A 115,343-nucleotide genomic window follows, 5' to 3' on the forward strand; every position below is an offset into this window, starting at 1 on the left:
CGGGCCAGAGTGTTGAAGCTGGTCGAGGCGCCTACATCGCCGGCTGGCACCACGCTCTGGGCGGTGATGGTCGAGGTGGTGATGGTCAGGCCGAAGCCGAAGCCCACCACGGCGGAGATGACCAGGAAGACCCAGTAGGCGGTGGCCTGGGGGACGGCTATGTAGCAGATGCAGGCCGTCAGGATGAAGGCCAGACCGATGTTGGTGGCCCGGTGCGGCGGGTGGTGCATGGTCAGCGGTCCGGCCAGGTAGGCGCCCAGGAGCCAAAGAATCGAGGAGGGGGTGACCACAAAGCCGCCCAGGGAGGGGTTCATCCCCAGAACAGACTGCATCCAGATGGGCATGTAGGTGTCGAAGCCCATGAGGAATCCGGCCACCAGGAGCATGCAGATGTTCTGAATGACGAAAGTCCTGATGCGGAAGAGGCGCAGGGGCAGGATGGGATCCTCCTGGCGGCCCTCCACATGAAGAAGCAGGGCAAAGGTGACCACGGTGGCCGCAGCCAGGACCAGGGTGATCCGCGTATCGCCAGCCGATCCCAGGCTCTGCAGGCAGAGCATCAGGCAGATCAGGCAGACGCTGAGCAGCCCGATGCCGATGTAGTCGACGCGGGTTTCACGCGCCTGGATATGCTCGCTGAGGAAGATCTGGATCATGATGATGACCAGCAGGCCGATGGGCACGTTGATGGCGAAGACCCAGTGCCAGCTTATCTGCTGGACGATGAAGCCTCCCAAGAGGGGGGCGATGATGGAGGCGATGCCCCAGGCCGATCCGTTCAGGCCGATCATGCCCGCCCGCTTGTCCAGGGGGTAGATGTCGGCCAGGACCGTATAGGTCAGCGGCTGGATGGCGCCTGCCCCCAGGCCCTGCAGAAAACGGGCGCCGATCAGCTGGGGCATGGACTGGGAGAGTGCGCACAGGGTGGACCCTATTGCGAAGACCAGCAGGCCGATGGTCAGCAGGGGCTTGCGGCCGAAGCGGTCCGAAAGCTTGCCGTAGATGGGCGTGGTGACCGCCGTCATGAGCAGATAGATGGAGTAGACCCAGTTCATGATGGACAGCCCATGCAGGTCCCCGATGATGGTGGGCATGGCGGTGGAGACGATGGTCCCCTCGATGGCCGTCATGAAAGTGGCGATGAAGACCGCCACCGTCACCAGGGTGCGGTTGGTCTTCCTGCCACTGCCTGTATCGACTGTCTGTGACAATCCGAACCCCCTCTTATATGGTGAATATGGTGTGTTTCTCTTCTTTTGCGGACAAGGCCCGCGAATTCCTAGTGGATTATAGCCGCACCGTGCAGCCTTGTCACCGTGTATTCTGCTAAGGTAGTGTGCTGGTCCCGTGGCTCAGTTGGTTAGAGCGCCACCTTTACACGGTGGATGTCCCCGGTTCGAGTCCGGGCGGGACCACAGGGGTTTTTAGGGGGCGTGCCCGAAGTCGCGTCTTAGCGCTCACGTAGAATCGATGCACGACGATCGTTGGCAAGAAAGGTCAGGAGGTCGATGCCTGATGTCAGCTAAGCCTGATGCCCGTGGAACCGAGGCGACCATCGCGCGCTCGGGCAAGCGCAAGTGGGGATATGACACCAAGCAGGTGGACGCCTTCCTGGAGCGGGCTCACTCACTTTATGAGAGCCAGGACCCTGATCTGACCCAGGAGGAGATAGCCAACGCCTCCTTTGATCTGTGCAAGAACGGCTATATCATCACCCAGGTGGACGCTGCCCTATCACGGCTGGAAAGGGTGATTTCCGACAGGCAGACCAGTCTGGAGATAGCCCGGGTGGGCGTGGATGGTTGGACGACCAGAATGGTCAGTCTGCAATCGGAGCTGACCACTCATGCCGGCAGACCATCGGGCAGTGTCTTCAAGCGTGGGGATCCCGGCATGCCCTCATACGACTGCAAGCAGGTGGAACGGCTGATTGAGCAGGTCCTCAACAAGACCTCTGACCAGCTCAACCTCCAGGAGGGGCGGAAGACGGATTCGGGCAAGTCGAAGAACACCGACATCACAGCTGACCGCGTCTCCAACGTCATCTTCACCCAGCGGCGGGGGCCCAAGGGTTATGACGAGCGCCAGGTGGACTTCTTCCTGGCCAAGGCCGTCGAGCTTCTGGAGCAGTTGGAGTCCTTTGCCAGGGTCAGCGAGAGGGCCAAGAGAGCCAGCGCCAATGCAACGGCGTCCGTTGCTGTTCCTGTGCAGTCGCAGCCAGCCGTGCAGGACCCCTCAGCTTCGGGTGTTCAGCCGCTGATTGGACAGAGCCAGGCACCCGCCTGGAGCATCCCCAATGCCTCCGCTGTCGCGAGCGCCCAGGGCAGTCAAGACGATTTCGCTCAACTGCACCAGGCGGAGCGGGCCATCTTCGAGGCTCCGACAAGCAGCACGCAGACGACGCCTACAGCTCCGACGGCGCAGCCCAACAGTTCTCTGAGTGCTCTGGCTTCGGCGGTCAACCAGCGACTGGCCCAGGAAGGCGTTGGGGCAGCCACGGCGGCATCTGCGGTAGCTACGCCTGCCTCATCAGCAGGCATGAGCGGCGGAGCCCCCGTCGCCTCTGCCGATCCCGCCCCTGCCAATCCATTCGTCTCCGGTCAACAGGAATCGGTCATGCCTGTCTCCGTGCCGCCTGCGGTTGCACAGCCGGTCTCTGCGCCAATCAGCCACAATCCTGTGCCTGCCAGTGCAACGTCAGCGGCATCCGCGCCGGCTGCGCAAGCCGCCCCCTTCAACCCGGTGACGACTTCTTCGCCTTCCACTGCACCACAGACTCCTGAACCCGCTGCATTCCAACCGACTCCTTCGGCACCCGTAGCCTCCGCCCCGCCTACATCGGCAGGGAATGCTTTCGTCCCCTCCACAAGGCCGGAACCGCCGGTGTCTGCCTCGACGACAGGGGCTGATACTGACGGCACGTCTACGCCGGGATCCACCTCGATCATCTCCTCGCCCTTCGTCGATGGTCCTCTGGGCGCAGGCGGACCACTTGGCAGCTATGAGGAACCGGCACCAGCAGTGCCCGAGGCCCAGGAGCGTCCCTGGGCTGAAACAGCCGGGAGCAGCACGGATACACCCGACTGGGCCAAGCCTCGGTACTCACAAAACATGCAGGGGAGCAAGCAGGACCAGGACCCGGATTCCTATCTGGCCTCCCTGCTCAACCAGGATCTGCCCAAAATGGATCTGGACATCCCCGATATTTCCTTCCCGGCCTTCGGCGACGAGGGGGAGCAGGATAAAGGCGGTCGATGAGTCATCTGACAGCAATGAATACAGGCAGTGAAGGCAGGCAGGGCGGTTTGTCGGTCGGGTGTGAGCGCACCTTGGTGGATTGGTCGCCCAGGGATGATGCCGACCAGTCTCGTAGTCTGGTCATCCTGGGATCCACAGGCTCCATCGGCACTCAGGCCCTTGATCTGATCAGTCGCCATAGGGATCGTTTCCAGGTGACCGGGTTGGCCGCTGGCGGTGCCCATGTCGAGCTTCTGGCCCGACAGGCCCGTGACTTTGGCGTGACTCGTCTGGCTCTGGCCGACAAGACCCGGGTTCCGGCCCTGCAGCGGGCTCTCGGGGCCCTGGGGTTGACCGGCATTCAGGTAGAGGCAGGCATGGATGCGGTCCAGGCTCTGGCCGGCTCCGGCAGCGATCTGGTCCTCAACGGCATCACCGGATCAGTCGGTCTGCGTCCGTCCATCGCGGCCCTGCAGGCCGGATCCCAGCTGGCTCTGGCCAACAAGGAATCGGTGGTGGCCGGCGGCCATCTGCTCTTTGACGCCGAGATAAGGCCGGGCCAGATCAACCCGGTCGACTCCGAGCATTCGGCCATCTGGCAGTCCCTGCGTTCGGGGCAGCATGGGGAGGTGGCCCGTCTGGTGGTCACCGCCTCGGGAGGTCCCTTCCGGGGCTGGAGCCGCCAAGCCATGCGCGAGGTCACCCCTGAGCAGGCCCTGAACCATCCCACCTGGTCCATGGGTCCGGTGGTCACCATCAACTCCTCCACCATGGTCAACAAGGGTCTGGAGGTCATCGAGGCCAGCAGGCTCTTCAGGATCGAGCCCGAACGGATCACTGTGGTGGTCCACCCCCAGTCCGTGGTCCACTCCATGGTCCAGTTCCAGGATGGGGCCACCATAAGCCAGGCTTCGCCTCCTGACATGCGTCTGCCCATCGCCCTGGGCCTGTCGGCACCCGCCCGTCTTGACAATGTGGCTGCGGCCTGTGACTGGTCCAAGGCCAGCACCTGGACTTTCGAGCCCCTGGACGACGAGGCCTTCCCGGCGGTCAACCTGGCCAGGCGGGCTCTGGGCAGCTGCGAGCCCATGACTGCGGTCTTCAATGCCGCCAACGAGCAGGCGGTCAGGGCCTTCCTGGATCACCGGCTGCCCTATCTGGACATCGTCGAAACCATCCGGTCGGTCATGGATGCCATGGAAAAGCATCTTCCGGGAACATTCACATCCGTGGAGGTAATGGAGCAAGTCGAGCATGAGGCACGCCAAAGGGCCGATGCTTTGATAGACATGACAGCGTGAGTAGCATTCCCAAGACCGAACAGTCAGCATCCTCCCAGGGGTTCCGCAAGACAGGCGAGCAGGCCATCAGCCAGAGTCCGCTGCATCCTCGTCGCCGCTCCCGTCGGATCATGGTGGGGCCTGTGCCGGTCGGCGGGGGAGCCCCCATTTCGGTGCAATCCATGACCAACACGGTCACCGCTGACATCAACGCCACCCTGCAGCAGATCGCCGAGCTGGCCGCCGCCGGCTGCGACATCGTGCGGGTGGCTGTGCCCAGCCAGGATGATGCCGACGCGCTTCCCATCATTGCGAAGAAGTCGCCCATCCCGGTCATCGCCGACATCCACTTCCAGAGCAAGTACGTCTTCCAGGCCATCGATGCGGGCTGTGCAGCCGTCAGAGTCAACCCGGGCAACATCCGCAAGTTCGACCAGGTCGGCCCCGAAATCTGCAAGGCGGCCACAGACGCGGGCATCTCCCTGCGCATCGGGGTCAACGCCGGCAGCCTGGACAAGGACATCTACGCCCGCTACGGCGGCCCCACTCCGGAGGCCCTGGTCGCCTCGGCCCTGAAAGAGGCCCATATGTTCGAGGACGTGGGCTTTCACGACTTCAAGATCTCCGTCAAGCACCACGACCCCGTCACCACGGTCCAGACCTACAGGCTCCTGGCCTCCAAGGGCGACTGGCCCCTGCACCTGGGCGTGACCGAGGCCGGGCCCTCCTGGCAGGGAACCATCAAATCCTGCCTGGCCTTCGGCGCGCTATTGGCCGAGGGCATCGGCGACACCATCCGGGTCTCCCTGTCCGCGCCGCCTGTGGAAGAGGTCAAGGTGGGCTGCAAGATTCTGGAATATCTGGGTCTGCGCCAGCGCCACTTCGACATCATCTCCTGCCCCTCTTGCGGCAGGGCCCAGGTGGACGTGATCGAGCTGGCCAAGGAGGTCACCGAGGGGCTCAAGGACATCACCGCCCCCATCCGGGTGGCCGTCATGGGCTGCATCGTCAACGGACCAGGCGAGGCCAGGGAGGCCGACCTGGGGGTGGCTTCGGGCAACGGCAAGGGTCAGATCATCATCAAGGGCAAGGTGGTGCAGACCGTGCCTGAGGACCAGATCGTCCCCACCCTGCTGGAGCGTGCCAAGGAAATCGCCGCCCAGATGGATGCCAAGGCGGCGGCCGAGGGTGAAACCCTGCCGGAGGCGGGCCCCATGGTGGTCCCGGTCACCGGCCGTGCCAGCTGAGGGCGTAAGCGCCATCCCCGCCACCGGCTACAATGACCGACGTGTCCCAAGAGGTTGAGCGTTCCCTCCCTGCAAGCGGGTGGAGCAGGGTCAGGCGGCTAATGACCAGCCTGCCCGTCTTCATCATCCTCATGGGTCTGCTGGCCTCTGTCTCCCACTTGACCGCCGTTCCCTGGAAATACGAACCGGTGGATCAGAATTTTCCCACCCTGACTCCGGACACCGCAGTCACCTTCGACTGGCCTGCCGGGGTTGACCGGGATACCGTGGGGCAGTATCAGGTCGAATCCCGTCACCAGGAACTGAGCGTGGAACGGCCCTCAACTGGGGAGCATCAGCGCATCCGGATACTGATCCGCACCCCCAAGGAGGCTTCAGGGAATCGGCCGGCAGTAGTCTTCATGCATGGCGCCGGATATGGCACCTGCGACAACTCCTTCGGGGACGTGGCCCGGACCCTGGCCTCTGCCGGTTTCGTCACCGCCGTGCTGGACAAGCCGGTCTGGTCCACCACGGATGCCGACCGGGACTATCCTGCTTCGGCCAAGGCCTACGAGCGGGTTGCCAACCTACTGCGCGACCGGGATGATGTGGATGCATCCAAGGTAGGCATCTATGCCACCAGCGAGAGCACCTGGATCGCCGCCATGCTGCTGACCATGGACCACCGGATCGCCTTCCAGATCCTGCTCAGCCCCATGGTCTATTCCCCGCGGCACGCCATGGGCTTCTTCGTGGCACAGGACTTCGCCATCGCCGGGGCCAACCAGGGCTACCAGTCGGTGGTCCGTCGGCTCTTCAGCACCGATGCCTCCCTCTTGGGTCTGAACAATCTGGACATCGATCCCACCGACCGCTACACCTATGCCATTCCCACCCTGCTGGCCTACGGGGCCAAGGATGTGATGACCGCCCAGGTGGAGGGGGTGCAGCGCGTGCTGTCCCAGGCCCACGCCTCCGGCAACGAGAACGTCACGGTGCGTTCCTACCCGGTCTCCAATCATGTGCTGCGGCTCGGGGATGAGGCCCGGACCGGCACGCCCCTGGCCGACCACTACCAGCAGGACATGATCGACTGGGCGGTGGGTCAGGTCCACGGCCTGCATCAGACCAGCCCCAGCGTGGGCGGGGCCACCATCCACCAGTCCATAGCCGTGCCCACTGATCTGCGGGGGCGGCGCTCGCTGACCATCTATATGCTGGTCCTGCACCTGCTGACCCTGGTGCTTTTGCTGGCGGCCCTGGTCATGGCCCTGGTGGCCGGTCTGATGAAATTGTTCCGCCTGCGACGACGCAAGGAACCGGTCCTGGGTTTCAGCCATGGCTTCGGAGGCACCCTGGTCACCATCACCGGCACCACCCTGGCTACCCTGGTCCTTTTCGGAGCCGGTCTGGGTCAGGTCATCATGGCTGTGGTACGCCTGGGCTGGGGCGGCGTGCCCGACCAGGCTGGGGTCAGCTACTGGAGCTGGCCGGTCATCCAGGTGGTCTGCGCCCTGGTCATCTGGGCCTGGTCGCGCACCTTCGCCCGCATGGTCGAAGTGGCTTCTCTGAGGGGATTGGACCGGCTGCCCGACCAGGTCCGCACAAGCAAGGCCGGCGGCCCCAGTCTTCGCCAGCAGATGCGGAACATGGACCCCAGGCCTGTGCTGGCTTCCACCCGCTTTGGCGTTGCCCTCTTCATCGTCACCACCCTGGCCATGTTCGGAGTCCTGCTGATCTTCGCCTTCTGGGGCCTGTTCATCTACCAATGAAAGGACGGGACCGTCGTGGCCATCTATCGTGACGAGGGCCTGGTCCTCAGAACGGTCAAACTGGGCGAGGCCGACCGGATCGTCACCATTCTGACCAGGGGGCACGGCAAGGTCAGGGCCGTGGCCAAGGGGGTTCGACGGACCAAATCCCGTTTCGGCGCCCGGCTGGAGCCATTCATGCGTGACGATCTGCTCATCTCCCGTGGCCGCAACCTGGACATCGTCTCCCAGGCCGTCTGCATAGCCGCCTATGCGGATGCCATATGCGCCGACTATGACCTCTACGCCAACGGGGGCGTCATGCTTGAGACCGCCGACAAACTGGTGGTGGGCGAGCATGAGCCGGCCCCGGAGCAATACCGTCTGCTGGTCTCCGCCCTGGCCAGCCTGGCAGGTCACCGGCATGGACCCCGCGACATCGGTGCCTCCTACCTGCTCCGTTCCCTGGCGCTGGCGGGCTGGAGGCCCCGGCTGGATTCCTGCATCGTCTGCGGCCGGACCGACCAGCTGACCCATTTCTCGGTGCCCGGCGGCGGTGTGGTCTGCAGTCGGGACAGGCCTACCGACGCCGTGGCGGTGGATCCCGCCACCCTGACACGCTTCCGGGCGCTGAGCACCGGGGACTGGTCCAAGCTGGACGGCAAGGGTTCCACCCCCCTGTGCGACGGTCTTGTCGAGAAATGGGGCGAATATTACCTGGAGCGGCCCATCAGGTCCCTCAGGCTATTAGATTCTTGAAGCATGAGCTTTGACCCCGTCGACTACACCTCCCTGGATGTGCCTGCAGCCCCCTTCTCCGATCCCGCTCGTATCCCGCACTTCCCCAAGGGCTCAGTCCCGCGACACCTGGGTGTGATCATGGACGGCAATGGCCGCTGGGCCAAGCAGAGGGGCATGGAGCGCACCCAGGGTCACCGGGCCGCCGAGCCGGTGGTCTTCGACACCATAGCCGGAGCCATCGAGGCCGGGGTCCGATACCTGAGCCTGTATACCTTCTCCACGGAGAATTGGAAGCGCTCGCCGGCCGAGGTCCGCTTTCTGATGGGCTTCTCCCGGGACATCATCCACCGTAGGGTGGCCCAAATGGATGACTGGGGGGTGCGCGTGCGCTGGGCTGGCCGTCGGCCCCGGCTCTGGAAGTCGGTCATCGACGAGCTGGAGGCGGCCATGGAGCGCACCCGGCACAACACCAGAATCGATGTGATCTTCTGCATCAACTACGGGGGCAGGGCTGAGTTGGCCGATGCAGCCACCGATATCGCCCGGGAGGTGGCGGCCGGGCATATCAAGGGCTCCAAGGTCACCGAAAAGATGATTGCCCAGCACCTCTACAACCCAGACATACCGGACTGCGACCTGGTCCTGCGCACCTCGGGGGAACAGCGCACCTCCAACTTCCTGCCCTGGCAGGCGGCCTATGCGGAGCTGGATTTCGTACCCGAGCTCTTCCCTGACTGCGGGCGCGATGTGCTTTGGCGGGCCATCGACGATTACATCCACCGGGACAGGCGCTTCGGCGGCGTGAACCAAGCCTGAGAAGACAGAGCCTCCAATTTTGTGAGGTTAGCCATAGTCGTCCAAATTCACAGGTCTGAACACTCTCGTAACACCCATGAAAGGTAGTCTGTGACGTATCACAGCGGAGCAGGCCATGTCCGCCGTGGAAATCAGCGCAGCAAACGAAACGAAGGAGTCGACAGGCGTGGACGACAAGCAACGCATCATGCAGATCATCGAGGATAAGTCACAGGAGTTCATCGAGGCAGCCGATCATATTTGGGGCACCCCTGAGACCAGGTTTGCCGTGAAGGAGTCGGTCCAGCAGCACTACAAGGTGCTTGAGCAGGAGGGCTTCGAGATAGAGAAGGGCGTGGGCCATATGGACTATGCCTATGTGGCGACCTGGGGTTCGGGCCGTCCGGTAATCGGCATCACCGGCGAATACGACGCACTGGGAGGCCTCAGCCAGGTGGCCGACCTGGGCGAGCACAAGCCCTTGGTCGAGGGCGGCAACGGGCAAGGCTGCGGCCACAACATCCTGGGCATGGCGGCCGTCGCGGCCGGAGTCGGGATCAAGACCTTCATGCAGGAGAAGGGCCTCAAGGGGACCATCAAGGTCTTCGGCTGCCCAGCTGAGGAGTCGGGCTATGGCAAGGCCTTCATGGCCAGGGACGGGGTCTTCGACGGGCTGGATCTGGCCCTGTCCTGGCATCCCTCGGATGTGACCCAGGCCTGGGGTTCCTCCAGCCTGGCGGTCCTGCAGGCCTACTTCGACTTCACCGGTGTGCCGGCGCACGCGGCTGCGGCTCCCGAGCTGGGCCGGAGCGCCCTGGATGCCGCGGAGCTCATGAATGTGGGCGTGCAGTTCCTGCGCGAGCACATGATCGATGCGGCCCGCGTGCACTACGCCTTCATCGACGCAGGCGGTGAGTCGGCCAACGTGGTGCAGTCCCATGCCCGGCTCTACTACTTCGTGCGCGCCCCCAGGATGGACCAGGCACAGGATCTGTTCAAGCGTGTTGAGAAGATCGCCCAGGGTGCGGCCCTGATGACCGAGACCCAGGTAAAGGAGGAGTTCGACGCGGCCTGCTACAACTTCATTCCCAACCATCCGCTGACCGAGGCCGTAGACAGGAACCTGGACCTCGTCGGCCCCCTGCCCTTGGACCAGCAGGAGCTGGACTATGAGCGCCGCTACACCGACACAGTCCCCGAGGCCGGCAAGCAGCGGGTGCTCAGCCGCACCAAGGAGGCCTTCCCTGATCTGACGGATGAGGAAGTCAGGAAGATGGCCGAGTCGACCATGGCCCTGAAGAAGTATCCACTGGTCTTCACCGATACGGCATCGGGATCCACCGACGTCGGCGATGTCAGCTGGCAGACGCCCACCGCCCAGTTCAGCGGCGGGTTCGAGCCCCAGGGCACCTCTGCTCACTCCTGGCAGTGGGCGGCCAACGGCAAGTCCTCGGTGGCCCACAAGGGTCTGCTGGCTGCGGGCAAGACCCTGGCCCTGACCGCCTACGATGCGTTTACCGACCCGGATCTGGTCAAGGCCGCCAAGGAGGACTTCGACAAGACCTTCGCCGGCCAGGAGTACAAGGTCGTCATCCCCGACGATGTGATGCCCCACTGACCTACTGTTCGGCTGCCGCCTGCTCGGTGGCGGCCGGTTTCTACTGAAGGATGACAGACCAATGGCAATCAAGCAATCCTCAAAAACGGCGAGCGGAACGCTGATCTTCTCCCTGATGGCCGGTTACTCGATCGTGTACATGGACAAGAACATGATCTCGACCGCCATCATCCCCATCTCCGAGCAGTTCCACCTGGACTCGGGGCAGACAGGCATCATCATGTCGGCCTTCTTCCTGGGCTACTCGCTCATGCAGATACCCAGCGGCTGGCTGGCCGACAGGCTTGGGGCCAAGCGTGTGTTGATGGCCTCCATGATCATCATTGGTCTGTTCAGCTACCTGTTCGGCCTGGCCAATGGTCTGGCCTTCTTCATCATCGTCCGGTTCTTCGCCGGCATGGGCCACGGCGGCTACCCGCCCTCCTGCTCCAAGTCGATCGCGGAGAACTTCCCCCAGGAACGGCGTACCTTCGTACAATCCCTGATTCTGTCGACCTCGGGCATCGGCGGCATCCTGGCCTTCGTTCTGGGCGCCAACCTGGTCGCCATCAACTGGCACCTGGCCTACGCTGTGCTGGGCACCCTCTATCTGCTGGCCTTTGTCTGCATCCTGATTTTCGTGCCCTCCAAACCCCGCCAGCCCGAGGTTGACCAGAAGCCCGGAGCCAGGGGGGCGGGCTTCCTCGAAGTTCTGAAGAACCGGAACGTGCTGGTCCTTTTCGTGGCCATGCTCTTGCTGAACATCCTCCTGTACGGGAACATCTCCTGGATGCCCACCTTCATAAAGAACACCTTCGGGCTTTCGATCGGTCAGGCAGGCATCCTGCTGGCGGTCAATGCGGTCTTTACGACCGTCGCCACCATCTACGCCGGTCAGCTGCTCTCGAAGCTCTTCCTGGGCAGGGAGAAGTTGGCCATCCTTGGCGCCGGGGTGATCAGCGCCGTCCTGGTTGTATGCTTCGTCTTCTCACGCAACATCTGGCTCTCCCTCCTGCTGCTGATCCTGGTTTCCTGCGTCTCCGTGGTGGCCTTCACCGGCATCTTCACCTGGCCCCACAAGATCATGGACCCGCACATCATCGGCTCCGCCATCGGCATCATCAACACCGGCGGCACCCTGGGCGGATTCCTGGCTCCCATGATCATCGGCTACCTGGTCAAGGCCGCCGGTGGCTCCTTCGTCGGAGCCTTCCTCTTCATGGGTGCGGCGGCCATCGCCTCCGGGCTGATGGCGCTGTTGGTCAGGGTCGGCAAGTGAAGCCAAGGCTGAGGCGGCCTCGTTCGGGCTTCAGGTTCCGAAGATCAGAAGCCTGGGCCAGGTCATGGCCGCCGGTCCATGGCAAGGAGTCATTGTCAAAGGACCGTTACTTCTTCGAGGATCTCTGATTCTTTGGTTCTGACAATGGATGTCTGAAGCCGGCGCTTGCCAGACAAAAGGCCCGCCCCTGAGTGGATTTCAGGGACGGGCCTTTCCTGTGCCGACCAGGACAGCGGGATCAGCGATCCGGCTCTTCCCAGATGGTGCCCAGCCTGGCGATGGAGAGGGAGTCGATCAGAGCCTTGCCCTCGCCGGATTCGGCGATCAGGCGGATGCCCCGCGGTCCTTGGGCGGGGAAGGAGTAGGAGGACATGATCTCCAGCCCGTCGTTGACGACAACCTCGATCGAGCCCCGGTCTACGATGATGCGCAGCTTGAGCTTGCCCGAGGACTTGTCGACTGGAGCAGTGCGGTAACCCCGGTCCCCGTAGGTGTTGCAGTGGCGGTCGAGCACCACGCGGCCCAGCTGGTCGTCATAGCAGACCAGCGTGTGGTCGCCGGATTGCGTCCGGTGAATCTCCAGACCGATGCGCTCTGCCTGGGACTTGGCCAGGTCGATTTCCATAGCGATGTCGGCGGTCTGCGCGTCGTCAACCAGATCCTGGCTGCCGTTGACCTCCAGCTCGATGGAACCGAAGTCCTGCCTGTCCTGGTCCAGGTCGGAGAACTCGCGTACCGGCAGGCAACGCAGGTGATCGCCGGCCAGGGTGACCTCGCGGGGTACAGTGAACTGGCCGCACCAGCCGTCCTCCTGCATGGGGATTGGCTCGGTGAAGGGGCTCATCCAGCCGAAGACCAGCCGGCGGCCGTCAGGGGCCTGGAAGGTCTGCGGGGCATAGAAGTTATGGCCGTCATCCCAGAGGTGGAACTCAGTCTCCTGCTGGAAGTCGCCGCCGGGCTGCCAGCTGCCGATCACGTAGCCGGCATTGTTGTGGTTGCGCGCCTCAAACCCCTGGGGCTTAAGGCCCATGGCCGAATAGCAGATCACCCACTTGTCCTCCAGGGGGAACATGTCGGGGCATTCCAGCATGAAGACCTCAGGGTCGGGGTGCCGGTAGATCACCCGGTCGAAGGTCCAATGCTCCATGTCGTTGGAGGTGTACATCCAGATCTCGCCCCGGTGGGCGGGGGTGCTGACTCCGAAGACCATATACCAGAGTCCGCCCATCTTCCACACCTTGGGATCGCGGAAGTGCAGGATCTTGTCGTCCGGGCAGGGGATCACGACCCCCTTCTTTTCGAAGTGGATGCCGTCTGAGGAGACAGCCATGCACTGCTCCTGGAGGTTGCCGTCATCATCGTTGACCCCGTTGCGCCAGCGGTGACCGGTGTAGTAGATGGTCAGACGGCCGTCGTCGCCCACCACGGCCGATCCGGAGAAGACCCCGTCCTTCTCGACCTCCAGGGTGGGTGCCATGGCCAGGGGCTCGCGCCTCCAGGTGACCAGGTCGGTGCTGGACACATGCCCCCAGTGCATGTTGCCCCACTCGCTCCCGTAGGGGTTGAGCTGGAAGTAGGCATGATAGCGCCCCTTGTAGTAGCTCAGGCCGTTGGGGTCGTTGATCCATCCGGCCTTGGAGGCGATGTGGCACTGGGGATACCAGCGGTCATTGCGGGTGGCGAAGAGCCGATCGATGCTCTTCTGGGCCTTGTCCAGTTGAGCGCTCATATCGGCGTTTTCCTTGGTTACTGACTGGTTCATCCTTGAATCCTTTCGGGTTGGATCGGTGCTGTTTATGATTGACGTGGGGATCAGCCCTGGGTCACGGCGGACTTCTGCGAATCCCTGATGAAGGGATCGCCGTCAACCTGCTGGTCATCGCGCTTGAGCACGAAGATGCCGTAGATCAGGGCAGCGAGCACCACCAGGGAGATGGTGTAGAAGGTGACCTGGTCGCCGGCCCGGTCGTGGAGCATGCCCAGCGGGGTGGAAAGGGCCACCTGGCCGACCTGGGAGGCGATCTGGAAGCCCACCATGTAGAGGGTGGCGGACAGCTTGGGGTTGAAGTGCAGGGTGAAGTAGCGGAAGGCCGGCAGGCTGAAGAGCGGGACCTCGATGGAGTGGAAGAGCTTGACGATGGAGACCATGACCGGGTCGTGGAAGAAACCGCACAGGCCGATCCTGGCGAACATGACCGTAGCCCCCAGCAAGAGGGAGTTGCGCACGCCTATCTTGCGCATGATGACTGGGACCACGCCCATCATGGCCGATTCCAGGAAGACCTGGAAGGAGTTGAGGATGCCGTAGACCTGGTTGCCCAGCTGCGGTGTGGCGAAGAGGTTGGCGTAGTAAGTGGGGAACATCTGCTGGTCGAAGACCGTGTAGAAGGTGTTGGTGAAGACCATGAAGATGATCAGCAGCCAGAGGGCCGGCATACCCAGTACGTGGAGCATATCGCTGAGTGAAGGCTGGGACTTCTCACCGTCTGGTGTCGATTCGCGGCGAATCTCGTCGCGCTGCTCGTCCGGGATCCAGAAGGCGTAGACCAGCAGCATGCACAGCCCGAAGGCGGACCCCAGCCAGAAGTTGATCATGGGGTTGATGTTGAAGACGAAGCCGGCGATCAGGGCCACGATGGCGTAGCCGAAGGAGCCCCAGGCCCGGGACTGTCCATACTCGAAGCCGAACTTCCGGGAGTAGCGCTCGGTGATGGCCTCGATCAGGGAGCAGCCTGACATGAAGCCAGCCGAGAGGACCACGGCGCCGAGCATGGCGCCCAGCATTATGTTGGAGCGCATGAGCGGCGCATAGATGAATTGGACGAAGGGCCCCACCAGGGCGGCGATGGCAGCGATGAAGATGGCCAGACGGCGTTTGACTCCCAGTTCGTCCTGGATGACCCCGTAGACAAACATGATGATCAGGGTTGCCACGGAGTTGATGGAGTAGATGTTGCCGACCTGGGTGTTGGTCATGCCAAGTCCCGTTACCAGCCATCGCTGGTAGAAGGACCACCAGACTCCCCATGCGCAGAAGAAGAAGAATATTCCGGTAGAGGATTCCAAATATGATGGATTCCTCCACGCCGATAATTTGGTGGCCATGCTGCCCCTCTTTCCTTGGTGTGCACCGCTTCTCCGCAGTGCCTCCAGGTCCCAAGCACTTCCTGTGTGCAAAGCGGACCCTGGTAGGTATAGTAGGCCGTCAATCGATTTACGTCAAACGATTGACGATTGCTATGCGTACCTTGCACGATAAGCAACCAGCCGGGGATGCTGACCGATTGTCGATTGGTGCGAAGCCCGCCAGTATGCGACCTTGGTTCACCATCTTGCGACGGTGAGAGGGGTGAGGGAAGGGTGATTCTGGCTCAGCGGCTGGCTGGGCCCGGGTCCGAGGCATCATCGAGGCGGGTGGAGCCCTTGCGGATCAGGGCGCAATGGATGCGCACCCCGTCAGCTTGATCAAGCGGCGGCAGGACGGCACGGGTGTCGGGCAGGGGAAGAGCAGCGCGACAGGGATTGATTTGCGCCAGCAGTCGCCGCACCGCCCAGAAGCCCATCTCGTAGTGGGGCAGTTCGACCGTGGTCAGGGGAGGTGCCGTGGTTTCGGCCACGACCTGGTGATTGTCCACGCCCACCAGATTAAGGTCCCTGCCGATGATCAGATGGCGGGCTGCGGCGGCCTGGTAGAGGTAGAAGGAACGTGAATCATTGAAGCAGAAGACGCCATCGGGGTGCTGGTCGTCCATCAGATCGTTTGTCTGATCCATGGCCTCCTGGTTGAATCCCGCCAGTCGGATCAAGGACTGGCCTGCAGGTAACCCAGCTTCCTTGAGAGCGGCCTGATACCCCCGCATTCTGTCTTCCTGCGCCGGCAGATCCTGTGTGGTGCCCAGGTAGGCCACCCGGCGGCAGCCTGATTCAATCAGATGGCGGGTGGCATCGTAGCCGATCAGAAACTCGTCAGGGGCGATGCTGGGGCAACGGTCGGCCCGCTCCACCGCGTTGACCACCACGGCAGGGCAGGAGCGCAGAGCCTGGGGCAGGTCGACATCCTGGTCATACATCTTGGCGAAGAGGAAACCGTCCACCCCATAGCGCTTCAGAGCCTGGATCTGCTCGGCTTCCCGAACGCCCCCGTCGGTGGAGACGGTGAGAAGCACATAGCCACGCTCGGCTGCCGCATCCTGCGCACCCTGAATGATGGCGCCGGCGTATGGCGTGGTGGCCACCTCTTGGCTGATGAAGCCCAGCATGCCGGTCTTGCTGGTGCGCAGCGACCGTGCCATGGGATTGGGCCGATAGCCCAGGGTCTTGGCTGTGTTGCGCACCTTTCGGGCGATCTCCGACTTGACCCTGCCCTTGTCGCGGCCGTTGAGCACCAGGGAGACCGTGGAGACGGACACGCCTGTGCGTTCGGCGATCTGCTTCATCGTGATCATGGGCACACCTTAACCTGCTCAGGCGATTTCAGCCTGGCTGATCTTCGGTGACAGTGAGCTTTCAGCGGTTTTCCCCGCCCAGGATCCGGTCGACCCGCTCCACCTTTTCGTGGATCTGGTCCCGCTTGCCGTGACGGATGTCCAGCTTGAGGCTGACGCCGGTCCTGTACCCCTGCTCGGCCAGGACCCGTGTGGCCTCTTCCACGACCTCCATGACCCGGTGCAGATCACCTTCGATCACGGTGCTCATGGCATTGGTCTGGTTGGGTAGCCCCGAGTCCCTGATGACCTTGATGACCTGGGCCACATAGGTGGACAGCTCCTCACCCTGACCGGAGGGTGCGATCGTGACCTCGGCTACGGTGTTCAGATAGGATGGGTCGTTCATATCGGGCATATTGGGAACCTTTCCGCATCGATTGGTGTTCGTAGGCAGGATGCCCGGTGTCCCCTGCGGTCACCTGCGCGGCCTCCCGCACCTGCCTTGATGGTAGGCCTCCACGCTGACAGCAGGTCACCCGCCGAAGGTATGCTGGAGGCCGGTCATCAGGTCGTAGCCCCCAGGAGGGGGTTCCCGAGCAGAAGGTGTGATCAGTGGCAGTATCGAAACTGGATGAGGTCATCTCCCTGGCCAAGCGCCGAGGGTTCGTCTTTCCCGCAGGGGAGATCTACGGCGGGACGCGCTCGGCCTGGGACTATGGTCCTTTGGGCGTGGCTCTCAAGGACAATATCAAGCGTGAGTGGTGGCGGACCATGGTGGTCACCCGCGACGACGTGGTCGGCGTGGACACCTCGGTCATCCTGCCCACGGCGGTCTGGGAAGCCTCGGGCCATGTGTCCGTCTTCAACGACCCCCTGATCGAGTGCCTGAACTGCCACAAGCGGCACCGGGCCGACACCCTGGAGGAGGCCTACGCCGAAAAGCACGGCCACGATCCGGAAAACGGCCTCAGGGACATCCCCTGCCCGGACTGCGGCACCAAGGGCCAGTGGACCGAGCCGCGCGACTTCAACATGATGCTGCAGACCCACCTGGGACCCGTCCAGGACGAGAAGAGCCTGCACTATCTGCGCCCCGAGACCGCCCAGGGAATCTTCGTGGACTTCAAGTCCGTCATGGCCTCCTCCCGCTCCAAGCCCCCCTTCGGCATCGCCAACATGGGCAAGAGCTTCCGCAACGAGATCACGCCCGGCAATTTCATCTTCCGCACCCGCGAGTTCGAGCAGATGGAGATGGAGTTCTTCGTCCACCCCGGCACTGACGAACAATGGCATCAGTACTGGATCGATGCCAGGACCCGTTGGTACGTGGACCTGGGTGTCAAGCCGGAGAACCTGCGCCACTACGAGCACCCCAAGGAGAAGCTGGCCCACTATTCCAAGCGGACCGTGGACATCGAATACCGGTTCGGCTTCCAGGGCTCCGAGTGGGGCGAGCTGGAGGGCGTGGCCAATCGCACCGACTACGACCTAAAGGCCCATGCCGAGCACTCGGGCGAGGATCTGAGCTACTTCGACCAGGCCAGCGGGGAACGCTACATCCCCTACGTGATCGAGCCTGCAGCCGGTCTGACGCGCTCGCTGATGGCCTTCCTGGTGGATGCCTACGACGTGGACGAGGCCCCCAACACCAAGGGCGGGGTCGACCGGCGCACCGTGCTGCGTCTGGACCCGAGGCTGGCCCCAATCAAGACCGCGGTTCTTCCCCTGTCCAAGAAGCCTGATCTGCAGCGGATCGCCCATGACCTGGCCGCCGACCTGCGCCAGAATGAGTGGATGGTGGACTATGACGAGTCCGGCGCCATCGGCCGCCGCTACCGTCGTCAGGACGAGATCGGCACGCCCCTGTGCATCACCGTGGACTTCGACACCCTGGACGACAAGGCGGTCACCATCCGCAACCGCGACTCCATGCAGCAGGACCGGGTGGCTCTGGACCAGGTGGAGGACTATGTGCGCCAGGTCGTCGGCGAGCAGCGGGTGCGTTACCCCATGGGTCCGTCGGACCTGACCGGTGCGCGTGCCGCTGACGGCTACACGGACCTGGCCAGCGAGCCGGGTACGGACGAGAGCGAACCCATCAAGGTGGCCGAGGCCGGTGGCCGGTACTGAGACTGATTGCACGACCCCAAAGGTTGCCCCGGTGCAGCTGGGCCCGATAACCGTACCTGTTCCGGTCATGCTTTCGCCCATGGCGGGCGTGACCAACTGGCCCTTCCGCCTGCTCTGCCGCGAGTACGGACCCGACGGACTGTATGTGGGGGAGATGGTCACGGCCCGGGCCCTGGTGGCGCGCAACCCCAAGGCCTTCAGGCTATGCCGCTTCGCCCCCCAGGAGAAGGTGCGCTCCCTGCAACTGTATGGGGTGGACCCTCAGATCATGGAGCAGGCCACCCGGATGGTGGTCGATGCCGGCTGGGCCGATCATATTGACATGAACTTCGGCTGCCCGGTCCCCAAGGTCACCAGACATGGCGGCGGGTCCGCCCTGCCCTGGAAGACCGACCTCTTCGCCGAACTGGTCCATCGTGTGGTCGCTGTCTGCTCGCCTGCCGGGATCCCCGTCACCGCAAAGATCCGGGTGGGCATCGACCACCAGCACGAGACCTTCTTGGAGGCCGCCCACATAGCCCAGGAGGAAGGGTGTGCCGCCGTCACTCTGCACGCCAGAACCACGGCTGAATACTATGGAGGCCATGCCGACTGGGACCGGATCGCCCAGCTGGTCCAGGCCGTAGATATCCCCGTCTTCGGCAACGGCGACATCTGGACCGCCGAGGATGCCCTGGACATGTTCGCCCAGACCGGCTGCGCAGGTGTGGCCATCGGCCGGGGCTGCCAGGGCCGTCCATGGCTCTTTGCCGACATCGCGGCGGCCTTGGCCGGCTCCCCGGAACGGCAGGAGCCCACCCTGGGCCAGGTGGGGGCCATCATGGCCCGCCACGCCAGGCTCCTGGTCGAGTTCTACGACGGCGACGAACGCATGGCCGTCCATGATATGCGCAAGCACGTGGCCTGGTATCTCAAGGGCTTCGCCGTGGGCGGCCAGGTGCGCCGCGACTTCATGGCCTGCGAGAGCCTTGAGGATATGGACCGCTGCATCGCCAACCTGAACCAGGACATGCCCTATCCGCGGGCAGTGGCCGGCAAGCCCCGGGGCCGGGTCCGCTATGCCAAGAAGGTCCGCCTGCCCTATGGCTGGCTGGATTCGCGGATCACCACCCATCAGGAGCGCGAGACGCTCTTCGGCAACGACCCCATGGATGCCTCCTACTGAAGCCGGAAATATTCCCGTCACCAACCGTGCGCATCCGGGTCTAGAATCAGGGTTTAGAATACGGACAGAACGGCGTGGAGGTTCTCTCGGGAGGCCAGGACGGTTGGCTCTGACCTCCCGGACCCTGGGCCCACGGCCGTCAGGAAGGGTCGGAACGCCTGTGGGCAAATGCGTGTTGGCGTATATGACCTGCGCTAGAGTTGAGCGTAACGTGAGTGACGGGAGCATACTGTGAGCGAGATTGCCCAGAATGACAATTTCAACGACAAGACCAACATCAAGGTCGTTGGTGTTGGTGGAGCCGGTGGCAATGCTGTCAATCGCATGATCGCCGAAGGTCTGCAGAATGTTGAATTTGTGGCCATCAATACCGATGCCAAGGATCTTCTGCGCTCAGAAGCCGATGTGAAGATCTCCCTTTCCGATGCCAACAGCCGCGGCCTGGGAGCCGGAGCCGATCCGGAGAAGGGCGCCAAGGCCGCCCAGGATCATCAGTCCGACATCGAAGAGGTCCTCAAGGGCGCCGATATGGTCTTCGTCACTGCAGGGGAGGGCGGCGGCACAGGCACCGGCGCCAGCCCCCTGGTAGCGCGTGCAGCCCGTCAGCAAGGCGCGCTCACCATCGCCGTAGTCACACGCCCCTTCACCTTTGAAGGCCCCAGGCGCTCCGCTTCCGCCGAATCGGGCATCGAGAACCTGCGCAAGGAGGTCGATGCCCTTATCGTTATCCCCAATGACCGGCTTCTGGACCTCTCGGATCGCACGGTCTCGGTCATGGACGCCTTCAAGACGGCCGACACCGCCCTGCTGGCCGGGGTTCAGGGCATCACCGACCTGATCACCATGAACTCCTACATTCACGTGGACTTCTCCGATGTCACCGCCATCTTGAAGGATGCCGGCACCGCCCTCTTCGGCATCGGCGCAGCCAGGGGCGAGGATCGAGCCACCCAGGCCGCCGAGATCGCCATCTCCTCTCCGCTCCTGGAGGAGAGCATCGAGGGTGCCCATGGGGCCCTGATCAACGTGGCCGGCCCCACCGACCTGAGCATGCAGGAGGCATCTGCCGCCGCCCAGCTGGTTCAGGATGCCATCCATCCCGAGGCACAGATCATCTGGGGCCTGGCCTTGGACGACGCCTACGGGGACGAGGTGCGGGTCACGGTCATCGCCGCCGGGTTCGATCCCACCCCTAAGAAGGACGAGACCCCGGCTCCTGCAGTGGACACGACCACAGCACCGGCAGCGGCCACCCCGGTCCAGGAGCCCCAGCAGCCGCTGACGACTCCATCCGCCCAGGTGGAGTCCGATGAGACCTCCGAACACGATGTGGTGCCCCCCGCCTCCGGCGATGACGGCACCTCCGACCCGGGATATCTGGATATCCCTGACTTTCTGCGGTAATCAGGCGAAGGAGCAGGTATGGCAGGATTGATGAAGAACGCAATGTCCTTTTTCGGCATGTCGGATGTCGTGGATGACGATGACGACGACCTGGCCGACGATGACGAGGCCCGCGACGGCTTCGACACCGATCACTCTGTGACTCCCATGGCTCCGCAATCCACGTCCAGCAGCCAGGAAGCCGAGTCCACGCCCTTCCAGAGCCGGATCAACCGCATCACCACCATCCATCCCAAGTCCTACGAGGATGCCCAGATGGTCGGCAGGGCCCTGCGGGACGGGGTTCCGGTGGTCCTCAACCTGACAGGCGTGTCCGAGTCGGTTGCCTACAGGATTGTCGATTTCTCCGCCGGCGTGGTCTTCGGGGTACGCGGGTCCATTGAGCGGGTCACCCCCAGGGTCTTCCTGCTCAGTCCTGCACAGGTCAACATCAAGGTGGAGGAGCCCGAGTCAGGCTCCTCGGCCAAGGGGCTTTTCGCCCAGTGACCGAAGCCCTGGCAGCCTTGTCCGCAGGAGCCTGAAGACGCATGCTTGTTCCTTTTATTCGATATCTGATAGACATCTGCATTGAGACCTACCTGCTCATCCTCTTCGTGCGGATGATTCTGGACTGGGTCCTGGTTCTGTCGCCCCGCTGGTACCCCCGAGGCTTCGTGGCCTCGCTCATCCGGGTCATCTATGCCTTGACCGAGCCGCCCCTGCGCTGGCTGCGCCGGTACATTCCGCCCCTGCCCATGGGCAGGATCCAGCTCGATGTCTCCTTCATGGTGCTCTACGCCGCGTTGATCATCATCCAGGTGCTGCTGGGATAAAAGCAAGACCGCGGATACGGCAGACTCCGTGCTAGCATGCAGTAAGAGAACACAATCGGGCTGGTTGGCCTGAAGCGAGGTGGAGAAACATATGGCTCTATTGACGCCTAATGACATAAGGGAGCATACCTTCCAGACAGTGCGGTTCAAGGAAGGCTACGACGTCGACGAGGTTGACGACTTCCTGGATCAGGTCACGGAGACGGTTGAAGCCTTGGGCAAGCAGGCCATGCAGGGCAACTCCGCTTCCACCCAGTCCCTGGGTACCGACGTGGCCTCGCTGAACTCCAAGATCTCCGACCTGACGGCTCAGGTGGAATCCCTGCAGACGGAAAACAGGGATCTGAAGCAGGCCCAGGGTAATGCCGCCCAGCAGCCTGTCGTGGATGCCCAGACCAAGCGGCTCCTGGCCGAGTCCCAGAGCCAGGTCAAGACCCTGGCCTCCCAGAATGACCAGCTCAAGCGTCAGGTCGAGCAGCTCAACTCGCAGATCGACCAGCTGACCGCCCAGGCCGCCGCGGGCAACAACACCCAGGCTCTGACCAATCAGCTGACCGCCATGCAAAAGGAGCGCGACCAGGCCCGCCAGCAGGTCCAGGCTCTGACCAACCAGCTCAATGCCTCCCAGCAGAGCATGGCCACGGCCCGCCAGCAGGTCACCCAGGCACAGAAGGCCTCTCAGGAGCAGCAGCAGCGCACCGAGCAGCTCAACAAGCAGCTGGAGGAATCCCGCAAGCGCGAGGAGCAGCTGCGCCAGCAGGTCTCCAAGGCCGAGCCCTCCACCGAAACGGGCAGCCTGCAGCGGATCGCGGGCGCTGGTGCCGAGGCCAGCAGCGAACCCGAGAGGGCCACTGCCATGCTCACCCTGGCCATGCAGCTGCACGACCAGTACGTGGACAAGGGCAAGGCCAACGCCTCCCAGCTGGTTGCCGAGGGCCACGCCCAGCACGACGACATCGTCAAGAAGGCGGAGGACTACTCCAAGAGGACCCGCGCCGAGGTGGACGAGTATTCCAAGCGAGTCCACTCCGAGGCCGATGGTTACTCACAGCGTGTACGCTCCCAGGCCGACGAGTACTCGGTCAAGACCCGTTCCGATGCCGACGCCTATTCCAAGCGCCAGCACTCGCAGGCCGACGAGTACGAGACCCAGGTGCAGACCCGCGCGCAGGAGTATGACAAGAACACCCGCGACAGTGCCGATCGCTATGCCGCCGATGTCAAGAACAAGCTCATGGATCAGTCCAAGGTTCTGGAGGAGAACATCCAGGGGCTCAAGCAGTTCGAGGCGGGCTACCGCAGCAAGCTGACCGAGTTCCTCAACCAGCTGATCAACCAGATCTCGGACACCAGCAATTACCAGTCCATGGAAAAGAAGTCCGAACAGGCTCACTGATTCCATCCGGTAATGACGAAGAACATACACAAGGGACGGCTGCGCGGGCGCGTGGCCGTCTTCGTCGCTCTGGCGGCAGTGGCCATAGCCCTGGACCAGGTGACCAAGGCCCTGGCCCTGGCCCGGCTGGGCAACGGTGTCAGGGTGGTCCTTCCTGGACCGTTGCGCGGACTGCGTCTGGTACGCAACCCCGGGGCTTCGCTTGGATTGGGGTCCGGGAGTACCTGGGTCATATCCCTGATTGCCCTGGCGGCCTGTCTGCTCATTATCGTTCTGGCTCTGCGCACCACCTCCATGGCCTGGACCCTGGTCCTCTCCCTGGCCTTCTCCGGGGCGGCAGGCAATCTGATCGACAGGGTGGCCTATGCATCGGGCTTCCTTGACGGTGCCGTGGTCGACTTTCTGGACTACGGCTGGTCGGTGGGCAATGTGGCCGATATCTATCTGACCCTGGCAGGCGTGGCCGTGGTGGTGCTCATTGTCTGCAATGTGCGGTTCAGCGACAGGGACAAAGCCAAAGAGCATGGGGGAGCGGCCAAGTGACCCGGCTTCTTCCTGCGCCGGATGCTCTTGTGGGTCGGCGTCTGGACATGGCCCTGTCCAAAATGCTGGGTCTGTCCAGGGCCAAGGCCAGCGAACTGGTGGCCCAGGGGCATGTGCGGATCATGGGCCGCCGGGTGAACAAGGCCACCACCCTGATGAGCGGCGATCTGATAGAGCTGGACGAGCCCGAGCCAGCCAAGCAGGTGGAGCCGGTGGCCGAGGACATGCCTGTGGTCTATGAGGACGAGGACGTGGTCGTCGTAGACAAGCCGGTGGGGGTGGCGGCACATCCCTCCATAGGTTGGACCGGCCCAACCGTTCTGGGCAGCCTTTTGCAGCGGGGCACCCACATCACCTCAATGGGGGCCCAGGGCCGTCAGGGCATCGTCTCCCGCCTGGACGCGGGCACCAGCGGCCTCATGCTGGTCTGCAAGTCCGACCTGGCCTACAAGGAGATGCGTCGGCAGTTCGCCCGGCATGAGGTGGTCAAGATCTACCACGCCCTGGTCCAGGGCAATCTTTCCGAGGACAAGGCCACCATCGAGGCCCCCATAGGACGGGCGCGTGTCTCGGACTTCCGCTTCACGGTCACCCCTGCCGGCAAGGAGGCCATCACCCACTGGGATGTCCTGGAGCGCTTCGGCTCGGCAACCCTGGTCAGCGTCAATCTGGAGACCGGGCGCACCCATCAGATACGCGTGCACTTCTCCTCCATAGGCCATCCCCTGGTGGGTGACCACATGTATGGGGCCAACCCCGACCTGGCGGAGCGACTGGGCCTGAAGCGGCAGTGGCTGCACGCCATGCGCCTGGAATTCCGCCACCCCCGTACCAAGATCTGGACCAAGGTGGTCTCCTCCTACCCGGCTGATCTGCGCCGCTCCCTGCAGATCGAACGTCAGAGCGCCGCTGGTATACGCAGCTAGCGGACTCCGGCGATTCGGCCAGGGTCCTGGGTAAGTTGGAGATATGTCCTCAACCCGGTCAGACTTCGTTCACCTTCACACCCACACCCACTATTCCACCCTGGACGGGGCCAGCAGGATCCCCGACCTGGTCGCCGAGGTGGGACGGCTGGGGCAGCCGGCCGTGGCCATCACCGACCATGGCAACATGCATGGGGCCTACGAGCTTTGGCGGACGGCCGTGGATGCCGACATCAAGCCCATCATCGGCATCGAGGCCTATGTGACCCCTGAGACGGCCCGCCAGGACAAGAGCCGGGTCCACTGGGGAACCGACGAGCAGCGTTCGGACGACGTCTCCGGCGGCGGCTTCATCACCCACATGACCCTCTGGGCCAGCGACGATACGGGCCTGGTCAACCTGATCAAGGCCTCCTCGGTGGCCAACCTGGAGGGCCTGGTCGGCAAGTGGCCCCGCATGGACAAGGACCTGCTGTCCACCTACCACAAGGGGGTCATCGCCACCACCGGCTGCCCCTCGGGCATCGTCCAGACCAGGCTGAGGCTGGGCCAGTTCGACGAGGCCCTGCGGGCCGCCGGGGAGTTCCAGGACATCTTCGGCAAGGAGAACTACTACGTGGAACTGATGGACCACGGGCTGGAGATCGAGCATCGGGTGACCAAGGATCTGCTGGAGATCGCCCGTCGTCTGGATGCCCCCCTGGTGGCCACCAACGACTCGCACTACGTGCGCAAGGAGGATGCCTCGGCCCAGGACGCCCTGCTCTGCATCAACTCGGGATCCCGGCTGACCGACCCTGGCCGCTTCAAGTTCGACGGCACCGGCTACTACATCCGCTCGGCCCAGGAGATGCGTGAGATCTTCAAGGAGTTCCCCGAAGCCTGCGACAACACCCTGGAGATCGCGGAGCGCTGCAACGTCATGTTCGACGACCACGAGGACGGGGCCTTCATGCCCCGCTTCGACTGCCCGGAGGGCTGGGACGAGACCTCCCTCTTCCTGAAGAAGGTGGACGAGGGACTGAAGAACCGCTATCCGGACGGGGTACCCGAGGAGGTCTCCCACCAGGCCGACTACGAGTGCGGTGTCATCTGCCAGATGCAGTTCACCGGATACTTTCTGGTGGTGGCCGATTACATCAACTGGGCCAAGAACCACGGGATCATGGTGGGACCGGGCCGTGGCTCGGCTGCAGGATCCATGGTGGCCTACGCCATGGGCATCACCGAGCTGGACCCGCTCAAGCACGGGCTGATCTTCGAGCGCTTCCTCAACCCCGAGAGGGTCTCCCTGCCCGATATCGACGTGGACTTCGACCCCGAGGGGCGCATGAAGGTCCTGGACTACGTGGGCCGCAAGTACGGTTCCGACAAGGTGGCCCAGTGCGTGACCTATGGCACCATCAAGACCAAGCAGGCCCTGAAGGACTCGGCCAGGATCATGGACTACGAGTACTCCGTGGGTGACCAGGTCACCAAGGCCCTGCCGCCCACGGTCAACGGCAAGGACATGAGCCTCAAGGAGATCTTCGACCCCCAGTCCAAGCGCTACCCGGAGGCCAAGGAATTCCGCGACCTGTATGAGTCCAACCCGGACGTCAAGCGGATCACCGAGGAGGCCAAGGGCATCGAGGGCATCATCCGCCAGACCGGTGTGCACGCCTGCGCCACCATCATGGCCTCCAACCCCATCACCAACACCTCGCCGCTGATGGAACGCACGGACGGCACGGTGACCACCACCTTCGAGTACCACACCTGCGAGACCCTGGGGCTGGTCAAGATGGACTTCCTGGGGCTGTCCAACCTCACGGTCATCAGGGATACGGTCACCAACATCCAGCGCAACGGCAAGGAGCCCATCAGCATCGAGAAGGTCCCCCTGGACGACAAGGAGACCTACCAGCTGCTGTCCCGGGGCGACACCCTGGGCGTCTTCCAGCTCGATGGCGACGGCATGCGCTCCCTGCTGCGCATGCTCAAGCCCGACAACTTCAACGACATCTCCGCCCTGATCGCCCTCTACCGGCCGGGGCCCATGGATATGAACTCGCACATCAACTATGCCAAGCGCAAGAACGGGCTGCAGAAGATCGAGCCCATCCACCCCGAGGTGGCCAAGCCCCTGGCGGGCGTGTTGGACGAGACCTACGGCCTGATCGTCTACCAGGAGCAGGTCCAGTCCGCTGCCCGGATTCTGGCCGGCTACTCCCTGGGCCGAGCCGATGTGCTGCGAAGGGCCATGGGCAAGAAGAAGCCCGACGTCCTGGCCAAGGAGCAGGTGCCCTTCTTCGAGGGCATGAAGGCGCACGGCTACTCCCAGGAGGCCGCCCAGGCGGTCTGGGACGTCCTGGTGCCCTTCTCCGGCTACGCCTTCAACAAGGCGCACTCGGCGGCCTACGCCCTGATCGCATACTGGACCGCCTACCTGAAGACCCACTATCCGGTGGAGTTCATGGCCGCCCTGCTGCAGAACGAGCGGACCAACAAGGACAAGACCGCCCTCTACCTGGGCGAGGCCAGGAGGATGGGCATCCGCATCCTGGCGCCCGACATCAACGAGTCCGTGTCCGAGTACTCCGCTGTCGGCGACGTGGTCCGCTTCGGCCTGGGGGCCATCCGCAATGTGGGCGACAAGGTGGTGGCGGACATCATCGAGGAGCGTCAGGGGCCCCGGGGCAAGTACGTCAACTTCATGGACTTCGTCAAGCGTGTGCCCATGGAGGTGCTCAACAAGCGGACCGTGGAATCCCTGATCAAGGGGGGCGCCTTCGACAGCATCGACCCCAATCGGAGGGCCCTCTTCCAGATTCATGACGAGGCCGTCGACCAGGTCATGCCCATCAAGCGCAAGCAGGCCGAGGGCCAGTTCGACCTCTTCGCCGACGCCGATGACGACCAACCCCAACAGGATGCCTTGGGCGACGCCCAGGTGACCGTGCCCGACATCGACGAGTGGGACAAGTCCACCAAGCTCAACTTCGAGCGGCAGATGCTGGGCCTGTACGTGTCCGACCATCCCCTGAGCGGCATGACCTCGGTTCTGGCCGGCATGCGCGATATGTCCATCGCCCAGCTGCTCAACCGGTCCAAGGGCATGGACGGCAAGGCGGTGACCCTGGCCGGGCTGGTCACTGCAGTGGACAGACGGGTCTCCAAGAAGGGCAATCCCTGGGCCATCGTCACCATCGAGGACCTGGAGAGCTCCATCCAGTGCATGTTCTTCGGCAAGGTCTACGACGCCCACTCCGAGGACCTGGTCCTGGACTCGATTATCCGGGTCAAGGGTGTGGTCGAGCTGCGGGACGAGGCCACCAACATTCGCGTCAACGATATGGAGGTGCCCGTCCTGGAGTCGGCCGACGAGCGGCCACTGACCATCACCCTGCCCAGGCAGGCCCTGGACCGGGGGCACATGGAGCGGCTGGCCCGGATACTCAAGTCCCACCCCGGCTACTGCCAGGTCCGTCTGGCGGTCACCGACGACCGGGGCAACGTCCGTCTGCTGACCTTCGGCGACGGATTCCGCACCAGGCACGACACCTCCATGATGGCCGAGATCAAGTCCGTCTTCGGACCCTCCTGTCTGCCGTCGGCCTAGGACGCGTCCGGAGCCGTCTCACCATTTGGGACGGTGGTGAGTCGCCGGCATTGGCGACACAAAAGTTCACTACCATCAAAGTATGTCAAAGCTCATGATGAGAACCATGGATCTGCGCGGTAAAACCATGTCCCGCGCCCAACTCCTCGCCGCCATGCCCCGGGCCGATATGGGTACCCGGGAGGCCAGCGCCCAGGTGCAGCCCATACTGGACCAGGTGCGCGAGCATGGGGCAGCGGCTCTGCGGGATCTGGAGCAGAGGTTCGACCATGTGCGCCCTCATGATCTGAGGGTTCCGGCATCGGCCATGCAGGAGGCCTTGGAGGGGCTGGATCCCAAGGTCAGGGCGGCGATCGAGGAGTCCGTTGCCCGCCTCCGCAAGGTCTGCACCACCCAGGTGCCCAAGCCCATGGCCACCGATCTGGCACCCGGCGCTCGGGTCAGCGAGCGGTGGATTCCGATTGAACGCGTGGGCCTCTATGTGCCGGGAGGCAAGGCCCTGTATCCCTCCTCGGTCATCATGAACGCGGTGCCTGCCCAGATTGCCGGGGTCGATTCCCTGGCCGTGGCCACGCCGCCTGCCTCCGATGACCCCCGTGGCCTGCCGGCGGCCATCATCCTTGCCACCTGCGCCATCCTGGGGGTGGACGAGGTCTATGCCGTGGGCGGTGCCCAGGCTGTGGCCATGTTCGCTTACGGGGCCAAGGGATCCGAGCCTCAGGACGGGGAGATTCTCTGCGACCCGGTCGACAAGATCACGGGCCCGGGCAACATCTTCGTGGCGACGGCCAAGCAGATGGTCTCCGGCATGGTGGGCATCGACGCTGTGGCCGGACCCACGGAAATCGCTATTCTTGCCGACGGCCAGGCCAACCCCGACTGGGTTGCTGCAGACCTGATCGGCCAGGCCGAGCATGACGAGCTGGCCGGCTCGGTGCTGATCACCGACAGCCGGGACCTGGCCCAGGGCGTTCAGGAGGCTCTGGATCGCAGGGTGCCTAGGACCGAGCATGCCGACCGGGTGCGTACCTCCCTGGGCGGCAATCAGTCGGGGATCATCCTGACCGACGGAATCGGCCAGTCCATCGACGTGGCCAATGCCTATGCCGCCGAGCACCTGGAGGTTCAGACGGCCGATCCGGATGCCGTCATCGACCGGATCAGGAATGCCGGCGCCATCTTCCGCGGCCCTTACTCCCCTGTGCCCCTGGGCGACTACATGTCCGGGTCTAACCACGTTCTGCCCACCGGCGGAACCGCCCGCTTCGACGTGGCGCTGGGCGTCCATACCTTCATGAAGCCTGTCGAAGTCATCGAATATGACCAGGAGGGGCTCAAGCCCATCGCTGCCAAGATCAATGATTTCGCCGTATCCGAGGATCTGCCCGCCCATGGCGAGTGCGTCCTGAGCCGGTTCCTGGACGACCCCTACGACAAGGCCGACCTGGAAGCCAACGAAGAGAAGGCCGGTCTAAGGTGAGTGCCATACCAGCCGATCTTCCCCTCCGTGCGGACCTGGTGGGGGAGGAGCCCTACGGCGCCCCCCAGCTGGATGTCCCGGTCTGCCTGAACGTCAACGAAAACCCCTACCCCCTGGACCAGGAGGTGGTCGATGCCATCTGCGAGCGGGTGCGCCAGGTGGCCCCCGGTCTCAACCGCTATCCGGACAGGGAGCATGAGGAACTGCGGCGGGCCCTGGCTGCCTACCTGAAGAAGGAGTCGGGGACCTCGCTCCAACCCGGGCAGCTCTGGGCGGCCAACGGGTCCAATGAGATCATGCTCCAGCTCTTCCAGGCCTTCGGTGGTCCGGGCAGGACCGCCTTGGGCTGCGACCCGACCTACTCCATGTATCCCGAATATGCCAGGGATACCTTCACCGATTGGAAGCTGGCCCACCGGCTGCCCGATTTCAGTCTGGATATGGACACGACCATCGAACGCATCAAGGCGCTGGGGCCCGCCATGGTCCTGGTGACCAGCCCCAACAATCCCACGGGGACGCCCCTGCCCATGGACCAGCTGATCAGACTCCTGGAGGTCTGCTCCAAGGTCCCTGTAACGGGTGCGGATTCCTCCGCCCGACCCATCGTGGTCGTGGACGAGGCCTACATCGAGTTCCGCGACCCGGGCACGCCATCGGCGGTCAGTCTGATCGGGCAGTACGACCACCTGGCGGTCAGCCGGACCATGTCCAAGGCCTTCGCCTTCGCCGGTGCCAGGGTGGGCTACCTGGCAGCATCCCGGGGAATAGTCGACGCGGTCCGCATCGTCCGGATGCCCTACCACCTGAGCGCCCTGACCCAGGCTGCGGCCCTGGCTGCCCTGGAGCACACGGACCTCCAGCTGGCACGGGTGGATCAGATCCGCCAGACCCGGCAGGAAACCGCTGAGTGGCTGGCCGAGCAGAAGTTCCATGGCCGGCCCTTGACCGTGGTTCCTTCTGCATCCAACTTCATCCTCTTCGGCACCTTCCCCGACCGGGATGCCGTCTTCGAGGCCATGAAGGATGAAGGCGTGCTGATTCGGGCCGTTGGTCCCCAGGGCTACCTGAGGGTCTGCATGGGCACGGACGCGGAGATGGAGCGTTTCCGCCGAACCCTGGTCCATGTCCTTACGCGGTTCTAGGAGGATGCAGACCAGCGGAACGGCTATGCTGGTGGTCTAGACGCCGCGCAGAAGACCTAGTGCGGACTGGAGTGTGCGGCAGAAAGCGGAGGAGCAGCAATGGCAGGCAGAACAGCCACCATCACCCGCCAGACCAGTGAATCCAAGGTGAGCCTGAGTCTGGACCTGGATGGCACCGGGGTGACCGACATCGACACCTCGGTTCCCTTCTATGACCATATGATGACGGCCCTGGGCAGGCATTCCCTGATCGACCTGACCATCAAGGCCAGCGGGGACACCCAGATCGACGTCCACCACACCGTCGAGGACGTGGCCATCGTCTTTGGCGAGGCCCTGGCCCAGGCCCTGGGGGACAAGCGGGGCATCAAGCGCTTCGCCGACGCAACCGTTCCCCTGGACGAGGCCCTGGCCCGAGCCGTGGTCGATATTTCCGGCAGGCCCTATGCGGTCTGCACCGGTGAGCCGGAAGGGTTCGAATACGCCATGATCGGCGGGCACTTCACCGGTTCCCTGGTCAGGCACGTCATGGAGTCCATCGCCCTGCACGCCGGCATCTGCCTGCACCTGACCCTCTTGTCGGGCAGGGATCCGCATCACATCGCCGAGGCTGAATTCAAGGCCCTGGCCAGGGCTCTGCGTTTCGCCGTGGAGCCGGATCCCAGGGTGAAGGGCATCCCCAGCACCAAGGGGTCGCTATGAGCACTGATGAACACGACAACAACGACAACAAGGATCAGGACCTGCCGGATTCCGGCCATCATCTGAGCGAGGAGGAGGTCGAGCGGGCCCTGGCCAGCTTTGAGGCTGAGTTCAATGAGGACCAGGACCAAGCGGATCAGCCGGTTGAGCACTCCGGATCGAGCGTGGATGACGAGGCTGGGCCGAATTTCGAACCCGCCGACCAATCGTCGGTGGAACCGGACGGGGCTGATGGTGTTGCGGCTGACTTCGATCAGGAGCTTGAAGGCCTGATAGGCAACCGGGCCAAGGCCGCCGTCATGGTGACCCGTCTGGCTTCGGCAGAGCTTCTGGCGGCCTTCTGCCAGATTTCCGATATTTCGGCCTGGTGCATCCAGGCCCATGAGGGTGCCGTGGCCGTCCTGAGAAACCTGGATGGGGACGGACCCGAGGCCGCCATCCGCGATCTGACCACGGTGGTATCCGGGCTCAGTGCCATCCTTGCGGTCAACCGGGCCGACAAACTTGAGGTGACCCTCTGGATCAGCGGGAAGTCGGGGCAGACGCTTGCGCCGCCCATCCTCTTCGCCGCCACCGCCGACTTCGTGGAGGACCTGATGATCGGGACCACCACGGTGGACAGGCTGCGCCAGGACGGGGCCGCCATCTTCGATTCGGGGGAGTACAACCGCGAGAAGGCCATGGGCATCATCGCCTCGCACACCAGGTTCGGGGCCGGCGGATCGACTCGCCAAGGCCGCGTCGAGTAATCGAGTCGAGTAGAAGTTCAGGCAAGAGGCTTGGCTAGGAGGAACATGACCCGGATACAGGTGCTTGACTATGGGTTCGGCAATGTCAGATCCATGGTGCATGCCCTCTCCCAGTTGGGGGTCGATGCGCAGATCAGCGCCGACCCGGACCTGGCCATGAAGGCCGACGGCCTGGTCATCCCAGGTGTGGGAGCCTATGGGGCCTGCATGGCGGGGTTGCGCGCCGTGGGCGGCGACCGCATCATCCTCGATCGTCTGGCCCAGGGACTGCCGGTTCTGGGGGTCTGCATAGGCCTCCAGGTCATGTTCCAGTTCGGGGACGAGGACGGCCGCAGCGAGCCTGGTCTGGGCCTGATTCCCGGTCGTGTGACCAAGCTGGATGCCGATGTGGTGCCCCATATGGGCTGGGACCATGTCCAGGCGCCTCAGGGAACACGACTCCTGGCAGGGGTCCAGGACCAGCGTTTCTACTTCGTCCACTCCTATGCCGCCATGGCTGCGCAGGGCGATGACCGGGTCAGCGGGACGCAGCCCGATCTGTGCCTGCGGGTATCAGCATTCAAAGAACATGGTGACAGCCGGCCAGGGTCATTCCGGCCAGGGTCGGACAAAACCTCACAGGGCGCCTCTTTCGGTGAACCGCTGGTTACCTGGGCCACCTATGGACGCAGCAGGTTCGTGGCCGCCTATGAATGCGGTCCCTTGAGCGCCACCCAGTTCCATCCTGAAAAGTCCGGACAGGCCGGCGCACGGTTGTTGACCAATTGGGTGCGGACCCTTCCCGGGGCTTCCGGACTCCCTTGTGAGAAAGGTGAATGAGATGCTGACGCTTCTACCCGCTGTCGATGTCCGTGACGGAAAGGCGGTCCGCCTGAGGCAAGGGATCTCCGGCTCCGAGAAGGTCTATGGTGAGCCTGCCGATGCAGCCAAGGCCTGGGTGGACCAGGGTGCCGAGTGGCTCCACCTGGTCGACCTGGATGCGGCCTTCGGCACGGGCGACAACCGCGACAAGCTGGCCGCCCTGGTCAACGAGCTGGGCGATCGCGTCAAGGTGGAGCTCAGCGGCGGCATCCGCGACGATGCCAGCCTGGAGGCAGCCCTGGATGCAGGCGCCACCCGGGTCAACATCGGCACGGCGGCCCTGGAGAACCCGGAGTGGACCAGCCAGGTTCTGGGTCGCTACGGAGAGAAGGTCTGCGTGGGGCTGGACGTGCGCGGGCACACCCTGGCCGCCCGGGGCTGGACCAGACAGGGCGGGGACCTTTTTGAGGCCATGGAGCGACTGGACCGGGACGGGTGCAGCCGGTACGTGGTCACCGACGTGACCCGCGACGGGATGATGACCGGTCCCAACCTGGATCTGCTCGGCCAGGTGGCTGACCGGACCCCGGCCAAGGTGACCGCCTCGGGAGGTATATCCAGCCTCGATGACCTGGGCCGGATCCTGGATCTGGCCGATCGGGGCGTGGACAGCGCCATCCTGGGCAAGTCCCTCTATGAGGGGGCCTTCACCCTGGAGCAGGCGCTGGACCTGGTCTCGGGGCATTGTTAACGCTATAAGCAAGTCTGCGAAATATAGGAATGGGAGCATAGGCTCTATGGATAAGCAAGAGGAGTTCGCGCTGCGCACTGTCGAGGAGCGCGATGTCCGGTTCATTCGTCTCTGGTTCACCGACGTCTTGGGAACCCTAAAATCGGTGGCCATAGCGCCCACCGAGCTGGAAGTGGCCTTCGAGGAGGGACTGGGCTTTGACGGCTCGGCCATCGAGGGCATGACCAGGGTCTCCGAGGATGACATGATCGTCAAGCCCGACCCGTCCACCTTCCAGATACTTCCCTGGAGGGGCGGACCCCAGGGTACGGCGCGGATTTTCTGCGACGTGCTCACACCGGACGGCGAGCCCAGCAGCGGTGACCCCAGGCATGTGCTCAAGCGTGCCCTGGCCAAGGCCAAGGAGAAGGGCTTCATCTTCTATACCCACCCGGAGATCGAGTTCTACCTGTTCGAGAACCAGGATGACTGGTCCCAGGTTCCGACCCCCATCGACGAGGGCGGCTACTTCGACCATGTGCCCCGCAGCCCGGGGATGGACTTCCGCCGGGCCTGCGTCAACATGCTGGAGCAGATGGGCATCTCGGTGGAGTACTCCCACCATGAGGCCGGACCGGGGCAGAACGAGATCGACCTGCGCTATGCCGACGCCCTGACCACCTCCGACAACATCATGACCTTCCGGACCGTGGTCAAGGAGATCTCCCTGGAGCGGGGGATCTACGCCAGCTTCATGCCCAAGCCCTTCACCGACAAGCCGGGTTCGGGCATGCACACCCATCTGAGCCTGTTCGAGGGGGACACCAACGCCTTCTACGAGGTGGGCCAGGAGTTCAACATGTCCCAGACGGCCCGGCAGTTCGCCGCCGGCATCCTGGCCCATGCGGCCGAGATCTGCGCGGTGACCGACCAGTACGTCAACTCCTACAAGCGGCTCTGGGGGGGAGCCGAGGCACCCAGCTACGTCTGCTGGGGGCACAACAACCGATCCGCCCTACTGCGCATACCCCAGTACAAGCCCGGCAAGGGCAACTCGGCCAGGATGGAGTTCCGGGGGCTGGATCCGGGGGCCAACCCCTACCTGGCATACTCGGTGCTGCTGGCTGCCGGCCTGGACGGGATCGAGCAGAAGATGACCCTGGGCGAGCCCACCAGCGACGACGTCTGGGAGCTGACCGACGCCGAGCGGCAGGCCATGGGCATCGAGCCCCTGCCTGACAGCCTGGACGCGGCCCTCAAGGTCATGGAGAAGTCGGACTTCGTGGCCCAGGTGCTGGGCGAGCAGACCTTCGAGTACTTCCTGCGCAACAAGCACCGGGAGTGGGCCGGATACAGCCGGCAGGTCACCCCCTACGAGCTGGCCTACTACCTGCCCAGGCTTTGAATCCGGGGCTCACTGGTCCGATCGGCCGAACCAGCTGTTGTAAATGATGACGAAGTTGCGATTGCCATAGCTTGAGCAGCGGTTGCCCTCGCCGTCGCCTGCCCGCAGCGCTGCCTCGTTGGGCTGGTAGGGCGTATAGATGTAGAGCAGGGCAGTGGCATCGTTCTCGATGTAGACCTTGCCGCTGCCACAGGAGGCATCGGGGCTGAAGCGCACATCGTTCAGGGCCTTGGTCCGGTAGCCGTATTGGTCCCGGTGGGCCTGGTAGTAGCGGAACCGGTGGGCGGCACCGTAGACCTGGTTGAAGAATCCGGCGTAGCGGGCGTCGCAGTCTGCATCGTCAGGGCAGGAGAGGCCCATGGCCGACTGGAGCTGGACCTGGGTGGGGGGCTGGTCGGTGGCCACCAGGTGCTGCTCCTTTTGCAGCATGGTCAGGAGGACCTTCTGACTGATCCCGCAGGAGCGGGCTGACCCGTCAATGATCTGAGCCGCGCTCTGCCCCTTGCCGCCCTTGTAGGCATCACATAGGCCGTCGCCAGGGCGGTCGGGGACATCCATCTGCAGACTGCGCAGGCAGGTGGAGCCGTTGCAGGATCCCCCCTTCTGGTCCAGGAAGGCCTGGACATCGTCGGCGTTCATGTCCACCGTGTCATGGAAGCGGTGATCGGTGATGATCCTGCCTGGATTGAAGACGTACTCCTGGGAGAGCTGCTCCTGGTGGCGGATGACGCGGCCGACCATCAGCCGGTAGGAGACGAAGCGGACGGCCAGGATGCACAGGGCGACCACCAGGACTATGGCCATCAGGGCTGCCCCCAGGGTCTGCGCGCGGCGGAGGGTCATCCGTCCGCGTTTGTTGCCGCCCCTGCGTGCTCGTCCCGATGGCCTTGTGCTCATGGTTTTCCTTCCAGCGCCTTCCTGATCCTTTGCAGGCTGACGGGGATGGCCGTCCCCAGCTCCTGGGCCCAGATGGAGACAAAGTACTCCTCCATCATCCAACGTCCCCTTTGCGCACGGTCCATGGCCTGGTCTCGTCCGGGACCGGCGGGCAGGGCCTGGGCCGCCTGGTCCACCTGGTCCACCAGATCCTGGGCGGTCTGCGCCTGCCATGCCCATCGTACGTCACGATCCTTGTCCCTGCGGGCCTTGTCCAGGCGCATCAGGTCCGCCTTCAGGTATGTGTGCAGGCGGGGGAGGGCATAGGGCGGATCGGCGCCGATGAAGCCCTTGGCCACCAGATTGGCAGAATGCTGGCGTATCCACTGCAGGACCGAGAGCAGGGGAAGATCGGCCGGGCCGGACACGGCCTTGTCCACCTGGGCCGAGGTCTCCAGAATGGCGACCACATCCCTGGCCACCTGATAGACGGTGTCCTCGTAGACCTGGCTGACGCCGGCCACAGCCTCCTGCAGGGTCCGGTCGTCGGTGACGGCTTCGGTGTGGGGGATCAGGCGCTTGACAGCGGCCATCTGCAGGTCCTCGGCAAGGGCAGAGGTGCCCGGGTAGGGGGCCGAGGCCAGCATCAGGGCCTCCCGGCTCAGCCAGCGTGAGGAGATCCGCTGGGCAGGCAGGTGGAGCTTGTCCAGGGCGGCCTGCCAGATCAGTTCCTCGCGCGGTTTGGTGGTGGCGCCGGACTGGTGGAGCAGGTCGGCGCTCTTGACCACCTGACCCTGTCGGGCGGCCTTGCTGGCCTGGGAGTCCACCCGGGACCGGGCCGACTGCCGGGCCTGTCCGGCCAGGTCGCGCTGCAGGTCGGCCAGGGACTTGGACCGGCCCAGGACCTTGGGGTGGCCCTGGCCCTTGCGGCCGTGGCCCTGGCGCCGATCCTCCTCCACCTGGAAGGTGGGGCGCAGGTAGTCGGGTAGCCGTTCCAACCTGGCCTGGGTGAAGACCGCCGGGTGCAGCTGGGCGCCGACCGTATTGATGGCTGCGGCGGTGAAGGCCTGCTCGAAGTCCGGCCAGCCCCCGGCGGGGATGGCTCCTGCACCGTTTTCATCCCCGGCTGCAGGCTGGTCCGCCGACCCATAGGTGGCCTGCTCTGCCGATGCCGGATCGGCGCCGGGCAACAGGGGATAGTGGCCGTCTATCCAGGCGCGGATGGTCCGGGCGGCGTCAGGGGCGGGGACGAACTGGACCCGCAGGGCCTTGGGCAGGGACTTGATGGTGGCTGTGATCAGGTCGTCCAGAAGACCGGGCACGGTCCAGCTGAACTGTCCGGGCGTCAGCTGGTTCAGGCAGTGCAGGGGGATGTGGACAGTGATGCCGTCGTCCGGCTCTCCCGGCTGGTAGCGGTAGGTCAGGGGCAGATCCATGGGCCGGCCGTCGATGCCCAGGGTATGCCAGTGGTCGGGGTAGTCCCCGGGTCGGTAGGAGGCGGACTGGTCGTTCAGGCGCTCCACCTTGTCGGGGTCGAAGTCCAGCAGGTGGGGGTCCGCATCGTGGCGCTTCCGCCACCAGGCGCCCAGTGCGGCCAGGGAGGTGGCCTCCTGGGGAATGCGCTCCTGGTAGAAGTCGTAGAGGTCCTCCTCGGTGACGGTGCCGGTCACCTGGCGGGTCCGGCTGGTCCGCTCTCCGGCTTCGCTGAGCACCTGCCTGTTGGCCTGAATGAAGCCGTCATGGGGGAAGCGCTCGCGCACGTCACCCTCGACCAGGCCCTGGCGTATCAGCATGTCCCGGGCCTGGCCGGGGTTGATGCGGGCCCACTGGACCGTCCTGTCGCGCACGATGGGCAGGCCGTAGAGCAGAACCTTTGAGGTCGCCACCGCGGCACCACGGGAGGCCGACCAATGGGGCTCGGCGTAGGCGGTCCTGGTCAGGGACTTGGCCAGGGGCTCGGCCCAGGCGGGGTCGATGGCTGCACAGCAGCGCGCCCAGAGCCGGGAGGTCTCCACCAGCTCGGCGGCCATGATCCAGGGCGGATTGGCCTTGGCCAGTGCAGAGCCGGGGAAGATGGCGAAATGCGTGCCGCGCGCCCCCTGATAGTCGTTCTTGGCCTGCCGGCGAGCCCGCTTCATGGCCTTGGCCCGGGCGGCACCATGCAGGCCGGCGAAATCGGAGGCCTTGGGTTCGTGGACCACCTGCATGCCCATGCTGGAGAGCAGTCCGGCCAGCATGGACCGGTGGATGCCTTGGTCGTCCCAGGAGCAGACCAGGGCGTGTGCCGCCTGCTGCCCAATCGGCAGGGCCAGCAGGGCCTGATCCGGTCCCTTGACGGGGACGGGGGAGCCCACCTTCATGTGCAGGCCCCGGCACATCTGGGCAAGCTGCCGGTAGAGGTCATGCCACTGCCGCATGCGCAGGAAGGCCATGTACTCCTGCTTGCAGGCCTTGCGCAGGGCCCCATTGGAGGGTTCCTTGTCCTGCGGGAAGAAGCGGTTCCAGATGTTCAGGGCCGTCAGGAAGTCGCTGGATGGGTCCTCGTAGCGGGCATGGATCCGATCGGCCTCCTCGCGCTTCTCCTCAGGTCGCTCGCGAGGGTCCTGCAGGGAGAGGAAGGCCACGACCACCAGAACGGCGGCCAGGGTGTCCGGGGTGGCATCCTGGCCGGCCTGCAGGATCATTCTGCCCAGACGGATGTCGATGGGGATCCTGGCCAGCCGTCGTCCCAGATTGGTCAGCCGGATGAGGCCCTGCTGGCGGGAGATGGCCTGCAGCTCGGTCAGTTCCCGCAGACCGTCGCTGACTGCTCGGGTGTCGGGCGGGTCGATGAAGCCGAAGTCGGTAACGTCCTCGGCCGTATGGGCCACGCCCACCGAGAGCATATGCAGGATGACCGAACCCAGAGAGGTGCGCAGGATCTCCGGGTCGGTGAACTTGGGACGGGTGTCATAGTCGTCCTTGGCATACAGGCGGATGGCGATGCCGTCGGCCACACGTCCGCAGCGGCCTGCACGCTGATCGGCCGAGGCCTGGGAGATGGGCTCGATGGGCAGGCGCTGGACCTTGGCCGACTTGGAATAGCGGCTGATCCTGGCCAATCCCGGGTCCACCACGTATCGGATGCCCGGTACCGTCAGGGAGGTTTCCGCCACGTTGGTGGCGATCACGATGCGCTGATGGCCGTGGTGTTCGAAGACCCGGTGCTGTTCCTTGGCCGACAGGCGGGCGAAGAGGGGGATGATCTCCAGGGCGTCCGGGCGGCGCATGTCGGAGGTTCGCGGGCCGAAGTGGCGTCGCAGGGCGGTTTCGTACTCACGGATGTCGCGCTCGCCGGCTGCGAAGACCAGGATGTCCCTGGGGCCGTCCTCATGGGTGGAGTGGATGACCAGCTCGGCGCAGGCCCGGGCCACCGCCTTGGGGATGTCCGGTTCCTCCCTGTCCTGGCCTTCCCCATCGGAGTCGAACCCGGGTACATGCCGCATCAGGGCAGGTGCCGATCCGGCGGGCTCGTAGAGGGTTTGGACCGGATAGGTCCGGCCGGAGACCTCCAGCACGGGCACCTGGGTGTGCAGGGCCTTGGCGAAGTGGTCCCGGAACTTGACCGAATCGATGGTGGCCGAGGTGATGATCAGCTTCAGATCGGGCCGTTTGGGCAGCAGGGCGGTCAGGTAGCCCAGCAGAAAGTCGATGTTCAGGCTGCGCTCGTGGGCCTCGTCGATGATGATGGTGTCGTAGGCCCGTAGCTGGGGATCGCCCTGGATCTGCGCCAGGAGGATGCCGTCGGTGACCACTCGCAGGCGGGTGCTCCTGCTGGACTTGTCGGTGAAGCGCACCTGGTAGCCGATCTGTTCACCCAGCCTGGTGCCTGTCTCCGAGGCGATGCGCTCAGCCACGGTTCTGGCGGCGATCCTCCTGGGCTGGGTGTGCACGATCTGGCGGCCGTGGTCGCCACGACCCATCTGAAGGAGGATCTTGGGAATCTGGGTGGTCTTGCCCGAGCCGGTCTGACCGGAGACGATGACCACCTGGGAGGACTGCACGGCGTGGACGATGTCCTCCTTGGCCGCACTGATGGGCAGCTCGGTGGGATACTCGAACCTCATGCCCGGCCCACCTCGATGATCCGGTAGCCCTTGGACGAGGCATATTTCTCCGCCGTCCAGCCGGAGCCCAGGGCCTGAGCCAGCCAGGGAATCAGGGAGTCGGCGCCCAGGTTGCGCTGGACCACCAGGTAGGCCCGGCCTTGGGGTTTCAGTCTGGGCAGGTAGGTCATCAGCAGGTCGTGCAGGGCCGTCTTGCCCACCCGGATGGGCGGATTGGACCATATCAGGTCAAAGCACAGATCGTCCGGCACCTGCTCCGGGGTCAGCGTGTGCACCCTGTCAAGGCCCTGGGACCGGGCGTTGCGGGCGGTCAGATCCAGGGCCCGCAGGTTGGTGTCCACAGCATAGACGCTGGCCTTTGGCGACTGGATGGCCATGCTCAGGGCGATGGGCCCCCAGCCGCAGCCCAGGTCCAGAAAATCGCCCTCGACCGGGGGCTGGGGGACGCGTTTGAGCAGGACCGAGGTGCCCAGGTCAAGCCTGCCCGACGAGAAGACCCCGTGGGAGACCTCCACCTGGCAGGTGCGGCCGGCCAGCTCCACCCGGATGGTCCGCCGCTGGTCGGGGGAGGCCGGACGGGCCACGAAGTACTGTTCGCCTCCGCCCGTCCCGGTCCTGGAGGATTGCCCCCGGCTGCTGCCATGGTCCCTGTGCGTCATGTCCATCCCGTCCGTCTTTGAAGTCTGCCCGTCCCTCGGGCGCTCGCTGATGTCTGCTAAGAAGATGATAATAAAGACTGTGTCATGATTCCGCCTACACCGGATTCGTTCCCTAGTCCATAGATCAATGCAGAGGTGCCTTTGACCCAAGAAAAACCGACCCAAGAGCATGGTTCAGCAGTTGTCGACGCCCACCAGGACCCGCTCGCCCACAAGTCCGAGGTGCTGACCGGCAGTGAAGGGCAGGTCGGGCAGGACCAGGATCAGGAGTGGCAGGAGCGCAGCCGACGTAATGCCTTCCGTCATGTCGAGGGGCTGGGCGAGCTGCAGGACGTGACCGAGGTGGAGTATCGCAAGGTCCGTCTGGAGCGGGTGGTACTGGTCGGCGTCTGGTCGGGTTCTCGGACCACGGTCGGCCAGGCCGAGGAGTCCCTGCGCGAGCTGGCCGCCCTGGCGCGGACCGCCGGGGCCGAGGTGCTTGACGGCCTGCTCCAGCAGCGTGTCAAACCCGATCCGGCCACCTACCTGGGTTCGGGGAAGGCGCGGGAGCTGGCGGATATCGTGGCCCGGCTGGGCGCCGACACCATCATCACCGATGACGACCTTCATCCCTCCCAGCGACGTGCCCTGGAGGATGTCACCAAGGTCAAGGTGGTCGACAGGACAGCCCTGATTCTGGACATCTTCGCCCAGCATGCCACCAGCCGCGAGGGCAAGGCCCAGGTGGAACTGGCCCAGCTGGAGTACATGCTGCCCAGGCTGCGCGGCTGGGGCGGATCACTCTCCCGCCAGGCCGGAGGTCAGGCTGCCGGGCAGGCCGGCGGCATAGGCTCCCGCGGCCCGGGCGAGACCAAGATCGAGACCGACCGGCGGGTCATCAGACGTCGGATTTCCCGGCTGAAGCGTCAGATCGCCCAGATGGCCCCCTCGCGTCAGGTCAAGCGTGGATCCCGGCGACGCTATCAGTTGCCGGCCGTGGCCGTGGTGGGGTACACCAACGCCGGCAAATCCTCGCTGACCAACCGGCTGACCGGGTCCGAGGAACTGGTGGAGAACGCCCTGTTCGCCACCCTGGATACGGCCGTCAGGCGCACCAAGGCCGCAGACGGTCGGCTTTATGTCTATGTGGACACGGTCGGGTTCGTCCGCCGCCTGCCCACCCAGCTGGTCGAGGCCTTCAAATCCACCCTGGAGGAGGTGGGCCAGTCCGACCTGATTCTGCACGTCGTGGACGGCTCCCATCCCGATCCCTTCGGGCAGATCAGGGCTGTGGATGCCGTGCTGGCAGAGATCCCCGGCGCTGAGTCCATTCCCCGCCTGTTGGTCTTCAATAAGGTTGATCTGATCGACCAGGATGCCCGGCAGCGGCTCGCCAACCTTGAACCCGAGGCCTTCCTGGTCTCGGCCAGGCAGGGTCAGGGTCTTACGTCCCTGCGCAGGCGGGTGGAGGAGCTGCTGCCCGCCCCCGCCGTGCACGTCCAGGCCGTCCTGCCCTACACCAGTGGCTCCCTGCTGGAGCAGGTGCGGCGGTTGGGACGGGTGGATTCATTGGAATACCGGGCCGATGGGGTTGCGCTGAGCGCTGATGTGGACGACCGGCTGGCGGCCGCCGTGCTTGACCAGGCCATTGATCAGAAGCCCTTGCGGGCTCCAGCTGGTGACACGCCATCGGGAAGGCTGGGCTCCTAAGGGGCAGATGCACGCCAGGTCACCTATGCTGGGTAGACTACGTATGTTGTGTCAGCGGCAAACCCGTTTCCCGGGTTCCGATAAGAGAGGTCCATAAAACAATGGCGGAATCATCAATCAAGCCAACCAAGCTAGCGATCGTAGGAGCCGGAGCCGTGGGGTCGACCCTGGCCTTCTCGGCAGCCCAGCGCGGTGTGGCTCGGGAGATCGTCCTTGAGGATATCAACGCCCAGCGTGTTGAGGCCGAGGTCCGCGACATGCAGCACGGATCCAGCTTCTACCCCACGGTCACCATCGACGGCTCGGACGATCCGCAGATCTGCGCCGATGCCGACATGGTGGTCATCACGGCCGGAGCCAGGCAGAAGCCGGGCCAGACTCGGCTTGACCTGGCCGGCGCCACCATCAACATGATGAAGTCCATCATTCCTCAGATGGTCGAGGTGGCACCCAATGCCATCTTCCTGCTGATTACCAACCCCGTCGACATCGTCACCCGGGTCTCTCTGGAGCTGTCCGGGTTGCCTGTCAACCAGATGTTCGGTTCGGGTACCAACCTGGACTCCGCCCGCCTGCGCTACCTGATCGGCCAGCAGACAGGGGTCAACGTCAAGAACGTCCATGCCTACATCGCCGGCGAGCACGGCGACTCCGAGGTCCCGCTCTGGAGCTCGGCCACCATCGGCGGGGTGCCCATGTGCGACTGGATGGAGCTGCCCGGCCATGAGCCTCTGGACGCGGCCAAGCGCGAGGAGATCCACCAGGAGGTGAAGAACGCCGCCTACCAGATCATCGAGGGCAAGGGGGCGACCAACTTCGCCATCGCCATGTCCGGCGTGGACATCATCGAATCCATCCTGAACGGCACCGACAGGATTCTGCCGGTCAGCTCCCTGCTGGAGGACTTCCACGGGATTTCTGACGTGTGCATGTCGGTTCCCAGCGTGCTCAACCGTGACGGGGTCAACACCCACATCAACACCCCGCTGAGCGACGGCGAGCTGGCTGCTCTGAAGCGTTCCGCCGAGACCCTGAAGGAGACGGCAAGCAAGTTCGGTTTCTGAGTATTTCTCGGAAGACCTTGCCTTGTGACCCCTGGTGGCATACTTTGGTGATTGATGAATCGGGGTATGCATGAGCGCTCATGAAGGTGGTGTCCAGGGCGGCGGGTCCGCCCATCGTCGACAGTTGCTGACGACCCTGGCGCTGACGGGCTCGGTATTCGTGGCCGAAGTCGTCGGTGCCTTGGTCACCCGCAGCCTGGCCTTGCTGGTCGACGCCGGGCACATGATGACCGACATGGCCGTGCTGATCGCCTCCACTGTCACGGCAGTGTTGATGGAGCGCCGTCCCACAAACCGGAGGACATGGGGCTGGTCCCGTCTGGAGGTCATCACGGCGGCCGGCGGTGCTCTGGTTCTGCTGGCTGTGGGCGTCTACGCCATTGTGGAGGCTGTCTTGCGGCTCTGGTCGCCCGGGCGGGACCAGGTTCATCAGCAGGGGCTGCTGCTCTTCTTCGGCATTTTGGGCCTGGCTGCCAATGTGGGGTCCATCCTGGTTCTGGCCTCCGGGCATAAGGACAACCTGAACATGCGTGCCGCTTTTCTCGAAGTGGTCAACGATGCATTGGGTTCGGTGGCGGTTCTGATATCGGCTGTGGTCATGATGATCACCGGTTGGGCTGGATTCGATGCTGTAGCGGGAGCCCTGATTGCTCTGCTGATGATTCCCCGCGCGATCAAACTGCTGGCCAGCAGTGTCTCCGTGCTTCTTGAGGAGACCCCGGCGGACCTCGACATGGCCAAGGTCAGGAAGCACCTGGAGGGTGTGCCCGGCGTGCTTGAGGTTCACGACCTGCATGCCAACAGTGTTTCCACCGGCCTGCCGCAGCTGACGGCACATGTGGTGGTGCGTCAGGGAACGACGGCCGTTGAAAACGAACGCATTCTGACCAGCATGCAGCGCTGTCTGCGCAATCATTTCCCGGTCTCGGTCGAACACACGACCTTCCAGATAGAACCGCAGGGTCACCGGGACAGCAGCGGCGAGCATTTGGACATGTAGCCTTCAGACCTTGCGCAGGACTGTGACCACCTTGCCCATGATGACGGCGTGGGTGCCGTCAATAGGGGAGTAAGCCGGGTTGTGGGGAATCAGCCAGACGTGGTCCTTCTCGCGACGGAAGGTCTTTACCGTGGCCCCATCGTCCAGCAGGGCCGCGACGATGTCTCCATTCTCAGCCTCCTGCTGGCGGCGGACGACCACGAAGTCCCCGTCGCAGATGGCGGCGTCGACCATGGAATCCCCATGGACCTCAAGCATGAAGAGCTCGCCGGATCCGGTCAGGCGCTCGGGCAGGCGCATGACATCATCCACATGCTGCTCGGCCAGAATGGGCTGACCTGCGGCGATCCTGCCGACCAGGGGCACGTCACGCGACTGCATGATGGCCTCGTCGGCCTGTGTGTCGGGGAAGGGCATGATCCTGGCGGTTCCAGCAGTCGGCTCAGGTTGGTCCTGAACCAGCTCTATGGCACGTCCCTTGTTGGCAGTCAGACGAATGTATCCCAGATCCTGCAGGACCTGAAGCTGGTGTTTGACGGAAGAAGTGCTGCGTAGTCCCGCGTCCTTGCCGATTTCCCTGTAGGAGGGCAGAAATCCGCGTTCCGACAGGTGCCGCTTAATGGCTTCCAACACCCTGGCCTGGCGATCGGTCAGCTTGGGCCTGGACCCCTGATTCGGATGCTCGGTGCTGGCGGAGGTCTCAGCGGTTTCCTGAGAGGTTGCGCCATGAGCGGCGCTGGACTTGCTGTCGGAGCTCATGGTTGCAGGCCCGACAAAGGGGATGGTGCTCACGGATGGCTCCTTTCCTTGGAAACTGAACTCAGTCTAACCTGCCCAAAGTGAAAAATCAAACAAATGTTCGAATCGGCCTTGCCAAACGACGAGTGAGATGCCAGAATGAGAACATCTGTTCGATAGAACAAATGTTCGAAAGAGGTGTGCTGTGGTTGTTCGTGCCGGTGTCGGTTCCCGCATGTCTACGCCGTCGAGCCTGCCCTCGGCCTGCCGGGTGTATGTCAGTTCCCTGTTCTCGTCCGTCATGCTGCGTCTTCGCAGTGCCGCCAAAGCCTGTGTGTCCAATCAGGGTTTCGTGGGTGTCATCGTGCGCAGATTCGCGGCTTTTCTGGCTGTCGGCGCGATGACCCTGATTGGGGCCGGATGGATGGCTCGTCCGGCCAGCTCCGCTCCAGGACCGCAGGAGGTCATTACAAGAACGGTCCGTCCGGGCGATAATGTCTGGTCCTATGCAGCCTCGATCACCCCGCAAGGCGAGGATGTCACTGAAAACGTGGACCGCATCATGCGGATCAACAACATGTCCTCGCCCAACCTGCGCGTTGGTGACCGAATTCTGATTCCCAGCGACGATTGATGCAGCGACTTTCGGTCCAGGGAATTACCGACGCGGCTTCAATGACTCGTCGCCGGGATGAAGGTACTAGCTGAATTCAAGGAGTTTGTCCAGGGTTATACGCTGATAGGCCCGGTATACGTGGGTCTTGAGGTTCTTTGGCGCTATGATATTACATATGCATTGTCCTTTCTGCCAGAATCCCGATACCAAGGTTGTGGATACACGAATCAGCGACGACGGCCATGCCATAAGACGCCGCCGTGAGTGTCCGAACTGCTCGCGTCGGTTCACCACGGTGGAGACCTCGATCCTCCTGGTCATGAAACGTTCAGGCAACGCCGAACCCTTCAACCGCGACAAGGTCATCTCTGGTGTAAGGAAGGCCTGCCAGGGCAGGCCCATCGATGAGAATGACCTGAAGCTCCTGGGCCAGCAGGTCGAAGAGGATCTGCGTTCGCGCGGCCTGGCTCAGGTCGATTCGGAAGAGGTCGGCAGGGCCATTCTGAAGCCCCTTAGGGAGCTGGACGAGGTGGCCTATCTGCGCTTCGCCTCGGTCTACCGCAACTTCAGCAACCTGGAGGACTTCCAGCAGGCCATCGACACCCTTCGCGCCGAGGACCAGTCAGCTGAAGAGCAGCCTGCGACTGCACAGTCCTGAAATTAGACTCTTAGGCGCATCATCCCAGATTCAGCAACCTCTGATCCTCGGAAGTCTGAGCGATGACCAGTTCCTGGGTCGGTCGCGTCATGGCCACATAGAGGTCGGCCGCCGCGCTCAGCCTGGAGGGGGCTTCATTCTGAATGGCTCCAGGCTCAACCAGAACCACGGCGTCGAACTCCAGGCCCTTGGTGTGGCCGGTGGTTGTGACCGTGATCTGGTGCTGCTGAGCCTTATCGATATGCAACTGTGAGCCGACCTCGGATTCCAGGGCGCTGGGAACGATGATGGCCAGGCGTCCGGTACCGTCTTTGCCCAGGTGACGTTCCGCCAGTTCGCCCACAAGGTCGGGCAGCTGGTCCAGCAGGCTGGCCTGATCGTCGGCCCGCAGGTGGCTGACCGAGCCTTCCACCTCACGCACAGCCTTGAGCGTGGAAACCTCAAGACCCTCGGAGGCGGCGAAGGAGGAAGCCAGGTTGGATACCTGACGAGGGTTGCGATAGTCGATGGTCAGCTGCCGCAGGTCCCATCCGTCCGGGCCGAAAAGCCTGTCCATGGTGGAGGCCCATGACCGGGTGCCGCCAAGGGCCGCCGTCTGGGCCACGTCCCCGACGATGGTGAAGGACCGGGATGGGCAGCGCCGGACCAGCATCCTCCAGTCCATGGCCGTCAGTTCCTGGGCTTCGTCGACCACGATGTGCCCGTAGACCCACTCTCGGTCGGCGGCCGCCTGAGTGGCTGCCTGGTTCTCGTCCTCGCCATTGATGGAATCCAGCAGCATCTGCGAGGTCACGATGCCTGTGCCGATGCCGTTCTGGGCCAGGGTGTCGCTGGCAAATTGACGTTCCTCATCGCGTCGGGCCTTTTCGGCCTGTTCACGATCCGCCTGGCGGGGGTCTGGGCCCAGCAGCTCCATGGCCTCATCCAGGATGGGGATGTCGGATACGGTAAGTTCGGCGCCGTCCTGGCGGGTCAGCAGGTCGATCTGTTCCGGGGTCAGCCAGGGGGCGAACCGGCGCAGACGATCCGGCCTGGACCAGAGGTCGTTGACCAGCCAGCGGGGGTTCATGGGCAGCCAGGCCAGGTTGAGGGTACGCCGCACCTGGTCGTTCAGCCGTAGCAGGGAGGTGACCCGGGCAAGTTCCTCGGCTCCGGGCTGATAGTCCACCCCTTCGGCATAGCGGGCGGTCATGGCGTTCAGGGCCGAGCGCACGAAGGTGTTCCTGGCCTTGTTGTGGGGCTGGTGGCTGCGTCGGGCATCGACCAGGGCCTGTTCCAGGTCGACCGCAAGCATGGGGACTGCCACCCCATCCACCTTGACCGTTGGCAGGGAGGCAGGCACCCGCTCCCGGGAGGCGACGGCGTTGGCTACGGCCTCGGCCATGCGGATGTCCCCCTTGAGCCGGGCCACCTGAGGATCCTCCTGGCGTTCGGTGCTGATGCCGGGGATGAGGTCGCCCATGGTTCGGCTGAGCACTCCGGTCTCGCCCAGGGAGGGCAGGACCTGGTCGATGTAGTGCAGGAAGGCGTTGCTTGGCCCGACAATCAGCACGCCTGAACTCTCGAGTCTGCGCCTATGGGTATAGAGCAGATAGGCCGCCCGGTGCAGGGCCACGGCGGTCTTGCCGGTGCCTGGTCCTCCCTGGACCACCAACGGGCGGGTCATGGGGGAGCGGATGATCCGGTCCTGTTCGGCCTGGATGGTGGCCACGATGTCGGTCATCTGCCCGGTGCGGCGGCTGGACAGGGAGGCCATGAGCGCGCCCTCGCCGGCCAGGGTGCCGCCCTGGGCCGCCTTGTCCACTTCGGGGGCCGACAGATCCAGAACCTCATCCTCGATGCCGGTGACCTGGCGGAAGTTGAGGGTGATGTGCCGACGCATGACGATGTCGCCGTGGTCCGCCGGGGTGGCCTCGTAGAAGGGGCGTGCCGCCTCGGCACGCCAGTCGGTCAGGATGGGCTCATGGTTGCTGTCCAGCAGGCCCAGTCGCCCGATATATCGTCGGCCGCCTTGTGCCGTATCCAGCCGGCCGAAGACCAGACGGTCCTCCACGGCCCGCAGCTGGGTGAGCCGGTCCTCGTACATGTTGGCGAATGAATCCCGCTCGGTGCGCTGGGTGGGCGATCCGTGGGAGCCGGCGGCCCGGACCGCGTCCAGTCTGGTCCTGGCCTGGGTCCGCAGCTCGTCCAGACGGCCGTAGGCCTTGTCCACCGCCGTCTGCTCTTCATACAGCTGTGAGGAATAGCTCGACATGTGCGTCCGTTCTGTCCAATGTTCAAAAATCGGATGATCCAATATACCGCTGGACCTCTACTTTTTCGGCCCGGCAGATCCGTGGTAGCGCCCTCTTCGCCGGGTGGCGAAACGCCGGACCGGACACTTTGGCGAGTCGAATGGTTGGGTTTGGGCCTGAAGTGGTGTCAAGGTGGTGAGCAATGGGGATAAGTGGGGTAAAGTGGGGAGCACTGCGCAGGGGACACTACCCAATGGGGCCGTCCCATGGTTACCGAACTGGCATTGGAGGTGGGGCATGGCCGATACATACGACGCAGATGCTGCCTTGCCTTCCCTGCCGCCCATGCTTCTGGGCACCTACACCCCCAAGATGGATTCCAAGGGCCGCCTGGCGCTGCCCGCCAAGTTCCGCGCCCAGCTGGGTCAGGGCCTGGTCATGACCCGTGGCCAGGAACGTTGCGTCAGTCTGCTGCCCGCTGAGGAATTTCGGCGGATGGCCGTGCGCATCCAACACACCTCCATGGGCGACAAGTCGGCCAGGGACTACCTGCGTGTATTCCTGTCCGGCGCTGTCGACCAGGTCCCCGACAAGCAGGGTCGCATCCTGGTTCCGCCCATGCTCCGCTCCTATGCACGGCTGACCGGTCCCGTCGTGGTCATCGGTGTGGGCACCCGTGCCGAGATCTGGAATCTGGATTCCTGGACCGCATACCTTGAGAGCAAGGAACAGGGCTACGCCGACATTGCCGACGATGTTCTTCCTGCGGTGGATTGCTGATGGAGGCCCTCATGGAAAATCGCAATCCACCCGATCAGGAGGCCGTGGACAGAGGCATGGTCCACCGTCCCGTACTGCTGGAGCGTTGTCTTGCGCTGGCCCGGCCCGCCTTGGAGCACCCGGGGGCCGTGGCTGTGGATTGCACGCTGGGTCTGGCAGGGCATGCCACCGCCTTCCTCAAGGCTTGCCCTGAGGCCTGTCTTATCGGCATCGACAGGGATCTTGAAGCCCTGGATCTGGCCACTGGCCGGATGCGTGACGAGGGTCTGGCCGACCGCTTCACGCCGGTACACGCCCCCTTTGACCAGCTGGACCGGCAACTGGATGCACTGGGAGTGGGCCAGGTGGACCTGGTCTTCATGGATCTGGGGCTCTCCTCCCTGCAGATCGACCAGCGCGACAGGGGCTTCACCTACCGGCAGGATGCCCCGCTGGACATGCGCATGGACACCAGCCAGGAGCTGACGGCCGCACAGGTCCTGGCCGAGTACGACCAGGAACACTTGGCCGACATCTTCTCCCGGTATGGGGAGGAACGCTATGCGGGACGCATCGCCCGGGCCATCGTCGAGGCCAGGCAGGAGCAGCCGCTGACCACCTCGGCCCAGCTGGACCGCCTGGTCGACAGGGCTGTGCCGCGCGGCCACCGTCCTCCGGGCAATCCGGCCAAGAGGGTCTTTCAAGCCCTGCGCATCGAGGTCAACGGGGAGCTGGACCGTCTGAGGCGAACCCTGCCCCAGGCCATCCTGCGGCTGGCCCAGGGGGGTCGTCTGCTTGTGGAGTCCTACCATTCCCTGGAGGACCGCATGGTCAAGCGCTTCATGGCGCCTGGGTTGCATGTCGACCTTCCTGCGGGCATGCCGGTGGTGCCCGATCAGGCCCGTCCCTACCTGTCGGATCTGACTCACGGGGCCATCAAGGCAGACCCGGCCGAGCGGGAACGCAACCCCCGGTCCGCCTCGGTCCGCCTGCGGGCTGTGGAGATGAGCGGAACCATCCCTGAGGAACGTCGTCGTCGGCTTCAGGCCGAGGCCCGTGGTGAGGGTTCGGATGGTCGCCGTCGCCGCGTCGGCCACGGTTCGGAATCGAGGCGCCGGTCATGACCATGCCAGCACGTTCAGTCCGTTCCAAGGCCTCTGCAGACAAGGGCCATCCCCGCATCCAGGAAATGCCCACCAGGCCTGAGCTCAGTCTGATCAAGGGCACAGGCAAGCCGGGCAAGGCCCGCCAGCCAGAACGAGGCCCGGTGGCTGAAGGGGCCCGGCGCCTGATCAGCTGGACGCGGACCCGTGGCAATCCTCTGCTGCGGATCATGACCTCCGTGGTTTTTCTGGCCGCCTGTATGTTCAGCTCCCTGATGTTGCGTACCCAGATGGTCCAGGATTCCTTCGAAGCCACCCGAATCCAGCGTGAGATCAGCAATCTCAACCAGGACGTCCAGGATGACCAGAACAAACTCGACCAGCTCCAGGCCTCCCTGCCGGACAAGGCCCAGCAGTTGGGCATGCAGCCCCAGCAGGGTCTGAACTCCATCGATCTGCAGGGCTACAGGCCCCCTCAGGATGCCCAGAGCAAAGCGGGGCATCCATGAGCGGCAAGGGAACCAAGCGCTCCTGGCACCTGTCTTTCTGCAAACGTTCCCTGTCCGTGGGCCTGATCCTGATCCTCGTGGCCGCGCTGGCCCTGGGCAAATTGGCCTACATCCAGCTCTTCGACGGAAGGTCCATGGCCCAGGCAGCTGCGGCGGGTCGCACCGTGCCGCATACCATCAAGGCCCAGCGTGGCCGCATCCTGGATGTCAACGGCCGGGTGCTGGCCCAGAGCCTGGAGCGATACAACATCATCGGCGATCCCGAGGCGGCCGCTTCCTTCATACCCATCAACTGCACCAAGCGCACGGGCAGTGACTGCCACAGCATCAAAGGCCATCCGGTGGGCGCTGACGGTGCTGCCGGCGTGGCCCGCCTTCTGGCGCCTGCCCTGGGGATGAACGCCATGGAGCTGGGAGGCAAGCTCAGCGTCCCCGGACGGTATGTGGTCCTGGCCAAGCGGGTGACCCCCGAGGTCAAGCGTTCCATCGACAAGCTGGGACTGCAGGGGATCATCACGGCCGAACTGAGCAGTGAACGCACCTATCCGCACGCGGATCTGATGGGAGCCCTGATCGGGGGCATCGACGACAGCGGCAAGGGCGTGGCCGGGATCGAGCAGATGGAGAATCGGCGGCTGACCGGCACTGACGGCTATACGGTCTATCAGCAGGGGATGCTGGGCCAGGAGATTCCCGGAACCATGACCCGTCAGCGCAATCCGGTCAATGGCAAGGACGTGAGGCTGACCATCGATCAGGACGTGCTCTGGTACGTCCGCCAGGCCCTCAAGTCAGGCTGCCAGAACTACCATGCGGACTGGGCCCTGGCGGTGGTTCAGGACACCCACACCAACGAGATCCTGGCCCTGGCCGACACCGACGACTACCAGGCGGGCAGCGACCAGGCCAAGGTCAACTCCTCCAGGGCTGTGGCGGAGACCTTCGAGCCCGGTTCGGTCGGCAAGACCATCTCGGCCGCAGGCATGCTCCAGGAGCGGGCGCACTCCATGACCGACCGCTTTACCGTGCCCGACCACATCACCCTCGACAACCAGCAGTACAAGGATTCCTTCAACCATGGGGACGAGCATTGGACGCTGGCCGGCATTCTGCAGAATTCCTCCAACGTGGGCATGGTCATGGCCGGTCAGAACTACCCGGACCAGAAGCGCTACGACTATCTGACCCGCTTCGGCATCGGCCATGTCTCGGCCCTGGGTCTGCCGGGGGAGTCCAAGGGACTGCTGACCACGCCTCAGACCTGGGATCGACGCACCCGCAACACGGTCCTGTTCGGCCAGGGCTATGCCACCAACGCCGTCCAGCTGACCAATGCCATCGCCACCCTGGCCAACAAGGGGGTCCGTTCCGACCAGACCATCATCCGCGGTCAGGGCGCCGTCAAGGCCAATCAGGTCAGGGTCGTGGATGAGAAGGTGGCGGCTGAGGTCATGAACGCGATGGAGTCAGTGTCAGAGAAATACGACAAGACGATCAAGGTGGAAGGCTACAGGATAGCCGCCAAGACCGGCACCGCCGAGGTGGCCGACAGCTCCGGCAGATTGAGCGGCATCGTCAGCGACTGGGTGGGCATATTGCCCGCTGACGATCCCCGCTTTGTGATCACCGTGGTGCTGAAGAATCCCCACAGCAGTGCCGGGGTTTTCGGCGGCGTCACCGCTGGTCCCATCTTCGCCCAGATCGGTGAATTCCTTATGCAGAAATACCAGGTCCCCACGTCCCAGCCCAGAACCGATGCTATCCCGGTAACATGGTGATACCGGCAGGCATCATGGCGTTCCCGGACGAAGGAGAGATTGCAGCATGAGTGCGCTGAGTGAATCAATCTCCCGACGGTTGACCCTGGGTCAGCTCAAGGGGCGCTACGGGCTTACCCTGGTCCCCGACTTCGCTGAACCAGTGACGGTGACCTCACTGGTGGACGACCTGCCCTCGGTGCGGCCCGGCAGTCTTTACGTGCCTGCAGACCAGCAGGTGGACCAGGGCATGATCGAGGAGGCCGAGCGTCGGGGGGCTTACGCAGCCCTGCTGCCGACTGCAGCCCGTCAAGAGGTGGGACGAGCCCGCATACCCCTGCTCTTCGGCACCATGCACCCCTGGCAGATGGGCCAGCTGCTGGCCAATGCCGCCGGTGATCCTTCGGGAGCACTGGCTGTCTTCGCCCTGGTCGGTTCCCAGGTGCAGGACCAGGTGGATCTCTTGGCCGACTTTCTGCACGTGCTGGGCAATCCCGTCGGCATTCTCAGCGCCAAGGGCTCATACTCGCTGGACCGGCGGCTGGACCTGGAATACCCGCTGAGCATGTTCGATGTGCAGCGCAATCTGTCCATCGCCCTGGAGGACGGGGCGGCCGCCGTGGTCATCTCCGTGGAGGAGCAGACCCTGGCCAGGGATGCCCTGCAGGCGGTGGACCTGGATGTGGTGGCCCTGGGCGCCCAGGAGGGCTCCACCCGCGATATGCGGCACGTGCGGCTGATCTCCAGGGCCCGCCGATACGGATTCAACCTGGGTGGACACACCATTGTGGCCCGGCGCAACGAGGAATCGGACGGGCTGGCCCGCCAGTCCCTGCCTGCGGATGCGGAAAGCGACGACCTGTCCCTGTGCATCGCCATGACCATGGCCGCCGGCGTCAAACGCAACAACATCAGGAGCGCCCTGCGCGTCTCCCGCGAAATGTCCTGAGAGGTGAGGATGAGTCAGTCTGTAGGGGCCGGGTCCATGCCCATGACCCTGGAAGAGGTCGTCGAATATGTGCACGGTCGGCTGGTCGAGGCCGGTCCTGGTCGCGAACCCGACCGGCGGTCCGTGCGCATGCGGGTGGTGACCGACTCCCGGCAGGCGGGGGTCGATGGACTCTTCGTAGCCATCAAGGGCGAGCACGTGGACGGTCATGACTATGTTCCCGGCCTGGGGGCCAAGGGTTGCCGGGCGGCCCTGGTCGACCACCTGGTTCCGGACGCTGACCTGCCTCAGATTCTTGTGGACGATACGGTTGCGGCCCTGGGGCTGCTGGCCAGGGCCAACATGGACCTCCGGCGTGAGGCCCCAGGCCCCTTCACGGTCATCGGCATCACCGGCTCAGTCGGCAAGACCACGACCAAGGATCTGTTGGCCTCCCTGCTGGCCCTGCTGGGCTCTGTGGTGGCCCCGGTCGGGTCCTTCAACAACGAGATCGGCCTTCCTCTGACCGCCTTGGAGGTCGGGCCGGACACACGCTACCTGGTGGCGGAGATGGGTGCCAGCCACGTGGGCGAGATTGCGGGCCTGACCCGGATGGTTCCCCCGGACATAGCCCTGGTCCTCAAGGTCGGAGTGGCCCACCTGGGCGAATTCGGCTCCGTGGAGCGTATCGCCCAGGCCAAGAGCGAGATTGTGCAAGGCCTGGTGCCGGGCGGGACCGCCGTGCTCAATGCAGATGATTCCCGGGTGGCCGCCATGGCTGATCTGGCCTCCGGGCCTGTTCTGCGGTTTGGCATGGCCGTTCAAGGCGGCGGGCAGGGCAGCGACCTGGACGGTTCGGCTCGCTACCTGGACAGTGACAGCCTGGATAGGCCGGCCTTCGAGCTGTGCCTGCGTGGCCAGCAACCAGTTCGGCTGCGTCTGGGCATTCCGGGACGGCACAACGTCATGAACGCCCTGGCCGCCGCCACGGTAGCCCATGCCCTGGGTCTGGACGCTGAGCGCATCGCCGATGAACTGGGCCGTCAACGTCGGATCAGTCCGCATCGGATGGCCCTATCCTCGGTCCGGCTGCCGGAAGCCTCCTTCACCCTGATCGATGATTCCTTCAACGCCAATCCCGACTCCGTGCGGGCCGGTCTGGACGCTCTGGCCGCCTGGAAGGGATCCGATGGCCCGGTCTATCGGATAGCCGTCCTGGGTGTCATGCTTGAGCTGGGCGATCGAGGGGAGCGGCTGCATCAGGAGGTCGGCGCCTACTGCCGTCGTCAAGGCATCGATGCATTGGTCGCGGTGGGTTGCCGGAACCAGCAGATGGATGCTCTGGTCCAGGCCCTGGTCCTTGGTGCCGGCGGCCCATCCGATCCGGGCGAGGATCACCCTGGGTCCATGCGTGTCCTCTTTGCCCAGGACGCTGACCAGGCCGACCGGATGGTCCGCCGCCTGTGCGCCAGGCATTCGGACCGGCAGAATCTGGTTCTGCTCAAGGGCTCGCACATGTCCGGCCTGTCCGATCTGGCCGACCGGTGGCAGGGCTGAGCCATGGGTCCATCGGCATCCCCGCAGCGGGGTCTAATATTCAAGGACAGAATCCAAGAGTTGGAGTACACACTGTGATTGCCCTCATCATCGGAATCCTGGTCGCCCTGGTGGTGACGCTGGCGGGGACCCCCCTGCTGATACGGCTGGTCCACCGCCTGCACTACGGCCAGTACATCCGTCAGGACGGGCCCAAGTCCCACCTGGTCAAGCGCGGCACCCCGACCATGGGCGGGCTGGTCATCAACCTGGCCATTCTGCTGGGCTGGGCGGCCTCGGCGCTCTACCGTTACCTGTCGCGGGGGGAGTCCGTGTCCCTGTCGGCCATGCTGGTCCTGTTCGCCATGCTCTCCATGGGCTTTCTGGGCTTCATCGACGACTTCGCCAAGGTGCGCAAAAAGCAGAATCTGGGCCTGTCGGTCAGGGCCAAGTTCATCGGCCAGTTCATTCTGGCCACCATATACGCGGTGCTGGCCCTGAAGCTGCCCACCAAGAACGGCTACCCCAGCGCCCAGGCGGGCATATCCTTCGTGGAGCAGCCCATCATCGACTTCCGAATGGCGGGCAGCGTCCTGTCCGTGGTGCTCTTCATCATCTGGGTCAATCTGCTGATGACGGCCTGGAGCAATGCGGTCAACCTGACCGACGGCCTGGACGGACTGGCTTCGGGATCCTCCATGATCGCCTTCGTGGGCTATACGGTCATCGCCTTCTGGGAGAGCTACCACTTGAAGGGCGGCGGCCATCCCGGCCATGCCTACGCGGTCTCCGACCCCCTGGACCTGGCCATCATCGCCTGCTGTGCGGCCGTGGCCTGCTTCGGCTTCCTCTGGTACAACACCAATCCTGCCTCCATCTTCATGGGCGATACCGGATCCCTGGCTCTGGGTGGGCTCTTCGCGGCCCTGTCCATCGCCACCCATACCGAGCTTCTGGCGGTCATCCTGGGCGGGCTCTTCGTGGGAGAGGCAGCCTCCGATGTCATCCAGGTGGGCTACTTCAAGCTCACCCACAAGCGGGTCTTCAAAATGGCGCCCATCCACCACCACTTCGAGCTGATGGGCTGGCAGGAGTCCAAGGTGGTCGTCCGGTTCTGGATGGTGGACCTGATCTTCGTCCTGTTGGCCCTGGTCTGCTTCTATGCGGACTGGGTGGTCCGCTCCGGGCTGCCCATCTGAGTGCGTCCATTCACGGTACCGGACTTCGGCAGCCGGTATCATGCCAAGCAGATGCCGGAGCTAGCGGAATGAGGTGTTCATGGATATGGACTTGAGCCAGAAGCGTGTACTGGTCGCCGGGCTGGGCATTTCCGGACGGAGTGTGGCCGCAGCCCTGCGAGGACGAGCAACCGGGGTGACCACTGTGGACCAGCGCGCCCCACAGGCCGATCTTCATGACTTCGGCCAGGTGGATTGGTGCCAGGTGGACCTGGTCATGGCTTCGCCTGTCTTCAATCCGCGCACCCCATTTATCCTCGAGGCGCAGCGTCGGGGCATTCCCGTGGTCAGCGAGGTGGAGATGGCTTGGATGCTGCGGATGCCCTCAGCCAGGACCGGTCGCCCAGCCCCCTGGATAGGAATCACCGGAACCAACGGCAAGACCTCGACCACCAGGATGGTCGCCTCCATGATGCAGGCCAGCGGGTTTACAGCCCCTGCGGTGGGCAACATCGGCAAGGCCGTCTCCACAGCCGTCCTGGACCCCGACAATGACATGCTCTGCGTGGAGCTGAGTTCCTTCCAGTTGCACTTCACCTTCTCGCCGGCCCTGGAGTGCGCGGCCATCACCAATCTGGCCGACGACCACCTGGACTGGCATGGGGGCTTCGAGGCCTATGCGGCCGACAAGGCGCGCATCTACCGGGGCGTGCGCAAGGCCCTGGTCTACAACGCCGATGACTCCCGGGTCTCCGATCTGGCCAGGCAGGCACAGCCAGCCCCGGGCTGCCGACGGGTGGGCTTCACCCTGGGGCGGCCCGAGTCCGGACAGCTGGGCGTGGAGGACGGTTGGGTTGTGGACCGCAGCGGATTGACCGGTCAGGACCTTGATGAGGGTGTCAGGTTGGTTCGGGTGGCGGATCTGACGGACCTGTGCGAGCCCGATGGCACGGTCTATCCCCATCTGCTGGCTGATGCCCTCTGCGCTCTGGCTCTGGCACTGGGCGCCGGGGCCAGGGTCGATGCGGCCATCGAGGCCATGCGCGCTTTCACGCCCGGCGACCACAGGATCAGCACCGTGGCCACCCTGGGCCAGGGTTCGCAGGCAGTCCGATTTGTAGACGATTCCAAGGCCACCAACGCCCACGCCGCCGAGGCCTCCCTGGCCAGCTACCATGACGGCCAGGTGGTCTGGTTGGCCGGCGGACTGGCCAAGGGCGCCCGCTTCGACGATCTGATCCGGTCCCGCAGATCCAAGTTGGCCGCAGCCGTAATCATCGGCCAGGATCAGCAGCCGATGCTCCAGGCCATCAAGGACCAGGCGCCCGATCTTCCGGTTACCCTGATCGACCCCGATGCAGGCGACCAGGTCATGGCCCGGGCCGTTCGTGCGGCCGGTTCCTATGCACGCCCCGGGCAGGTGGTTCTGTTGGCACCTGCCTGCGCCTCCATGGATCAGTTCGCCTCCTATGCCGACCGGGGTGACCAGTTTGCCCAGCAGGCAACACAATGGGTCCACGAGCATGAAGCGCGACACTGATCCGCACACGGCTTCCTCCCGGGGGTCTGGCGGCAAGGGGGACTACCGGGGATGGCGGGCCATCCTCAATCCGCTCTGGTGCTACTACGGCTTTCTGGCTACTGTCGTCGCCACCACGGTCTTCGGCCTGATGATGGTCTTCTCCTCCTCGGCTGTGGATCTGGTGGCCCAGGGCAGCTCACCCTGGAGCCAGGTCATTCGTCAGAGCATATATGCAGTGTTTGGGCTGCTGCTGGCCCTGCTGGCCGTGAGAATCAGTGTCGACCACTACCGGAACTGGAGCACTTGGTTCCTGATCGCCAGCCAGGGCATCCAGTTGCTGACCCGTACGCCGCTGGGGCGTTCTGCCAACGGCAATGAGGGGTGGATCTCGGTGGGGGGTGTCTCCATGCAGCCGGCCGAGCTGCTCAAGCTGGCCCTGTGTCTGTGGTTGCCCCAGGCCCTGATCGAAGCCCAGCGGCAGGTCGGCAAGGATTCCGACCTGAAGAGCCTGGCCAAGGCCTTTGCCAAGCCGGCCACCGGTTTTCTCGTCAGTTTCCTGCTGATCATGCTGGGCAAGGACCTGGGAACGGCCATGATCATCGTCATCATCGGCTTCGTGGCCTTCCTGGTCTCGGGCTTCCCCCTGCGCTGGCTGCTCAGCCTGGCAGTCCTGGGCATGGCCGCGGTCATCGGCTTTTCGGTCTACGGCAACAGCAACCGGACCCAGCGGATCATGGCCGCCTATGGCAAGTGCTCGGCCGATGACATTCAGGGGGTCTGCTACCAGTCCATCCACGGGCTCTACGCCATGGCCTCGGGGGGTCTGACCGGGGTCGGGCTGGGCAACTCCAGGGAGAAGTGGAACTACCTGCCCGAGGCACACAATGACTTCATCTTCGCTGTCATCGGCGAGGAGCTGGGCTTTGTAGGGGCGGCCATGCTTATTCTGGTCTTTGTGGTCATGGGCTGGTGCATGCTGAGAATCGCCCTGACCACCAAGGACCGGTATGCGGGCATGGTGCTGATCTGCCTGGATGTGTGGCTGGTGGGCCAAGCCCTGGTCAACATCTGCGTGGTTCTGGGGCTGCTGCCGGTCATCGGGCTGCCCCTGCCCTTTGTATCGGCTGGAGGGACCGCCCTGATCTCCTGCCTGGCTTCGGCCGGGGTGGCTCTGAAGATGATTCGGACCCAACCGGACGTGATGGCAGCCACGGACGGGTCCTGAGATGTGGAATGGACAAGGCGGAAAGGAAGCGGATTCGCGGATGACGACAGCGACGAGGACTGAGAAAGGGATGCCTGGGGATGCCCAGGAGCATGCCGGGAAAGGCGCTGGTCTCCATCTGGTGCTGGCCGGCGGGGGGACGGCAGGGCATGTCAACCCCCTGCTCAGTGTGGCTGCGGCCATTCGGGAGCGCTGCCCCCAGGCGGCTGTCAGCGTGATCGGCACTGCCGTCGGGTTGGAGCACGACCTGGTCCCGGCTGCCGGACTTCCCCTGGATCTGATTGAGAAGGTACCCTTCCCTCGTCGTCCCGGCAAGGCCGCCCTGGACTTCCCCCGGCGTTGGCGGCGTGAGGTGCAGCGGGTACGAGGGTATTTGCAGGATCGGTCGGCCGACCTGGTGGTCGGCTTTGGCGGCTATGCCTCGGCGCCTGCCTACAGGGCCGCACGAAACCTGGGTCTGCCCATCGTCGTCCATGAGCAGAACGCCCGGGCGGGCATGGCCAACAAGCTGGGTGCCCGCTGGGCCGATTTCGTGGGTACGGCCTATGAGGATACCGGCATCCGGGCCCGGGCCGGAGTGCCCGTACACCGTGTGGGCCTGCCCCTGCGGCCGGCCATCGCCCGACTGGCCAGGCAGATGGAGGCCGACCCCGCACGAGCCCGTCGGGAGTCTGCACAGTCCTTGGGTCTGGATCCCGACAGGCCCATCCTGCTGGTCACCGGAGGATCCTTGGGTGCGCTCAGCCTGAACAAGGCGGTGGCTGGCGCGGCAAGGCAGCTGCTGGATCGAACCCAGGTCATCCATCTGACGGGCCGTGGCAAGGCCGACCAGGTCATGGAGCAGGTGGCGGCTGACATGGGCGATGCGGCAATCAACGATCTGGACCCGGCTCATCGGGGCCAGGGGGACTACCACATGGCCGAATACCTGGAGCGGATCGATCTGGCATTTGCCTGCGCTGATCTGGTGGTCTGCAGGGCTGGTGCCGGCTCCGTCAGCGAGCTGGCCGCCCTGGGTGTGCCCGCCGTCTACGTGCCCCTGCCCATCGGCAACGGTGAGCAGCGGTTCAACGCCCAGCCGGTCGTGCAGGCCGGGGGAGGGCTCATGATGGATGATGCGGCCTTGGATGCCCAATGGGTGGCTGACCATGTCCCTGCTCTTATGGCCGACGGGGATAGGCTGGCTGACATGCGCCGACGGGCCTGGGGGTACGGGATTCGCGATGCCGCCCAGGTGATGGCCGAGCAGATCCTGACCATGGCCGACCAACACCTTGCCCGCAAGGACTCCGGGAGGGCCTAATCGGGCATAATGGAGGCAGGCGATTGGCGACCGTCCTAAATGGTCCTGAACTGTTGGAGGAGATGCAACTACTGTGCCCAAGCATGAATTGAATACAGTGCCCGGTCGACAGGACGGCGGCGACCGGTCCCTGCCGGTCCTGGACCCCTGCCTGCCTGCCCTGGCCCAGGCCGGAGTGTGCGACCCCGGGGATCTGGGGCCCACACACTTCATCGGCATCGGTGGGGCCGGGATGAGCGTGCTGGCCGAGATGCTCCACCAGGAGGGGGTGCAGGTCTCCGGATCCGACCGTGCGGAGGGGGACAAGACCCGTCGTCTGCGTCAGCTGGGGATCCGGGTCGCCATCGGCCAGGACGCCCGCAATGTAGCCGGGGCGCGCACGGTGGTCTGGTCCAGTGCCATCAAGCCAGACAATCCCGAGATTCTGGCAGCTCGTGATGCCGGAGCCCGGATGGTTCATCGCAGCGACATTCTGGCCCTGCTCATGGCATCCAGGATTTCGGTCACCGTGGCCGGCGCCCATGGCAAGACCACTACTAGCGCTCTCTTGGCCCACCTGTTGGCCAAGGGCGGCCAAGGGGATCTGGCCGATCCCAGCTATGCCATCGGGGGCAGCCTCCAGAGCGGCCAGGGGCCCATGGACGGCGGGCATGTGGGAGTCGGACGGGTCCTGGTGGCCGAGGCGGACGAGTCCGACGGCAGCTTTGGCAAGTACACTCCCGACATCGCCATCATCACCAACGTGGAGCCCGACCACCTGGACCACTATGGCACGGCTGATGCCTTCCACCAGGCCTTCGTGGATCATGCCCGGCATGCCCGACGATTCCTGGTGGTCTGCGGGGATGACCAGGGCGCCTTGGAGGTGCTGCAGTGGCTGCACGGGGACTGCCAGGCCAAGATCATCGTCTATGCTTCGAATCCCCGACTGAGTGCTGAATCCCTGCCTGGGATTCTGGGCCTGGTCCGCATCGGGTCCGAGTCCGAAAGCAGTGGCAGCGGTCGTGAGCATTGCCGTCTGGCTCTCCCCGCGCAGGTGCTCCAGGCGGCAGGCTTGGAGGTCGGCAAGCCGCTCGAACTGCAGGTGGACCTGGCGATTCCCGGTATTCACAACGCCCGCAATGCCGCCGCAGCCATCATCGCCGCCATCCTGCTGGGGATGGATCCTGATACGGCCGCCGCTTCCGCCGCAGACTTCCGTGGGGCCTCTCGTCGCTTCGAGGTCCGTGGCTGCCGGCATGGGGTCACCGTGGTGGACGATTACGCCCATCATCCCACGGAGATCGCCGCCTTGTTGACCGCCGCCAGACGGCGTTATCCGGGTCGGACCATCAGGGTGCTCTTCCAGCCACACCTGTATTCGCGCACCGCCATCTTTGCCGACCGTTTTGCGCAGGCTTTGTCCCTGGCGGACGATGTGACCGTCACCGACATCTTCCCTGCGCGTGAGCTGGCCAGCGATTTTCCGGGTGTGGATGCCGGAACCATCCCCGCAGCGGCCAGCAAGGCAGAGGACCAGGAGTCTCAGGATTCCGGGAATAGGCCGGCTGGAGCCATCTTCCGGGCCTGCCCGGACATGCATCAGGCGGCTCTGGACCTGGCCGAGCGGGCGGAGCCGGGGGATGTGATCCTGACCGTCGGCGCAGGCGATGTCACCGACATGGGGCCGGTCATTCTTGACAGGCTGGCTGAACGGGACGAGCAGTGAAGACCGGCAAGGGTCGCCGCGTCTCCAGCGGGGCTTCGTCCAGGACCAGGGCCGTCCGGGCTGCCAAGGCCGCACGGGAGGCCCGGTCTGGGCGCACCAAGTCTTCGGCAGAGCAACAGAGGACCAGTAGAACCGCCAGATCGGCCAGGTCGACTGTTCCCGATGATGCGGCACTGGCAGGCCGCCGGTCCAAGACTGGGAAAACCGGCAGCGAGGGCAGGCGTCTGAAGCGGTCCGAGCATCTCAAAGGGTCGAAGCGTCTCAGGGGTCGTCCGGGTCGTACCAGGAATCCAGGCGGATCACGGACTCGAAGCGCCAGATCCGCCTCCTCATCCTCCCGCTCCCTGGTAAAAAGGAACAACGCCTCAGCTTCCAAGTCTGTGGCCTCACACTCTACAGGTTCGGCCGGCGGATTCGTCGATGCCCGGACCATACCGCCGGACCGGCCCGTCTCAGGCAGGATAGGCACCGATCAGGAGGAGCAGGGGCTGGGGATCTTCGTTCGTCCCAAGGTGCTGGACTTTCAGGCCCGTGTGCGTGAGAAGAAGAGGGTCAGCCGCAGACTGGTCCTGATTCGGACAGGTGTCGTCATCCTGGTCATGGCTCTGATTGCAGGACTGGCATGGCTGCTCTTCCTCTCGCCGGTCTTCCGCCTGCAGGCCGACCAGGTCAATGTCAGCGGCGGCAATGCCTGGGTGTCCGACGATCGGGTGGCCTCAATCGTGGCCCATCAGGGGGATCGCTCGCTGCTGCTGATTTCCACCAATGGTGTCGAGCAGGAGATCAGCGGCATGGCCGGAGTGACCGATGCCAAGGTCCGCAAGAGTTTTCCGCACGGTCTGGAGGTGACCTTCGATGCCCAGGAGCCCACGGCGGTCTTCAAGGATGCACAGGGCAAGCTGACGGCCGTCGACCGGCAGGGCAGGGCGCTCAACACTGTGTCCAAGCCGGTGGACGGGGTGCCGGTCATCCAGGTGGCCACCGTCAAGCGGGCCCAGCAGGATCAGGCGGTCAGGCAGACCCTGCGGATTCTGTCGAGCATGCCCGAGGCCATGCGCCATTCGGTGACCAAGGTGACTGCGGAAACCCAGGACTCCATCACCACCGAGCTGGATCAGGGCAGGCATGTCATCATCTGGGGCGACGGCTCCGAGCTGAAGCTCAAGCAGGCCGTAGTCGACAAGATCATCAACGATCCCTCCAAGATCGGCGACAAACATCAGCTGGATGTGTCGGCGCCTCTGCGGCCCATCGTCAAATAGCCGCTGTAGAAGCTGCCGGCTTCATCAGCCTGTCGGTGTCCAGCAGGATGGTCACAGGGCCGTCGTTGACCAGATCCACTCGCATGTGGGCACCGAAGCGACCTTCGGCGACAGGGACACCGGTCGCGGCCAGGGCCCGGTTCAGGTCCTGCCAGATGCTCTGGGCATGTTGGGGCTCTCCGGCCGCCATGAAGCTGGGACGGTTGCCGCGACGCAGATCAGCATATAGTGTGAACTGGGAGATGGAGAGGATGGAGCCGCCGCAGTCCAGGACCGACCGGTTCATCCGGCCCTCCTCGTCGGCGAAGATACGCATCCGGGTCAGCTTGCGGACGGCATAGTCCACCTGGGAATCACCGTCGCCGTCCTGGACAGCCACCAGGAGCAAGAGTCCTGTGCCGATGCTTTGGGGTTTAAAATCAGGATCCGGCTGCCCCTGTTCGTCGACCACATCGACCCGGGCACGGCTGACCCGCTGTATGACGATTCTCATGGTTCCAGTCTAAATACGTCAGGCGTTGTTGTAGTGCCGCAGGGAAAAGCTGGAGCGGTACCTGGTTGGTGTCAGGCCGGAGAACCGTTTGAAGACCCGCATGAAGTACTTGGGGTCGTCATACCCGCAGGCCTCGGCGATTTGGCTGACGCCCATGGAGGTCGACAGGAGCAGCTCCTGCGCCCGTTCGATGCGCACCCGCCTGATCTGTCCAGTGATGCCCATGCCGAACCGTCGCTTGTATATGGTCGACAGGTAGGAGGGCGAGTAGTTGAAGTTCTCTGCCACGCTGGCCACACTGATCCGGTCGCAGGCGTTGATGCGGATCCAATCCTGGATCTTCTGGAGGGTGCTGTCCTCGTCGTCCGCTTTTTGAGGGTCCTTTGGTGCAGGCCTTCCCATGGAGATCTCAATGAGCAGACAGGTCATGAAATAGCTGCAGTAGGGGCTGGGATCCGGGTAGGTGCGCTGATAGATGTCGAGCAGCTGGTTGAACATGACGGTCACCCGGTTGTTGTCTGCCAGACGAAAATCCAGGGGCAGCACCACGCGTGCCGCGCCCTGGTCCTTTCCGTCACTCTGTTCGTCGGGCAGACCCTGGGCCCGTTGCCAGTCGGGCAAGGTGAAGTGGGCCCAGTAGAAGGTCAGCGGCTCCTGTCCCAGCCGTCGACTGCCCTCATGTGGGATGCTGGGAGGGATCAGCAGCAGGCCGCCTGCCTTCAGATCATGATGTCGCCCGGCTACGGTCAGCGGGAGGACGCCCTCTTCAACCAGAATCAGCTCAAAGCTGTCAACGGTGCGGCGCTCGTGGATCCATCCGGGGGTGCCGATGAAGCGTCCGGCGGATTTGAAGACCGCCGCATCGTTGGGGAAACTTGTGATGATTGCCTGATCCGTGCTGACCGTCCTTCCTGTCGCTGAAACCTTGGCCTTAGAACGCGGTCAGTGGCTGGCCACTTCGACGTAGGCATGATAGGGCTGGTTTTCGTCAATGATCCAGAGGGGGACAAATTCCAGGCCGCTGTCCCGGTGACGGAAGACCAGCTTCTCGCCCTGGCGCTCGAAGGCGGACCCGGGATCCTTCCGATTGATGTCCAGACTCTGCATATCGGTGCTGGGACTCAAGGCGGCAAGCACGTAAGGGCCCCAGGCCACGGCGGCCAGGGAGGGTCTGTCAGGGGTGCCGATCAGCCGGATAGTCGGGTCGAACGTCAGCGTAACGGTGGCCCCTGACCAGGAATCCAGCCCGCAAGCGCTTGCCTCCAAGATCGCTACAGCTGGGTCGGTGCCCATGAGAGCCTGGGATGCCGGGGCTCCGTCGATGTCGATGTGGACTCTGCCACGGGTCCAGGCTGGAACGCGCAGAGCCAGGCGCGGTCTGTCCAGGGCTTCTATGGTGATGGTCACCTTCTCGGGGTGGCGGTCGTCCACCTTCATGCTCAGCGCCATCTTCTGGTCGATGTCGTTCAGGCTGCAGGGCAGATACTGCTCGATCCACAGGGCCGTTTCATCCGTGTAGAAGGCTCCATCGGCGTAGTAGAAGTGCGATTCCAGGCCAGTGCCGTGACAGCAGCTGTTCTCCTCGTCGAACTCCTTGCGGCCGCCCGGCTGGGTGGGGAAGAAGTAGAGGCTGCCGCCTTGGGGCACATGGTCGGTGCCGGCAGCGATGTGGTTGAGTGTGGTCAGCTCAGTGTAGTCTGCATAGGTCTGGTCGGGATCGAAGGAGAACAGGAGCGCCGACAGTTTGAGCAGATTGTAGGAGGCACAGGATTCGGCTGTGTTGTCCTTGAGCAGGGCACCGATCACATCGGGCTGCTGGAACATCTCCCCCTGACCGGTGCCGCCCATGGCGTAGATGTGATGGCCCATGACCGACTTGAGGAAGAATTCGGCTTGATGCAGGTAGTAGGGCAGGCCGGTATGGCGGAAGAGCTCCACCGAGCCGATGACCTGGGGGATGTGTTGGTTGCCATGCAGCCCGCCTAAGGCATCCACTTTCTGACGCATGGGGACCATGAGGCGGTCGTTGTCGAAGAGGCGGGCGGCCTCCAGGTGCTCACGGCGTCCGGTGATGGCATACAGATGGGCCAGGGATTCGTTCATGCCGCCGAACTCACCGGCGATGTACATGCTCCACATGTTCTGCAACTGCTCATGGGGAAGCCGGTGGACGCGGTCATAGACCCAGTCGCCCAGATCCGAGGCCACTCGCAGAGCCGTTTCATTGCCCCCGAAGTGGTAGGCGTCGATCAGCCCGGCCAGAATCTTGTGCAGAGTGTAGTACGGCGCCCAGATGGTGGGGTAGGGCGCGTACTGTTCCAGCTTGTCGAACTGGCTCTCGTCGTAGGCAGACAGGAAGCCCGGCTTGGTGGTCCCGCCCTTTGCGAAGGCGGCCTGGACCTCGGCCAGCCCGTCGACCAGATAGGTCAGCTTGGCCTGGATGTCCTTGTCGCCGGTAGCGGCATACCCCAAAGCGTATGCGGACAGGACATGCCCTGTGGTGTGGCCGCGCAGGTTGGAGTCCGGAGCGTCCCAGCCGATCATGGGCTTGGCTCCCTTGGTGTCCAGGTGGGAGGCTCGGCGGAACTCAACCAGGAGCTGATCGTCGTCCAGGGTCTTCAGAAAGGCTATCCGTCGGCGCTGGTTGTCTGCCAGCATTCCATCGCCGGTCAGCCGAACCCGGCTGATAGGCACGCGGCGGACCTTAGGGCTGGAATCCACTGGCTGTTCGGGGTCTTCGTCAATCACCTGAACCTTGCATTGCACACGGATGCCGCTGCCGTCGATGGATCCTTGGAAGTCGTGTTCACCGGTCTGCCCGTCCCGCTGCTGAACGCCTTCGTCCCAGTTGACCCGCTGGGAGACTTTCTGTCCGTCCTTGGTCAGTACGGCCGTGAACATGGGCAGATAGTAGGTAGCGCCCTTGCGAGCCTTGATCTCGATGGGGTAGACCTTGCGCACTTCGATCCTGTTGGGCATCTGCAGCACGGTCACATCAAAGCTGCGCTGGGCCTTGGCCTCGCCCTTGGTGACGGTCGCGGTCAGGGTCACGTTACGGTCGCCTCGACCGTATTCGGGCTGATTGACCTTGCCCTGAGGATTCACCCATCGATCGTCGCTGCTGGCCCATTCGATGGTGGCTTCCTCCACCCCTTTGGTCGGCAGCGTCAGGTCAAAGTCCACGGTGCCTGTGTTGCCGATATATATCCGACGGGCTGTCTCGTCGACGCAGTCCTGATCAGTGTGCATGGGTGATGTCATGATGAATTACCTACTCCCGCCGCTGACGGGCGGATTCTGGCCGGTCATGCTCTCCATCGGGTCGTCTCCGATCCGTCGGCGCCGCTCTGCCCTGATGCCTTTGCGCGCCTTACCTCATCAGTTTATGGACGGCTGCCCTATCGAGAAGGTGGGGGATATCGTCGAATGGGTGGACAATCTTGTGTCTTTGGTTTGGAGTCGTTCTGGTTAGCGTCTCTTTCTTCGTAATCCTTTGCCATGGCGCGGTTTCCGAGCAAGCTACAACTTGTCGGGGGGCCTTGTCGAGTAGCGTTCAGACAGCATTACCAAGAAATATCCACCTTTTTTCCCTTCGGTTTGCACCTAGGCCAGAAAGGCTGAGGATTTACCGTTCCAAGTGGAACAGCTTGTGGTTCCACGCAGAGCAAAAGGGTGCCGGACAACGAGGGTCGGCACCATTGAGAAGCGAGGAGAAGCGTATGGCTACACCAGCGGAAAACGGTGACGAGCAACCGGATATTGTGGTCGATGAATCCGGTCTCAAGGTTGACCGACAACAGGAGGAGGAGTTGAACCGGCTGAGGGCGGACCGCTCCTTTTTCGGCTATCCCAAGGGCATCGGCGCCCTGGCAGCCGGCAATTTCTTCAATTCGATCTGTTGGGCCTCCTACGGGGCCGTGACGATCTACTACCTCTATAAGCCTTGGACCCAAGGTCTGGGATTCAGCCAGGGGGAGGCAGCCCAGCTTATCGCTATCGTGGCGGCCATCAATTCCATGTTCGGCATTGTGGGCAGCTGGCTGGCGGACCGGGTGTTCGGGGCGCGCAAGGCCCTGGTCATCGGCAACATCGTCAAGGGGCTGTCCTGCGGGCTCTTGGCTATTCCGGCTTTCTCCGTCAGCCAAGGTCGAGCTATGGCCATCGTGGGCATGATCCTCATGAACCTGCCCATTATGGGAGCTTCGAACGCCTCGCTGACCGGCATGCTGTTCCACCGCAAGGACAACCGTCGTGATGGTGCTTTTGCTATTCACGCCATCGCCAACAACATCGCTGGGTTCATTACCCCGATCATCTCCGCGCAGCTGGGACTGATCAACTACCATTATGGATTCGCGATAGGAGCGGTAGCTGCGCTGATCTACGCCGCCATCATCGGTGTGCCGGGCAATCGTTTCTTTGGATCCTTGGGTTCCAAGCCTACGCGTCCGCTCAACAGCCAGGAGCGTAAGCGCTATGGCTTTGGCGCCCTGGGTGTGCTAGTGGCGATCGGCCTGGTCATCGCCGTCCTGCTGATCACCCATAAGGTCAGCGTTAATGCGCTGGCCAGCACGGTAAGCTCCTGCACCTTTGTAGTGGCTATAGCTTTCTTTGCCGTCATCTGGCGGTCCAAGAGGATTGTCGGAGTGGAGCGTCGGCGGCTCAAGGCCTTCGTGCCCATCGTGATCATGCAGATTGTTGCCGGAGTGGATTACGCCATTCAGGGCACCACCCTGCTCATGTTCCTGGACCAGCGGATCAACAGAAAGTTCGGCGGCATTGAAATCGCTCCGGGATCCTTCAACACTCTCGTGGGCATCATCGCCATGCTGGCCGGCATCTTCTTCAGCTGGTTCTGGCTGACCGACACGGGCAAGCGGTGGAAGTCAACCAACCGTCTCTGGTTCGGATTCGCCTTCTTCGGCATTTCCAACCTGCTGCTGATCGTCCCCACTGTGGTGCTCAATCCTCATACGGCAAAGTATTCCGTGCTCTGGCTGCTGCTCTACTATGTGGTCTCCAACTTCGGCGGCTTCCCCTATGGCGTTGCGGCCAACTCGACCGTGGCGGCCATCGCGCCCAAGTCCTACGAGACTCAGATGCAGACCGCTTTCAGCTTGTCGGCTGCCATCGGCACAGCTATTATGCTGCTGATTTATGGGAAGCTGACCACCCTGGACCAGCAGCTGCCGCTGATGCTGATCATCGGCATCGCCGAACTTGTCGTGGCCGTGGCGGTCATGCTCTTCCGCGGCAAGATAGACGCTACCGTCATGTCGGATTGAGCAACTTGATCCCTGCCGGAGGATGGGTCTTCTGCCGGGGATCGTCCCAACAGGCTTCGACCCCCTAGCTATGGCGTACAGGACTGTCAAGGCAGCCCCAATGCCGACCCAGACAGCGTAGGCCGTGCTGGAAGGGATGCTGAGAATCAAACCCACAATAAAAACAATGTAAGGAACGATTTCGGTAAAACCCTGAGATTTTCCCAGGGCGGTGGCCCATACCGATTCACGGATGCCGGCGAGTATGAGTACGATCCACGAGGAGATGGTTCCCTTCGGCATGTCTTGTCGCTGTCCGGGTGTTTGACCATCGTCCGGGAACCTGAATCTAATCCTGAGTGATGGTGGCCCAAGCAGGGGAGTGGCCGATGGCCTCATGTAAGAGGAATCAGGGTTGATTCAGGGTCGAATAAGGGGTTTGCCGGATACTGTCTTCCGCGTCGATCGACTATACATGTAATAGAGGGATTTGGCAGGTGAATGAATCATGACTTGGGCCTTGCGTGATCTGAAAGCCAATAATGGCATCTGGGCTGGTGTCTTTATCGTTCTTGCGGTCGCCCAAATCCTGCTCTGTGCCATGAGCGTGAGCATGGGCGTCAACAGCTATTACCAAGGCCTATCGGTCAAGACCAGGGATCCTGCCAAGAGTCTGGCTTCGGCCCTGAGTTTGGTCTTCTTCACGGTCATTGTGCTCGGCTGCCTGGTGATCAAGCACACCCTGCAAGCATCAATTCGCCAACGTCGCCAGGGGCTGGCCCTTCTCTCGCTGCTGGGAGCTACGCCTAAGCAGATCCTGGTGCTCACGCTACTGCAGGTAATGATTTTGGCCCTGCTGGCCTCTCTTGTTGCTGCGGCTCTTTCGCCTGTACTGGCTGGAAGGATCCTCGATTGGTATTCCGCCGGGATGCGAAGGCCAGTGCATTTCGCTTTTACCTGGCACGGTTTTCCCAGGTCTGCTTTGACCGGTCTTGCTGTGGGCTTTGCCACGGCCATCTTGGCGACCAGCCTGACTTTGCGAGATTTGGCGAAGATGACACCCGTCCGGGTGGTGCGCCGTGCCGAGGAGAGTGAATCAGTCGAACGGCTCCGACATGGACGCGGTCTTGTGCCGCTTTTTCTTGGGTTGGCCTTGCTGCTATTGCCGTTGCCTGTTTTTGCCTATCTTTCGAGCAGCGGCCCCAGGTCATTGGATCCTAAGCAGGTCTCGGCGGTCCTTAATGCTGTTGGAAGTGGACCGCTGTTCGCCATTCTCTTGCTGCTGATCGCCCTGGCTCGCGCGGGCGAGCCGGTTATTGGCAGGGTCACTCAACTCTGGACGGCTCTGGTGCCGTCATCGTCTGCCGTCTGGCGAATAGCGCGTTCGCAGGCGGAGGCCAGAAGTCGAGACACGACATTTGGCTCTACGGTCATAGCGTTGACCGCCTGCATGTTTCTGGTCGGCGGTCTGCTGACTGCCGGAAGCACCAGTACCGTCGCTATGAACAAAGTACCGGGAATAGAGAACATCACATCAGGCGGAACCCTGGAGTTGCTCTATGGCTTCTGGGCAGCGCTGCTGATCGCCCTAGTCGGCGTGATCGCGGGGTTCACCATTGCTGCCCGGGATCGTGACCTGGATCTGGCACTCCTGTCAATTGCTGGTGCAAACCCGCAGCAGCTGACTGCTATATCCATATTGGACGGCACCATCGTGACGACCACAGGCATTATCATCGCAGCTGTCGGTACCGGACTGGTCGGGCTGAGTACGGCCCTGGTCTATTGCCCGCTTGTCCACAGTCTGTCCATAGTTTTTCCTTGGCGGTTCTTCCTTATATGCGGGTTGCCGATTATCGTCGTCGGCTCGCTGGCGACCATGCTGACGGCTCGGCCTGCATTGAGGCGCTCGCCCATAGCAATTCTGCAAGGCGCCATAGGCGAATGATCGACAGTGGGCTTTAATTGCTGAGCCCGATCTGTAATTGAGCGGTTTTGCCAAGCATCGATTCCGGCCAAGGCTGTGTGTGACCAATTGATCAAGGGGACAGTTCCTTGTCGTATTGACAACTGGTCAATACGACAAATACATGCTGGATGCTCAGAGACGGGTATCCCATTATGACAGGTCAATCTCTAGGTAGTTTAGTGCACGATCATCTATGAAGTGGATAAAAGTGCAAGCAAACTAGCGCCTTGATCGCAGTGATCGAGTATATCGGAACCAGTCTCAATCGCCGAGATACTCGATTGCATCATAGTGTTCGGTCATGGCTGCCAGTGGTCATCAAGGTAAGAATCATTCAGTTCTTGACACGTTTCTACACCAGGGGCCAGTCTGCGACGACATGAAGCTCTTCGTATTTAGACCAGCGACCTTCCAACCGTTGGTTTCGATATTTGCGCTTAGGCAGTGCTGAATTGCAGCCAGCCAAGTCGTCGAGCTCTTGATCGAGCCTGCTTAAGTCGAAATGCTTCCTCTTGATTCTCTTGACATCGCGCAGGAATTTTTGCGTATATCCAAACTCATTCATGATGGATGATGTCTTTCATGTTCTTTGCATCACCCGCGTGAGTGATCGGTAAAGCCTCAGCTTCCTCCATTCTCTGTCAAATTTTGAAAGTCGAGAGCGAAACGGAATGCCTCCTTCGCGCAGCGACAGAGAGAGGAACATATTAATCGCCTCAATGTGGAGCTTGACTACCGTCGATTGAGAAGATCATCATTTGGTATTTATTCCCAGGTTGTATGGTAACCATTCCAGTCTGCTTGACCGATGCTCTCGTTTTCTATTCCTGCCTGGTTGATTCTCTCCTGAGCCCTCGGGCGTGTGGCAGAGGATACATCCTGTCGTATGGGGGAAAGTCTGGATGAAACCAGGGATGCGAAATCAGAGATCGGGAGAGCGGATACTCCCAGCCGTTCGAGGGCCCTTCTGAATAGCGTAGGGAGCCGTCCGCCGAAGGGACGTCCAGGACACTATTCCATGCGCCCGTGGTCCTTGTCCTATGTTGTTGGGAAGCAGCTGTTCCGAAGGAAGGCGGTTTTCTGAGTTGCTGCTGCCGAGCATGGAATTACTGAGGGTGCCGTCGCTGGATATGAACCTCCAGGCGAACGGGGAGCCCAGCAGGAGCAGGCTGTGCTCGGGCTCAGTGAAGTCTTTTGTGGTTGAAGCATCGATGTCCAGTCCCACCAGGTTGACCATCTGCTGGTGGTTCATGGTCTTCAACCGTGCACTGCTGGTCTATGGTGATGCTTTTTGCTTTTCATTGGGCGATGAGTGTTTCGGAGGATTTGGATTTACTGATTCCTGAGGTTTCGCCGATATGCTTAAGGTTGCCTCTTGTGTTTTTGCCTGGGCTCGGCTGTGGTTTGTGTGGTTGGTGACTGGGCGGGGCTGTTGGAAGCTTGGGATGTGCTATTGGTTCCGCATGCTGATAGGCTTCCCAGCAGCAGGCAGATGATGGTGAGGGTGCATAATCTTTTATAGGAGCCTTCCGTGCCGTCTGCGACTTTGTACAAAAGTTATCAAAGTAGCGGGACCGGGTTTGCTGGTACTGGATTACAATAATAGGGCTTCCGTATTGGCGACTTCGACGATATGATTGTTTTACCCAGCAACTTCAGGGCCCGGGACTGCTTGCGGCTTCTGGCTATTTTGCTACATTACCTTGGTAGGAAGCGGGCGTATGACCGCATCTGTATAAGGAGCGGATGATGCCACTGTGCGTGTCAAGGAGCCTCTGGAAGCCCCTCATGATCTGGAGCTCTACGTTCGATTCTGTTTAATAGGATCTGAGCTTATTGTTTACAGACCGTCAGCCTCAATTCTCGATTGTGCCAGACTGTTCCGGCACCTGTCCAACAAGACCCTGTAATCCTAGATGACTCGTAGGATCACGTCGAGTTCGCAGACGATCTGGTACGGGTCTCCCTCGTATATGGTTTCAGCAGTCTGGTACTCCAACTGGTCGATCAGCTTCTATGCGGTCTCCCTCTTAGTGCGGTGTTCGATACGAGCGCTGTAGACTCCTGTTCTGGTCTTGTCGGCATGCTGCCAGTGGATGAGCTCATGCAGGAGCGTGCACCGTTTCTGCGTGTAGGTCATGCTCCGGTCGATGAGGATCATGTTGGAGAATGGAACCAATGGCAAAAGGCAAGCGAGGAGGAGATGCCATGGATGAACACGATCTGACGGAGTCCACAGGCATCCAATCAACGGGAAAGCAGCGGGGTAAACTCGGGCCAATCAAGGGTGAATCCGCGCAGGATCCGGCTGGCGAGGCCGATGCCGGGCCGAAGAATGGCGGCAGGCCCGGGCGGCGCACCATCGTGATCGCGGCCGTTGTGGCTGTCATCGTGATCGTCGTAGCTGTGGTCGCAGGGGTCTGGGTGTCCAGGCAGCGTCATGCCGATGCGCTTGAAGGCTGCGACCACGCCTACCAGGCGTACACGGCCAGCGCCGCCAAACAGCAGCACGAACAGGATGAGGTCAGAAAAATGCTCCAGGCCACGCCCGAGCAGAACGTGGCCGACCCCGCCGTCCGCAAGACGCTGGAGCAGGCCGTACGGAAGCCGGCCGGCCATACCGCTGCCACCTGCACGGCCGGTCAGGATACCGGGCAGCTGGACCGGAACAGGGACGGGCTGGCCAGGGCCGCCAGCATCAACAAGGGGCTCATCGGCCGGTACAGGGCCGCTGCTGCCAGAGTGCGGGCCTCCGTCAAGGCCAAGAGCCTGGCCGACGGGAAGAAGGGGCTGGAGGATGCCATCGGCTCAGCCTCCTCCCTGCTGGGCGGTTCGGATGGGAAGGTGGCGGACAATGCTACCAGGGATGCCTTGGTCAAGGCCATCGACGCCGTCAGGCAGGCCTGCGGCAGGAAGGATGTGACCGATCCGAAGACCTATGCGGATGCGAGGAGGAGCCTGGATGACGCTGTCAAGGCCGTCAACGACTCCATCAGCCGGAGGCAGGCCGCTGACGCGGCAGCAGCCGCGCAGGCAGCCGCACCCGCAGCCCCCGCCACGGGAGGCGCCGGAACCGGCTACAAGAGCAGCGGCCATGCGAGCGGCAACGGTGGCAGCCACCGGAGCACCAGTGGCGGCCACCGGAGCACTGGCGGCGGCCACCGGAGTACCAGTGGCGGTCGCTCAGGTGGTGGAGCCAGCAGACCTGCACCTACCCCGCAGAATCATCAACAGACATCAAATGACGATGGTTATGTGGAGTTGCATTTTTGCGGTACAAGCGACGGGAATGAGTTCACTCCCTGTTAGCTGTAAATAAACAATTGAAAGGACAAGGATGGAGAAGGTGTTGCATAAGACGCTGCGGGCGGTTCTAGCGCTCGTGGCTGCTGTAGCGGCCCTGGCCACCGGAACGATCACCGCTCATGCGGATTCTGGCCCTGGGCTGGTGCATGGGTATTACGTGTCTCCTATCTCCATGGGACCGCACTTTATAACCTCGCGAATCGCGGGCGTAGGTGTAATCGCAATGGATGGGGGCAACCCCGCTTATTGCATTCAGTTCGGAGAAGTGTCCCCGCGCATGCGGGGATGAGCCCTGAAACAGGAGGGATTGAACCCTTTTACTTGGGTGGATTTCAGAAGCAGGACGTTATCTTTTCGCGGAAATTGAGGAATTGAGTGTCGGGTGCTCTAAGGCTATCGGCATCCAGAACACCAGGCTCCTGTGCAAGAGCTGCCACCCGACTTGGCACACCTTCGCAATTCAACAGGACAAAGCTTTCAACCAGTTCATGCTTCAGAAAGACCGGGACGAGGAGGACAAGACCAATGACCGTGAACTCGTACACGGATTCGCGGGAGCTCCACATATCGACGCCAACGACATCGCATCGTTCAACACGGGCATAGCGGGCCCTGGAGATTACATGCTCAACACCAAAGGGCTGCTCAAGGCAAGCATGAGCAACGCCAATACGTTCGTGCTCGCAAGCGGCGACCTACTCATGCAGGGACGCCATGTGACCTTCGTCTCCTCAATCTCCGCGACTGTTGTTTCCGGCGCCCAGGGGGTGAAGAGGAACGACCCTGCCGTTTGCCCGTACTCAAGAGCGTCCAACGGTGTCGAGACGGCAGAGCTGAAGATTCTCCAGGAAGCCGCCATGCAGGGAACGCCAGCCGACCTCCGTATATCACAGAAGGGCCACATGATCGAAGGCGCAACCGTCTCGGATATGCCCCTGTACTGCATCCCGATCTCCGGCATCACTCCCGGCGCGCCCATCCCTCTCTGCAACCGCATACCCAGCATGTGGGATTCCGTAACCCGCACGGGTTGGACGCAGGCGGCACCTGGCGGATGGTGGCAGTGGGGAAAGACGGATGATCCCCACCTCTACGTCGCAAAATGGGGGAGCCACCTGGTGGAGCTCCGGAGTGTGATCGGCCGTACAGGTGGCCGGAAAAGCGGCTGGATGGTTGTCACCATACCGGCCGGCCAGCTATCGTCCGTCCGCACGGGTCTGGATGACCTCGAGCAGACGGAACGTCAGTCACCTCTACGCCGACCCGGACGGGACTCTGAGAGTGACGAACGACACCCTCACAGGGGCCGTCTTCGTCGACCTATTGATCCATGCAACATGGCTCATCTGAACAGGCCGGCTCTACCGTCCCAATACGATCAGATAGGAAATGTCAATGAGGGCACCCTTGTTGATGGGCTTGTTCATCCTGACGGCCAGCCACTTCACTCCCGGCACATAGTCGCAAGCGATCGCAGATGTTGTCGAGGAGTCTGCCCGATTCGACAGCATGACTGCCACGAAGTCGCGGGCCTGGTCGAACGACCTGCCGACAATCGCCTTGAGCTGAGGATCGTCGAACAACCTTGAGGATTCCGTCCCTTCAGGAGTCAACATCTTCCTGCCAGTACGCATGCGAGTTACGGAAACCCATTTCTACATGCTCATGATGGTGTTGGCCTGTTGCTTCTGTGCTTCTTTGAGGACATGGAGGTCGGGTGAGGCAGTAGCGTGCGGTGGTTTCGATGCTGGGATGGCCCGGGGCGCGGCTGACGACGGCCACGTCGACGCCGGTGGCGAGGGCCGTGGAATGGGCCCATGAGTGGCGGAGGTTGCGTCTGGGCGCGCAGGGCAGGCCGTGCTGGCGGCACCATGCGCGTTAGCGCCTGTCGACCTGGTACGGTTGAGGTCCCCGATGAGACAGCGTTTGCTTTTAATTTGGCGCAGCCGCATCACGGCGAACCAGGGAGGACCACGGTGCGTCTGCTCAGTTCGGCCTTGGGTTCGACGGTCAGTTCATGCCCGGGTACCCATCGCAGGCCGCGACAAATGTGGACGTGTCATGCGGTCAGGTTGATGTCTCTCTCCCCCCCCCCCCCCAAAAAAAAACCGCGGTCTCTTCGGTCCTGAGGCCGAGCGTCACTGAACAGATGAGCCAGGCCTCCAATGGGGGTGGCCATAGAAGTTCTAGAGGAATCGGTGGATCTGTCTGGCATCGAGGGCCTCCGGCTGGTATTCGGTTCGTATGAGGGGGTTTCATCTGGATGGTGGGGTCGCATTCGATTAGTCCCCAGCGCATGGCTTTGCCCAGGATGGAGCGGAACACAGCCCAGGCTTTCTGTGCTGCGCCTTCGCTGGGCATGCCGGCCATCCACAGTTCTATCCGCTAGGAGCTTACCTCGTCGAGCTCGGAGACTCCAAACTCCGGCAGATGGCCAGTAAGTAGCACGGTGTAGTTCTTTCAAGCTAGAAGTGCCTTATTGCAAGGAAAGTGCAGTTTCGCCCTTGTTTCGGGAGACCGGGATGGGGGCGTTTTTCTTGTTTTGGTGTGCTGTTTTTGCGCGGCTGGCTTGTGGTGGTATTGTGAAAACGATGTGATGCCGCGGTGTCTGCGGGTCGATTGTTAGTGGGGGTGGATATGTCTGGTGTTCGAAGGGGATTGTTGACAAGGCTCCCGGCTTTTGCTGTGGGTGCTGTGGCTTGTGTGGGGATGCTGGCGGCGTTGGGTCCGGTGGCGCCGGCTCGTGCGGATGGGGGCGGCGGCTCGTTGCCGCCTGCGGCTGCCCGTGCTGTCCGTGAGGCCAGGGCGAGGAAGGATCCGGCCCGGCTGGCTGCGGCTGCGAAGGCGGCCAGGCCGGTGGTGGAGCCTGTGGCGCCTGCGGCTGCTCGGTCGGCGGAGCCTGACGGGCTGGTGGCGTCGGGCGTGTGGGGGTCCAGCCCCTGGGAGTACCGGGTGGAGAACGGTCAACGGGTGCTGACCCTGCACGCCGGAATCATAGACAACACCTATTCCCCGGGCGAGTCGGCCTCCGAGCATCCGGTTGCTGATATGCTGCCGGACAAGGGGTCGGGCTTGTCCGTGATCCGCATCGACCCTGGCGTGGCGGCCGCATATGGTTATCACCTGTTCGCTGGGCTTCCCTCGCTGTTGAGGATCGAGGGCGGCGGCAACTTTGATGTCAGCAAGATCACGTCGACAGAAGCAATGTTCGAGGATGACGTGGCTTTGCAGAGCGTCGACGTGGGCGACTGGGACATGAGCAACGTGCACATCACGGCAGCGATGTTCAAGAACTGCCGGTCGCTCAGGAGCCTGGACGTGGGCAACTGGAATACGAGCAACGTCTTTCAGACGGGATATGGCGGTGAGGACCAGTATGACCGTGGCGATGGCCAGTACAACGAGGCTGACCCGATGCATGCAACGCGGGGGATGTTCGAGAACGATTCGATGCTGACTTTCCTGGACGTCGGCCGATGGGATGTGGGGAATTTATATAACGCGGCCGGGATGTTCAGGGGCGACACCTCGTTGCAGTATCTGGATGTCAGGGATTGGAACACGAAGACCCTCTCCTACACCGCTCATATGTTCGAGCATGATGCCATGCTGGATAATCTGGACCCAAGAGGCTGGGATCTGTCTAACATTCTGGGGATGGCCTACACGTTCAGGGATTGCGGGAGCCTGAAATCCATCACCCTCAGCCACCAAGCCAACCAGCAGACCGCCTTCGACTCCATGGTGTACATGTTCGCCGACGACGCTTCCCTGGTGAACGTCGACATGGACCATGATTATTTTGCTTCCTTGGAAGCTTTCGGGCACATGTTCGCCAATGATCCCGCCCTGGTATCGGTGAATATGAGCCACACTTCATGGCAGTCAGGCTACCGTATGGACTACATGTTCGCCGGGGACAGATCCCTGACGGACGTCAGTTTCCGCGGTGAGACTCCATGGATGGGGGACGGGATATACCCACCCGTCAGTTCGAAGCATATGTTCGACGGGGATTCATCCCTAGCCTATCTTGACCTCTCGACATTTTCCCGGACAGACTCTTGGGAGAATCCTCCCTACTGGCATGCCCCTTCTGAGGGCATGTTCGCGGGGGCTACGTCGCTTCATACGCTGGTGCTGCCACGCATAGCCTACCGTTGGATGGCGAATTCCGGCCTGCCGGATGTGCCGGCTGCGGGCAGCCGTGTGCCGGGGTCGTCGCAGGTTGTGGCTTCCTCCCGGTGGGTGGCCTTGAACGGGTCCGCGAAGGGTTCGATGTACACTTCGCAGCAGCTGATGGACATGGGCCCGCTCCCCGAGACGACGGTCTACCAGTGGGATATGAGGGACGCCTGATTCCCTGGTCCCTTTGTGTTCGGTCCCCCCCCCCCTGAGCGCCGTGTCCGCATGAGCGGTTCTTGGGGTTGGGACCGGCCGTTGTTTTGTGTCCGATGTGGGTGCGTGGCCGATGTCGTCGGGGGCAGGGAGATGCCGTGGGCCATCGACATGCAGACCACGGGGCCTGATTGGTGTGCGCGTGCTTCTGGCAGCCGTGGGACACGGTGGCAGGGGGATCCCTCCTGGAGGCGCGCAGGCCTCTGTCATCCGAAGGCATGTGTATTCCCGATGATGTCAGCCAGATGCCCGACAACCATCCCGGCTACGTGTCGGCCCCGGAGGACCGCCGCGAGCGCCTCACCATCCCCCTGCACCAGCGGCTCGACCAGGCCATCGACCGGAAACACCAACCCAATTGCGGCAAACACAAACAAGAACAGCTCAAAGCGCTACACCAACAAATTCGTCAAGAACCCACCATCATATGATACAGCGCCAGAGAAGCGGACATCATCTAGCTCGAACGCAAATACCACACTCACAACTCCTGAAGCCGGGCCACCAGATCCGCACGCTGCCTCGCCAAATCAGCAATATCATCATCAATCCTTCCGATCTGTGTTCGCAGGAGCTCAGGTGTCTCATCCGGCAGGAAGTTGGCACTCAATTTTCGGCCAGGATGTCCTTTTATCTGTCGAGAGAGTGCTGATAGCGCATGGCCGTGTCCACGTCCGCGTCCGTGTATCCCACTGCATCCATGAGTTCACTGACTGTGGCCCCTTCCGCAGCAAGCCAAGTCAATCCGGTATGCCTTAGTTTATAAAAACGGAGGTCAGGGCGGCCGGCCTGGTTCCGAGCCTGTGAGTACCAGGAGCGTGGTAAATTCGGGTGGACGGGTTTGGTGGGGCCTTCCCATTCCGGGAAAAGCCAAGCGATCTTCTCGGTTCGGACCTGGTCATCCAGGAACTGTTGGAGGAGCGGTAGCAGTTCCAGTAGTATCCGTTCGCTCCTGATGCTGTTGTCGGTCTTGGGCGTATCGGTGAGTCTCTCGTTATCCATGGTCCCCCTGCCTCGTCTGATGTGCAGGATGCTTGTTCCCGGGTCGATGTCCCGGCGTTGGAGGGCGCACACCTCGCCTATGCGTAGCCCGTCCCTGAATACGTCCAGGTAGATGCTTATCCGGTAGCGTTCCGGCATGGCGTCATAGATGGCCTTGACCTCTTCCGGTGTGGCCGGGATTGTGTTTGATTTTCTTTCTGGTTTCGGCAGTGAGTGTATGCGGGTATCAGAGGTGGTTCCCCTACAGGCCGGGCTGGCTGGTGGTCCGGAGGATGGATTTCAGGGCCTGCTGGTCGGGAGGCATGGAAGCCAGCCGCCGATTGATGCCGGCCTTCAGTGGCCGGCCTTTGAAGGTGCGTCCTTCAAATCAGGGATGTAGTAGTCGTTCATGGTGACACGTTGGGCGACCGCGCGGCTCTTTTTGACTGCAGCCGGTTCCCAGACGCCGGCGTCTATCCTCTTGCGTGCCTGGCTCAGCCAGGCCATAGCGTTATCCTCCATGCCGGGTCTGAAGATCTTGCTCTGCCGTATGGGCAGGCCGGGCCAGCGGCCGAAGGCATCGACCGGCGTAGGGTAGGATGCTGCCGAATGCCCTGGTACTTCCGATGCGTCTGTCCTATTAGAAACGATTTCAAACGGTTCGAGATCGAGTATGCGCTTCAACTCGGAAACGGCGGTAAATGGCGAAATTCCAACAAAAAGCCGCCTGGGATAACCCGGGCGGCTGTGTTTGAGTGGAGCTGCGGGGAATTGAACCCCGGTCCGGTGACCGCACCCTCAGTCTTCTACGTGCGTAGTCTGCTGGCCTTTGTGGCTATCTGTCTGCCCCCACCTGTGTCGCAGACAACCGGTGGCGGGCATAGCCGCAGTAAAAGTCCCCGAACCGCCCTGTGGCGCAGCAGTTCAGGCAAGTCTTCTTAATGACGCTCAGCATCCCCCCGAAGGCGAAGGGGAGTGAACGGAGCAGCTGCTCACTGGTTAATCCTGGCGCGAAGCTCAGGCAGCGAGAGCGAACTCAGTGCGGTTAGATTTAGCACTTGTTGTTTGCGGGAGGACATTAACGAGCGGACCCCCGCGTTCTCGGCACGCTTCCCTGCGACGAACAGGTCACCGTCGAAACCGATCAGCCCCAATCTTGAATTATCAAGCTCTGCCGGTGCCGTTGCGGACCAGCCTCGTCAGTATACAACAGATGGACGCTGCGGATATTCCCGCTTCTCCCTCGGCATTGAATTGAATCCCGATCATGCCACGGAGCCCAGTCGACTGGTGGCATAGTCGCTGAAGGCGTGCACCTCCTCCACGTCCTCGTGGAAGGCCTCCCGCTTGGTGTCGTTGAAGAGGAAGATGTTGAAGCGAGGCATGTCATCACCGGCAAAGGGGATGAAGCGCAGGCCGTCGCCAGGGTGTACGCCGGCCGAGGTGATCAGGCTGCAGACCAGGCCGGATGTGGTCACCATCTTCAGGGTCTCCACGTCGGAGACCTCAATCAGATGGCTGACTGGTTCAGACAGGCGAATCAGCCTTTGGGCGGCCTGGGCATGGACGAAATCGCGGTTGAGGGTGGCGAAAGGAACATCCCCGGGAAGCATGGACAGATCCTCGGGGTGCAGGCTGGTCATTCCCGCCGTACCCAGTCGGTCGACCATGGACTGGGTGCAGACCATGCCGAAGGGGAAGGAGGCCAGCTTGGTCGTCTCCACGCCATCCACGCTCAGCGACTCGTCGACGCTGGCCACCGCCCCGTAGTCCACGCGGTGGTTCTCTATCTGGCTCAGCAGCTTTTGGGACCCTATGGTTTCTACGGTCGTGTTCTTGTCTGGTTCATACTGCCCTTGCCGCCCTTGTTCCGAGCTCAGCAGCGATGAGATGATGGGTGGCAGTCCGATGGTGCGCCGTCGAATCCCGGTCCTCGCAGCCAAGGCCTCGGGCAGGGTGTTGATCAGGTCCAAGGCCTGGCCGATGTGGTCCACCACTGTTCTTCCGGATTGGGTGAGCTGCGTGCCGTCACCTGCGCCGAAGCGCTGCCTTTGGACCAGCCTGGTTCCCAGACGTTTTTCCAGTCTTCTGATGGCCTGTGAGACGGCAGGCTGGGAGATGCCCGCCTCCAACGCGACGTCGGTGAAACTGCCGTACCGGGCCAGCATGGTAAGCAGCTCGAGGTCGCGGACATTATCCATATAGGTCATGAGCCGCTTCCCTTGATTGGTGCTCAGATTATTGCTTATCCGTCAACTTTGGCGAAAAACTATTCACAACCACACTATCATCGTCACTTGGACTTGAGAAGATCGACACTTGAAAATATAGCCAGGGCCCGACTCATGACCGGGGTCCGGTCGCCACGATCATCTGTTATCAATCGTGCCGGCCGGACCCCAATTTCAATGTCGCAAGAAGCGAAGGTGCCGGTTTCGCTCAGGCGTCGTAGTGCCACTGGGCCTTGGCGACGGCGGCGTCCACATCCTCAATCGGCTCCCGGTTCAGACCCTCCTGGACCGCCTGTTCAGCCACAGCAGTGGCCACCCGGCGTGAGATCTCCTTGAGATCGGCCACCGGCGGCAGCACGGCTGTTCCGGGCTTGTCCACGTCGATCATGTCGGAGATGGCGTAGGCTGCGGCCAACAGCATCCCCTTGGTGACCAGCCGTGCCTTGGCGACGATGGCCCCGAAGCAGATGCCGGGATACATGAGGGCGTTGTTGCCCTGTCCGATGGAATAGGTGACCCCTTGGTAGTCAACAGGCTTTGAGGGGGTGCCGGTGATGACGAAGCCGCGGCCGTGGGTCCAGGCGATTACGTCGGCAGCCTTGGCCTCGGCCAGTTCCGTGGGGTTGGAGATGGGGCAGATTAGCGGCCGCTCCACATGCTTGGCCATGGCCTCAACAACGTCCTGATTGAAGGCTCCGGCCCTGGTCGAGGTGCCGATGAGCACCGTGGGTTGGAAGGCGTCGACGACCTGTGCCAGCGAGGTTTTGTCGGTGGCTGAGGTGAACTCGTCCGGCTTGCGGGCATATCGTGTTTGCCCCTCGGTCAGATCATCCTGGCCCTGCTCGATCAGCCCCTGACGATCGAAGAGCAGAACCCTGTTCCGGGCGGTCTCAGGATCCATGCCCTGGCGAATAATCAGGTCGTCCACGATCTGGTCGGCGATGCCCACGCCGGCGGTCCCTGCCCCGAAGACCATGATCCTGGTGTCCTTGGGGTCGGCTCCGGCGATTTTCCTGGCGGCGATCAGTGCGGCCAGGACGGTCACGCCGGTGCCCTGGATATCGTCATTCAGTGTCAGGATCCGGTCTTGGTAGCGCTTGAGGACAGGTGCCGCCTCAGGCCTGCCGAAGTCCTCCCAGTGGATCAGGGCCTCCGGATAGCGCTGCAGGACCTGCTGGACGAAGTTATCGATGAAGTCGTCGTAGCGCTGGCCTCTGACCCTGGCGAAGTGGTTGCCCACATAGTCCGGATTGTCCAGCAGGGCCTGGCGGTTGGTGCCGACATCCACCATCACCGGTAGAACGCGCGAGGGGTCAATGCCGGCAGCAGCGGTGTAGACCGCCAGCTTGCCCGTCAGGATCTCAGCGCCCTGGGCGCCCCAGTCGCCGATGCCGAGAATGCCTTCCGCGTCGGTGCAGACCACCAGATCGATGGGTCGGTCGCCGGCGTACTGGTCCAGGGCGTCGCCGATCCCTTCGGGGTGATCGATGGAGATGTAGGCCACGTCGCTGCCCGAATAGAACTCGTCGTAGCGTTGGATGGATTGGGCCACGGTGGGGGCGTAGACGATGGGCATGTACTCGGTCAGGTGCTTGTCCATGCTCCTGTAGAAGAGGCGACGGTCGGTGCGGCAGATGCTCATCAGGTAGATCCGCTTGTCCAGATCGGTGGGCTGGGCCAGGAAGCGGCGGTAAACGATGCGCTCGCGCTGTTCGTCATCCTGGACGGCAGCGGGCAGCAGCCCGTCCAGCTTGAGCTCGCGCCGTTGTTCATAGTCGAATCCCAGTCCCCGGTTGGCATAGGAATCGTTGATGGTATCGAATCCTGTCATGGTCTCACTTGTCCTTCACGATTGGGGCCGGCCGCGTTGCCGGACCTCTGCAATCAGCCTAGAAAAGCCCTTGGCAGCCCGGCAAATAAGCATTGTCTATATGCCGCCAAGGGGATCATTTCAGTCTTTGACGGGTCTTTAAGGCCTTCAGCGGCTGCCGGATGCGGCGTCCTTCATATAGGCAGCGCTTATTTGTCGTCCCTGCCGCCTGCCGCATAGCATAAGTCCACACGAGCAAGCCGACGAGGAGGTCGGCGGTTTTCAGGCGGTCATACGCCGGACCATGAGCGAAGGAGCAATGATGGGTGAAACAGTACGAACAGGCGGGGGCGGGGGAGACCCCCAGACAGGGGCCAGGCAGCCGTTCAATACGGGCCAACTGGTCAAGGCTCTGATCTGTGTAGCGGTCGGGTTGGTCATCTTCCTGATTCCGCCTCCCAAGGGACTGACCGCCCAGGGCATGCACATGCTGGGAGTCTTCGTGGGCACCATCCTAGGGTTGATTCTGCAGCCTCTGCCCACTTCAGCGGTAGCCATCATCGGCATGACCGTGGGGATGCTGACCGGGGCATTGGACCCCAAGAAGGCGGCTTTCAACGGACTGGGCAGTGCCTCCATCTGGCTGATCGTGGCGGCCTTCTTCATCGCTCAGGGATTTGTCTCCACTGGACTGGGCCGCAGGATCGCCTTGGTCTTTCTGTCCAAACTGGGCAAGTCCAGCCTGGGCATAGCATACGGGCTCTCGGCCGCCGACCTGGTCCTGGCTCCGGCCACCCCGTCAAACACGGCTCGTCTGGGCGGCATCCTTTTCCCGATCATCACGTCCATCAGCGACGTGCAGGATTCAAAGCCGGACACTGATGAGTCCCGGCGACGCATCGGCGCTTACTTGGCGATCACGGCCAACAACGTCAACGCCATTACATCGGCCATGTTCCTGACGGCTATGGCGGCGGGCCCGGTCGTAGGACAGCTGGCCCAGAAATTCCATGTGGACATCGGGTGGGGCACCTGGGCCCTGGCCGGCATAGTGCCTGGCCTAATCTGCCTGATCCTCATCCCCGCCCTGATCTACCGCATCTTCCCGCCAACCCTGAGGAACGTTCCTCAGGCTCAGGAGGATGCCAAGGATGAGCTCAAGGGTCTTGGCCCGCTGAGCATGCACGAGTGGATCATGGCCGTGACCTTCCTGGTCATGCTGGTCCTCTGGGCGACCGGCTCGGTGATCCATATCAATTCCACCACCGTGGCCTTCCTGGGCGTGGCCGTGCTGCTGTGCACCAAGATCATCACCTGGCAGGACATGGTGGCCAACAAGTCGGCCTGGTCCACACTGATCTTCTTTGGTGTTCTGGTAGGCATGGCGGAACCGCTGAACACCCTGGGCGTCACCACTTGGGCGGGGGAGATCATCGCCGGACTGGTCAAGGGCATGCCCTGGGTGTTGGTCCTGGTCATTCTGACGATCTTCTACTTCTTCATCCACTACATGTTCGCTTCCGAGCTGGCCCAGGTGGCGGCCATCTACACGCTCTTCGTCAGCGTGGCCGTGGCTGCCGGGGTCCCCGCCATGCCTGCAGCGCTGATGCTGGGATGCGCCAGCGGTCTGATCGGCGCCATGACCCATTACGCCTCCGGACCGGCGGCCTTGATTTACGGTGCCGGATATGTCAAGACCTCTGAGTTCCTGCGGATCGGCCTGATCTGCGGACTGGTGACCGTGGCCATCTTCCTGACCGTGGGTCTGGGCTGGTGGCGGCTCATCGGCATCTGGTAAATCCCGATACCGTAGATATAAGTTTGGCCCCGTCCTGTCGACAGTTCGACCTGGCGGGGCCAAATCATATTCAAAGGACGGGGATCATTGACCCTGCTGGCCCAGGTAGTCGGGGATATGCTCGGGATATTCGGGCCAGGCGCCCGGCTGGGTGCAGACGAAGGCAGCGGTGTTGACGGCAGCCCGGTGGGACTGGGTCAGGGAGGCCCCCAGCAGGCGGTTGATGGCGAAGGTGCCGGAGAAGGCATCGCCGGCACCAACAGTGTCGGCCACAGTGATTTCAGGCGTGGGCAGGTGGGAGGACTGGCCGTCCGCCAGATAGATTGTGCTGTAGTCGTTGCCGGCGGTCAGCACGATGGTGTCCAGGTACCACTGGTCCATGAACCAGCGGCAGAGTTCGTCGTCGGTGGCTCCGGGCACACGGAACATGTCGCGCAGGGCGACCAGCTCCTCGTCGTTGAGCTTGAAGACCGTGGCCATGTCCAGAAGCTCCTGGATCAGGTCCTTGCTGTAGAAGGTGCCGCGCAGGTTGATGTCGAAGAAGCGCATGGCATGGCTTTTGGTGTGGCGCAGCACCTGCAGGCAGGTCTCGCGTGACTGGCTGCTGCGCATGCTCAGCGTGCCATAGCAAACGGCGTCGGCCTTGCTGGCCAACCCGGCCAGGTCATCCGTGTATTCCAGATGATCCCAGGCCACATCGGGCTTGAAGACGTACTGGGGGATGCCCTCGGTCAGCTGGACCTCGACGGTGCTGGTGGGGTGGTCGTTGTGCTGCAGGACGGCATCGACGCCGGCCTTCTGGACCGCCTCCTCAAGCTCCCGGCCCAGGTCGTCGCGTCCCACGGCGCTGATGGCGTAGCCTTCCGCCCCGTTCTTCGCGGCGTGATAGCTGAAGTTGACCGGCGCGCCACCGGCCCGCTTGCCTGTTGGCAGGACGTCCCAGAGGATCTCGCCGATGCTGAGGACCACGGGTTTACTGGTCATGGTGTTCCTTTCCTGATGACGGGCGATGCGTCCGCCTTGTGCTTGTTGACTTCACAGCTGGTCGGCCCATACTGGCCGGATGTTCCAAAAATTGGCTGGCAGCCACCGCAGCGGCCCCGGTCAGCGTGGCATCGGCAGGTAGGTTGGAGAGCAGAATCTGCGTGTGCTCCCGTAGGCCGGGCAGGGCACGTTGGGATACTATGGCCCGAACTCGTTCAAGCAGGCGGGTACCGGCGGCGGCCACCATGTCTCCGATGACGATCTGGGCGGGGTTGTAGGCGTTGACGATGGTCACGCAGCCATATCCCACGTAGTCGGCTATCTGATCCACCAGGGTCTGGGCGGCCTGCTGGCCTGAGCGGGCCTGGTCGAACAGGACCGCGCAGGCCTTGGCATGGGTCATGGCTTCGATTCCAGGGAAGTGATCCCGCATATCCGGCTGGCGCATGCGGCGATGGATGGCTACCGCCGAGCAGTAGCATTCCAGGCAGCCGCGGTTGCCGCACTCGCAGGGCAGGCCGTTCAGATCGATGCTGACGTGGCCGATTTCGGTGGCCGCTCCCCGGCTGCCGTCCACCAGGGCGCCCCTGTCGATGACTCCCAGTCCAACGCCTTCGCCCACCAGGAAGTAGGCCATGCTGGATGCGCTCACGCCTGGGTCGAACAGACTCTGGGCCAGCGCACCGGCTCGGGCATCCTGCTCGATGAAGGTGGGTACGCGGAAGGCCCGGCCGAATTCGTGGATAAAGTCCACCCCACGCCAGCCGGGCATGCTGGTGACCAGGGCGATGCGGCCGGTATCGCGCAGGTAGGGGCCCGGTACGGCCATGCCCACGGCCACGATGGCGGGGTGCGCCTCCAATCGCGCTTCCACTCGTGTTCTGACCTCGGCCACAGCGCCGGGGATGTCATCGGGGTTGACGGGGGGCAGCTCCTCCGAGTCCAGCAGACGGCCGCTGATGTCGAACAGTCCGATGCTGACCAGGCTGCGGGCGAACTTGACGCCGATGACCTGGTAGCGGTCGGCGTTCAGTGCCAATCCGATGGATCGACGGCCACCCTCTGAGTCCATGCTGCCGGTCTCGCTGATCAGGCCCAGGTCGATCAGGCGGGCCACCAGCTTGCCCACGGCCGCCGGCGTCAGGTTGATGTCCCGGGCCATCTGGGCTCGGGAACTGGTGCCGTGCTGGTGCAGGTACTGGACGATGCGTGACTGGTTGAGCTCGGAGAGGGCCTTTGGTGTGCTGGCGTATGGGCTGCCGCGCATGTCAACCTCCTCCTTGAGTGGTACAGTCACTACATTTTCGTGTACTTTATAAACAACGTTTATATATTAACATCGTTTATTAATCTTGCGCAACCTGTATCAACTCGTTTCAACCTGTTAAAGGTTTCTCGATAGAGGCAATTCCATCGTTGAACGCGTCATCGTTGACCAGAAAGTTCGCCAGTTTCTGCTTCTTGACCAATGCGACCAATCGTAGGTTCTTGCAGGCTTGCCGTCTTGTGGGAATGCTGTTTGTGTAGAGGATATTCGACTCTGCCGGTGTCCGCTCGGCCTGAATGCCGGAATCTCTTCTTGTCTCCGGCGTATGGGTAGGCTGAGGAGGTGGCCATCGTTGGCCATGGCTGGAGCATGTCTCTGACGCGGTCGTCAGTGGCATCAGCCTGTTGCGGGAAAGGTATGGAGTATGAGTCTTGATAATGGCATCGATGCCGTCGCCGATCCGTCCAGGGAGCGGCCGTTGGCCCTGATTCCCCGGCCGCTCCACTTGCAAAGGGATCGGGGCCGGTTGTTGTTGCCGGTGGCGGGCAGAATCGTCTGCGGTTCAGCGGTTGACCAGGAGCTGGGTTCAGTCCTGAGTGGCCAGCTGACAGATACCATTCAGCAGGCCACGGGGATGGTCTGGGATCATTCGCGAGGGCAGGCGTGGAATGGCGCGATCAGTCTGGATCTGGACCAGAAACTTGGTCCCCAAGAGTATCTTCTGTCCATCGCTGATCGGGGGGAGCGCCGGCCGATTGTCGATATCCGCGGCGGCGACGGTCAGGGACTGCGATGGGGGGTACAGACCCTTCGCCAGATCATCATGCAATGCGGTCTGGTGCTTCCCGCCCTGCACATCCAGGACCGCCCCGCCTATCCAACACGCATCTACAGCCTGGATGTGACCCGCGGTCGGGTGCCCACCATGGACTGGCTGCGGCACTGGGCGGACATATTGGCCCTGTATAAGTTCAATCAGCTGCAACTCTACATTGAGCACACCATGGCTTTCCCGGGCATGAGCGAGGCTTGGAGGGGCACAAGCCCCCTGGAGCCCGGGCAGATCACCGACTTCGATGACTATTGCGCCCGCCTGGGCATCGAGTTGGTGCCTTCGATCTCCACCTTTGGCCACCATTACACCAGCCTTCGCACTCGCGGATTCAAGGATCTGGGCGAGTTTCCCGAGCAGGCGGACCGGCCATACTCTTTCATAGAGCGTCAGGAGCATCACACCATCAATGTCAACCACCCACAGGCTCTGGCATTCTCTACAGGGCTGATTGACGCCTATGCGCCGCTTATGCGTACGCGAAACTTCAATATCGGCGGAGACGAGACCTTCGATCTGGGCAAGGGGCGTTCGCGGCAGGACGGTTCCAGCAAGGATCCTGCTGACATGTATGCCGACTATCTGATCAGCCTGTGTGATCACCTGCATGCACAGGGCCGCCATCCCATGTTCTGGGGCGATGTCGCTGTGTCCATGCCCAGGGTCCTGGACAGGCTGCCCAAGGACTGCACGTTGCTCAACTGGCTCTACGAGCCACAGGTGAAACCTGACAAGGTTGCTCTTGTAGCCTCTACAGGGGCCCGGCAGATAGTCTGCTCGGCCGTTCACGACTGGAATCATCTTCTGCCTGGAATCGACAATGCATGGAACAACATCAGCCGTCTGAGCCGATACGGGATCCAATACGGTGCCGTTGGGGCCATGGTCACGGACTGGGGCGATTACGGGCATATCAACGATCCGCGTATGAGTTTGCCGGGCATGGCCTACGCCGCCCAGTGCTTCTGGAATCCCGATGACGATGATCGGGACCGGGTGGACAGGGATATGGACCTGCTGGTCTATGGGGATGCGACGGGGGACTATCTGCCGGCGCTGATTCAGGCAGGCTCCAGTGTGGTCTTCGGCTGGGACGATATGGTGCGCTACTGGGAGCTGGACGACCGCCACGGCGGTCTTAATCAGGATGTGGCATCTACAGTGCCAGGCGTGCCTGAACCGGATCCGTCTGCCGATGTCGACGAAGCTCGCCGTAACCTGCTTATGGCTTTGCGCAATCGTCTTGAGCAGGTGGATCAGCGTGACGCTCTGCTGGTCGACGCGGCTGCACGCATGGGCAGGGCGGCCGCCGAAAGCCAGGCTGATGCGCGCAGAACTTTGCAGGCTCAGTTGGTGGCTGTCCATGGCCAACGCCTCTTCAACGCATTGGGTCGTAGTCTGGCCGTTTGCCATGGCGTTCTGCCTGGAGCTCCGGATGCCGGCGCCGACCGGGGCCTGGCCGATGCCTTGGAGATCTGGTTCGAGTCCTACGCCACGGTTTGGCGTCAGGTCAGTCGCGAATCGGAGTTGGGGCGGATCGCCTCCGTGATTTGGGGCTTCGCCGACATTCTTCGGAAAGGGACGAACTCCTGATCGGATCGGTTGCGATGGTCATGTCGAAAGGTCGGGAGAGCGCAAAGATGACCATCAATGAGTAGAGCGTCGCTCTGCGGCATTTTGAGCGTTTCTTGCACGGAGTCCCAGGATTGCATAAATCTCGAACCAGGCAAATTGTCATGCCAGGAGGAGTTCGGCTTTCGTCGTTGGGTGCTAGTTGAGCGCGGGGTCTTATAGGGCGAAGGAGTTTCTTGAAAACCACTGAGTGGTACCTGGGTTGGCGATACCACATCCATATAATTCAACGAATTGACAAAATCGATCCGTCCCTCTACTCTTGATGTTCAGGAGGCAGGAACTGGTTTCCTCCCCTGTGAACGCCGTAAAGGCAGATGCAATAGGCAAAGGAGCATTTCGTATGGGTCTGTGGGACGTCGACAAGATCGAATACGTGGGTCGCCAGGGCGTGAAGGAGGGCCTGGGCTTCCGTTACTACGACAAGAATAAGGTGGTGGCCGGCAAGCCTATGAAGGACTGGCTGCGCTTCGCCGTGGCCTGGTGGCACACCTTCAACCAGGGTCTGGTGGATCCCTTTGGCGATCCCACTGCGCAGAGGCCCTACTACCGCTACACCGATCCCATGGATCAGGCGCTGGCCAAGGTGGACTACGCCTTTGAGCTCTTCACCAAGCTGGGGGTCGAGTTCTTCTGCTTCCACGACCGTGACCTGGCTCCCGAGGGCGACACCCTGCGCGAGACCGACGCCAATCTTGACAAGGTGATCGACCGCATCGAGGCCGCCATGAAGGACACCGGGGTCAAGCTGCTCTGGAACACCTCGTCGCTCTTCACCAACCCCCGTTTCGAGGCCGGCGCCGGCACCTCGCCCTTCGCTGACATCTACGCCTACTCGGCAGGCCAGCTCAAGCACAGCCTGGAGATCGGCAAGCGGCTGGGTGCCGAGAACTACGTGTTCTGGGGCGGCCGCGAGGGCTACGAATCCCTCTGGAACACCCGTATGAAGGAGGAGCAGGACCATATGGCCGCCCTCTTCCACATGTGCGTGGACTACGCCAAGGAGATCGGCTTCGACGCGCAGTTCCTGATCGAGCCCAAGCCCAAGGAGCCCACACTCCACCAGTACGATTACGACGCGGCCACCACCATCAACTTCCTGCGCACCTACGACCTGCAGGACAACTTCAAGCTCAACATCGAGGGCAACCACGCCAACCTGGCCATGCATACCTATCAGCATGAGGTCCGCGTGGCCCGTGAGGCCGGATTCCTGGGATCCCTGGATGCCAACCAGGGTGACAAGCTTATCGGCTGGGACATGGACGAGTTCCCCTCGGATCTCTACGATGCTACCGCAGTCATGTGGGAGGTGCTGGCCAACGGAAGCATCGGGCCCCGAGGAGGCCTGAACTTCGACGCCAAGCCTCGTCGCTCCTCCTTCCTGCCTGAGGACCTCTTCAGGACCCACATCGTGGGCATGGACACCTATGCCGCCGGTCTGCTGGTCGCGGCCAAGATGCACGAGGACGGCTACATCGAGCAGCTGCAGCAGGATCGCTACTCCTCCTTCGAATCCGGCATCGGCTCGACGGTCAAGGATGGCACGGCCACGCTGGCCTCCCTGGAGGAGTACAGCCTCGACAAGCCGCAGGCCGAACTGATCGCCGCCGACAAGTCCGACCATCTTGAAGTGGTCAAGGCCACCATCAACAACTATATTGTCGAGGCTCTGGCCCAGGCCTGAGCTCTGACTAAGCATCACTCAACCCTGTACGACGGAATTCGCCTGGTCGCGCAGGGTTTCTTATGCGTTTTTGGCTATCGGTGATTTCCTGTATGTCATGGTCAAGAGACACTCGGATGTGTCTGTGGAAAAACAAAGCGGGTATTTTCTGATCTGAGTAATGCCTAAGGCTTGAGGAATAGCCATTCCTGGCGTTTTTGTATTTCCCTCTTTTTAGGCGACTTTTCTGTGTTTCCGAGGATTTTTGCGGCTCTTGTGTGGTAAGGGGCTATAATGAAACTAAATCGCTTTAGTAGATCATCGGAGAACTACTGCGAACAACATGGAGGTTGTCGATGTCGAATGAGGCAGAGGGCAGGCCAGACAATAATAGTGAAAGTGACGAACCAAGACCTATTTTGGCCGGTTATTACCGCGCCTGGCACGATAACTGCGGAAAGCCAAAAAAGGATTCGATTTCGCTTGGCGATGTGCCCGCAGACCTGGATCTTGTGTCAATCATCACCAATGGAGAAGTCGATAATGATTTTTGGCTTGCTTTGCCGTCCTACATTGAAAAACTCCATGCGCAAGGCACAAAGGTGGTCAGAACCCTGTTTTTGGATTGCCTCTATCGGGATACCTACGAGGATTGCGGCAAAGTCCATACTTTCACCAGGCTTGGCGAAAGAAACGGCGGACCGGATCGTCGTGCCGACGAGATAATTGCCAACTATCTGGAGCCCTTTGACTACGACGGCCTGGTGATCGATGTCGATCATGAACCTGAGTCCGAGCAAATGGCTGCCGTAGCCGAGGTGTTTCACGCTTTGGCAAAGAAGTGGGGACCGGGTTCAGCGTCCTCACGCATCATGATTTTCGATCAGGATATTCTTCTGCCCCAGACCAGCCTGATTGCTCAGGTCTTTCATGATTGCTCCTACTACTTTGCAGACACCTATGGCATGGATGTTCGCCGTATTCAGGGACTTTTCGAGCAGGTTCGCGACTTCGTCCCTGCTTCAAAATTCGTCACTGGTTTTTCATTCTATGAAGAAGGAGGCCCTCGATGGGGTGATGTCACGTATCCGATTGAAGGAAGCAGGGTCAAAGATCTCCTATCCTGGCATCCGTTTGATTCGAACCGCACGGGGGGACTGTTCGCCTATGCAATAGATCGCGATGGGGTTGCCCAAGGTGACGATCGGTTGCGGCGAACCGATTTTAAAACCATGCACTATTTAAAAGAAGAATTGGAGAACAAAGGAGTTTCTCATGAATAAACTAGGGAAGATATCAGTTATGCTGCTGGCCGCGACTACCAGCGTCGGGATTTTATCGGCATGCGGCTCTTCCGAATCGGATAAAAAAACGGTCAAGTTTGCCTACCAGGCCACCGGAGACACCAGTGCCATAAGCAAGTGGATGAAAGACGTCAAAGCTCAGTTTGAGTCTGAGAATAAAGGCGCTACTTTGAAGCTGGAGCCTATCAAGTCGAACGGGGATGACTACGGCAGCAAGCTGGCCTTGATGAGCAAATCCGAAAAAACCGCTCCAGATCTCATGATCCTTGACACGGAAATGATCCGTCCCTATGTCGCAGCCGGTTACCTGAAGCCCATTGATGACCAACTGAAAGGGTGGAAGGACTGGTCGCAGTATTTTGACAGTTCCAAGAACGCCGGCAAAGCCGATGATGGAAAAATCTATGCGGTGCCTCTGGGCACTGACACCAGGGGCATCTGGTATAACAAGGACATTCTCAAAAAGGCCGGCCTCAGTGACGACTGGCAGCCTAAATCCTGGGATGAGGTGATTGATGCAGCGACAAAGATCAAGAAAACGCAGCCTGATGTAATACCGATGAACCTCTATGCCGGCCGTCCTCTGGGAGAGGTCTCCGTCATGCAGGGCTTCGATATGCTTCTTTACGGCACCAAGGGTGGCACACTGTACAACACCAAGACTCAGAAGTGGGTCACTGGTTCCAAGCAATTCAAAGACTCCCTACAGTTCATCAAGGATATTTACAGCAAGGGTTTGGCACCCACGCCCCAGCAGGCTCTGGATCCTCAGCTTGGTGACAAGGTCGGGCAACAGTGGATGCCTCAGTCGAAACTTGGTATGTCAATCGAGGGCAACTGGCTGGCTTCATCGTGGATGCCCGGCGGCGACAGCGAATGGACCGACTGGCAGAAGCATATAGGTTGGTGTGGATTCCCAACTCAGAACGGTCAGAAGCCTGGTCTGATTTCCATGTCTGGCGGTTGGGGCCTGGCGCTGTCCAGCCATACGCAGAATCCTGATCTTGCTTTCAAAGCACTCAAAGTTTTCCAAAATGAGAAGCATGCTGCCGCGTACGACACAATCTCCGGATCGATCGCGGTGCGCAAGGACGTAGAGCAAGACAAGAAGTACCTGGGATCCAATCCCACTATCAAGTTCTTCACGGATTTGGCCAAGTACAGTCAGTACAGGCCGGCGAACTCCCAGTACAAAGAGGTTTCCGACCAGGTCGCCATAGCCACGGAAAGTGTATTGACCGGCCAGAAGTCAGTCAAGGATGCAGCGGCTGAATACGATTCTGCGATAGCCAAAACCGTAGGTGCCGATCATACAGAAGCCGCGAAGTAAACGAATTCCATTCGCGGGTTTTCTTTCGTGACTGAGAGAAGAAAATGAATAGCAGTACAAGAAAGAAATTGATAAACGCTGAGCACTACACCCCGATTCTGCCAGCAGCGGCGATGATGTTGATTTTCCTGCTTGGCCCAATCATATGGTCCCTGTATGCCTCGCTGACCGACTATTCAATGGTTGGTTCAACGGCTGTCAACCCACACTTTGTTGGTCTGAAGAACTATGTGGCGCTCTTTACGGATCCTGTTTTCCCCAAGTCCCTCTGGCTGACCATTCTTCTGATTCTGGCCTCGGCACTAATTGGGCAGAACATATTGGGCATGGTATTGGCTCTACTCAGTCAAAAAGCGCCCAGAAGACTGACGAAGGTCGTTGACTCAATAGTTGTTCTGGCTTGGGTCATTCCGGATATCGTCGGGTGCTACTGCGCCTACGCGCTCTTTGCTGGCGGAGGCACTCTTGACGCTTTGGGCAAGGTGTTGGGAGCCGATTGGTCGGCTCTTCTCTACTACCATCCAATGACCATCGTCATCATTGTGAATGTCTGGCGCGGCACCGCCTTTTCAATGCTCATCTATCAAGCTGCTTTGAACGACATCTCCAAGGATGTTATCGAAGCTGCTGAGATAGACGGCGCGAACGCCTGGCAGTCTTTCTTCAGAATCAAGCTGCCTATCATGCGGCACTCGATTCTTACCAATCTGATGTTGATCACCCTGCAGACACTCTCTGTCTTCAGCATCATCATTGTGCTGACGGGTGGGGGGCCTGGCACGAATTCGAGCACCCTTCCCGTTCTCGCCTACCTGGAGGCTTTCAACTTCTCGAAGTTGGGATATGGAACCGCCATCTCGGTGATATTGGTCGTCGTGGGTGCCCTCTTCTCGGTGCTCTATATCAAGCTGCTAAGGACGAATGATGAAGACTGAAGCCACTCTTGATCCACGGATGAACGCACCACACAGGTATGACTGGATGAAGCTGGTCGCTGCGGTACTGACAGCTCTGATAGGGTTTCTTTTCGCTGCGCCCATGCTCTGGCTGCTGGTGGCCTCCTTCAACACGCATGCAACCTTGTCTTCGTTCAACTTGGGTTTTTCCTTCCAGAACTTCGTCAAGGTATTCAACATGCAGACCTTCGGGTTGCCTATCGTCAACTCGCTGATCATCAGTATTGGCACATCGGTGCTGGTGGTGACTTTTTCGGTCCTGGCAGCCTACCCTCTCTCCAGATTCCGTTCAAAGACCACCAACCGGACCGTCAACGCCATCCTCTTCGCCAGCTGTCTGCCGATTACAGCCATGATGGTCCCTGTTTACGGGATATTCGTCCAACTTCATCTGATTGATTCACTGACCGGGACCGTTCTTTTCATGACTGCCTGCGGATTGCCGCAGGGCATCTTCATGATGAAGAATTTCATGGATTCAGTGCCGGTTACCTTGGAGGAAGCCGCTTGGGTGGATGGAGCCACGAGGATGCAGGCCTTGTTCCATGTAGTCGTGCCTCTGATGGTTCCATCGCTTCTGGTCATCTTTATTTCGGAATTCGCCGGGAACTGGGGGAACTTCTTCGTTCCCTTCATGCTTCTGATGTCTCCGGATAAGGAGCCGGCAGCCGTCAGCATATACACCTTCTTCGGGCAGCATGGCACGGTTGCCTACGGCCAGCTGGCAGCTTTCTCGCTGCTGTATTCGATACCTATTCTGATCATTTATGAAGTAACGAATAGATATATCGGCAACCAAACCCTGCTTGCGGGTGCGGTCAAGGAGTAAAGACGAAGCGTCGATGCTACGGGGAGGAGGGAATCGACATTTTATCTGCTTCAGTAAAAGCGAAGGCAAGCACGAAAAGAGATCAACCATGAAAATCCGGAGATTGTTAACAGCATCAATGGCCGTTCTGGCCTTAGCCGGAACGTCCGCGATAGGGGCTGCCACTGCCTGGGCCGAACCTGCTGTTCAGGGGAAGACCCATGAGATGACCGTCGCCTATTTCAGGGCCTGGAGGGATACGCATTCGGATCCGACTGTCAATTTCAACTCGATGTCAGATCTGCCCAAGCAGGTGGACATTGCTATCGCCTTTCCCAACCCGGAGACCACTCAGACCTTCTGGGACACTCTTCCTGGGCAGATTGAGTCTCTGCACAAGCAGGGGACAAAAGTGATCAGGAGTCTGGATATCAGCCTCTTCTACAAGGATGATTTCAACGACCCCCATGACCATCAGTCTCTTTCGCCCATGGAAAGCAATGCAGAGGGGTACGCCAAACGTGCCAGCGAGCTCAAAAAGTCCTATCTTTACTTCCCTGGACTTGATGGCTTTGTCGTCAACGCCGAGGCGAGTATGACCTCTACCGACGTTGAACGAGCCACTGGGGTTCTCAGGGCCATGTCCCGCTACTACGGCCCCAAGTCGCCTGAGCCGAGTTCCATCTTTGCTTATAACACCAACAAGCCTGGGACCAACAGCCTCTATAGGGGAGTGTCCGACGTGGTCTCTTACGTATTCGCCGATGCCTATGGACGTTCGGTCGGAGCCCTCCAGCGGGACTGGGAGACCTACAAGGGTACGATCAAGAGCAGGCAGTATATTCCAGGTTTCTCGTTCTATGAAGAGCGTGGCGGATGGTGGTATGACACCGAAGAGCCAATGTCGACCAGCAGGGCCATGCAGTACGCTCTTTGGGAGCCTGATAACGGGGCCGATGGCGCACAAAAAGGCGGCATTTTTGAGTATGCCGTCGACAGGGATGGAGTACGTCGTGGCGATGACAAGCTTCAGCCTACAACCTTCGAATGGACCAAGGCCCTTTCGGCGGCTATGAATAAGAAGTAACGGCCATTTGAAAAATTGAGGGTCCTTCTGCCTCCTGGCACTCGGACCCTCTTTCATTGTTGGTTAAGTTGCCTTGATTGTTTGGGCTGCATTCCAGGTTTTGGGAGGGGGGAATCGTTGAGTACAAAGTGCCATTTCAACATAGGGGGGATAAAGATACGATCTTGCATGTTTGTCGCGGGGAGTTATCAATTCGCGAACAGTGAACAAGAGCCATTTTGAGAAGCCGCAGTATAAGGCTGCAAGTGTTTTTCGGAGGTCATAAGTCTTCCATGGGCCGATGGACTTTCGCGAAGCGTGTGCAGGTCACAAAATGTTGTGATGCTGCCCTTCGTCAGAAACTCATCCAAGTGGAATGCAGGCTTGCCTCGTTTTTGAACTGGAGAATAGAAGCATGCCATTTTCGTCGACACCATATCTTTTAGATATAGATAGGGTACAATTGTACTAAACCGCTTTAGTAGAGATGCAAAGCGGACCTACGAGGAGGTTGTAAGGATGCAGCTGAAGATAGAACGCGTGCTTGACAAGTGCGATCGTGTCATGCGTCAACGCGTGCTACCGAAGATTGAGCGGCCCATGGGCAAGGTCCAAGTCCGCTCTTTCGTCATTTCCGGGGAACCGATACCGTCATCGGAGTTCTTCGAGAAGGTACAGAGCAAGAGTGTGGACTTCCGGCCTCTCTCCTTGGGGGATACCTGGGGCACGACCTGGGGGACCACCTGGATGGAGGTTACCGGTCGCGTCGATGCCGACTGGGCGACCAGGGCTCCTGTCGAGCTGGTGGTGGATCTAGGTTGGCATCCGGATGCGCCGGGCGGCCATTTTGAGGCCCAGGCCTATAGGAGCGATGGTTCGATCATCAAGGCCGTCAATCCCCGCAACCGCTGGATTCCGCTTGACGGCACCGACCTGGACGGGAATCCAATCCATGAAGAAGCTTCGGTCATCAACGCTGATGGAACCTTTACCATCTATCTGGAAGCGGCCTGCAATCCGCTCCTGCTTGGAACCCCCGCATTCGTGGAGACGGAGCTGGGCGAAGGGACCACGGGTCGCGCCGATGAACCCAATGTCCTCAAGCAGATGGATGTCTGCCATTTTGACCATGAGGTATGGAACTACTACATGGATCTTGAGGTCACAGCCCAGTTGATTCGCGAATGCAACGAGAGTCAACCTCGGTACTGGCGTCTGGGCAAGGCCCTCCAGCGCTCGCTGAATATTTACGATGAGCGTGACCTGGCTACACTCGCGCCGGCTCGACAGGCCCTGGCTGGCGTGCTGGCAGTGCCTGCGACTCCTAGCGCACTGGATCATGCGGCAGTGGGGCATTCCCATATCGACTCCGCCTGGCTCTGGCCCAAGCGGGAGACCAGACGCAAGGTGGCACGGACGGTATCGAACATGCTCGCGCTGATGGAGCGCGACCCTCAATTCATCTATGCCATGAGCTCGCCCCAGCAGTATGCATGGCTGGAAGAGGATCATCCCGATCTCTTCGCCCGCGTCAAGCAACGCATCCAAGAAGGCAGGTTTATCCCCGTCGGAGGGATGTGGGTGGAGTCCGACGGCATGCTGCCTTCAGGGGAGTCGTTGACCCGTCAGTTCACCTATGGCAAGCGGTACTACCGTGAGCATCTGGGGGTAGACACGACCGTCGTCTGGGAGCCGGATAGCTTCGGCTATACGGGCCAGTTCCCGCAGATTGCCCGCCGTGCAGGAATGACTTCATTCCTTTCGCAGAAGATCTCCTGGAATGACACGACCAAATTCCCGCACCATACCTTTGATTGGCAGGGCATCGACGGCACGGCCATCTTCACACATTTCCCTCCCATGGATACCTATGCCTCCAGCATGACGGCCCGGGAACTCAATCACTCCGAAGAGAACTACCAGGACAAGGACATCTCGACCAGGGCCCTGGTCCTGTTCGGCTATGGCGATGGCGGCGGCGGCACTACTAGGGAGATGCTAGGGCGTTATGACCGTCTGCATGACGTTGAGGGGTCGGCCAAGGTCCGGTATCAGGCTCCTGCAGACTTCTTCCGCCAGTCCGAGGAGGAAATCCGCAAGGAGGCCGGTTCCGAAATGCCCGTCTGGAAGGGCGAGCTCTACCTGGAGCTGCACCGCAAGACCCTGACCTCCCAGCAGGATATGAAGCGGGGATGCCGGCAGGAGGAGGCCATGCTGCGCACGGTCGAATATCTGTGCGCTTACGCCGGCTTGGTCGATGACTCCTACACCTACCCCCGTCAGGAGCTGGACGAAATCTGGCGCACGCTTCTGCTCAACCAGTTCCACGACATTCTTCCAGGTTCCGCCATCTCCTGGGTGCATAGGCTGGCCAGGGAAGACTACCGCAGGGACATCGCCCGTCTGGAGCAGATCGGCGACGAGGCAGCTTGCGTCATAGCCTCCGCTCAGCCACAGGCTCCCATGGTGTCCGATGCCAAGTTGGTACCCATGGAGGGCAAGGGGCAGACAGCTTGGGAGGCTGTTGGGCCAGTCCATGCCCAGGAGGGGCCTGAGGGCATCCGGCCTGTCCAGGTCAGTCAAGAAGGCGATGGATTCGTCATGGACAATGGGCTTATCCGTGCCGTCGTCGCTTCGGATGGTAAAGTTCATTCTATTCTTGACAGGACCTCCGGCAGGGACCTGGTCCCGCAGGGTTCCTCGGTTGGCGGATACGAGCTCTTCAAGGATGAGCCCTACATGTGGGATGCCTGGGACCTGGAGCGCGATGCCCTGCTGACTGCTTCTCCGGTCGATGACCCAGTCACCGTGGAGTCCCTGGATTCCGGTGTTCGGGTATCGCGTCGGCATGGGGAGACCACCATCGTGACCACAATCGGGTTGACCCCGGGCAGCAGGCAGTTGGACTTCACTGCTGATGTGGACTGGCATCAGGATGAGCAGCTGCTCAAGGTGGACATTCCCGTCGCTGTTCAGGCCAGGTACGCGCAATTCGAGTGCCAGTATGGCTTCATCGATAGGCCCATCCAGAAGAACAACGCCGCTGAAGAGGCTCAGTTCGAGAGCTGCACGCACCGATTCGTCAGGATCAGCGACGACGATCTTGCCGTCGGCGTGGTCAACGCTTCGACATACGGCGGTGATACCACACCGATCCACTACGACGAGAAGGCCGGCAAAGAGGCGGGTACCCTGGTCAGACTGACCCTTCTGTCCGCTCCGGTCTTTCCTGATCCGCATACCGACAGGGGCAAGCACAGTTTTGCCTGGTCCATTGTCCCTGGGGACACCCAGGCCGACATCCTGCAAGCAGCCTACGCCCTCAACGCTCCGGTCTTCCACCATGGACTGCCTGCAGTTGAGCCCCTGGCTGCTGTAGAGGATATTCAGGGCACTACCGTCATCGACTGGATCAAGACGGCTGATGACGACAGCGACGATGTGATCGTCAGGGTCTACAACCCGGATTCTTCGCCATCCAAAGCCAGGTTGCGCACAGGATCCGTTCTGCAGGGTGCGACTGTGAAAGAGACCAATTCCTTGGAGGACGGACCTGTGCCCGAGGGTGTGCGGCCAGGCCTGTGCTCCGAACAGGGTGCACAAGCTGATGGGGCCTTGCTGGATCTTGTTCCCTTCCAGTTCACCACATTGAGACTCTCCAGGCGCTGAATCGCCTGACCAAGGGTGTCTGTCCGGCCGGTTCGCTCGTCGTTTTGGACCGGCCGGAAGCTCCACAAAGAAGTGAGTAGTAAAAAAGAAAGGAAGCTCCGATGAGAGCACTGAAGAAGGTAGCAGTATTGATCTGCACGACTGCCATGGCGGGTTCGTTGGCGGCGTGCGGAGGAAGCAACAGCAGTTCAGGCGGGTCGAAAGACGGCAAGCCGTCAGGCGAGATCTCCTTCCAGACCTGGAACCTGAAGAACGACAAGTACACTCCGTATTTCAAAAACCTGATTTCGACCTATGAGAAGTCGCATCCCGGCACCACCATCAAGTGGATCGATCAGCCCTCGGACAACTATGAACAGAAGCTGTCCGCCGACGCAGCAGCCAACTCCCTGCCCGACATCATCGATGCCGGCCCCTCCCTGATGTATGGCCTGGCCAAGGCCGGGGCCCTGATGAACATCAGCAAGGAAGCTCCCAAGGCTGAAAACAACTATTACAAGAATGCCTGGGATGCAGTCACCTTCAAGGGCAAGGACATCGAGGAGGGAGCCTACGGCTTCCCCTGGTACGTCAACGATGGACCGACCTATTACAACACTGAGCTCATGCAGAAGTGTGGACTGGACCCCAACAAGCTGCCTGTGACCTGGGACGACTACTTCTCTCAGGCGGACACCATGGTCAATAGCGGCTGTGGGGCCTACATGTCCACCATGATGGGAAGCTCCGTCGATGACTATGCATCGGCCGGCATCCCCATCATGAACAAGGATCACACCAAGTACGTCTTCAATTCCCCTGATGCCGTCAAGCATCTGCAGCGCTTCGTCGACCTGTATAACAAGAAGGGAATCCCGCCGGAGGCTCTGAGCGCACAGTGGTCTCAGCAGGGCGAATTCTTCCAGAAGGGCTCCATCGTGGCCATGGGCGGCAGCGCCTACTCGGCGGCGGATTTCAAGCAGAACTCTCCAGACCTGTACAAGCATCTGGCTGTGGGCACCAAGATCAGCGATCAGGGCAAGTCCGCCAGCCTGGCCTTTGAGATGCTGGCCGTCAACGCCCAGACCAAGAACAAGACGCTCGCTCTGGACTTCGTCCAGTATGTGACCAATGCCAAGAACCAGCTGGAATTCGCCAAGAAGTCCAACACCTTCCCCTCCAGCAAGGGCGGTCTTGATGATCCCTACTACGCCAACATCGACACCAGCGATGTTCAGGGCAAGGCCCTGAAGATCACTCTGAACTCCGTAAAGAATGGATACTCAAGCCGTCCTGCCGAGTTCACCGATGCCAATGGCAACCGTTACCTGCAACAGCAGGCCGCTCTGGCCCTGCAGGGCAAGCAGACAGCCAAGGAGTCCTTGGACAAGGCCGTCAAGTACGCCAACGAGAAGCTGCAGTAACTATGCGCCGCACCGACTCTTCCGCCATCCGGCCGAAGGCTTCCGCCCTCGGCCGGCACGGTGGGTCCCAGGCCGGGGTCCAAGGCGGCAAGGGGACCCACTGGACCACGACCCTAGCCCCCTACCTCTTTGTCTTCCCGGCCTTTGCCATCGTCTTCGTCTTCGTCATCGTAGCTGCGCTGAATACCTGCCGGCTGGCCTTTACTGATTCCACGTTGTTGCGCCCGGGCAAGTTCGTGGGCATCGAGAACTTCGTAAAGATTGTGCATGACGACTATTTCTGGACCGCGTTGCTCAATTCCTCACTGTACGTGGTCTGTGTGGTCCCCTTTATGGTCATCCTTCCCCTGATACTGGCCAACCTGGTCAAAGGGAACTCCAGAATCATGGGGTTCTTCAGAACCTCCTTCTACACTCCTGTGGTCATGTCGGCAGTGGTGGTGGGAATGATATGGACCAACCTGTTGGATCCCAAGGGGCTGGTCAATTCAGTTCTGGAGTCCTTGCACATCATCCACAGCCCGATTCCATTTCTCAGCGATCGCTGGCTGATACTGTTCACTTCCATGTTCGTCACCATCTGGCTGGGTCTGGGATACTACATGGTCATCTACCTGACCGCGCTGGCCAACATCGACGTCTCCCTCTACGAGGCCGCCTCACTGGATGGGGCAGGACCGGTAAGGCAATTCCTGTATGTCACCATCCCAGGAGTGAGATCCACCATCGTGCTGATCATGATGCTGTCCACCATTGCGGCCTTCCGTGTGTTCAACGAGATCTACGTGCTCACCAACGGCACGGCTGGTCCCGGCGGCGAGGACATCACCATGTCCATGCTCATCCAGAGGGAGGGCACGGGCATCCAGGCCAGGACGGGCTATGCCAGTGCTCTGTCACTGATTGTCCTGGTTGTGGTCGGAGCCATGCTGATTCTGCAGCAGATTATCCAGAAGCGGGGGGAGGACTCATGAAAAGCGGTCACTCCAAAGTCACTGTTGGCAAGGTTATTCAGTATCTTGTGCTCATACTGGTCTTCATCCTGCTTGTGGGGCCCTTCGTCTGGGAGCTCTCGCTCTCCTTCAAGGGCAAGGGCGACAATGTCTATGCGGTTCCGCCCTATATCATCCCGAAGACGCCCACCTGGAACAATTACATATCCGTCTTCAGGCAGGTTCCGGTCTTCCGGTACATGCTGAACACGGTGATCGTCGCCATACTTTCCATCGGAGGCAACGTCATCTTCTCAACCATGGCCGGATATGCGCTGGGCCGGCTCAAGTGGCGCGGACGCAACCTGCTCTTCACGATTTTCATGGGCACCATGGTCATCCCCGTCGAAGGTGTGGTCATCTCCCAGTTTCTGATTGTTAGAAGCGTCGGTCTGCAGAACACCCTCTTGGCTGTCGCCCTGCCTGGCATGGTGGGTGCCGTCAACATTCTGCTCATGACCAATGCTTTCAGGGGCATCCCGGACGAGCTTGAGGAGGCGGCCGAGGTGGACGGCGCCAATCTTTGGCAACGGTTCTACCGGATCTGCGTGCCTCAGGTCAAAGGCACCATGACCGTCGTCGGCATCTTCGCCTTCGTGGGAGCCTGGAATGATTTCCTCTGGCCCCTGATTGTCATCTCCGACGAGTCAAACTACACGCTCACTCTGGGCATGAACCGACTCAAGGGTATGTTCATTTCGGATCCCAGATTGATAGCAGCGGGGGCCCTGGTCTCCCTGATACCGATCCTGGTCTTCTTCGCCTGCTTCCAACGCTACTTCTTCCGTGGTCTGGAACAGGGTGGCATCAAGGAATAGCGTTATCATGAAATTTGGAGTCAATTACACCCCCTCCCATAACTGGTTCTATTTTTGGCTGCATCCGGATTGGGATGCCGTCGCCAAAGACCTCGACGACATTGCCTCCCTCGGGCTGGATCATATCCGCATCTTCCCGCTGTGGACGATTCTTCAGCCCAACAGGACCTGGATCAATGATGCAGCCCTGGACGACCTGAGGCATATGGCCGCCCTGGCGGATGAGCGGGGATTGGATGTCTATTCGGATGTGATCCAGGGGCACATGTCCAGTTTTGACTTTGTGCCCTCCTGGCTGGTCTCATGGCATGAAACCAATATGTTTAGGGATTCGGACGCAGTCCAGGCGCAGGCCCGGTTGGTCGCTGCGGTCTATGAGGCCCTGGCGGACCTGCAGCATTTCCGCGGTCTGACCATTGGAAACGAATGCAACCAGTTCACTGACCATGTCCATCCGCGTCGAATGCCTTGCACCTCCGAGGAGGCTGAAGACTGGCTGCAGGAGCTGCTGACTCCGTTGAGGGAGAGGGCATCCCAGGAGGGCCGTGTGCTCCTCCATTCCGAAAACGATGCGACTTGGTATCAGGATGGCCACGCCTTTCTTCCGCGATATGCATCCAACATCGGAGACATGACCTGCATTCATTCCTGGGTTTTCAACGGAGCCGCGCAGGAGTGCGGCCCCTTGGCTGAGGAGAGCACGCGTCATGCCGAGTACCTGGTGGAGCTGTCGAAGGCCTTTGCCAGTCAGCCCCACCGGCAGGTTTGGTTGCAGGAAATCGGTGCACCGCTCAATGTAATGAGTGCAGGGCAGGCCGCTGACTTTTGTAGGTCTTCGGTGGAGCATGCTCTCGATTGCAGCGACATGTTCGGCGTCACCTGGTGGTGCTCGCATGACGTCGACCAGCAATTCGGCGATTTCCCTCCCTTTGAGCATCAGCTGGGTCTGTTCGATCAAGACAAGCACCTCAAGCCCATAGGCCAGGCCTTCGCCCAGGCGGTGAAGGACTACTCAGGCAAGCAGGATTCTCGGCCCAGGCCCACGGCTCTGGTCGTTGATGTGGACGAGCACGATGATCCCCTACTCAGATCTGCCTGCGCGCCTGGCGGGTCCATCTTCAATAAGTGGATGGAACTCAGCCGTCAGGGTGCAAGGCCGACCCTGGTCACCTCCCTGCATGCGGCGGATCGCAGCTGGCTGCAGGACAGGGGCATAAGCGAGTGCATCGCCGTCAAATCTGTTGGCGGAAGCTCCTACAGCGCCGTATCCGACCCATCCCTCCTGCGGAAAAAGTCCTGACCGCGACATACCCGACTTCCAGTTTCTGCTACAGTTTCGTCTGAGGTTAGAATGTGAGCGGTAACAAGCTTTTTGGCCTCAGACGAGGTTGTCGACCATGGTTTTGTGCTGATGAGGGTCTAAGTTAGGGTTAGAGGCCGATATGCGTGTACGCCTAAAGTGTGTGGCAGGCAGTCTGGTTTGCTAAGTCGGCCGAGCCGGATCACGGGTGTCGACGAGGATGGTTGATATGAGGTGGCGCATGGGCGGCGAGTCCGATGGCGGAGAAACAGAAGCCAGGGTCAACCTCAAAGACATAGCCAACGAACTGGGGATATCCCAGACCGCGGTTTCCTTCGCCATCAATGATAAGCCCGGAGTCTCCATCCAGACCAAGCGCAGGGTTCGCGAAGCGGCTGCCAGGATGGGTTGGAAGCCAGTATACGCAGCCCAGGCCTTGGGCAGTTCCAGGACCATGACAGTCGGTTTCGCTCCGGCCAGGTCCATGGATGCCTTCCAAACCGAAGGATTCATGCTGCATTTCATGGCCGGCATCCACGCCTCCCTGAGCCGGTCGGGCTACGGCCTGCTCTTTCGCCCGTGCGCCACGTTGGACGAGGAGCTGGATACTTATCGGGACTGGGCCAGACGCAAGCGGGTCGATGGGGTGGTGCTGGTGGATCTTCTTTCCAATGATCCCAGGCCGCGGCTCCTGCATAATCTAGGTCTGCCCGCAGTCTTGGCCGGGGGGCCGGACTCGGACAACTACCTGCCCTCGCTGTCCATCGACGATTCCAGAACCATGACGACGATCATGAACCATCTGAGCTCGCGTGGGCATGCCCGGATTGCTTATTTGTCGGGGGATGAAAACCTTGACTACAGCCGAGCCCGTGTCTCCTCCTTCAAGGAGTTCGTCCGTCGGAAGAATCTGGGGGAGCCGAAGGTGGAGTTCACGGACTTCATCCCGGATAAGGCAGCCTCACTCACTCTTCGTCTCTCGTCTGGAGACAATCCGTATACGGCTTTTATCTATGAGAACGAGATCATGGCTGCGGCCAGTCTGCGCGTAATGCTGGAAAACAGGATGACGCCCAATAATATTGCGGCCTCTGATTCGGCTTATATGAGTCTGCCGGCCATGGTCAGCTTCGAGGACAGCTTCATCTGTCAGAGTACTTATCCCTCCATCACGTCGGTCCATCGTGATGCCGGGCTCTACGGCACCAAGGTGGCCAACCTGCTTCTGAAGATATTCCGAGGGGAGCAGGTAGGGGGCAACCGCCGCATCCTGACCCCCAAGCTGGTCATCCGCGAGAGCACGGCGCGTCCGGTTCGATGAAACCCGTGACAACTGCCGGGAATGGTGTGCTATGTAATCGGTATCATGGTCGCATGTGAGCGTAAACAGTCATACCTGTGAAACGTCTGCTGCCAAGGCCACCGAGGAGGATGGAGTCGTCATGTTCATACCACGTTATTACGAGGATCCGGCCACACTGCATGTGGGGACCGAGCCCAACCGTGCCTACTGCGTGCCGGCCGGCGCCCCCATGGACACGCGCGGCGATCTGCGCAGGCGCTCCGACCGGTACCTTGACCTGGATGGAGATTGGGATTTTCGCTATTACGCCAGTATCGACCAGCTGGACGCCGAGGTCCAGTCGGCCACCGAGGCCGAGGATCCGGTCTTCTTCCAAGCCGACTACAGCCCTTCCAGGGATGCGGGCCGAGGGGTGTACCAGCCCATCCATGTGCCGGGCGTCTGGCAGACCCAGGGCTATGACAACCCCCAGTACACCAACGTGCGTTATCCCTTCCCCTTCGATCCGCCCAGGGTGCCTGCCGACAATCCCTGCGGCATCTACCTGCGCGCCTTCGACTACGAGCCCGATCCCTCAGCGCCCCGGGCCCTGCTCAATTTCGAGGGGGTGGACTCCTGCTTCTACCTCTGGGTCAACGGTGAGCTGATCGGCTACAGCCAGGTCTCGCACGCCACCAGCGAGTTCGATGTGACCGACCACCTGCGGCCGGGCCGCAACCAGCTGGCCGTCCTGGTGCTCAAGTGGTGCGATGGCAGCTATCTGGAGGACCAGGACAAGTTCCGCATGAGCGGCATCTTCCGCGATGTCTACATCCTGCGTCGGCCCAAGGCACGTCTGCGTGACTGGTTCGTCCACACCGAGCTGGACGAGGACATGGGTCATGCCAGGGTGACCCTGGACCTGGATCCGACCGGCGTGTCGGGCCAGGCCGATGCCGCCCTTGACGTCCAGGCTCTGCTGACCGACCCCGATGGGGTGGAGGTGGCCCGGGCCGAGCTGACGGGTTGTAAGGAGCCTGAGCAATTTGTCCTGGAAGTCAGCCATCCTCGTCTCTGGAACGCCGAGGATCCTGAACTCTACCGACTGACCCTGTCGACCAGGGCCAGCGCATCCGACGCCGACGATTCCGGCGAGGTCATCACCGAGTACATCGGTCTGCGCACCATCAGCGTGGACGGGCAGGTTGTCAAGGTCAACGGCAGCCCCATCAAGATCCACGGGGTCAACCGCCATGACGGGGATCCGCGCACCGGCTTCGCCATTGATCAGAAGCAGATCATGCGTGACCTGACCCTGATGAAAGAGCATAACGTCAACGCCATCCGCACATCCCATTACCCCAACAGCCCCCAGTATTACGCCCTCTACGACCAGCTGGGCTTCTATCTGATCGCCGAGGCCGACCTGGAGACCCATGGCATTGAGACCCTCTACCACGGTCCGGACTGGAAGGAGCCAGATTACTGGAATGGCCGCATCGCCGACGAGCCGCGCTTCACCAAGGCCATCGTCGACCGGGTCCAGCGCAGCGTTGAGCGGGACAAGAACCATCCTTCGATTCTGATCTGGTCCATGGGCAACGAAAGCGGATACGGCTGCGGCATCGAGGCGGCCCTGGCCTGGACCAAGTCCCGGGACCCCTCCCGTCTGACCCACTATGAGTCGGCCATCCACGGCTCGCCCCGGAAGGATCTGGACTATAGCAATCTGGACATCACCTCGCGGATGTATCCCAGCATCAAGCAAATCGAGGACTACTTCACGCCGGAGGGTCCTCACGGCATCAGCAGCCACGGGGATGACGGGGATGGGGGCCGTCGGCCATACTTCCTCTGTGAATACTGCCATGCCATGGGACTGGGACCAGGGGATCTGGAGGACTACTTCCGGGTCATCCAGGCCTATCCAGGGCTTCTGGGCGGCTGCGTCTGGGAGTGGGCCGACCATGCCATCGACCAGGGCAGGGACCGCAAGGGCCGTCGGATTTATACCTACGGTGGCGACCACGGCGAGTACCCCAACGATGCCAATTTCTGCATGGACGGCCTGGTCTACCCCGACCGGCGGCCCCACACCGGCCTCAGGGAGTTCAAGAACGTCTTCCGCCCAGCACGTCTGGTCGGCTACGATCCCCGGACCCGGCTGCTCACCCTGCACAACTATCTGGACTTCACCTTCCTGGATGAATATCTGAGCCTGAAGTGGACCCTTCTGTGTGATGGGGAGCCGGTGGCCTCCGGAACGCCGGAGCTTGACCGGGGGACCGGCCTGCACATCGCCCCACATGCTGAAGGCACCGTGGGTCTGCCGACCATGGATCCTCCTGAGAAGGGCCGTCTGACCCTGCTTGTGGAGTATGCCCTGGCCAAGGCCGATCCAGTGCTTCCCCAAGGGCATCCGTTGGGCTTCGATCAGCTTGAAGCTGCCGATATGGGTATGTCTGAACGTCCCAACGGCGTGGCCAGGGTCATCAGTGCCGATCCCGGCAGCGGAGCCCGGGGCGCCCACCGGCCGGTGGTCAGGCGGACTGATGCCCGCTTCGATGTGGAGGGGGCCGACTGGCGCTACGTCTTCAACCGCCGCACCGGCATGGTGGAATCCATGAGCATCGACAACCGTTCCCTGCTGACCGCCCCTATGGAGGTCAATCTCTGGCGGGCCCCCACCGACAACGATGCCACCATCAAGGAGGAATGGCGCAAGGCCGAATACGACCGGGCCAGCACCAGGGCCCTATCCTGCCAGCTGCAGACCGATCAGGAACGGGGGTTGACCACCATCAAGGCCGAACTGTCCCTGGTGGCACCCTTCATTCAGCCCATGGGCACCATCCTTGCCACCTGGACCCTGAGCGACCAGGGTGGGCTGGATTTGAAGATGGAGCTGCATCGGGACCCCGAGTTCCCCTATCTGCCCCGGTTCGGCCTGCGGCTTTTCCTGCCCAAGAGCCTGCGGCAGGTCACCTACTGCGGCTATGGGCCCTACGAGAGCTACCGGGACATGCACCGTGCCAGCCACTACGGCGTTTTCCATGACACTGCGCAGGGTATGGTCGAGCACTACCTGCGTCCCCAGGAGAACGGCTCCCACTATGGCTGCGACTACGTCCTGGTGGAGGATGACCGCTCCCTGCTGCAGGCGGCGGGGGATGGGCCCATCAGCTTCAACTGCTCCCCCTATACTCAGGAGGAGCTGACCGCCAAGGGGCACGACCATGAGCTGGAGGAATGCGGCTCGACCGTGCTCTGCCTGGACTATGCCACAAGCGGCGTAGGTTCCAACAGCTGCGGACCCGAGCTGGCTCCCGCCTACCGCCTGGATGAAACCGATCTGGACTTCGGACTGCATCTGCGGGTCCGTTCCAAGTGACACAGGCTGGCGGGGCCTTTCATCCCCGCCAGCGCAGGTACTGCTGGTAGACCTGCTCACAGGGGGCTCCGGTCAGCGTGGTCTCGACGTCCACCGGCCAGACGGGTGGCTCCTCTTCCCCGGTCAGAGCCCAGACCGCCTGACGGGCCGCACCGATGGCCACATACTCGTCCGGCCGGGGCAGCTGCACATCCATGCCCAGGATTCCCGGGGCATAGGCTCTGACCGCCGGAGACTTGGCGCCGCCGCCGACCAGGAGGATCCTGGAGACCGTGGTGCCCAGTCGTTTCAGCAGCTCCAGGCAGTCACGCTGGGAGCAGAGCAGGCCTTCCACAAATGCCCTGGCCAGGTTGGTACGGGTGGTGTTGGCCAGGGTCAGCCCCTCCAGCCTGGCGTGGGCATCCGGGCGGTTGGGGGTGCGCTCGCCGTTGAAGTAGGGGATCAGGGTGATGCCCTCGGCCCCCGGCGTGGACTTCTCCGCCAGCTCGGCCAGACCGTCATAATCCGTCCCCAGGGCGGCCAGGCCCGCATCCAGGATGCGTGACGCGTTGATGGTGCAGGCCAGGGGCAGCCAGTGGCCGGTGGCATCCGCGAATCCGGTCACCGAGGCGCTCATGTCATAGGCGGGGACCGGGCTGACCGCTGCAGCGACACCCGAGGTTCCCAGGGATATGGAGACGTCGCCCACCTGCATGGCCAGGCCCAGGGCCGTCATGGCGTTGTCGCCTCCGCCCGGTGCGATGATGCAGCCGCCGGGCACATCTCTGCCGGCGACGCGGGGGTCGGCCTTGGCTCCGACCTGGTGGGGGCCGAGAACCTTAGGCAGAATCACACGCTCAGCCATGCCGTCGGGCAGGGCCATGGCCAGCAGGTCACGCCGATAGCGGTCGGCGGCTGGGTCGTAGTAGCCGGTGCCTGAGGCATCCGAGCGATCGGTGAAGAGATCCTCCAGCCAGGGTTCGGTTCCCGGGTCGGCCATGGGCCCATGACCTGCGATGACCCAGCTCAACCAGTCGTGGGGGAGGCATATGGCCGCGATGGCCCTGGCATGATCCGGCTCCACCCGGCTGACCCAGGCCACCTTGGTGATGGTCAGCGAGGCTACGGGGGAGGAGCCCACAGCACGAACCCAGGCCTGCTTGCCCCGCATGGCCAGGTCCTGATCCGAGTCCGGGTCCTTGTCTGACCTATCGTTTTCCGCCTGGTAGCTTTCAGCCTCGCCGGTCTTGGATCTGGCCAGCCGGATGATGAGATCGTCGGCATCAGGAGCCGAACGCGTGTCGTTCCAGAGCAGGGCATCCCTGATCACCTGCCCCTGGCGGTCCAGCAATACCATGCCGTGCTGCTGGCCGCCCACGCTGATGGCCGAGACATCGTTCAGGCCTCCCGCCTGGGCTGAAGCCTCCTGAAAGGCCTTCCACCAGGCCATGGGATCGACGCTGGTGCCTGCCGGGTGAGGAGCCTTGCCGAAGCGGACCAGCCGACCGGTCCGGGCTTCGGTGACCCTCACCTTGCAGGACTGGGTCGATGTGTCCACTCCCGCCACCAGGATCTCATTCATGTCAGCCTCCTCGCTTTCCGGGCTCCTGTCTGTGGAGTACTCCATCATAGTATCTCAATTATTAAATCGATAAACTAAATGGCCTTGCTCCGGGTGCCTCTCAATTGCTGACCTGCCGTCGGGCTGGAACGTAAGATGTTGAAGAGGCCCAGGATTCAGCGGGCCTATCTTCCCTCATGAAAGGTTGCTGAACCGTGACTGCCCTGCGCTCCATCAATCAGGATGATCTGAGGAACCACAACCTCTCGGTCATCATCGACACCATTCTGCGGTCGCCTACCTCGCTCAGCAGGGCTGATCTGGCCAAGGCCACAGGGCTGACCAAGGCCACCATGTCGCTCCTGGCGGGGCTCCTGCTCAGGAATCGGGTGGTGCGCGAGGAGGAGCCTGACACCTCACAGAGCAGCCACGGCCGACCCAGCACCCCGCTGTCCATCGCACACGGACGCTGGGCCGGCCTGGGCCTGCAGATCAACACCGATGGCTACGGCTGTCTGGCCATGGATCTGGATGGGACCCTGATCGATTCGGCCTGGGTCAAGGACGATATGCACGAGGCGGAACCCGATCAGGTCTTCGCCAACCTGGAGAATCTGACCAAGCCCATCGAACGCAAGCTGTCACGTCGGCACTACCACACAGTGGGTTCGGGTCTGGCCCTGCCCGGACTGGTCGGCGGTGACACCACCCTGCTCATGGCCCGCAACCTGGGATGGGAGCGTCTGGATCTGCAGGACTTCCCCCTGGTTCGCCGCCTGTCTCCAACAGTGGGCAACGAGGCGCGTCTGGCGGCCCTGGCGCAGATACCCGGCTACGCTGCCCAGCGCCCAGACGGCGGAGATGAGGGGCCGCTTTCACCCACCGACTCCTTTATTTACATCTCGACGGACATCGGCATCGGCGGGGCCGTGGTGCGGCGCGGGACCGTCGAGACCGGGGATCATGGGTTCGCCGGTGAATTGGGACATGCCTCGGTGGATCTGAATGGACCCACCTGCCGTTGCGGCCGCCGCGGATGTCTGGAAACCTACGCCGGGCGCAGGGCCCTGGTTGAGGCCGCCGGCATCGCCACCGGAGCCGAGGCGGTCACGCCCCAGGCCATGGAGGAACTCTACCAGCGCTGGCAGCAGGGTGACACCAAGGCCGTCGATGCCATCGACCGCGGGCTCGACGCCATGATCTCGGTCATCGCCTCAGCCATCAATATTGTGGATGTGGACACGGTCATCCTGGGGGGATTCTGGTCGCACTTCGGGGGAAACCTGGCCCAGCGCCTGCAGAATCGCCTTAATCAGCTGACCCTGGGCCGGGATGCCGTTGACATCCGTGTGCTTATCCCGACCCAGGCTGACTATCCAGCCCTCAGGGGGGCGGCGCTGGTGGGCCTGCGGCGCTTCATCGACGATCCGCTGGATTTCTTCGAGGACTGAGCCGTCAGGGACTGAGCGGCCCAAAGGTTCAATGGTCAGCCTGAGACCGGTCGAAATCGGACTGGTGGAAATCGGCCTGGTCGGAATCTGCAGGCAGCTGCCTGCCATTGACCCTGAAGAGGGCGTGGGCGTCACCGCCTTGCAGGCGCTTGAGATAGGTTCGAGCCCGGGTCATGCGTTCCACAGTGGTCTGGGCCAGAGGGGCAGGAAGTTGACCGGGGTCGAACCAGCCGACTGACAGGCTCTCCTCGTCACCCACGAAGGGGTCGGTGTTGCCGCTGGAGTCTGGCCGACAGATGAACAGATGATCCATGTACATGGTCCGGTCACCGTTGGCATAGGTGACCACCTCCCGGGAGGATGTGACCGCCGCCAGGTCGGTGACGATCACATCCACCCCGGTTTCCTCCTTGACCTCGCGGACCACGGTGTCGGCCGGATCCTCGCCGGGCTCGTTGATTCCGTAGACCAGGGCCCACTGGCCGGTATCGGAGCGCCGGCCCAGCAAGACACGGCCCTGGTCGTCGCTGACGAAAGCCGTGACACCATTCAGCCAGAGCAGGTCATGGCCTATGGATCGGCGCAGTTCGAGCACGAATTCGGGAGTGGGCATATGTCAGTCCCGGTCCGGGTCGGCCAGCGCAGCCCGCTGCGCCATCCAGGCCTCCACCTCTTCCACGGTCTTGGGGATTCCTGCAGACAGCCACTGGGGCCCCTGCTCGGTCATGAGCACGTCGTCCTCCACGCGTACGCCGAGGCCGCGGAACTCCGGTGGCACCAGCAGGTCGTTCTCCTTGAAGTAGAGTCCGGGCTCGATGGTGAAGATCATCCCAGGGGTGATGGGGGCACCCTGGTAGGACTCGTACCTGGCCTCCGCGCAGTCGTGTACGTCCAGACCCAGGTGGTGGGCGCATCCGCAGGCGTGCCAGCGGCGGTGCTGCTGGCCCTGGGGGGAGAGGGACTCCTCCACGCTGACCTTGAGGATGCCCCACTCGTGCAGGGTTTCAGCCAGCACACGCATGACGGCATGGTGGATGTCCGAGTAGGTGGCACCGGGCTTGGCGGCCTCAAAGCCGGCCTGCTGGGCCTTGAGCACGGTCTGGTAGATCCGCTTCTGCAGGGGGCTGAAGGTGCCGCCTACGGGGAAGGTGCGGGTGATGTCGGCCGTGTAGAGGCTGTTGACCTCCACGCCGGCGTCGATCAGGAGCAGGTCACCCTTTTGTACTGTCCCGTCGTTACGCATCCAATGCAGAATAGGAGCGTGCTTGCCCGAGGCGATGATGGACCCGTAGCCCACGTCATTGCCCTTCTCGCGGGCGTTGGCGTTGAAGACGCCCTCCAGCATCCGCTCGGAACGGGGCTTGCCCACCACCTGGGGCAGGTGGGTCAGAATCCGGTCGAACCCGTCCTTGGTGGCGGCGATGGCCTTGCGCATCTCGCCCACCTCGTAGTCGTCCTTGATCATGCGGGCCTCGGAGGTGAACTCCTCGAGCTTGTCGTCGGCTTCCTCATTGCGGTCCGGACCACCGATGCCGTTGGCCTTGCGGGCGGCCTCCACCTGGTTCAGGACCTCCTGGTCGGCGGTGCGGATCACCCGCATCTTGACCGCCCCCTGGTCCGGCCCCAGATCCTTGGCGATGGCATCAG

88 protein-coding genes, 1 tRNA gene, 1 other RNA gene and 1 pseudogene (2 of these 91 cut by a window edge) are annotated in these 115,343 nt (G+C 62.0%); 65 read left to right on the plus strand and 26 right to left on the minus strand.

Translation table 11 applies throughout. From position 1 onward, the window contains the following. On the minus strand, positions 1–1,211 hold the 5' portion of the coding sequence (locus H3S97_RS03765) for an MDR family MFS transporter (RefSeq protein ID WP_198219696.1). It extends 334 nt beyond the left edge of the window; the window shows 1,211 of its 1,545 coding nt (coding positions 1–1,211); it begins with the start codon at positions 1,209–1,211; its stop codon lies beyond the left edge, outside the window. Between the two features lie 130 nt (positions 1,212–1,341). Between H3S97_RS03765 and H3S97_RS03770 the strand changes: the two genes are divergently transcribed. The 9 genes from H3S97_RS03770 to H3S97_RS03810 all read left to right on the plus strand — a co-directional run bounded on the left by H3S97_RS03770 (position 1,342) and on the right by H3S97_RS03810 (position 11,909). Next, positions 1,342–1,415: transfer RNA gene (locus tag H3S97_RS03770), tRNA-Val, on the plus strand. A 100-nt stretch (positions 1,416–1,515) separates the two neighbouring features. Further along, the gene (locus H3S97_RS03775; protein WP_198219697.1) at positions 1,516–3,258 is read left to right on the plus strand and encodes a DivIVA domain-containing protein; all 1,743 of its coding nucleotides are present in this window, start codon (positions 1,516–1,518) and stop codon (positions 3,256–3,258) included. Then, complete coding sequence (gene dxr / locus H3S97_RS03780; RefSeq protein WP_232356267.1) at positions 3,255–4,538, plus strand: 1-deoxy-D-xylulose-5-phosphate reductoisomerase; 1,284 nt, start codon at positions 3,255–3,257, stop codon at positions 4,536–4,538. Before H3S97_RS03775 ends, dxr begins: the two co-directional genes overlap by 4 nt. Continuing rightward, a complete protein-coding gene (gene ispG / locus H3S97_RS03785; protein WP_198178965.1) occupies positions 4,535–5,764 on the plus strand; it encodes a flavodoxin-dependent (E)-4-hydroxy-3-methylbut-2-enyl-diphosphate synthase in 1,230 nt (409 codons plus the stop codon). Before dxr ends, ispG begins: the two co-directional genes overlap by 4 nt. A 101-nt stretch (positions 5,765–5,865) precedes the next feature. Further along, positions 5,866–7,518: an alpha/beta hydrolase family protein gene (locus tag H3S97_RS03790; protein WP_198219975.1), complete on the plus strand. Its 1,653-nt coding sequence runs from the start codon at positions 5,866–5,868 to the stop codon at positions 7,516–7,518. Between the two features lie 15 nt (positions 7,519–7,533). Next, the gene (recO, locus tag H3S97_RS03795; RefSeq protein ID WP_198219698.1) at positions 7,534–8,256 is read left to right on the plus strand and encodes a DNA repair protein RecO; all 723 of its coding nucleotides are present in this window, start codon (positions 7,534–7,536) and stop codon (positions 8,254–8,256) included. Between the two features lie 3 nt (positions 8,257–8,259). Next, a complete protein-coding gene (locus tag H3S97_RS03800; protein WP_198219699.1) occupies positions 8,260–9,054 on the plus strand; it encodes an isoprenyl transferase in 795 nt (264 codons plus the stop codon). 166 nt (positions 9,055–9,220) lie between these two features. After that, complete coding sequence (locus tag H3S97_RS03805; protein ID WP_198219700.1) at positions 9,221–10,651, plus strand: amidohydrolase; 1,431 nt, start codon at positions 9,221–9,223, stop codon at positions 10,649–10,651. Between the two features lie 61 nt (positions 10,652–10,712). Continuing rightward, positions 10,713–11,909, plus strand: a complete 1,197-nt coding sequence (locus tag H3S97_RS03810) for an MFS transporter (RefSeq protein ID WP_198219701.1) — start codon at positions 10,713–10,715, stop codon at positions 11,907–11,909. A 238-nt stretch (positions 11,910–12,147) separates the two neighbouring features. Here H3S97_RS03810 and H3S97_RS03815 read toward each other — a convergent pair whose 3' ends face one another. From H3S97_RS03815 to H3S97_RS03830, 4 genes are all read right to left on the minus strand, one after another. Continuing rightward, entirely contained in the window at positions 12,148–13,671 is a 1,524-nt protein-coding gene (locus H3S97_RS03815) for a glycoside hydrolase family 32 protein (protein WP_198219702.1), read from the minus strand. Between the two features lie 50 nt (positions 13,672–13,721). Then, positions 13,722–15,014 (minus strand): MFS transporter, encoded by a 1,293-nt coding sequence (locus H3S97_RS03820; RefSeq protein WP_198219703.1) that lies wholly within the window; start codon positions 15,012–15,014, stop codon positions 13,722–13,724. Between the two features lie 266 nt (positions 15,015–15,280). After that, complete coding sequence (locus H3S97_RS03825; protein WP_198219704.1) at positions 15,281–16,354, minus strand: LacI family DNA-binding transcriptional regulator; 1,074 nt, start codon at positions 16,352–16,354, stop codon at positions 15,281–15,283. 61 nt (positions 16,355–16,415) lie between these two features. After that, the gene (locus H3S97_RS03830; RefSeq protein ID WP_198219705.1) at positions 16,416–16,751 is read right to left on the minus strand and encodes an MTH1187 family thiamine-binding protein; all 336 of its coding nucleotides are present in this window, start codon (positions 16,749–16,751) and stop codon (positions 16,416–16,418) included. A gap of 197 nt (positions 16,752–16,948) precedes the next feature. Here H3S97_RS03830 and H3S97_RS03835 point away from each other — a divergent pair, with 197 nt between their 5' ends. The 16 genes from H3S97_RS03835 to glnA all read left to right on the plus strand — a co-directional run bounded on the left by H3S97_RS03835 (position 16,949) and on the right by glnA (position 35,325). Beyond that, positions 16,949–18,466 carry a glycine--tRNA ligase gene (locus H3S97_RS03835; protein ID WP_198219706.1) on the plus strand — a complete coding sequence of 506 codons (1,518 nt, stop codon included), beginning with the start codon at positions 16,949–16,951 and terminating at the stop codon, positions 18,464–18,466. After that, a complete protein-coding gene (gene dusB, locus H3S97_RS03840) occupies positions 18,453–19,631 on the plus strand; it encodes a tRNA dihydrouridine synthase DusB (RefSeq protein ID WP_198219707.1) in 1,179 nt (392 codons plus the stop codon). The genes H3S97_RS03835 and dusB overlap by 14 nt, the downstream gene beginning before the upstream one ends. 231 nt (positions 19,632–19,862) lie before the next feature. Then, positions 19,863–21,035, plus strand: coding sequence for a cell division protein FtsZ (ftsZ, locus tag H3S97_RS03845; protein ID WP_198219708.1), 1,173 nt, complete (start codon positions 19,863–19,865; stop codon positions 21,033–21,035). 18 nt (positions 21,036–21,053) lie between these two features. Further along, the gene (locus H3S97_RS03850; protein ID WP_029677902.1) at positions 21,054–21,521 is read left to right on the plus strand and encodes a cell division protein SepF; all 468 of its coding nucleotides are present in this window, start codon (positions 21,054–21,056) and stop codon (positions 21,519–21,521) included. 41 nt (positions 21,522–21,562) lie between these two features. Continuing rightward, complete coding sequence (locus H3S97_RS03855; RefSeq protein WP_198176706.1) at positions 21,563–21,847, plus strand: YggT family protein; 285 nt, start codon at positions 21,563–21,565, stop codon at positions 21,845–21,847. 91 nt (positions 21,848–21,938) lie between these two features. Then, positions 21,939–23,243 carry a DivIVA domain-containing protein gene (locus tag H3S97_RS03860; protein WP_198219709.1) on the plus strand — a complete coding sequence of 435 codons (1,305 nt, stop codon included), beginning with the start codon at positions 21,939–21,941 and terminating at the stop codon, positions 23,241–23,243. A gap of 12 nt (positions 23,244–23,255) precedes the next feature. Next, complete coding sequence (locus H3S97_RS03865; RefSeq protein ID WP_198219710.1) at positions 23,256–23,786, plus strand: signal peptidase II; 531 nt, start codon at positions 23,256–23,258, stop codon at positions 23,784–23,786. Next, positions 23,783–24,712 (plus strand): RluA family pseudouridine synthase, encoded by a 930-nt coding sequence (locus H3S97_RS03870; RefSeq protein ID WP_198176704.1) that lies wholly within the window; start codon positions 23,783–23,785, stop codon positions 24,710–24,712. The genes H3S97_RS03865 and H3S97_RS03870 overlap by 4 nt, the downstream gene beginning before the upstream one ends. Before the next feature lie 43 nt (positions 24,713–24,755). Next, a complete protein-coding gene (dnaE, locus tag H3S97_RS03875; protein ID WP_198219711.1) occupies positions 24,756–28,313 on the plus strand; it encodes a DNA polymerase III subunit alpha in 3,558 nt (1,185 codons plus the stop codon). 82 nt (positions 28,314–28,395) lie between these two features. Continuing rightward, positions 28,396–29,793, plus strand: a complete 1,398-nt coding sequence (gene hisD / locus H3S97_RS03880) for a histidinol dehydrogenase (RefSeq protein WP_198176702.1) — start codon at positions 28,396–28,398, stop codon at positions 29,791–29,793. Next, on the plus strand, positions 29,790–30,938 hold the full coding sequence (locus H3S97_RS03885; RefSeq protein ID WP_198176701.1) for a histidinol-phosphate transaminase: 1,149 nt from the start codon (positions 29,790–29,792) through the stop codon (positions 30,936–30,938). The genes hisD and H3S97_RS03885 overlap by 4 nt, the downstream gene beginning before the upstream one ends. A gap of 99 nt (positions 30,939–31,037) precedes the next feature. Beyond that, entirely contained in the window at positions 31,038–31,640 is a 603-nt protein-coding gene (gene hisB, locus H3S97_RS03890) for an imidazoleglycerol-phosphate dehydratase HisB (RefSeq protein ID WP_024627238.1), read from the plus strand. Further along, positions 31,637–32,389, plus strand: a complete 753-nt coding sequence (locus H3S97_RS03895) for a hypothetical protein (protein ID WP_198176700.1) — start codon at positions 31,637–31,639, stop codon at positions 32,387–32,389. Before hisB ends, H3S97_RS03895 begins: the two co-directional genes overlap by 4 nt. A 45-nt stretch (positions 32,390–32,434) precedes the next feature. Continuing rightward, positions 32,435–33,208 carry an imidazole glycerol phosphate synthase subunit HisH gene (gene hisH, locus H3S97_RS03900; RefSeq protein WP_198219712.1) on the plus strand — a complete coding sequence of 258 codons (774 nt, stop codon included), beginning with the start codon at positions 32,435–32,437 and terminating at the stop codon, positions 33,206–33,208. 1 nt (position 33,209) lies between these two features. Then, on the plus strand, positions 33,210–33,941 hold the full coding sequence (gene priA / locus H3S97_RS03905) for a bifunctional 1-(5-phosphoribosyl)-5-((5-phosphoribosylamino)methylideneamino)imidazole-4-carboxamide isomerase/phosphoribosylanthranilate isomerase PriA (protein WP_198219713.1): 732 nt from the start codon (positions 33,210–33,212) through the stop codon (positions 33,939–33,941). A 46-nt stretch (positions 33,942–33,987) separates the two neighbouring features. Next, a complete protein-coding gene (glnA, locus tag H3S97_RS03910; RefSeq protein ID WP_045935176.1) occupies positions 33,988–35,325 on the plus strand; it encodes a type I glutamate--ammonia ligase in 1,338 nt (445 codons plus the stop codon). A gap of 9 nt (positions 35,326–35,334) precedes the next feature. On the opposite strand, the gene H3S97_RS03915 is transcribed toward glnA, so the two are convergent. The 3 genes from H3S97_RS03915 to H3S97_RS03925 are packed head-to-tail and all read right to left on the minus strand — an operon-like array spanning position 35,335 to position 40,966. Continuing rightward, positions 35,335–36,222 carry a hemagglutinin gene (locus H3S97_RS03915; protein ID WP_198219714.1) on the minus strand — a complete coding sequence of 296 codons (888 nt, stop codon included), beginning with the start codon at positions 36,220–36,222 and terminating at the stop codon, positions 35,335–35,337. Next, positions 36,219–40,307, minus strand: a complete 4,089-nt coding sequence (gene hrpA / locus H3S97_RS03920) for an ATP-dependent RNA helicase HrpA (protein ID WP_198219715.1) — start codon at positions 40,305–40,307, stop codon at positions 36,219–36,221. The genes H3S97_RS03915 and hrpA overlap by 4 nt, the downstream gene beginning before the upstream one ends. Beyond that, a complete protein-coding gene (locus H3S97_RS03925) occupies positions 40,304–40,966 on the minus strand; it encodes a class I SAM-dependent methyltransferase (RefSeq protein WP_232342400.1) in 663 nt (220 codons plus the stop codon). Before H3S97_RS03925 ends, hrpA begins: the two co-directional genes overlap by 4 nt. 222 nt (positions 40,967–41,188) lie before the next feature. Between H3S97_RS03925 and hflX the strand changes: the two genes are divergently transcribed. The 3 genes from hflX (at position 41,189) to H3S97_RS03940 (ending at position 44,719) form a co-directional block, all read left to right on the plus strand. After that, on the plus strand, positions 41,189–42,655 hold the full coding sequence (gene hflX / locus H3S97_RS03930; RefSeq protein WP_332460607.1) for a GTPase HflX: 1,467 nt from the start codon (positions 41,189–41,191) through the stop codon (positions 42,653–42,655). Between the two features lie 101 nt (positions 42,656–42,756). Next, a complete protein-coding gene (locus tag H3S97_RS03935) occupies positions 42,757–43,719 on the plus strand; it encodes an L-lactate dehydrogenase (RefSeq protein WP_024627229.1) in 963 nt (320 codons plus the stop codon). A gap of 70 nt (positions 43,720–43,789) precedes the next feature. Continuing rightward, a complete protein-coding gene (locus tag H3S97_RS03940; protein ID WP_198219716.1) occupies positions 43,790–44,719 on the plus strand; it encodes a cation diffusion facilitator family transporter in 930 nt (309 codons plus the stop codon). A gap of 3 nt (positions 44,720–44,722) precedes the next feature. Here H3S97_RS03940 and lexA read toward each other — a convergent pair whose 3' ends face one another. Then, positions 44,723–45,511, minus strand: a complete 789-nt coding sequence (lexA, locus tag H3S97_RS03945) for a transcriptional repressor LexA (RefSeq protein ID WP_332468264.1) — start codon at positions 45,509–45,511, stop codon at positions 44,723–44,725. Positions 45,512–45,692: 181 nt separating this feature from the next. Between lexA and H3S97_RS03950 the strand changes: the two genes are divergently transcribed. Further along, positions 45,693–46,091 (plus strand): LysM peptidoglycan-binding domain-containing protein, encoded by a 399-nt coding sequence (locus tag H3S97_RS03950; RefSeq protein ID WP_198219717.1) that lies wholly within the window; start codon positions 45,693–45,695, stop codon positions 46,089–46,091. 157 nt (positions 46,092–46,248) lie between these two features. After that, positions 46,249–46,731 (plus strand): transcriptional regulator NrdR, encoded by a 483-nt coding sequence (gene nrdR, locus H3S97_RS03955; protein ID WP_198176691.1) that lies wholly within the window; start codon positions 46,249–46,251, stop codon positions 46,729–46,731. Positions 46,732–46,750: 19 nt separating this feature from the next. On the opposite strand, the gene H3S97_RS03960 is transcribed toward nrdR, so the two are convergent. Next, the gene (locus tag H3S97_RS03960) at positions 46,751–48,985 is read right to left on the minus strand and encodes a HelD family protein (RefSeq protein WP_198219718.1); all 2,235 of its coding nucleotides are present in this window, start codon (positions 48,983–48,985) and stop codon (positions 46,751–46,753) included. A 277-nt stretch (positions 48,986–49,262) separates the two neighbouring features. Here H3S97_RS03960 and mraZ point away from each other — a divergent pair, with 277 nt between their 5' ends. From mraZ to H3S97_RS08495, 12 genes are all read left to right on the plus strand, one after another. Then, on the plus strand, positions 49,263–49,745 hold the full coding sequence (gene mraZ, locus H3S97_RS03965) for a division/cell wall cluster transcriptional repressor MraZ (RefSeq protein ID WP_198176689.1): 483 nt from the start codon (positions 49,263–49,265) through the stop codon (positions 49,743–49,745). A gap of 11 nt (positions 49,746–49,756) precedes the next feature. Further along, positions 49,757–50,848 (plus strand): 16S rRNA (cytosine(1402)-N(4))-methyltransferase RsmH, encoded by a 1,092-nt coding sequence (gene rsmH / locus H3S97_RS03970; protein ID WP_408610425.1) that lies wholly within the window; start codon positions 49,757–49,759, stop codon positions 50,846–50,848. Further along, the gene (locus H3S97_RS03975) at positions 50,845–51,336 is read left to right on the plus strand and encodes a hypothetical protein (RefSeq protein ID WP_232356268.1); all 492 of its coding nucleotides are present in this window, start codon (positions 50,845–50,847) and stop codon (positions 51,334–51,336) included. Before rsmH ends, H3S97_RS03975 begins: the two co-directional genes overlap by 4 nt. Beyond that, positions 51,333–53,114: a peptidoglycan D,D-transpeptidase FtsI family protein gene (locus tag H3S97_RS03980; RefSeq protein ID WP_198219719.1), complete on the plus strand. Its 1,782-nt coding sequence runs from the start codon at positions 51,333–51,335 to the stop codon at positions 53,112–53,114. The genes H3S97_RS03975 and H3S97_RS03980 overlap by 4 nt, the downstream gene beginning before the upstream one ends. A gap of 46 nt (positions 53,115–53,160) precedes the next feature. Further along, positions 53,161–54,042 (plus strand): UDP-N-acetylmuramyl peptide synthase, encoded by an 882-nt coding sequence (locus H3S97_RS03985; protein ID WP_198186929.1) that lies wholly within the window; start codon positions 53,161–53,163, stop codon positions 54,040–54,042. A gap of 9 nt (positions 54,043–54,051) precedes the next feature. Next, positions 54,052–55,578, plus strand: a complete 1,527-nt coding sequence (locus H3S97_RS03990; protein WP_198219720.1) for a UDP-N-acetylmuramoyl-tripeptide--D-alanyl-D-alanine ligase — start codon at positions 54,052–54,054, stop codon at positions 55,576–55,578. Positions 55,579–55,652: 74 nt separating this feature from the next. After that, positions 55,653–56,756 carry a phospho-N-acetylmuramoyl-pentapeptide-transferase gene (mraY, locus tag H3S97_RS03995; protein WP_029677929.1) on the plus strand — a complete coding sequence of 368 codons (1,104 nt, stop codon included), beginning with the start codon at positions 55,653–55,655 and terminating at the stop codon, positions 56,754–56,756. A 79-nt stretch (positions 56,757–56,835) separates the two neighbouring features. Continuing rightward, complete coding sequence (gene murD / locus H3S97_RS04000) at positions 56,836–58,275, plus strand: UDP-N-acetylmuramoyl-L-alanine--D-glutamate ligase (protein ID WP_198219721.1); 1,440 nt, start codon at positions 56,836–56,838, stop codon at positions 58,273–58,275. Further along, complete coding sequence (locus H3S97_RS04005) at positions 58,259–59,482, plus strand: peptidoglycan glycosyltransferase FtsW (RefSeq protein ID WP_198219722.1); 1,224 nt, start codon at positions 58,259–58,261, stop codon at positions 59,480–59,482. Before murD ends, H3S97_RS04005 begins: the two co-directional genes overlap by 17 nt. Before the next feature lie 70 nt (positions 59,483–59,552). Beyond that, complete coding sequence (locus H3S97_RS04010; RefSeq protein ID WP_198219978.1) at positions 59,553–60,785, plus strand: UDP-N-acetylglucosamine--N-acetylmuramyl-(pentapeptide) pyrophosphoryl-undecaprenol N-acetylglucosamine transferase; 1,233 nt, start codon at positions 59,553–59,555, stop codon at positions 60,783–60,785. A gap of 97 nt (positions 60,786–60,882) precedes the next feature. Continuing rightward, the gene (gene murC, locus H3S97_RS04015) at positions 60,883–62,493 is read left to right on the plus strand and encodes a UDP-N-acetylmuramate--L-alanine ligase (RefSeq protein WP_408610433.1); all 1,611 of its coding nucleotides are present in this window, start codon (positions 60,883–60,885) and stop codon (positions 62,491–62,493) included. Beyond that, positions 62,490–63,755: a cell division protein FtsQ/DivIB gene (locus tag H3S97_RS08495; RefSeq protein ID WP_332468265.1), complete on the plus strand. Its 1,266-nt coding sequence runs from the start codon at positions 62,490–62,492 to the stop codon at positions 63,753–63,755. Before murC ends, H3S97_RS08495 begins: the two co-directional genes overlap by 4 nt. On the opposite strand, the gene dtd is transcribed toward H3S97_RS08495, so the two are convergent. Continuing rightward, positions 63,748–64,248 carry a D-aminoacyl-tRNA deacylase gene (gene dtd, locus H3S97_RS04025; protein WP_198219724.1) on the minus strand — a complete coding sequence of 167 codons (501 nt, stop codon included), beginning with the start codon at positions 64,246–64,248 and terminating at the stop codon, positions 63,748–63,750. The genes H3S97_RS08495 and dtd overlap by 8 nt on opposite strands. 18 nt (positions 64,249–64,266) lie before the next feature. Beyond that, positions 64,267–65,028 carry a helix-turn-helix transcriptional regulator gene (locus tag H3S97_RS04030; protein WP_232356312.1) on the minus strand — a complete coding sequence of 254 codons (762 nt, stop codon included), beginning with the start codon at positions 65,026–65,028 and terminating at the stop codon, positions 64,267–64,269. Here H3S97_RS04030 and H3S97_RS04035 point away from each other — a divergent pair. Further along, a complete protein-coding gene (locus H3S97_RS04035) occupies positions 64,927–65,169 on the plus strand; it encodes a hypothetical protein (RefSeq protein ID WP_198219726.1) in 243 nt (80 codons plus the stop codon). The genes H3S97_RS04030 and H3S97_RS04035 overlap by 102 nt on opposite strands. 21 nt (positions 65,170–65,190) lie before the next feature. On the opposite strand, the gene H3S97_RS04040 is transcribed toward H3S97_RS04035, so the two are convergent. Continuing rightward, entirely contained in the window at positions 65,191–67,497 is a 2,307-nt protein-coding gene (locus tag H3S97_RS04040; protein ID WP_198219727.1) for a beta-L-arabinofuranosidase domain-containing protein, read from the minus strand. A gap of 470 nt (positions 67,498–67,967) precedes the next feature. Here H3S97_RS04040 and H3S97_RS04045 point away from each other — a divergent pair, with 470 nt between their 5' ends. Then, positions 67,968–69,533, plus strand: coding sequence for an oligopeptide:H+ symporter (locus tag H3S97_RS04045; protein WP_198219728.1), 1,566 nt, complete (start codon positions 67,968–67,970; stop codon positions 69,531–69,533). 81 nt (positions 69,534–69,614) lie between these two features. Here the strand turns inward: H3S97_RS04045 and H3S97_RS08360 are convergent. Continuing rightward, a pseudogene (locus tag H3S97_RS08360) lies at positions 69,615–69,911 on the minus strand (DMT family transporter); the annotation flags it as partial. Positions 69,912–70,032: 121 nt separating this feature from the next. Here H3S97_RS08360 and H3S97_RS04055 point away from each other — a divergent pair. After that, the gene (locus tag H3S97_RS04055; RefSeq protein ID WP_198219729.1) at positions 70,033–71,460 is read left to right on the plus strand and encodes an FtsX-like permease family protein; all 1,428 of its coding nucleotides are present in this window, start codon (positions 70,033–70,035) and stop codon (positions 71,458–71,460) included. Between the two features lie 373 nt (positions 71,461–71,833). Here H3S97_RS04055 and H3S97_RS08585 read toward each other — a convergent pair whose 3' ends face one another. Together H3S97_RS08585 and H3S97_RS04065 are read right to left on the minus strand one after the other, a co-directional pair. Continuing rightward, on the minus strand, positions 71,834–72,046 hold the full coding sequence (locus H3S97_RS08585) for a type II toxin-antitoxin system mRNA interferase toxin, RelE/StbE family (protein WP_198219730.1): 213 nt from the start codon (positions 72,044–72,046) through the stop codon (positions 71,834–71,836). Positions 72,047–72,403: 357 nt separating this feature from the next. Beyond that, positions 72,404–72,742: a hypothetical protein gene (locus H3S97_RS04065; RefSeq protein WP_198219731.1), complete on the minus strand. Its 339-nt coding sequence runs from the start codon at positions 72,740–72,742 to the stop codon at positions 72,404–72,406. A gap of 947 nt (positions 72,743–73,689) precedes the next feature. Between H3S97_RS04065 and H3S97_RS04070 the strand changes: the two genes are divergently transcribed. From H3S97_RS04070 to H3S97_RS04085, 4 genes are all read left to right on the plus strand, one after another. Next, entirely contained in the window at positions 73,690–74,790 is a 1,101-nt protein-coding gene (locus H3S97_RS04070; protein ID WP_198219732.1) for a hypothetical protein, read from the plus strand. A 368-nt stretch (positions 74,791–75,158) separates the two neighbouring features. Then, a complete protein-coding gene (locus tag H3S97_RS04075; RefSeq protein WP_232356269.1) occupies positions 75,159–76,376 on the plus strand; it encodes a hypothetical protein in 1,218 nt (405 codons plus the stop codon). A gap of 1,072 nt (positions 76,377–77,448) precedes the next feature. After that, positions 77,449–79,146, plus strand: a complete 1,698-nt coding sequence (locus H3S97_RS04080) for a BspA family leucine-rich repeat surface protein (protein ID WP_198219734.1) — start codon at positions 77,449–77,451, stop codon at positions 79,144–79,146. 257 nt (positions 79,147–79,403) lie between these two features. Further along, complete coding sequence (locus H3S97_RS04085) at positions 79,404–79,616, plus strand: hypothetical protein (protein ID WP_198219735.1); 213 nt, start codon at positions 79,404–79,406, stop codon at positions 79,614–79,616. A gap of 199 nt (positions 79,617–79,815) precedes the next feature. Here the strand turns inward: H3S97_RS04085 and H3S97_RS04090 are convergent, their stop codons facing one another. The 5 genes from H3S97_RS04090 to H3S97_RS04110 form a co-directional block, all read right to left on the minus strand. Further along, on the minus strand, positions 79,816–80,406 hold the full coding sequence (locus H3S97_RS04090; RefSeq protein WP_332468271.1) for a tyrosine-type recombinase/integrase: 591 nt from the start codon (positions 80,404–80,406) through the stop codon (positions 79,816–79,818). A 114-nt stretch (positions 80,407–80,520) separates the two neighbouring features. Next, positions 80,521–80,688 carry a hypothetical protein gene (locus tag H3S97_RS04095; RefSeq protein ID WP_198219737.1) on the minus strand — a complete coding sequence of 56 codons (168 nt, stop codon included), beginning with the start codon at positions 80,686–80,688 and terminating at the stop codon, positions 80,521–80,523. 231 nt (positions 80,689–80,919) lie between these two features. Next, positions 80,920–81,318, minus strand: a transfer-messenger RNA (tmRNA) gene (gene ssrA, locus H3S97_RS04100). Between the two features lie 113 nt (positions 81,319–81,431). Next, a complete protein-coding gene (locus H3S97_RS04105) occupies positions 81,432–82,376 on the minus strand; it encodes a LysR family transcriptional regulator (RefSeq protein WP_198219738.1) in 945 nt (314 codons plus the stop codon). Between the two features lie 229 nt (positions 82,377–82,605). Further along, complete coding sequence (locus tag H3S97_RS04110) at positions 82,606–84,228, minus strand: NAD-dependent malic enzyme (protein WP_198219739.1); 1,623 nt, start codon at positions 84,226–84,228, stop codon at positions 82,606–82,608. A gap of 301 nt (positions 84,229–84,529) precedes the next feature. On the opposite strand from H3S97_RS04110, the gene H3S97_RS04115 reads away from it, so the two are divergent. Beyond that, on the plus strand, positions 84,530–86,005 hold the full coding sequence (locus tag H3S97_RS04115) for a DASS family sodium-coupled anion symporter (RefSeq protein ID WP_045936056.1): 1,476 nt from the start codon (positions 84,530–84,532) through the stop codon (positions 86,003–86,005). A gap of 84 nt (positions 86,006–86,089) precedes the next feature. Here the strand turns inward: H3S97_RS04115 and H3S97_RS04120 are convergent, their stop codons facing one another. Together H3S97_RS04120 and H3S97_RS04125 are read right to left on the minus strand one after the other, a co-directional pair. After that, entirely contained in the window at positions 86,090–86,989 is a 900-nt protein-coding gene (locus tag H3S97_RS04120; RefSeq protein WP_198219740.1) for a carbohydrate kinase family protein, read from the minus strand. Continuing rightward, entirely contained in the window at positions 86,979–88,256 is a 1,278-nt protein-coding gene (locus tag H3S97_RS04125; protein WP_198219741.1) for an ROK family transcriptional regulator, read from the minus strand. Before H3S97_RS04125 ends, H3S97_RS04120 begins: the two co-directional genes overlap by 11 nt. Before the next feature lie 424 nt (positions 88,257–88,680). On the opposite strand from H3S97_RS04125, the gene H3S97_RS04130 reads away from it, so the two are divergent. The 14 genes from H3S97_RS04130 to H3S97_RS04195 all read left to right on the plus strand — a co-directional run bounded on the left by H3S97_RS04130 (position 88,681) and on the right by H3S97_RS04195 (position 110,705). Further along, positions 88,681–90,681 (plus strand): family 20 glycosylhydrolase, encoded by a 2,001-nt coding sequence (locus tag H3S97_RS04130; RefSeq protein WP_198219742.1) that lies wholly within the window; start codon positions 88,681–88,683, stop codon positions 90,679–90,681. A 382-nt stretch (positions 90,682–91,063) separates the two neighbouring features. Next, positions 91,064–92,407, plus strand: a complete 1,344-nt coding sequence (xylA, locus tag H3S97_RS04135) for a xylose isomerase (RefSeq protein ID WP_198176653.1) — start codon at positions 91,064–91,066, stop codon at positions 92,405–92,407. A 335-nt stretch (positions 92,408–92,742) separates the two neighbouring features. Further along, complete coding sequence (locus H3S97_RS04140; RefSeq protein WP_198219743.1) at positions 92,743–93,669, plus strand: EndoS/ChiA family endoglycosidase; 927 nt, start codon at positions 92,743–92,745, stop codon at positions 93,667–93,669. After that, positions 93,662–95,020 (plus strand): extracellular solute-binding protein, encoded by a 1,359-nt coding sequence (locus H3S97_RS04145; RefSeq protein WP_198219744.1) that lies wholly within the window; start codon positions 93,662–93,664, stop codon positions 95,018–95,020. The genes H3S97_RS04140 and H3S97_RS04145 overlap by 8 nt, the downstream gene beginning before the upstream one ends. Positions 95,021–95,064: 44 nt before the next feature. Beyond that, positions 95,065–95,955 (plus strand): carbohydrate ABC transporter permease, encoded by an 891-nt coding sequence (locus H3S97_RS04150; RefSeq protein WP_198176650.1) that lies wholly within the window; start codon positions 95,065–95,067, stop codon positions 95,953–95,955. Beyond that, positions 95,945–96,805, plus strand: coding sequence for a carbohydrate ABC transporter permease (locus H3S97_RS04155; protein WP_029677960.1), 861 nt, complete (start codon positions 95,945–95,947; stop codon positions 96,803–96,805). The genes H3S97_RS04150 and H3S97_RS04155 overlap by 11 nt, the downstream gene beginning before the upstream one ends. Before the next feature lie 205 nt (positions 96,806–97,010). Further along, positions 97,011–97,871, plus strand: a complete 861-nt coding sequence (locus tag H3S97_RS04160) for an EndoS/ChiA family endoglycosidase (protein WP_198178180.1) — start codon at positions 97,011–97,013, stop codon at positions 97,869–97,871. A gap of 498 nt (positions 97,872–98,369) precedes the next feature. After that, a complete protein-coding gene (locus H3S97_RS04165; RefSeq protein WP_198219745.1) occupies positions 98,370–101,519 on the plus strand; it encodes an alpha-mannosidase in 3,150 nt (1,049 codons plus the stop codon). Between the two features lie 101 nt (positions 101,520–101,620). Further along, positions 101,621–102,922 (plus strand): ABC transporter substrate-binding protein, encoded by a 1,302-nt coding sequence (locus tag H3S97_RS04170; protein ID WP_198219746.1) that lies wholly within the window; start codon positions 101,621–101,623, stop codon positions 102,920–102,922. Between the two features lie 2 nt (positions 102,923–102,924). Beyond that, positions 102,925–103,896, plus strand: a complete 972-nt coding sequence (locus H3S97_RS04175; RefSeq protein ID WP_198176645.1) for a carbohydrate ABC transporter permease — start codon at positions 102,925–102,927, stop codon at positions 103,894–103,896. Further along, positions 103,893–104,732 (plus strand): carbohydrate ABC transporter permease, encoded by an 840-nt coding sequence (locus tag H3S97_RS04180; protein WP_198176644.1) that lies wholly within the window; start codon positions 103,893–103,895, stop codon positions 104,730–104,732. Before H3S97_RS04175 ends, H3S97_RS04180 begins: the two co-directional genes overlap by 4 nt. Positions 104,733–104,739: 7 nt before the next feature. After that, a complete protein-coding gene (locus H3S97_RS04185) occupies positions 104,740–106,032 on the plus strand; it encodes a glycoside hydrolase 5 family protein (RefSeq protein WP_198176643.1) in 1,293 nt (430 codons plus the stop codon). Between the two features lie 229 nt (positions 106,033–106,261). Then, the gene (locus tag H3S97_RS04190; protein ID WP_232356270.1) at positions 106,262–107,353 is read left to right on the plus strand and encodes a LacI family DNA-binding transcriptional regulator; all 1,092 of its coding nucleotides are present in this window, start codon (positions 106,262–106,264) and stop codon (positions 107,351–107,353) included. 55 nt (positions 107,354–107,408) lie between these two features. After that, positions 107,409–110,705, plus strand: a complete 3,297-nt coding sequence (locus H3S97_RS04195) for a glycoside hydrolase family 2 TIM barrel-domain containing protein (protein ID WP_408610426.1) — start codon at positions 107,409–107,411, stop codon at positions 110,703–110,705. Between the two features lie 19 nt (positions 110,706–110,724). On the opposite strand, the gene H3S97_RS04200 is transcribed toward H3S97_RS04195, so the two are convergent. After that, positions 110,725–112,266: a xylulokinase gene (locus H3S97_RS04200; protein ID WP_198219747.1), complete on the minus strand. Its 1,542-nt coding sequence runs from the start codon at positions 112,264–112,266 to the stop codon at positions 110,725–110,727. Positions 112,267–112,460: 194 nt separating this feature from the next. Between H3S97_RS04200 and H3S97_RS04205 the strand changes: the two genes are divergently transcribed. Next, positions 112,461–113,696 carry an ROK family protein gene (locus H3S97_RS04205; protein ID WP_198219748.1) on the plus strand — a complete coding sequence of 412 codons (1,236 nt, stop codon included), beginning with the start codon at positions 112,461–112,463 and terminating at the stop codon, positions 113,694–113,696. A 28-nt stretch (positions 113,697–113,724) separates the two neighbouring features. Here H3S97_RS04205 and H3S97_RS04210 read toward each other — a convergent pair whose 3' ends face one another. Beyond that, positions 113,725–114,309, minus strand: coding sequence for an NUDIX hydrolase (locus H3S97_RS04210; RefSeq protein ID WP_198219749.1), 585 nt, complete (start codon positions 114,307–114,309; stop codon positions 113,725–113,727). Positions 114,310–114,312: 3 nt separating this feature from the next. After that, positions 114,313–115,343: the 3' portion of an aminopeptidase P family protein gene (locus H3S97_RS04215; RefSeq protein ID WP_332468272.1), read on the minus strand. It continues 520 nt past the right edge of the window; only the last 1,031 of its 1,551 coding nucleotides appear in the window; its start codon lies off the right edge, out of view — the gene reads right to left on this strand; it ends in the stop codon at positions 114,313–114,315.

Source organism: Bifidobacterium choladohabitans (assembly GCF_016102005.1).
Taxonomy (GTDB): Bacteria; Actinomycetota; Actinomycetes; order Actinomycetales; family Bifidobacteriaceae; genus Bombiscardovia; species Bombiscardovia choladohabitans.

Coding starts and splice junctions, on each gene's coding strand:
- hisB (WP_024627238.1), top strand. CDS start 31,038: ATGGCAGGCAGAACAGCCACCATCACCCGCCAGACCAGTGAATCCAAG.
- H3S97_RS04210 (WP_198219749.1), bottom strand. CDS start 114,309: ATGCCCACTCCCGAATTCGTGCTCGAACTGCGCCGATCCATAGGCCAT.
- mraZ (WP_198176689.1), top strand. CDS start 49,263: ATGGCCGATACATACGACGCAGATGCTGCCTTGCCTTCCCTGCCGCCC.
- H3S97_RS04010 (WP_198219978.1), top strand. CDS start 59,553: ATGCCTGGGGATGCCCAGGAGCATGCCGGGAAAGGCGCTGGTCTCCAT.
- H3S97_RS03915 (WP_198219714.1), bottom strand. CDS start 36,222: ATGAGCACAAGGCCATCGGGACGAGCACGCAGGGGCGGCAACAAACGC.
- H3S97_RS03860 (WP_198219709.1), top strand. CDS start 21,939: ATGGCTCTATTGACGCCTAATGACATAAGGGAGCATACCTTCCAGACA.
- H3S97_RS03925 (WP_232342400.1), bottom strand. CDS start 40,966: ATGACGCACAGGGACCATGGCAGCAGCCGGGGGCAATCCTCCAGGACC.
- hrpA (WP_198219715.1), bottom strand. CDS start 40,307: ATGAGGTTCGAGTATCCCACCGAGCTGCCCATCAGTGCGGCCAAGGAG.
- nrdR (WP_198176691.1), top strand. CDS start 46,249: ATGCATTGTCCTTTCTGCCAGAATCCCGATACCAAGGTTGTGGATACA.
- H3S97_RS03960 (WP_198219718.1), bottom strand. CDS start 48,985: ATGTCGAGCTATTCCTCACAGCTGTATGAAGAGCAGACGGCGGTGGAC.
- H3S97_RS03775 (WP_198219697.1), top strand. CDS start 1,516: ATGTCAGCTAAGCCTGATGCCCGTGGAACCGAGGCGACCATCGCGCGC.
- H3S97_RS03855 (WP_198176706.1), top strand. CDS start 21,563: ATGCTTGTTCCTTTTATTCGATATCTGATAGACATCTGCATTGAGACC.
- H3S97_RS04130 (WP_198219742.1), top strand. CDS start 88,681: ATGAGTCTTGATAATGGCATCGATGCCGTCGCCGATCCGTCCAGGGAG.
- dxr (WP_232356267.1), top strand. CDS start 3,255: ATGAGTCATCTGACAGCAATGAATACAGGCAGTGAAGGCAGGCAGGGC.
- dtd (WP_198219724.1), bottom strand. CDS start 64,248: ATGAGAATCGTCATACAGCGGGTCAGCCGTGCCCGGGTCGATGTGGTC.
- H3S97_RS03790 (WP_198219975.1), top strand. CDS start 5,866: ATGACCAGCCTGCCCGTCTTCATCATCCTCATGGGTCTGCTGGCCTCT.
- H3S97_RS04160 (WP_198178180.1), top strand. CDS start 97,011: ATGACCGTCGCCTATTTCAGGGCCTGGAGGGATACGCATTCGGATCCG.
- H3S97_RS03950 (WP_198219717.1), top strand. CDS start 45,693: ATGTCTACGCCGTCGAGCCTGCCCTCGGCCTGCCGGGTGTATGTCAGT.
- xylA (WP_198176653.1), top strand. CDS start 91,064: ATGGGTCTGTGGGACGTCGACAAGATCGAATACGTGGGTCGCCAGGGC.
- H3S97_RS04185 (WP_198176643.1), top strand. CDS start 104,740: ATGAAATTTGGAGTCAATTACACCCCCTCCCATAACTGGTTCTATTTT.
- H3S97_RS04175 (WP_198176645.1), top strand. CDS start 102,925: ATGCGCCGCACCGACTCTTCCGCCATCCGGCCGAAGGCTTCCGCCCTC.
- H3S97_RS03800 (WP_198219699.1), top strand. CDS start 8,260: ATGAGCTTTGACCCCGTCGACTACACCTCCCTGGATGTGCCTGCAGCC.
- glnA (WP_045935176.1), top strand. CDS start 33,988: ATGGATAAGCAAGAGGAGTTCGCGCTGCGCACTGTCGAGGAGCGCGAT.
- H3S97_RS04125 (WP_198219741.1), bottom strand. CDS start 88,256: ATGCGCGGCAGCCCATACGCCAGCACACCAAAGGCCCTCTCCGAGCTC.
- H3S97_RS04115 (WP_045936056.1), top strand. CDS start 84,530: ATGGGTGAAACAGTACGAACAGGCGGGGGCGGGGGAGACCCCCAGACA.
- H3S97_RS03810 (WP_198219701.1), top strand. CDS start 10,713: ATGGCAATCAAGCAATCCTCAAAAACGGCGAGCGGAACGCTGATCTTC.
- H3S97_RS04145 (WP_198219744.1), top strand. CDS start 93,662: ATGAATAAACTAGGGAAGATATCAGTTATGCTGCTGGCCGCGACTACC.
- hisD (WP_198176702.1), top strand. CDS start 28,396: ATGTCAAAGCTCATGATGAGAACCATGGATCTGCGCGGTAAAACCATG.
- H3S97_RS04165 (WP_198219745.1), top strand. CDS start 98,370: ATGCAGCTGAAGATAGAACGCGTGCTTGACAAGTGCGATCGTGTCATG.
- H3S97_RS03980 (WP_198219719.1), top strand. CDS start 51,333: ATGAGCGGCAAGGGAACCAAGCGCTCCTGGCACCTGTCTTTCTGCAAA.
- H3S97_RS04170 (WP_198219746.1), top strand. CDS start 101,621: ATGAGAGCACTGAAGAAGGTAGCAGTATTGATCTGCACGACTGCCATG.
- H3S97_RS03820 (WP_198219703.1), bottom strand. CDS start 15,014: ATGGCCACCAAATTATCGGCGTGGAGGAATCCATCATATTTGGAATCC.
- H3S97_RS04200 (WP_198219747.1), bottom strand. CDS start 112,266: ATGAATGAGATCCTGGTGGCGGGAGTGGACACATCGACCCAGTCCTGC.
- H3S97_RS03895 (WP_198176700.1), top strand. CDS start 31,637: ATGAGCACTGATGAACACGACAACAACGACAACAAGGATCAGGACCTG.
- H3S97_RS04005 (WP_198219722.1), top strand. CDS start 58,259: ATGAAGCGCGACACTGATCCGCACACGGCTTCCTCCCGGGGGTCTGGC.
- H3S97_RS04190 (WP_232356270.1), top strand. CDS start 106,262: ATGAGGTGGCGCATGGGCGGCGAGTCCGATGGCGGAGAAACAGAAGCC.
- H3S97_RS04180 (WP_198176644.1), top strand. CDS start 103,893: ATGAAAAGCGGTCACTCCAAAGTCACTGTTGGCAAGGTTATTCAGTAT.
- H3S97_RS04140 (WP_198219743.1), top strand. CDS start 92,743: ATGTCGAATGAGGCAGAGGGCAGGCCAGACAATAATAGTGAAAGTGAC.
- H3S97_RS04035 (WP_198219726.1), top strand. CDS start 64,927: ATGTGGGATGCTGGGAGGGATCAGCAGCAGGCCGCCTGCCTTCAGATC.
- H3S97_RS03940 (WP_198219716.1), top strand. CDS start 43,790: ATGAGCGCTCATGAAGGTGGTGTCCAGGGCGGCGGGTCCGCCCATCGT.
- murD (WP_198219721.1), top strand. CDS start 56,836: ATGGATATGGACTTGAGCCAGAAGCGTGTACTGGTCGCCGGGCTGGGC.
- H3S97_RS04150 (WP_198176650.1), top strand. CDS start 95,065: ATGAATAGCAGTACAAGAAAGAAATTGATAAACGCTGAGCACTACACC.
- H3S97_RS08585 (WP_198219730.1), bottom strand. CDS start 72,046: ATGAATGAGTTTGGATATACGCAAAAATTCCTGCGCGATGTCAAGAGA.
- H3S97_RS04040 (WP_198219727.1), bottom strand. CDS start 67,497: ATGCACACTGATCAGGACTGCGTCGACGAGACAGCCCGTCGGATATAT.
- H3S97_RS03825 (WP_198219704.1), bottom strand. CDS start 16,354: ATGATCACGATGAAGCAGATCGCCGAACGCACAGGCGTGTCCGTCTCC.
- rsmH (WP_408610425.1), top strand. CDS start 49,757: ATGGAAAATCGCAATCCACCCGATCAGGAGGCCGTGGACAGAGGCATG.
- H3S97_RS04085 (WP_198219735.1), top strand. CDS start 79,404: ATGTGTATTCCCGATGATGTCAGCCAGATGCCCGACAACCATCCCGGC.
- H3S97_RS03975 (WP_232356268.1), top strand. CDS start 50,845: ATGACCATGCCAGCACGTTCAGTCCGTTCCAAGGCCTCTGCAGACAAG.
- H3S97_RS03935 (WP_024627229.1), top strand. CDS start 42,757: ATGGCGGAATCATCAATCAAGCCAACCAAGCTAGCGATCGTAGGAGCC.
- H3S97_RS04155 (WP_029677960.1), top strand. CDS start 95,945: ATGAAGACTGAAGCCACTCTTGATCCACGGATGAACGCACCACACAGG.
- H3S97_RS04045 (WP_198219728.1), top strand. CDS start 67,968: ATGGCTACACCAGCGGAAAACGGTGACGAGCAACCGGATATTGTGGTC.
- H3S97_RS03985 (WP_198186929.1), top strand. CDS start 53,161: ATGAGTGCGCTGAGTGAATCAATCTCCCGACGGTTGACCCTGGGTCAG.
- dnaE (WP_198219711.1), top strand. CDS start 24,756: ATGTCCTCAACCCGGTCAGACTTCGTTCACCTTCACACCCACACCCAC.
- hisH (WP_198219712.1), top strand. CDS start 32,435: ATGACCCGGATACAGGTGCTTGACTATGGGTTCGGCAATGTCAGATCC.
- H3S97_RS04095 (WP_198219737.1), bottom strand. CDS start 80,688: ATGGAGGATAACGCTATGGCCTGGCTGAGCCAGGCACGCAAGAGGATA.
- priA (WP_198219713.1), top strand. CDS start 33,210: ATGCTGACGCTTCTACCCGCTGTCGATGTCCGTGACGGAAAGGCGGTC.
- H3S97_RS04105 (WP_198219738.1), bottom strand. CDS start 82,376: ATGACCTATATGGATAATGTCCGCGACCTCGAGCTGCTTACCATGCTG.
- H3S97_RS03865 (WP_198219710.1), top strand. CDS start 23,256: ATGACGAAGAACATACACAAGGGACGGCTGCGCGGGCGCGTGGCCGTC.
- H3S97_RS04070 (WP_198219732.1), top strand. CDS start 73,690: ATGGATGAACACGATCTGACGGAGTCCACAGGCATCCAATCAACGGGA.
- H3S97_RS03990 (WP_198219720.1), top strand. CDS start 54,052: ATGAGTCAGTCTGTAGGGGCCGGGTCCATGCCCATGACCCTGGAAGAG.
- H3S97_RS04110 (WP_198219739.1), bottom strand. CDS start 84,228: ATGACAGGATTCGATACCATCAACGATTCCTATGCCAACCGGGGACTG.
- H3S97_RS03850 (WP_029677902.1), top strand. CDS start 21,054: ATGGCAGGATTGATGAAGAACGCAATGTCCTTTTTCGGCATGTCGGAT.
- H3S97_RS03830 (WP_198219705.1), bottom strand. CDS start 16,751: ATGCCCGATATGAACGACCCATCCTATCTGAACACCGTAGCCGAGGTC.
- H3S97_RS04120 (WP_198219740.1), bottom strand. CDS start 86,989: ATGACCAGTAAACCCGTGGTCCTCAGCATCGGCGAGATCCTCTGGGAC.
- H3S97_RS03815 (WP_198219702.1), bottom strand. CDS start 13,671: ATGAACCAGTCAGTAACCAAGGAAAACGCCGATATGAGCGCTCAACTG.